Below are 113,687 nucleotides of genomic sequence, written 5' to 3'. Positions count from 1 at the left end.
TCGCCGAGACCGACCCCGAGCAGTGGGAGTCCGACGATCCCGACCTGCACGTCCGCGTGCGCGGCGAGCGGGCCGACGGCGAGGTCGTGATCACCGGCGTCATCAAGCTCTGGGTGACCCCGAAGCCGCCGAGGGCCTGAGCCGTCCCGCCTCCTAGATCCGCCCGCCACCCTGCGTGGCGCCGGTGTCCGCGTCGGTGATCCCGAACGGCGTGGGCGCCAGCGCCTTTTTCTCGCCGACGATCCGCTTCTGCACCCAGGTGGCGATCGCGGAGAGGATGAGGTTCACGACCACGTAGATCGCCGTGATCACGATCGCGACCTGCACCTGGTTCTGGAACTCGCCGTAGATCTGCTTGCCGACGAAGGTGAGGCCGGGGGAGGAGATGTAGTAGCCGAGCGCGGTGTCCTTCAGCGCCACCACGCACTGGCTGATGATCGACGGCAGCATGATCTTGACCGCCTGCGGCAGCAGCACCAGGTTCATCACCTGGGCCTTGCGCATGCCGACGGCGTACGCCGCCTCCGCCTGGCCGCGGGGCACGGCCAGCACGCCGGCCCGGAACACCTCGGCCAGCACCGCGCCGTTGTAGACCGTCAGCGCGATCACCACGCACCAGTACGACGAGAGCACGGCGTCCTTGCCGAGCCCGTAGGCGAAGTAGAGGAAGATCATCATCAACAGCACCGGGACGGCGCGGAAGAACTCCACGACCACCCAGCTCGGCCAGCGCAACCAGCGGTGCTCGCTCATCTTGCCGACGCCGAACACCAGGCCGAACACCAGCGCCCCGATGATCGCGCTGAACGCCATCTTCAACGTGTCGAGCAGGCCCCCCCAGATGGCCTGCACGTACTCGGGGGTGACGAACGGCTCCCACAGGGCGTATGCCAGCTGGCCGTTCCGGTCGAGCCGGAGCAGGACGGCGAGGACGAACCCGACCAGCGCGAGGATCGTCAGCACGGTGTAGACGCGGTGCCGGACGACTGCCTTGGGCCCGGGCGCGTCGAACAGGATGTTGCTGGTGTTCATCGTGCCGCCTTCCACCGTCGCTCGAGGACCAGGGACGCTGCCGAGACAACCTCGACCAGAAGCACGTAGACCAGCGCGAAGAGCAGGAACACCTGGACGTCCTCGGTGGTCCGGTTGTTGAAGTACTTCATGCGGGCGGCCGCCTCGATGATGCCGAACGCCGCCGCGACGGAGGTGTTCTTGAGGAGTGCGATCAGCACGCTGGTCAACGGCGGCACGGTCGCGCGCAGCGCCTGCGGCAGCACCACCTGCGTCATGGTGCCGCCGAAGGTGAGCCCGACCGCGCGCGCCGCCTCGGCCTGGCCGAGCGGCACCGAGTTGATCCCGGACCGGACCGCCTCGCAGACGAACGTGCTCGTGTAGAGGCTGAGCGCGAGCGTGGCGCGGAAGAAGTACGCCGAGATGAAGACCTGGCCGAACGCGTCCTCCTGGAAGGACTCGATCGACTTGAAGGTGATGTCGATCCGCGGCAGCGCGATGACGACGAAGATGAACACCATCAGCAGCGGGGTGTTGCGCACCAGGGTCACGTACGTCGCCGCGGCGCGGCGCATCACCGCGACCGGGCCGACCCGCATCGCGGCGAGCGGCAACCCGACCGCCAGCGACGCGATCCCCGCGGCGAGGAACAGGCCGACGGTCATGCCGAAGGCCCTCACTACGAGGTCGAAGTTGTTCCAGACGTCGTCCACGCCTCACTCCTCACACGGCTGCATCGCACTGCGGGACGGCCCGCAGGCGTCGGGGGACCCGGCGTACCGGATCCCCCGACGGTGTGCGTCGATCAGGACTTGCAGGGGTCCATCTGCGGCGGCTCGGGCGTCTCCGCCCCCGATTTGCCGAGGGTGGCCTCGAACGCCTTGGCCCAGTCGCCGTTGTCCATCGACTCCTGGAGCGTGTCGGTGATCCACTGGCACATCTCCGGCGACTCCGGCGAGTAGCCCACGCCGATCCGCTCCTCGGAGAACGGCTCGCCCACGACCTCGAGGTCGTCGGGGTTGAGCGCCGCGTAGCCGAGCAGGATGCTGCCGTCCGTGGTCATCGCGTCGATCGCGCCGTCGAGCACCTGGTCGCGGCACTCGGAGTAGGTGTCGAAGCCGCGCGGCTTCATGCCCTCCGCCTCCGCGTTGTCGATCGACGTCGACCCGGTGACCGAGCAGACCTCCTTGCCCTTGAGGTCGTCGACCGAGGAGATGCCGCTGTCCTTCTTGACCAGCACCTGCTGGCCGGTGAGGAAGTAGGGCCCGGCCTGGCCGACCTCGGCCCGACGCTCGTCGGTGATGGAGTACGACGCGAGCACCAGGTCGACCTCGCCCGACTTCAGGAACGGCTCGCGGTTGTCGGAGATGGTCTCCTTCCACTCCACGTTGTCGCTCTCGGGGTCGATGCCGAGCTTGCTGACAAGGATCTTGGCGATCTCGACGTCGAAGCCGGAGGGCACGTCGTCGGTGGCGCCCTTGAACCCGAGCCCGGGCTGGTCGTACTTCACGCCGATGACGATCTTGCCGTCGTCGGCGATCTCCTTCATGCGGGTGCCGTCCTCGAGCTCCGACGCGGCGTCCGTGTCGGCCGAGACGTCACTGCCCTCGTCGTCGCTGCCCGCGTCGCCGCACGCGGCCAGCGTGAGCAGCAGGCTGGCGCAGACGAGGGTCGCCCTGGTCCTGGTGAATCGCATTCTGTCTCCCTTGTCCGAGGTGGATGGCTAGTGCGAAACAGTCGTGGGTGTCCTCAGTGCTTGAGGATCTTGCTCAGGAAGTCCTTGGCGCGGTCGGTCTGCGGGTTGGTGAAGAACTCCTCGGGGGAGTTCTCCTCGACGATCTGACCGTCGGCCATGAAGACCACGCGGTCGGCTGCCGTCCGCGCGAAGCCCATCTCGTGGGTGACCACGATCATCGTCATGCCCTGCTTGGCCAGGTCGACCATGACGTCGAGGACTTCCTTGATCATCTCGGGGTCGAGCGCCGAGGTCGGCTCGTCGAAGAGCATCACCTTCGGGTCCATCGCCAGTGCCCGCGCGATCGCGACGCGTTGCTGCTGGCCCCCGGAGAGCTGGGCGGGGTACTTCGCTGCCTGGTGCCCGACGCCGACCCGGTCGAGCAGCTCCTTGGCCCGCGTCTCGGCCTCCGCCTTCCCCTTCTTGCGCACCTTGATCGGCCCGAGGGTGACGTTCTCGAGGATCGTCTTGTGGGCGAAGAGGTTGAAGCTCTGGAAGACCATGCCGACCTCGGCACGCAGCGCGGCCAGCGCCTTGCCCTCCTGGGGGAGCGGCTGGCCGTCGAGCGTGATCGTGCCCCGGTCGATGGTCTCGAGACGGTTGATCGCCCGGCACAGCGTCGACTTGCCGGCGCCGGAGGGGCCGATGACGACGATGACCTCGCCCTTCCTGACGGTCAGGTCGATGTCCTTGAGCACGTTGAGCTCGCCGTACCACTTGTTCACGTCGCTGAGGACCACGAGCCCCTGGCCGGAGGAGGTCGGGGCGGAGGCCGGTTCGGTCGCCGTCATTGGAGCAACCTAGCCTCAGCTGGTCTGGTCAGGCCATCCCGGATGGTCCAAACGGGCCAGTCGGGACCATTCCGTGACCTGCCGGACGGGCCGGAGCCTCGACGTCCGAGCGGCGAACGTGCAGCTTCGCTGGCGGGATGCGGGCCGCCTGCCGAGTGGCGCCGCCAGGACTCACCAGCCGGGTTCCTGGATGAACCTCCACGCCTCGTTTGCGCCTGTCAGACGGTGCCGCCGTACCCTTGACCGGTCATGAGCACCACTGCCGAGAGCGCCGCGCGCACCTACGAGGTCAAGACCTACGGGTGCCAGATGAACGTCCACGACTCCGAGCGGCTCACCGGCCTGCTCGAGGAGGCGGGGTACGTCGCGGTGCCCGACGGCGAGCCGGCGGACGTGGTCGTGTTCAACACGTGCGCGGTCCGCGAGAACGCCGACAACAAGCTGTACGGCAACCTCGGGCACCTCGCGCCGGTGAAGGCACGGCGCCCCGGCATGCAGATCGCCGTCGGCGGCTGCCTCGCGCAGAAGGACCGCGACACCATCACCCGCAAGGCGCCGTGGGTCGACGTCGTGTTCGGCACCCACAACATCGGCTCGCTGCCGGTGCTGCTCGAGCGGGCCCGGGTGCAGGAGGAGGCCCAGGTCGAGATCCTCGAGTCGCTCGAGGTCTTCCCGTCGACGCTGCCGACCCGGCGCGAGTCGGCGTACGCAGCGTGGGTGTCGGTGTCGGTCGGCTGCAACAACACCTGCACGTTCTGCATCGTCCCGTCGCTGCGCGGCAAGGAGAAGGACCGCCGGCCGGGCGAGATCCTCGCCGAGATCGAGGCGCTGGTGGCCGAGGGCGTCACCGAGATCACCCTGCTCGGGCAGAACGTCAACTCCTACGGCGTCGAGTTCGGCGACCGGCAGGCGTTCTCGAAGCTGCTGCGCGCGTGCGGCGAGATCGAGGGTCTCGAGCGGGTGCGGTTCACCTCGCCGCACCCGGCCGAGTTCACCGACGACGTCATCGAGGCGATGGCCGAGACGCCGAACGTGATGCCGCAGCTGCACATGCCGCTGCAGTCCGGCTCCGACCGCGTCCTGCGCGCGATGCGCCGGTCCTACCGGCAGCAGAAGTTCCTCGGCATCATCGAGCGGGTGCGGGCCGCGATGCCGGACGCCGCGATCACCACCGACATCATCGTCGGCTTCCCGGGCGAGACCGAGGAGGACTTCCAGGCCACGCTCGACGTCGTCCGCGCGGCCCGCTTCTCCGGCGCCTTCACCTTCCAGTACTCCAAGCGCCCCGGCACCCCCGCCGCCGACCTCCCCGACCAGATCGAGCCGGCGGTGGTCGCCGACCGCTACCAGCGCCTGGTCGCGGTGGTGAACGAGATCGCGTGGGAGGAGAACAAGGCGCTGGTCGGCCGCACCGTCGAGCTGATGGTGGCCGAGGGCGAGGGCCGCAAGGACGCCGAGACGCACCGCCTCTCCGGCCGCGGCCCCGACAACCGCCTGGTCCACTTCACGAACGACCTCTCGAAGGTCGACGAGCGCGGGGCGAGCGTCTCGCCGGTGGTTGAGGAGCGAGCGCCAGCGAGCGTCTCGAAACCACTCCGCCCCGGCGACATGGTGACGGTCGAGATCACCTACGCCGCCCCGCACCACCTCGTCGCCGACGGACCGGTCCTCTCGGTGCGCCGTACCCGCGCCGGCGACGCCTGGGAGGCCCGCACCGCCGCCCCCACCAGCAGCGTCGGCCTCGGCATGCCGTCGGTCGGCGTCCCCGCCCCGCTGCCGGACGCCTCCGCCTGCCGCTGATCAGGCGTCGCGAAGGATCCGCCCCACACCAGTGTCACGGGGTGCCACCTGTGCGGGGCACTCGTGTCCAGAGGGCGAGCTCGTCCGGTGTGCAGTCCGGACAAGCGACGGGACGGTCGGTCCACCCGCGGCCGTGCAGGACCCGGCCGACCAGCCAGGCGGTCCGGCAGGCACGGCCGAAGACCTGGCCCCAGCCGATGCGTGTGGTGCTGAGGCCGTCGACCGCGGCCACCAGGTCCCGGTCCAGGTCACTGTCCCGGCCACGGGCGGAGTCGTGGAACGCCCGCCCGTCGAGCTCGACCACGTGACGCTGCCGCCGGTAGACCACGTCGCGACAGACCGGGCCGCGGCGAAGGCCATCACCTGCCGCCCGGCCCTGGGCAGACCGTGCGGGCGCTCGACGCGCACGAGGTACCCGTGCTCGAGCACGTCCCCTCCGCCAGGTCGGTGAGGATGCCGACCAGGAACGCCCGGCGGGCGACGCGGCTCCGCTCGTCCAGTGCGGCCCGGATCCTCGGCGCCGTCGTACGCCGGGCCTGGACGGCGTCCGCCAGCGTCGCGATGGCGTCGAAGTCGGTGGCTGCTCCGGCAGCCACGTCGACGAGCGCCTCCTCGATCCGCAGCCGCGGCGGACCGACGTTCCACAGGGCCTTCCTCTGGAGCCCAGCGAGGTGGTGCGTCACCACCCCGGGCAGCGGAGAGGTGGACGACCGGCCACGGTCGACGGCGATGTGCAGCGGTGCCTGGTCGATCCGGTCGCGACGGCCGGGACCGCCGGCCGCGTGTAGCGCGGAGTCGTGGCTGAGGGCCGCGGGCCAGGCGTGCAGGACCGCAGCCCACGCCCTCTGCTGCCAGGACAGCGGCCCGTTGTGCCCGGCGTACACGCCCGGGTGCACGGCGGACAAGTCGCGCCGACGCAGGAGCCGGCGTACGTCGTTCGGGTCGAGCCCGGCCTCGAGCAGCTGCGCGCGCCGGACCACCTGGTCCTGCGAGGCGAGCAACTCGACGATCTCGGGGCGCATGCGCCGAGCGTCACGCGGCGCCGTCGCTCCGTCCAGCGGGCTCGGCGCCGTCGCGGGCCCGCAGGGGCGGGATGCCGGTCGGGTTGTCCTCGGGGTTGCCGGCACGCTGCTCGGGCGGGGCGTCGTCGTCCGGTGGCCGGTCGACGGAGGTGTCGCGCAGGCCGTCGGTGCCTTCCTGGCCGGGGCCGGTGGGGCCGACGCGCTCGCTGCTCACGCCCATGCCGCCCGCGGCGCCATGCGGCCCGCCGGCGTTGGGCTGGGACTCTCGCAGCTCGTCGGGATCGCTCATGACGCGTCGGTACCCACCGCCCCGGACGTCATGCCGGCGGTGCGCTCAGGCGGGCTCGTCCGGCGGGTCGTCCTCGCCGGAGGTGCCGCGGTCCGGCTCCTGCTGCTTCTCGTCCGGCTGCTTGACCTCGTCGGGAGCGGCGTCCTCGACCGCGGGGTTCGCGTCCGGGTCCAGGTCCGGCACCGTCGGGGTGTCGGGGATCGCGCCGTACTTCTCCTCGTCGGCGACCGAGTCCGCCCCGCCGGGGAACCTCTCGGGCTGCTCGGTGGTCGCGTCGGGCTTGGGGCCCAGCTCGTCGATCACGTTCTCTACCTCCCTCCGCCGGCCGCGGCCGGCGATCGTGCGGTCCCCCCACCGCTCCTACCGGGAGCCCTCCGCCCCCGACTCGAAGCCGTACGTCGTGTACGGCGCCACGACTCCCGACCGGAGTCCCTCGAGCACCTGCAGCTCGTGCGGCACCACCGGGTCAGGCAGCTGGTCGAGAGGTACCCACTTCAGCGCTGCGCACTTGTCGGGCTCGGCGATCGTCGGCTCGCCGGCCCACGAGCGGGCGGTGAAGAAGAAGTCGATCCGCTCGTCGATCGGCTCGCCGCCGCGGGTGCGCTGCATCGACGTCACGAACTCCAGGGCGACCTCGCTCAGCCCGAGCTCCTCGCGGGCCTCGCGGTGCGCGGCGTCGTACGCCGTCTCGCCCTTCTCGACGTGGCCCGCGGCCGCGGCCGCCCAGTGGTCGTCCATGAAGCCGGTGTTCTGCCGCAGCTGCAGCAGCACCTCTGTCGCGCCGCCCGGGCCACCGTCGCCCCGCAGCAGGAAGACGTACGACGCGGGGACGACCGTGAAGCGCGAGTGCATGCGGCCCACCCTAGGGGCGGGTCAGGGCACCACCATCGGTGGCTTGCTCGGCGGCAGGTCGGGCCCGCTCGGCCCGGGCTCCGGCTCTGGCGGCAGTGGCTGGCCCGGTTCGCCGGGCAGCGGCGAGGGGGTGGGTGCCGGCGGCACCGGCTCGGGCGAGGGCACGGCGGGGTCGGGGGTGCCGGGGTCGGGCACCGGGCCTGGTACGCCGGGATCGATGGGCTCGGTCGGGTCGATGGGAGGAGCCGATCCGAGAGTCAGCTGGCTCATGTCGTCTCCGTTGCCAGCGGCCGGGCCGTTCCCGGCCGTCCGTCCCGACCGTACCCGCCGGTCGTGACGCGCCGTGGTCAGCGGATGTCGTCGTCCTTGCCGTCGAGCTTGTCGAGGGCGTCCTTGGCCTTCGCCGTGCCCCGCTCGATCCTGTCGTGGTGCTTGCCGCCGGTCTTGCCGTCGACGACCTCGGCCGCCTTGTCGATCCCCTGGGCGATCGTGTCGCCGTGGTCGTCGACGGCCTTGCCCACCGTGCCCTTGAGCTTGTCGAGGAATCCCATGGCTGCTCCTGGGGGTTGTTGCCCGAAATGCGAGGGCGCCGAGCCCTCGTTGGCAGACTACGGGCATGCCGCCCCGCGACGTACCCGTCATCGCCGTCGTGGGCGCCACCGCCTCCGGCAAGACCGAGCTGTCGCTGGACCTCGCCGGGCACCTCGGCGGAGAGGTGGTGAACACCGACGCGATGCAGGTCTACCGCGGCATGGACGTCGGCACGGCGAAGCTGCCCGTGGCCGAGCGCCGGGGCATCCAGCACCACCTGCTCGATGTTCTCGACATCGACGAGACCGCCTCGGTCGCGGAGTTCCAGCGGATGGCGCGGGCCACGATCGACGACCTGCGGGACCGCGGTGTCGTGCCGGTCCTGGTCGGCGGCTCCGCCCTCTACACACGTGCGGTGCTCGACCGGTTCGAGTTCCCCGGCACCGACGCCGACGTACGGCGGGCGCTGGAGGACGAGCTCGCGGCCGCCGGCCCGGCGGCGCTGCACCAGCGGCTGCGGGACGTCGACCCGGACGCGGCCTCGGGCATCCTGCCGACCAACGGCCGTCGCATCGTCCGGGCGCTCGAGGTGGTCACGATCACCGGCCGGCCGTTCAGCGCGAGCCTGCCCCGGCTGGAGTACGAGGTGCCGGGCGCGCACCAGGTCGGCGTCGCGATGGACCGGCGGACGCTGGAGGACCGGATCGCCCGCCGGGTGGAGGCGATGTTCGAGGCCGGGTTCGTCGCCGAGGTCGAGGCGCTGGTCGCCCGGGGGCTGGCGGAGACCAGGACCGCGTCGCGGGCGATCGGCTACCCCGAGGTGATGGCGCACCTCGCCGGCGAGACCACCGAGGCCGAGGCGCGGGAGCGGACCGCGGCGGCGACCCGGCGCTTCGCACGGCGCCAGGACTCGTGGTTCCACAAGGATCCGCGGATCACCTGGGTCGACAGCGCCGACCCGGACCGGCTGGCGAAGGCCCTGGTCGCGGTGGGCGCGGGACCGGCCTGAGCAAGAACGGTCGGGCGCCGGACCGCCCGGCCGGGACAGACTGTCGGCATGCCCGACGACTATCCCGAGGGACGGGACCGGCTCCGCGAGCTGCTCGACGCGGTGCTCGACGAGGACAACCGCACGCTCGACGACATGGCCGGCGACGCCTACTCCTCGCCGTACCACTTCAGCCGTCAGCTCTCCCGCGGCGCCGGCGAGCCGCCGGTCGCGATGCGACGGCGGGTGATGCTCGAGCGCGCGGCCTGGCGGCTGCGGCGCGGGGCGACGGTGACCGAGGTGGCGTTCGAGGCCGGCTACGACTCTGTCGAGGGGTTCGGCCGCGCGTTCTCGCGGTCCTACGGGCATCCGCCGAGCGCGACCGCTCGCCAGGATGGCGACCACTGGCTGCCGGCGCCGAACGGCATCCACTTCCACCCGCCGATGTCCCTGTGGATCGACAGCACCGAGGCCGCGACGCAGCGCTCGACCGACGACGTGACCGCGCTGCTGGTGCACCACGGGATCGAGGACGTGCGCGACCTGCTCGCGCTGGTGAAGGCGCTGCCGGAGGAGGAGTACCGCACCGTCCGGGTGCCGGGCAGCGAGCCGCTCGGGTTCGACGGCCCGGACGAGACGATCGCCCAGGTCAGCAAGCACCTCGTGCTCACCCACGAGATCTGGCTGGCCGCCATCGAGGGGGGCGACTACCCCGACATGGCCGACGACGACCCGGTCCGACTGGCCGACCGGCACGAGGCGGCCGCCGCCCGCTGGCTGGCGATGGTCCGGGACATCGACCGCCGCGGCGCGTGGGGCGACCGGATCGTCGACGCGCTCTGCGAGCCGCCCGAGAGCTTCGTGCTCGGCAGCGTCATCGCCCACGTGCTCACCTACAGCGCGCACCGCCGCCAGCTGCTGCGGCTCATGCTGCGCCAGGCCGGGGTCGAGGTCGACGCCGGCGACCCGATCGACTGGCTGGCCCGACGCCGGGGAGGCACCGCATGAGCACCGTCTTCTACACCGCCACCACGCTCGACGGGTACCTCGCCGACGAGCACGACTCCCTCGACTGGCTGTTCGTGCAGGACATCGACGAGGAGGGGCCGATGAACTACGGCGCGTTCATCGCCGACGTCGGCGCCACGGTGATGGGCCGTACGACGTTCGAGTGGGTCCGCGACCACCTCGCCCGCACCGGAGAGTCGTGGAGCTACGACATGCCATCGGTCGTGATGACGCACGCCGACCTCGAGCCGATCGCCGGCGCCGACCTCCGGTTCGCGCAGGGGGACGTGGCGCCGGTCCACGCCGAGCTGGTCGAAGCGGCCGGCGGCAAGGACGTGTGGGTGATCGGTGGCGGGGACCTGGCCGCGCAGTTCGCCGAGGCCGGGCTGCTGGACCGGGTCATGGTGTCGATCGCGCCGGTCACGCTCGGTGCTGGACGGCCGCTGTTCCCGCGACCGTTCGACCTGCGGCTGGTCGAGGTCGCGCAGAACCGGGCCTTCGTCTGCGCGACGTACGACGTGGTCGGGCCGCGCGGGCGGTGACCCCGCGCCGTACGCTGGTGCGGTGACCACGACCGAGCCCGCACCCGCCTGGACCCAGATCGCCTGCGTCGACGAGCTGGTCGACCTGTTCGGCGAGCCCTCGCAGATGGTGCGTGAGAAGGGCCGGCCCGCGCTGCTCGACGTCGACCGCGAGTGGCTCGCCGCCACACCGTTCTGCGTGATGGCGACCGCGGGCGCCGACGGGTCGTGCGACGCCTCGCCCAAGGGCGACCCGGCCGGCCAGCTGGTCCACGTCATCGACGACCGCACCATCGCGATCGCCGAGCGGCCCGGCAACCGGCGCGCCGACGGCTACCGCAACATCCTCGAGAACCCGCACGTCGGGCTGGACTTCCTGATCCCCGGCCGCGGCGACACCCTCCGCATCAACGGCCGGGCCCGGCTGGTCAGCGACGCGCCGTTCTTCGACGAGATGGTGGTCAAGGGACACCGGCCGCTGCTGGCGGTCGTGGTCGAGATCGAGGACATCTTCTTCCACTGCGCGAAGGCGTTCCTGCGCTCCGGCCTCTGGAAGCCCGAGACCTGGGACCCGGAGGGACGGGTGCCGCGGCGCGCGCTGATCGCCAAGGAGGTCGAGCGCCCGGGCATGACCGTCGAGCAGCTCGACGACTACTACAGGCCCGAGAACTACGCCAAGGGCCTCTATGGCTGAGCCGTACCCGTTCCTCAAGGGCCACGGCACCGAGAACGATTTCGTGCTGCTGCCCGACCACGACGGCACCGTGCACGGCGCGCTGTCGCCGGAGCGTGTGGTCGCGCTGTGCGACCGCCGGGCCGGCATCGGCGGTGACGGCGTGCTCCGGGTCGTGCGCACCGCCGCGCTCGGGATCGACCAGGACGCCGAGTGGTTCATGGACTACCGCAACAGCGACGGCTCGCTGTCCGAGATGTGCGGCAACGGGATCCGGGTGTTCGCACGGCACCTCGCCGACGAGGGCCTCGTCGACCTCTCCGTGCCGCTGCCGGTCGGCACCCGCGACGGGGTCAAGGTGCTGCGGTTCGACGACGACGGCACGATCACCGCCGACATGGGCCGCCCGAGGGTGCTCGGCGAGAGCAAGATCGCGGTCGACGCCCGCACCTGGCCTGCGGCGCACGTGGACATGGGGAACCCGCACGCGGTCGCGTTCGTGGACTCGCTCGACGACGCCGGCCGCCTCTTCGACGAGCCGTCGTACGACGCCGCGACCTACCCGCACGGCGTCAACATCGAGTTCGTTGCCCGGCGCGGGGAGCGCCACGTCGCGTTCCGCGTGCACGAGCGCGGCTCCGGCGAGACCCGCTCCTGCGGCACCGGCGCCTGCGCGGTGATGGTCGCCGCAGCGGTCGCCGACGGGGTCGCGCAGCCGCCGGCCGACGACGTGACCTACCGGGTCGACGTACCGGGCGGCACGCTCGCGGTCACCTGGACCGCCACCGACCGGGCGCTGCTCGCCGGACCGGCCGTGATCGTGGCCCGGGGCACCACCACCCTCTGACCCTCCTTCCGCTGACCCGGCACAAGATGTGCCGACTCGGCGTGGTTCCGGGGGTGGTGACCCGGCACAAGATGTGCCGACTCGGCATGGACGGGTCGCGGTGACCCGGCACAAGATGTGCCGACTCGGCGTGGACGGGTCGCGGTGACCCGGCACAAGATGTGCCGGGTCACCGTACGGGGCAGAGGCTTGGACCAGTTGGGTCGGGAACGCTGGGCGCCAGCTTGCACCATGCACCGCCAGACCCGCCACGGGGGAGACCACGGGAGACGAGGGCCGGACGCACGGCGTCCGGGCCTCGTCCCTATGCTCCGTGGCATGGACATCACAGGAGTCAGTGCTCTCGTCACCGGCGGCGCGTCGGGCATCGGCGGCGCGGTCGTGCGCCAGCTCGCGGCCGCGGGCGCGAAGGTCGTCGTCGCGGACCTCAACGACCAGGCCGGCCAGGCGCTCGCCGACGAGGTCGGCGGCACCTTCGTCAAGGTCGACGTCACCGACACCGCGCAGATCCAGGCCGCGGTCGAGCAGGCCCGCGAGCTCGGCGACTTCCGGGTGCTGGTGAACTCCGCCGGGATCGCGACCGCGCAGCGCACCATCGGCCGCGACGGCGAGTTCGGCTCCGCGCACGACCTCGACGCGTACAAGAAGGTGATCGCGGTCAACCTGGTCGGCACCTTCGACGCGATCCGGCTCGCTGCGACCGCGATGTCGCACAACGACCCCGACGCGAACGGCGAGCGCGGTGCGGTGGTCAACATCGCCAGCGTCGCGGCGTTCGACGGCCAGATCGGCCAGGCGGCGTACTCCTCCTCCAAGGGCGGCATCGTCGGCCTGACCCTCCCGGTCGCGCGCGACCTCGCCGCGGTCGGCATCCGCGTCAACACCGTCGCCCCGGGCCTGATCGACACCCCGATCTACGGCGAGGGCGAGGACGCCGAGGCGTTCAAGGCGAAGCTCGGGGAGAGCGTGCTGTTCCCGAAGCGGCTCGGCGTGCCGGCGGAGCTCGCGTCGATGGTGCTGGAGTGCCTGCGCAACTCCTACATGAACGGCGAGGTTGTCCGGGTCGACGGCGGGATCAGGATGCCCCCGAAGTAGGTGCCGCCCCAGACCGGGGGGCCACGTGCCGACCCGGTTGCGGGAGGAGCGTCTCGCGGACGGTCGCATAGAGCTCCTCGCCGTACGCCGCGCGCTCGACCGGCACCCGGTCCAGGCACAGGTGCTCGATCAGCGCGACCAGCTCCGGCACCACCCAAGGCTCGGCCGGCTCCTGGCGGGTCTCCTGGCCGGTGAACGTGGAGACCAGCTCCGCGAGGTCGGCCAGGGGCCCCTCCGGCCCGTCCTCGACGGCGGCCCGGAACCCGACGTAGGTCTCGTGCCGCGCGACCTCCGCGGCCAGCGTCGCCCGTGCCGCCAGCACCTTCTGGGCGTTGAACCGGCCGAGGTCACGGTAGGCCGCGAACTGGGCGACGTGGAAGAACTGGTTGACCGTGCTCACCCGCGGGAACGTCGGGTCGACCTCGCGATAGGCGAGCAGCTGCGGCGGCATGTCCTGGGTGAGCGCCGGCTTGCTGTACCACAGCACGCTGACCCGCTCCCCGTTGCCGTCGACACGGCGAACCAGGCCGAGGTTGACCGAGCGCGGCGAGTAGTCGCGACCGGGTGAGGGGTCGCGGTCCGCGCGGAGCACGTCCAGGTTGATCGCCACCGTGGCCGCGCACTCGAGCTGGGCCAGGTCGATCGCCTTCGAGATCGACCTGGCCAGGTTGCCCGGTCCGGAGTCGGCGTCCACGCACACGATCTCCCGGTGGTAGGCGGTGCGCAGCAGCTCGACCAGTGCGGTGTTCTCCCAGTGCCCACCGTCGGTGACGTAGAGGTAGAGGTCGCTGGGGTCGAGGAAGCCGAAGAACTCCTTGAGCAGGTAGCCCAGCCCCGGGCGGGGAAGCGGCCGTCCCGCCGCGGCCAGCTCCGCGGCGTACCGCGGGTTGGGTATCCACGCACCGAGCCGGACGTTGAAGAAGGCCAGCAGCATGCTGATCGGCCCGATCCGGAACCGGCCCATCGCAGGCGACACCGCGGCGCCCGAGACACCGACCGCCATCATCGTCGTCAACCGCGGACGCAGGCTGGGCCGGAGCCTGTCCATGTCGGCGGTGGTGCAGGAGTACTGCTGCCACAGCCCGTTCTCCTCCAGCGGCGCGAAGAGCCGGACGTGGCTGGGGCTGAACGTGACGCTCAGCGCGGGGATGCCGTAGTGGGTGCGGACCTGCCGCCCGACGATGGTCGCGGATGCACAGATCGTGAGCGGTGTGCCCGACCCGGTGGCCGGGTCCCGGGCCGGGATCTGGGACAGGGACGGCTCGATGCGCTCGCCCTCGAGCGGGCGGTCGTTGTTGACGTAGGCCCGGGCCCGGACGCCGGTCGGCCCGGTGAGGCGGTACGTCGCGAACGCCGAGCGGAGCTTCCCGCGGTAGAACGCGCCCAGCGACCAGAACTCCGGTGCCCCGCCGAAGTGGACGATCAGCAGCGCCACTAGTGCCAGCGCCAGCGGCACGAGGGTCCGGGCGTCGGGGTCGGCGGCCATCGCGCCCAGGGCCCAGCGGCACAGCAGGAACAGGAGGACCAGGGCGAACAGCACCCCGCCGAGCCACGGTGCCACCTTCGCCAACGGCTTGCGCAGCAGCCGGAGCACCGCACCGGCCGACCCGACGGCGCCGGCGACGGCGACCAGGTCGGTGAGCACCTGGTTGGTCGAGATCGGTTGCCACAGGGCGCCGATCATCCAGGGCAGGGCGCCGAGCACCAGGGCGAGCGCGGCCGCGAGAGCGAGGCCGCCGTACCCGAGGTACTTCAGGGCGAGCAGCCAGGCCGGCGGGTCCGCCCGGCCGATGACCTCGCTCGCCTTGGCGGCCAGGACCCACGCCAGCACGACGCCCAGCCCCACCCCGAGCCAGATCACGATCGGGGTCGTCAACCGGTCCGGCTCGGCCATGCAGGCGTGGTCGGCGTCGAAGGTGAGGGTGCCGCCGGCGCGCCAGGTCGCGCAGGACAGTCCGAAGTACCAGCGGTAGAACCAGCCGAGCAGCTGGGCGAGCACCCACAGCATCCCCAGGAAGACCAGGGCGTTGACCAGCATCCCGGTGACCACCGTGGCGACGACCGCGGGCAGCCGCTGGGCGCGGGCGGTGGAGGAGTCCTCGCCGGAGGGCGCGAGGCTGTCGTCGCCCGACCCGCGGGGGCTGTTGGAGAGCAGGTAGCCGAGGTTGGCGCGCAGGTGGCGCTCCTCGGGCCCCGGCTGGATGCCGCCGGCTGCCCACGGCTTCGGCACGGACGACGGCGTCTCCGGCGCGGGCTCGCTGCGGGCCAGGCTCCACGCGCCGGCCATGTAGGAGCCGCCGGAGACCGAGGTGACGTCGTCGGCGGCCTCCCACCCCATCGCGCCGTCGCGTTCGAGCGCCTGCAGGGCGCCGAGGGTGATCGAGGCCGCCCGGACACCGCCGCCCGAGAACGCGAGCCCGGTCCGCCCCTCGCGCATCGTCCGTGACGGCGGCATCCCGGCCTCCTCGTCGGCCTGCCGCAGGACCCGACGCACGTCGGGCCGCAGCAGCAGCGAGAGCAGGCCGCCGACGACGTAGAGGCCGACCAGGCCGACGACCAGGAACTTGCCCCAGGCCGCGGCGGCTGCGAGCGGCCAGGCGCCGTCGTTCCCGCGCTCGACGGCGAGCCACAGGCACAGGTCCTCGACGAGGTCCATGAGGCCGGCGCCGAGCGCCGACAGCGCCAGCGGGAAGGCCAGCCGGCGGGTCGAGACGGTCCGGTACCCCTGGCCGGACCACAAGGCGAGCAGCGCCAGCAGCGCGCTCCAGCACAAGATGAAGAGGAGGTCCCAGCCCAGGCTGCCGGTGATCTCGTCGGCGCCGTACGCGGCAACCATCCACCCGCCGGTCGCCGCAGTCCCGGCGAGCTCGACGCCGACGACGCCCGGGTCCTCGGTGCCGGCGGTCTGCGGGGTCGCCAGCAGCCCGGTGACCACGGTCAGCACGCTCAGGACCACGGCCGCGACGAGGCCGATCGCCCGCCCGCGCGGGGTGCGCAGCCACAGCACGAGGTTCCGCATCGCCGACTCACCCGTCCCTCGGCGTTCGCGCCACACCGGGCGCCCGTGTGGCCAGTGTGACGAGGTGGGCCGGTGTGGCGCCATAGCCCGCTTGGCGTGGTCCGGCCGGCCGCGCGGCTGAGGTGCTACGGCACCCAGTCGGTCAGGTCGAGCACCAGGTCGGCCCGGTGCGCGGCCGCCTCGACCAGGCGGGCGTTCGGCTCGTCGACCCGGTCCACCCAGGCCCTCGCCGCGTCCGGGGACTTGCCGAACCGCACGTGCCGCGCCACCAGCCGCTCGCGCCGTACGGCGTCGTCGGTGCGCACGTGCCAGACCGCGTCGAGCGTGGACCGGACCGCCCGCCACTCCGGGTCGTCGAGCAGCAGGTAGTTGCCCTCGGTCACCACCAGCCCCGCGGTCGGCAGCACCGGCACCGCCCCGGCGATCGGCTGCTCCAGACCGCGCTCGAAGCCCGGCGCCAGCACGACGTACGGCGGCCGGTCGCGCACGCGCGCCAGCAGCGCGGCGTACCCCCAGCCGTCGAAGGTCTCCGGCGCCCCCTTGCGGTCCCGGATCCCACGGCGGACCAGCTCCACGTCCGCGAGGTGGAAGCCGTCCATCGGCACCACCGTCGCGCCGCACGCGACCGCCAGGTGGGTCGCGAGCGTCGACTTCCCCGCGCCGGGGGCACCGGTGACCCCCAGCAGGAAGCGTCGCTCCCCGACGGCTGGGACCAGGCCGGCGAGCTCGGCGCCGGCCGGACCGAGGGAGACGGTGCTGGGAACATCGGACGGGGTCATCGGCGTTCATCATGGTGGCAGCGCGACTCCCGCGCACCCGCGGCCCCGCCGGGCGGACCTCGTTAACGGGTCGCACGGGCGGGCCGCCACACCTAACCTTGAAGGCATATGACGAACGCACCTGACTTCAGCCTCGACGACGAGCTCGCCGCCACCGACGAGTGGGACGAGGAGTCGAGCGGCTACGCGGACGCCGACGACCGCGCGTCCCACCGTCGCTACGACGACGTCGACCCCGAGGAGACCACCGGCGAGCAGGACCTCGCCGAGCGGTACGCCCTCCGCCGGGTTGCCGGGCTCCGCACCGAGCTCGAGGACATCACCGAGGTCGAGTACCGCCAGCTGCGGCTCGAGCGCGTCGTGCTCGTCGGCGTCTGGACCGACGGCAGCGTCGAGGAGGCCGAGAACTCCATGGCCGAGCTCGCCCTGCTCGCGGAGACCGCCGGCTCCGAGGTGCTCGAGGCGATCTACCAGCGGCGGCAGAAGCCCGACCCCGCGACGTACGTCGGTCGCGGCAAGGTCGACGGCATCAAGGAGATCGTGGACGCCAGCGGCGCTGACACCGTGATCCTCGACGGCGAGCTGGCGCCCAGCCAGCTGCGCAACCTGGAGGACCGGCTCAAGGTGAAGGCGGTCGACCGGACCGCGCTGATCCTCGACATCTTCGCCCAGCACGCGAAGTCCAAGGAGGGCCAGGCGCAGGTCGAGCTCGCCCAGCTGCAGTACATGAAGCAGCGGCTCCGCGGCTGGGGTGGCAACCTCTCCCGCCAGGCCGGTGGCCGGGTGGGCGCCGACGGCGGCGGGATCGGCGGCCGCGGTCCCGGTGAGACCAAGATCGAGACCGACCGGCGCCGGATCAACGACAAGATCGCCAAGCTCCGCCGCGAGCTCAAGGCGATGGCCGGCACCCGCGAGACCAAGCGCGCCGAGCGCCGCCGCCACCAGGTGCCGAGCGTCGCGATCGCGGGGTACACCAACGCCGGCAAGTCCTCCCTGCTCAACCGGCTCACCGACGCCGGGGTACTGGTCGAGGACGCCCTGTTCGCGACCCTCGACCCCACCACCCGCCGTACCACCACGGTGGACGGTCGGGTCTACACGATGAGCGACACGGTCGGGTTCGTCCGGCACCTGCCGCACCAGCTGGTCGAGGCGTTCCGCTCGACGCTGGAGGAGGTCGCCGACTCCGACCTGATCCTGCACGTCGTCGACGGCTCCCACCCCGATCCGGAGGGCCAGATCGCCGCGGTCCGCGAGGTCTTCGCCGAGATCGGCGCCGACAAGGTGCCCGAGCTGATCGTGGTCAACAAGGCCGACGCGGCCGACCCGATGGTGCTGGCCCGGCTCCGGCAGCGCGAGCCGCACTCGGTCGTGGTGTCGGCGAAGACCGGTGAGGGCATCGAAGAGGCGCTGCGCCTCGTCGAGTCCGAGCTTCCGCGTCCGGGCGTCGAGTTCAGCGCGCTGTTGCCCTACGAGCGGGGCGACCTCATCGACCGGCTGCACCGCACCGGCGAGATCGACTCGATGGAGCACACCGCCGAGGGCACCCTGGTGGCCGGCCGCGCGCACGAGGACCTCGCCGGCGAGCTCGCGGCGTACGCCGTCTGAGCCGAGGCGCGCTCCTCGACTGCGTCACCGGCCACCCAGCGCCGTGGGAGTATCTGCTCGTGTCCACCTCCCTGGCCGGCCGGGCCGAGACCCCCATGCAGGCCCGGCTGCTGGCGCACCTGCGTGACGACGGCCCGCTCTCGCGGGTGCAGCTCGCGGACCGGATGAACGTCTCGCGCACGACGATCGCCGCCGAGGTGAACCGCCTCGGCGAGCTCGGCCTGGCCCACGAGGTCGGCCCGGCCGCGTCCCGCGGCGGGCGCCGTTCGACGATGGTCGACCTGGCACCGGGGATCCGTTTCGTGGGCATCTCGATCGGTGCCACCGGCATGTCCGTGGGTGTGACCGACGGGCGGCTCGCGGTCCTGGCCACCCGCACGCGCGAGTGCGACATCCGCCAGGGGCCGGAGGCGGTGCTGGCCACCGCGCTCGAGCTGGCGCGCGAGACGCTCGAGGAGTGCGGGGTCGAGCGGCCGATGGGGGCTGGGGTCGGCGTACCGGGGCCCGTGGACTTCCACCGCGGCGTCTCCGTGTCGCCGCCGATCATGCCCGGCTGGGACGGCTACCCGGTGCGGGACGCGGTCTCCCGCGGGCTCGGCTGCCCGGTGGTCCTCGACAACGACGTCAACGTGCTCGCGATCGGCGAGCAGCACGCGGGGGTGGCCCGGGCCGCGCGGGACTTCCTCTACGTCAAGATCGGCACCGGCATCGGCTGCGGGATCGTCGTGGACGGCGAGCTCTACCGCGGTGTCGACGGCTGTGCCGGGGACATCGGGCACATCCGGGTGCAGGACTTCGGCCCGACGTGTGCCTGCGGCAACACCGGATGCCTGGAGGCGTTCTCGGGCGGTGCCGCACTGGCCCGGGACGCGACCGAGGCGGCGCGGGCCGGCCGCTCGCCGGTGCTGGCCGAGCTGCTCGCCGAGAAGGGCGAGCTGACCGCCGCCGACATCGGGATCGCGGTCTCGCGCGGCGACGCCCAGGCCGTGCAGCTGATCCGCGACAGCGGCCACCGGGTCGGCCAGGTGCTGGCCAGCCTGGTGTCGTTCTTCAACCCGGGCCTCATCGTCATCGGTGGCCGGGTGACCGGGCTCGGGCACGCGCTGCTCGCCGAGATCCGGGGCGTGACCTACCGCCGCTCGCTGCCACTGGCGACCGGCAACCTGCCGATCGTGCTGAGCGAGCTCGGCGACGAGGGTGGCGTGATCGGCGCCGCCCGGCTGATCAGCTCGTCGGTCTACGCGCCGCTCGGCAGCGGCGCGTCCTGACCCGGCCTTGCGCCGGCCCGCCCGGTCGGGTGGGTGTGACGACCAGACGCCTGGTCGGCTCCTGTCGAGGCGCGCGTGCAACCGGCGGTCGACGAGCGGATCTCACGTCCCGGCGGCGTTCACCCACTGGCACCAGACGTCGTCGTTGTCGGCGTCGCCCATCTCCGCGGGAGACGGGACGAGCTCCACGGCTGTCGCCGGGATGGTGGTGTCGACCGTCGCTTCGACCCAGCGCCGGTACGGCTCGTTCAGCACTGCGTGATCCGGCTCGGGCCGAGGCGGCTCACGCCAGTCCTCGTTCCAGCAGATCTCGTCGTACCCGATCGCGATGAGGCGGAGGAAGTCGACCGCGTCGTCGCCCAGGACGCACGTCAGGAGCGACCCGCTACCCGAACCCATGTGGACGATGAGCGTCCGCCCGTCCGGAGCACGCCACAGTGCCGCAGCGGACCCGTCCGCGCCGGAGCGGCAGAACCCTCGCTGGGCGTGTCAAGCGGTCCGCAGTCGCGTCCGCCTCGTCACTTTGTCCAGTCACTTTGCAAAGTTGAATAGAAAGTTCGCGCAAATCGGTGGGAAATGCTTGATCGAGGGCGAGTACCGCCGCTAGTTTGTCTCTCGTTCTGACAAACGTGTGACCTGGACCACGCCCGGGTCATGCCCTGGCCCTCGGTGAGGAGGACGCCGTGCGCGAGGCCGACGGACCCGTCCGGGTCACCGCCGCCGCCGACCAGGCTGCCGTGCGCGGCGCTCACCTCGGTCTCGTCCTGCGCCACCTGCGCGACCACGGTCCCCGCACCCGGGCCCGGCTCGCCGCGGAGCTCGGGCTGAGCAAGGCGACCGCGACCAGCCTGGTCGTGGAGCTCGAGCAGCGCGGCCTGGTCCGCCGGGGCGCCCCCGCACGGGGGTCGGTGGGCCGCCCCGGCGCCACGGTCGAGCTCGACGGCCCGCGGGTCTGTGGCATCGGTGCCGAGATCAACGTCGACCACGTGGCCACCAGCGCGGTCGACCTGGCCGGCGCCGTGGTCGTGGAGGACCGTCGCGGGCTCGACTCGCGACGGCTCGGACCCGACGGCGTGCTGGACGAGCTGACCGGCATGCTGCGGCACGTCCTGGACGAGGTCGCCGCGCAGGACACCATCCCGGCCGGCATCACCGTCGGTGTCGCCGGCCTGGTCGACACCACCCACGACGTCATCACGGTGGCTCCCAACCTCGGCTGGCGGGAGCTGCCGGCAGCCGCCCGGCTCCGCGACCGGCTCGGCGTGGACGCCCCGACGATCCGCCTCGACAACGAGGCCACCCTGGCCGCGGTGGCCGAGGCGGACTCCGCTGACCCCGAGCGCCGCGACATGCTGGTCATCTACGGCGAGGTCGGCGTCGGCGGCGGGATCGTCTCCGACGGCCGCCCGCTCCGGGGCCGGCACGGCTGGGCCGCCGAGTTCGGGCACATCCTCGTCGACCCGCAGGGCCGGCCCTGCGGCTGCGGCCGCCGCGGTTGCTGGGAGACCGTGATCGGCCTGCACGCCCTGCTCGACGCGGCGACCGACCCCGACGACCGGCTGCGCGACCCGTCACTGACGCTCGAGGAGCGGCTCGAGGGGATCGTCTCCCGCGCCGGGCTCGGCGACACCCGCACGCTCACCGCGCTCGAGACCGTCGGCACCGGCATCGGCGCCGGCGCCGCGACCCTCGTCAACGTGCTCGACCCCGAGGTGCTGGTGCTCAGCGGCTACTTCGCGCCGCTCGAGCCGTTCCTGCGGGAGAGCGTCGAGAAGCGCCTCGACGCCGACGTGGTCGCGCCCCGCCTGGGTGGCACCCACGTCGCGTTCTCCACGCTCGGCCCGGTCGCCGCCGTCCGCGGGGGTGCCGCCGTCTCCCTCGCCCCCGTCCTCACCGACCCCACGCTCGTGCCGCGCCGTGCCGGCGCCGAGACAGGAGGATCCCGATGACCGAAGGCCCGACGGCCACCGCCGCGACCACGCCGGGCAGCGAGAACGGCTCCGCCCTGCTGCACATGCGGGGGATCACCAAGCGGTTCCCCGGCGTGCTGGCCCTCGGCGGCGTCGACCTCGACGTACGCCGCGGCGAGGTGCACTGCCTGCTCGGCCAGAACGGCGCCGGCAAGTCCACGCTGATCAAGGTGCTGTCCGCGTCCTACCAGCCCGACGAGGGCGAGATCGTCTGGGACGGCGAGTCCGTGCGGCTGACCACGCCGGTGGCAGCCATGAAGCGCGGGATCTCCACGATCTACCAGGAGCTCGACCTGGTGCCCGGGCTGACCGTGGCCGAGAACGTCTTCCTCGGCCACGAGGTCTCCGCCGGCGGCTTCACCCGGCGCGGCGAGGCCGCCGACCGGTCGCGGAAGCTGCTGACCCGGCTCGGCCACGGCGAGATCGACCCGGGCCGCCTGGTCGGGGACCTGTCACCCGCAGGGCAGCAGATCGTCAGCATGGCCCGCGCGCTCTCGCACGACACCCGGCTGCTCGTCCTCGACGAGCCCACCGCGGCGCTGGACCAGGAGGAGGTCCGCAACCTGTTCCGGGTGATCCGGGACCTCTCCGCGGAGGGCGTCGCGATCATCTACATCTCCCACCGGCTCGAGGAGATCCGCGAGATCGGTGACCGGATCACGGTCCTCAAGGACGGCCGCACCGTCGCCACGGGGCTGCCCGCCCGCGAGACGCCGACCGCCGACCTGATCCGGCTGATGACCGGCCGCTCGATCGAGTACGTCTTCCCGCCCCGCCCCGAGCGGCCGCGCGACACCGGGACCCCGGTCCTCGAGGTCCGCGGGCTGGCCGGCGCCGGCCGCTTCCGCGACGTCGACCTCACCGTGCACGCCGGCGAGATCGTCGGCCTGGCCGGCCTGGTCGGGTCGGGTCGCTCGGAGATCCTCGAGACCCTGTACGGCGCCCGCCGGGCCTCGGCCGGCACGGTCACCGTGGACGGACGCAAGCTCCGCCGCGGGTCGGTCCGCGCCGCGGTCGCCGCCGGCATCGGCCTGTGCCCGGAGGAGCGCAAGAGCCAGGGCCTGCTGCTCGACCAGGCGGTCTACCGCAACGTCACCGTGTCGTCGTTGTCCCGGTTCGCGAAGGGCGGCTTCCTCGACAGCGGGGCCGAGCGGCGCCGGGCGGGCGAGCTGACCGAGTCGCTCGACGTACGGCCTGAGGGCGTGGACCGCGCGGTCCGCACCCTGTCCGGCGGCAACCAGCAGAAGGTCGTGCTGGCGCGGTGGCTGCTGCGGGAGTGCCGGGTGCTGCTGCTCGACGAGCCGACCCGCGGCGTCGACGTCGGCGCCCGTACCGAGATCTACAACCTCGTCCGGCGCCTGGCCGACGACGGCGTCGCCGTGCTGGTCGTCTCCAGCGAGGTCGAGGAGGTGCTCGGTCTCTCCGACCGGGTCCTCGTCATCAGCGACGGAACGGTCGTCCACGAAGGACCGGCGACCGACATCGACGAGTCCGGGGTCCTCGACCTCGTGATGGAAGGAGACGTCGCATGAGCGACACCCCGACGACCTCTGCACCCGCCGCGGACACCGCACGGGTCGAGCGCGAGGCGCGCCGCGACGACCGACCGGGTCGCCTCGCCCTGCTGCGCAGCAGCACCGGGCACAACCTCGGGCTGATCGTCGCCCTGGGCCTGCTCTGCGTGGTCGGCGTGATCACCGCCGGCGACCGGTTCGCCGACATCGACAACGCGATGACGATCCTCCGGCTCGCGGCGGTGATCGGCGTGGTGAGCATCGGCATGACCTTCGTGATCACCGGCGGGGGCATCGACCTGTCGGTCGGCGCGATCGTCGCGCTCTCGTCGGTGTGGTGCACCACGATCGCGACCCAGACGATGGCCAACGACAACCACTGGCTGGTCATGGTGGGCGCGGCCGTCCTGGTCGGCGGCGGTTGCGGCCTGGTCAACGGCCTGCTGATCGCGTACGGCGGCGTCGTGCCGTTCATCGCCACCCTCGCCATGCTCGCCAGCGCCCGCGGCCTGGCCGAGATCATCTCCGAGCGCCGTACCCAGATCGTCAGCGTCCCCGCCTTCAGCGACGCGTTCGCGAAGGAGCCGCTCGGCATCCCGATCATCGTCTGGATCTTCATCCTGGTCTCCGCGATCGGCTGGGTGCTGCTCAACCGGACGACGTTCGGCCGCCGCACGCTGGCCGTCGGCGGCAACCCGGAGGCCGCGCGCCTGGCCGGCATCGACGTGAAGCGGCACACCGTCCTGCTCTACGTCCTCGTCGGCGTCTGCTGCGGCATCGCGGCGATCATGCTGGTGTCGCGGACCACCACCGGCAGCTCGACCCACGGGCTGCTCTACGAGCTCGACGCGATCGCCGCGGTGGTCATCGGCGGGACCCTGCTCTCCGGCGGCCGCGGCACGATCATCGGCACCGTCCTCGGCGTCCTCATCTTCACGACGCTGTCCAACGTCTTCGCGCTCAACAACCTCTCGGTCTCGGCCCAGTCCGTCGTCAAGGGCCTGATCATCGTCGTCGCCGTGCTCCTCCAGCAGCGGCTGGCGCGACGCAGCGACGTCACCTGACGCGGTCGTTCCGGGCGCCTGCCCGCAACGCCACCTCACCACCACATCCAGCAAGGAGCACCACGATGAAGTCACTGTCCACTCGCTCGCTCCGGGCGCCGCAGCGCCTCGCCCTCGGCTTCGTCGCCGGGCTCACGGCGCTGTCCCTGGCGGCGTGCACGAGCAACGCCCGGGAGGACTCCTCGTCCGACAGCGGCGGCACCAGCAACGCCGACAAGGGGTCCAACGACGAGGCCGGCGACAAGGTCGTGATCGGCTTCTCCGCGCCGGCCGCCGACCACGGCTGGATGGCGGCGATCACGAACGCCGCCAAGGACACCGCCGACAACTACTCCGACGTCGAGCTGCGGGTCCCGGCGGGCACCAACGACGTCAACCTGCAGATCAGCCAGGTCGAGACGTTCATCAACGACGGCGTCGACGCGATCGTGCTGCTGCCGTTCGACGGTGCCGCGATGACCCCGGTGGCGCTGAAGGCCATGCAGGCCGGCATCCCGGTGATCAACGTCGACCGCGAGTTCGACGACCCGAACGCGGCCCGCGTGACCGTGCTCGGCGACAACTACGGGATGGGCGTCTCGGCCGGCCAGTACGTCTGCGAGCAGGTCGGCGACGACAAGAACGCCGTGGTCGCCGAGATCGCCGGCATCGACTCGCTGCCGCTGACCCAGGACCGCAGCCAGGGCTTCAAGGACGCGCTGGCCGAGTGCGGCCAGAACGTCGACAACCGGGTCGCCGCCGACTTCACCGTCGAAGGTGGCGAGAAGGCGGCCTCGAACCTGCTCCAGGCCGCGCCGAAGATCGACGCCCTCTGGAACCACGACGACGACCAGGGCGTCGGCGTGCTCGCGGCCATCAAGAACGCGGGCCGCGACGAGTTCGTGATGGTCGGTGGCGCCGGCTCGGCGAACGCCATGCGCGAGATCAAGTCCGGCAACAGCGTGCTCAAGGCGACCGTCATCTACCCGTCCACGCAGGGCGCCGACGGCATCAAGCTGGCCCGCCTCCTGGTGCAGGGCAAGTCGATGTCCGACCTGGTCGAGGTCGAGGTGCCGCGCACCATCCAGCTGTTCGCCCCGGTGGTGACCGAGGACAACGTCGACGACTACCTGCCGTCCGCGTTCGAGTCCTGACGACCCGCAACGCCCCCTGCGCTCTCGGGCGCAGGGGGCTCCCACCGAGACCACGGATCGAGGTCACATGACCGAGCACAAGCCGGCCCTGCGGGTCGGGATGATCGGGTACGCCTTCATGGGCGCCGCCCACTCACAGGCCTGGCGCACCGCGCCGCACTTCTTCGACCTGCCGCTGGCCCCGGAGATGGCCGTCGTCTGCGGCCGCAACGCCGCCGGCGTGGCCGAGGCGGCCGCCCGGCTGGGCTGGGCGAGCAGCAGCACCTCGTGGCGGAGCGTCCTCGAGGACGACACCATCGACCTGGTCGACGTCTGCACCCCCGGCGACACCCACGCCGAGATCGCGATCGCCGCGCTCGAGGCCGGCAAGCACGTGCTGTGCGAGAAGCCGCTGGCCAACTCGGTCGCCGAGGCGGAGGCGATGACCGCCGCCGCCGAGAAGGCCGCCGCCCACGGCGTGCGGGCCATGGTCGGCTTCACCTACCGCCGGGTGCCCGCGATCGCGCTGGCCCGGAAGCTGGTCGCCGACGGCCGGCTGGGCGAGGTGCGGCACGTCCGCGCGCAGTACCTCCAGGACTGGCTGGTCGACGCCGACGCCCCACTGTCGTGGCGACTGGACAAGGCGAAGGCCGGGTCCGGCGCACTCGGCGACATCGGCGCCCACGTAGTCGACCTGACCCAGCACATCCTCGGCGAGACGATCCACGAGGTCTCCGGCCAGCTGGAGACCTTCGTCAAGGAGCGCCCGGTCGCGGAGAGCTCCAGCGGCCTCAGCGGGCAGGCGGGCACCGAGCGCGGTCCGGTGACCGTGGACGACGCCGCCGTGTTCCTGGCCCGGTTCGGCGGCGGCGCGCTCGGCGTCTTCGAGGCGACTCGCTTCGCCACCGGCCGCAAGAACGCGATCCGGATCGAGGTCAACGGCTCGAAGGGCAGCATCGCCTTCGACTTCGAGGACATGAACGTCCTGCACTTCCACGACGCGACCATCGACGACCTCGAGGGCGGGTTCCGCCGGATCGTGGTCACCGAGGCCGGGCACCCGTGGGTGTCGGCGTGGTGGCCGCCCGGGCACGGGCTCGGCTACGAGCACGGCTTCACCCACCAGGTCGTCGACCTGGTCACCGCGCTCGCGGACGGGACGCAGCCGGAGCCGTCGTTCGCCGACGGCCTCCAGGTGCAGCGGGTGCTCGCCGCCGTCGAGACCAGCTCCGACACCCGCTCCTGGCAGGAGGTTCCCGCATGACGTCGTACACGCCGACCCCGGCGGACCGCTTCTCCTTCGGCCTGTGGACGGTCGGCTGGCAGGGGGTCGACGTGTTCGGCCCCGCGAGCCGGCCGCCGATGGACCCGGTCGCCGCGACCGAGCGGCTCGCCGAGCTCGGGGCCGCCGCCGTCACCTTCCACGACGACGACCTGGTCCCCGACGACCGCACCCGCGAGGAGACCCTCCAGCGGTTCGCGAAGGCGCTGGCCGACACCGGCCTCGCCGTCGAGATGGTCACCACCAACCTCTTCGGCGACCCGGTGTTCAAGGAGGGCGCGTTCACCGCGAACAGCCGGGCGGTCCGCCGCTACGCGCTGGCCAAGACGCTGCGCAACGTCGACCTCGCGGCCGAGCTGGGCGCGGAGACGTTCGTCCTCTGGGGCGGCCGGGAGGGCGCCGAGCACGGTGGCGGCAAGAACGTCGCTGCGGCGCTCGACCGGTACGCCGAGTCCCTCAACCTGCTCTGCGCCTACGTGAAGGAGCAGGGCTACGCGATCCGGTTCGCGCTCGAGCCCAAGCCCAACGAGCCGCGCGGCGACATCCTGCTACCGACCATCGGCCACGCCATCGCGTTCATCGGCGCGCTCGACGACCCGTCGATGGTCGGGCTGAACCCCGAGGTCGGGCACGAGGAGATGGCCGGGCTGAACTTCGCGCACGGCATCAGCCAGGCGCTGTGGCACGGCAAGCTCTTCCACGTCGACCTCAACGGGCAGCACGGGCCGCGCTTCGACCAGGACCTGCGCTTCGGTGCCGGCCACACCCGCGGCGCGTTCTGGACCGTCGACGCGCTCGAGGGCGCCGGCACCGACCGCCGGTACGACGGGTACCTCCACTTCGACTTCAAGCCCCCGCGGGCGGAGGCCGAGGACGGGGTGTGGGAGTCCGCCCGGGCCTGCATGCGCAACTACCTGATCCTGCGCGAGAAGGTCCGGGCCTTCCGCGCCGACCCCGAGGTCGCGGCCGCCGCGGCCGCCGCCGCTGTGGCCGAGCTCGACCAGCCCACGGTCGGTGCGGAGGAGTCGCTGGCCGACCTACGCGCCGAGGACCACGACGTCGCGGGTCTCGCCGCCCGCAGCGTCGGCCAGGAGGCCCTCGACCAGCTCGCCCTCGAGCACCTGCTCGGCGTGCGCTGACCCGATCCACCCATCACCGAAGGGACGACTATGACCCGTCCGATCACGCTGTTCACCGGCCAGTGGGCCGACCTGCCGTTCGAGAAGATGTGCGAGCTCGCGTCGGGCTGGGGGTACGACGGCCTGGAGATCGCCTGCTGGGGCGACCACCTCGACCCCTGGCTGGCCGCCGAGGACGACGCCTACGTGAAGGCGAAGCTCGACCTGCTGGAGAAGCACGGTCTGAAGCTCTACGCGATCTCCAACCACCTCAAGGGCCAGGCGGTGTGCGACGACCCGATCGACGCGCGGCACCGGGCGATCCTGCCGGACCGCATCTGGGGTGACGGCGACGCCGAGGGCGTGCGCCAGCGCGCCGCCGAGGAGATGAAGATGACCGCCCGGGCCGCCCAGCGCCTCGGCGTGGACACGGTGATCGGGTTCACCGGCTCCTCGATCTGGAAGTACGTCGCGATGTTCCCGCCGGCGACCGAGGAGATGGTGGACGCGGGGTACCGCGACTTCGCCGACCGGTGGAACCCGATCCTCGACGTCTTCGACGAGTGCGGCGTCCGGTTCGCGCACGAGGTGCACCCGTCCGAGATCGCCTACGACTACTGGACGACCGTGCGCACCCTGGAGGCGATCGGGCACCGCGAGGCGTTCGGCCTCAACTGGGACCCGTCCCACATGGTCTGGCAGGACCTCGACCCGGTCGGGTTCCTGTGGGACTTCCAGGACCGGATCTACCACGTCGACTGCAAGGACACGAAGAAGCTGACCGGCAACGGCCGCAACGGCCGGCTGGGCTCGCACCTGCCGTGGGCCGACCCGCGCCGGGGGTGGGACTTCGTGTCCACGGGTCACGGGGACGTCCCGTGGGAGCAGTGCTTCCGGATGCTCAACGCCATCGGCTACGACGGCCCGATCTCGGTGGAGTGGGAGGACGCCGGCATGGACCGGCTCCGCGGTGCTCCCGAGGCGCTCGCGTTCGTGCGTGACCTGGCCTTCGACGCGCCCGACGCGGCGTTCGACGCGGCCTTCAGCAGCCAGGACTGACGGGGACAGAGGGGGACCAGCACGCGGGGGGAGCGGGGGACCACACCAGGTGTCAACCACGAGGAAGGACGATCCACATGTGCTACGGCTATGACGGTGAGGGAGCGCTGCGCGACTCCCTGGAGCGGCGCGGCGCCAGTCGACGCTCGTTCCTGCGCGGCTCCCTCGCGACCGCTGCGGGAGTGGCGGTTCTCGGGACGGCCGGTCCCGCGGGGGCCCTGGCCCCCGCGAAGAAGCCCGCCCGGGGGCGGCCCGTGCCGCCGGGCAGGATCAGCATCCAGCTCTACACGCTCCGCTCCATCATGACCGGCGCCGGAGTCGAGCAGACCCTGGCGCACCTCGCCGACACCGGCTACCCGCGCGTGGAGCTGGCCGGCTACTACGGCCGGACCGCGGCGCAGCTCCGGTCCCTGCTGGACGGGCTCGGCATCCGGGCCTCGTCGAGCCACGACGGGATCAGTGCCACGCCCGCCGCGCTCGAGACCAAGCTCGCGAACGCGGTCACGATGGGGCAGCGCTACGTCAACGTGCCCTACCTCGCCTCGGCGTCGCTCGCGCAGTGGCAGACCTGGGCGGAGCAGATGAACACCGAGGCCGCCGCCGCCCGGATGCTCGGCCTGGCCTACGGCTACCACAACCACGCGCACGAGTTCACGACCGACCTCGGCGGCGGGGTGACCCCGTGGGACGTGCTCACCAGCGAGCTCGACCCGGCGCTGGTGCACCTCGAGGTCGACCTCTACTGGGCGGTCACCGGCGGCAAGGGCCTGGGCATGAGCGACGCCGACTCGATCGACTTCGCGATCGACACGGTTCTGTCCACGCCGCAGCAGGTCCGGCAGTACCACGTGAAGGACCGCAACCCGGCCAACGGCGACCACGCCGACCTCGGCACCGGCTACATCGAATTCGCGCGCATCTTCCGGGCGCACCAGGTCGAGGAGTACATCGTCGAGAACGACAGCCCCGACGTGACGCCGATCCAGACCGCGGACGTGGGCTACGCCTACCTGCGCGGACTGCGTTTCTGACCTGTCCGACCACCACACCAGCCACGGCGCGGCGCCGGGTCCCCTCCGTGACCCGGCGTCGCGCCGTACGTGGTTCCCCTGGTCCGGGCCCTCGGGTCACGACCCGGTCACATCCCACCCGCCCGATTGGGTGACACCTGCCACTTCAGGGAGGATGGCCCGCATGTCCCGCGGCGCCTTCCTCCGACTCCTGCTCGTGCTCGGCCTCCTGGCCGGGTGCGTGGCCCTGGCCCTGAACGTCAAGCCCCGGCTCGGCCTGGACCTCCGCGGCGGCACCCAGATCATGCTGCAGGCCAAGGACACCAACGGTGTCGAGGCCAACGCCACCAACGTCGACCGCGCCATCGAGATCCTCCGCGGCCGCGTCGACGCCCTCGGCGTCACCGAGCCCACGCTGGCGCGCGTCGGCGAGGACCGGATCCTCGTCGAGCTCCCCGACGTGCAGGACCCCGAGCAGGCCAAGGAGGTCATCGGCCGTACCGCGCAGCTCACCGTGCACCCGGTGATCGGTCAGGCCCAGCAGGCCGACGAGGAGCCCGACACCTCGAAGCGGTCCAACGTCCAGGACACCGAGACCGGCGAGATCCTCCAGCTCGGGCCCGCCGCCCTCTCCGGCGCGGAGATCGACAGCGCCGACGCGGTCCAGCCGCAGCAGGGCGTGGGCTGGGAGGTCAGCGTCGACTTCGACGGCAAAGGCTCGGACGCGTTCGCCGAGCTCAGCCGGAAGGCCGCCTGCGAGGAGGGAGACCCCGGCCGGATCGCGATCGTGCTCGACGGCGGCATCATCTCCTCGCCCGACGTCTCCGTGCCCTGCGGCAGCGAGATCCGCGGCGGCACCAACATCTCCGGCAGCTTCGGTGAGCAGGAGGCGCGTGACCTCGCTCTGCTGATCCAGGGCGGCGCGCTGCCGCTCGAGGTCGAGCAGATCTCCTCCAGCACGGTCGGCCCGACCCTCGGCGACGCGGCCATCGAGGCCTCCGCCAAGGCCGGCCTGATCGGCCTCGTGCTGACCGGTATCTTCATCGTCTTCGTCTACCGCTTCGTCGGCTTCCTCGCGGCGATCGCGCTCACGTCGTACGCCGTGCTCGCCTACGCCCTGCTGCTCGTGCTCGGCTCCACGCTGACCCTGCCCGGCCTGGCCGGCTTCGTGCTCGCGATCGGCCTGGCCATCGACGCCAACGTGCTTGTGTTCGAGAGAGCGAGGGAGGAGTACGCCGAGAACCCGCGGGCCGGCATGCGCCGCGCCCTCCAGATCGGGTTCAACAAGGCGTGGACCGCGATCATCGACTCCAACGTGACCACGCTGCTGGCCGCGGCGCTGCTGTTCATCCTCGCCTCCGGCCCGGTCAAGGGCTTCGGTGTCACGCTGTCCATCGGTGTGGTGGCCTCGATGATCTCGGCGCTGGTCATCGCCCGGGTGCTCACGGAGATCGGTGTCGCGACGAAGTACGTCACGAAGCACCCGAAGGTCAGCGGCCTGGCCAACAGCGGCCGGGTCCGCGATTGGCTCAACCGCACCAACCCGGACCTGATGAAGCGCCGCAACCTGTGGCTCGGCATCTCGGGCGCGGCCCTGCTGCTGTCGCTGGTGGGCATCTTCGGCGCCGGGCTCAACCTCGGCCTCGAGTTCACCGGCGGCAGGGTCGTCGACTACACGACGAACACGCCGGTCTCCGCCGACCGGGCCCGGGAGCTGGTGGCCGACGCCGGCGTTCCCGAGGCAGTCGTGCAGGAGTCCACCCAGCAGAACCAGGAGAACCCCGTCATCACCGTGCGCGCCGGCGACATCTCCGACGCCGAGCGCGACGCGATCGAGGAGTCCCTGGCGCAGGAGGCCGGCGGTGCCGAGGTGCTCTCCGACAACGAGATCGCACCCAGCCTCGGCGAGGAGCTGCGCAACAAGGCGTTGCTCGCGTTCGGCATCGCGCTGGCGGTGCAGATGCTCTACCTCGCGATCCGCTTCAAGTGGACGTTCGGCCTGTCCGCGGTGCTCGCGATGTTCCACGACGTGATCATCGTGACCGGTGTCTTCGCCTGGCTCGACAAGCCGATCGACGGCATCTTCCTGGCCGCGGCGCTGACCATCATCGGTCTCTCGGTCAACGACACGGTCGTGGTCTTCGACCGGATCCGCGAGCGCTGGCACGGGACCAGCAGCGGCGACTTCGCCGCGATCGCCAACAAGGCCGCGGTCGAGACGATGCCGCGCACGGTCAACACCGGGCTCGGTGCGATGATCATCCTGGCCGCGCTCGCGGTCCTCGGCGGCGACTCGCTGCGGGACTTCTCGATCGCGCTCCTGCTCGGCCTGCTCATCGGCACCTACTCCTCGGTCTTCACCGCCACCCCGCTGCTGACCTACCTCCAGCAGCGCTGGCCGCTCGAGCGGTCGAAGAAGGAGAAGAGGGTCCGCGACCCCCAGGACTCCGGCGCGGTCGTCTGACCAGTGCGTTGAGTTGCGCCTCGCTGGGTGGTGAGTTGCGCCTCGCTGGGTGTTGAGTTGCGCCTCGCTGGGTGTTGAGTTGCGTGGTGCTGAGCGGTCGGGCGCGCGTCCGCGGGTCTTTCGGCCCTGCTCAGCGGCGCACCCGCGTCCCTACGGTGTCGGGTATGAAGAGTCCCCTGGCGGTCGCCGCGAGCGCCCTGCTGCTCAGCGTCTTGCTCGCCGCCTGCGGCGGCGACGACCAACCCGCGGTCTGCTCCTCCGCGAAGGACCTCAAGGCCGCGATCGACGACTTCACCTCGATCGACGTCACGTCCTCGAACGGGCTCGCCGACCTGAAGGAGGGGCTGACCAACGTCCGCGACGACCTGACGCAGCTGAAGTCGGACGCCTCGTCGGAGTTCTCCAGCCAGGTCGACGCCGTCGATGCCGCGGTGTCGACCCTGACCGCCAGCCTCAAGGCGGCTGCCGACGAACCGAACGGCAGCAACCTGGCGGCCGTGGTCTCCGCGGTGCCCGCGGTCACCAGCTCGGTGAAGACGCTGGTCACCGACGTCCAGGACACCTGCTAGCCCCCGGCCCCCGTGTGGGCGCCCGCGGATAGGGTGCTCGGGTGCCTGACGACGTGCCTACCGAGACGCCGACCGGGCGGGGGTCGCGCGGCCACCGCCGGCTGGCGCCGAGCCGCGTGCGCGAGGTGCTCGCGGAGGCGGTCGAGGCGCTCGGCGGCCAGGAGCGGCCCGGCCAGGTCCAGATGGCCGAGGAGGTGGCCCGGTCCTTCGACGACGGGCTGCACCTGCTCGTCCAGGCCGGCACCGGCACCGGCAAGTCGCTGGCCTACCTGGTGCCGTCGATGCTGCACCACAAGCGGGTCGTGGTGGCCACCGCGACACTCGCGCTCCAGCACCAGCTCGTCGAGCGCGACCTCCCGCGGCTGGTCGAGGCCATCGAGCACGAGCAGGGTGTCTCGTCGTCCTACGCCGTGCTCAAGGGGCGCTCCAACTACGCGTGCCTGCATCGGATCCGCGAGGGCGTTCCCGACGACCAAGGGGTGCTGGTCGACGTCCCCGAGGGCTCGATGGGCAAGCAGGTCCTCGAGCTCCGCGCCTGGGCCGAGGAGCAGGCGGAGAACGACGGCACCGGGGAGCGCGACCACGCGCCCCGGCACACCGACCGGTTGTGGCGCCAGGTCTCGGTGAGTGCCCGGGAGTGTCTGGGCCGGAGCCGCTGCGCGTTCGGCGACGAGTGTTTCGCGGAGCGGGCGCGGGACCGCGCCGCCGAGTCCCAGCTCGTGATCACCAACCACAGCCTGCTCGCGATCGACGCGATCGAGGGCGTCCCCATGATCCCGGAGTACGACGTCGTGGTCGTCGACGAGGCCCACGAGGTGACCGCGCGGATCACCCAGGCCGCGACCGACGAGCTCAGCACCGGCGACGTCGAGCGGGCCGCGCGGCGGGCCCAGCGCTGGGTCGAGGGCAGCGAGGCCGACGACCTCGACGACGCCGCCGGCGCGTTGGAGGGAGCACTGGCCCAGTCCGAGCCCGGCCGCATCGACCGGATCCCGGCCGACCTCGCCGACGCCCTGGTGCTGGTGCGCGACGCCGCCAGGGCCTGCCTCGGCGCGTTCCCCAAGGAGGGCGAGGGCGACGCCGACGCCGGCCGGTCGCAGGCCCGGGCCGGTGTCCAGGAGGTCTTCAACCACGCCGAGCGGATGGCTGCCGACCTCGAATCCGACGTGCTCTGGCGCAACGACCGGGAGCCGGCCCGCGGCGGCCCGCAGCTGTGCGTGGCCCCGCTCCAGGTCTGGGGGCCGATGCGCGACAAGCTCCTGCGCGACAAGACCGTGGTGTTCACCAGTGCCACCCTGATGCTCGGCGGCGACTTCTCCGTGGTCGCCTCGTCGGTCGGCCTCAAACCGTCCGAGCGGATCCCCACCGAACCGGTGGGCGAGGTGGTCGACGAGTCCTCGGGTCCCGACGAGGAGGTGCTGCCGTGGAGGGGGATCGACGTCGGGTCACCGTTCGACTACGGCAAGCAGGCGATCCTGTACGTCGCCCGGCACCTGCCGTCACCCGGCCGAAACGGGCTCGGGAAGGCGCAGCTCGACGAGATCGTGGAGCTGGTCGACGCCGCCGAGGGGCGCACGCTCGGCCTGTTCTCCAGCCGTCGCGCCGCCGAGACGGCCGCCGAGGAGGTCCGGGCCCGGCTGCCGCACCTCACCACGCTCGCCCAGGGCGACGCCCAGCTGCCCGAGCTGGCCCGGCAGTTCGTCGAGGACCCCCACACCTGCCTGTTCGGCACGCTCAGCCTCTGGCAGGGGCTCGACGTCCCCGGCGACACCTGCCAGCTCGTGTTGATCGACCGGATCCCGTTCCCGCGGCCCGACGACCCGCTGATGTCGGCCCGGCAGCGGGCCGCCGACCAGTCCGGCGGCAACGGCTTCATGCAGGTCGCGGCCACTCATGCCGCGCTGCTGCTGGCACAGGGCAGCGGCCGGCTGATCCGCAGCACCACCGACAAGGGCGTGGTGGCGGTCCTCGACCCGCGACTGGTCACCGCCCGCTACGGCGGCTTCCTCAAGGCCAGCCTCCCGCCGATGTGGACCACAACCGACCCGGCTGTTGTCCGCAAGGCGCTGGCTCGGCTCGCGTCCTCAGCCGGCTGAGTCGCGCCTCCCTGCCCGTTGAGTTGCGCCTCCCTGTCCGTTGAGTGGCGCTCGCCTGACCGTTCAGTGGCGCCTCCCTCGGTCCGGCATCACAGCCAGGCGCGAGTCAACGGTGAGCGGGGCGCGAGTCAACGGTGAGCGGGGCGCAACTCAACGCTGAGCGAAGCGCAAGTCAACGAACGGGTCAGAGGCGGGAGGTGCCGTCCCAGCCGCCGGCCGGAGCCGGCAGCCCGAAGTACGCCGCCACGGTCGGCGCGACGTCCACGGTCCGGGCGTGCGCGCCCTCGGTGACCCCGCGCCGTACGACGGGGTGGCCGCCGGCCAGGAAGAACGGGATCGGGTACGTCGCCGGGTGCCCGTGGTTGCCCGGGATCGGGTTCGAGGTCTGGTCGGGGTCGGAGAACCGCCACCCGGCCCGGCACCAGACGAGCACGTCGCCGGCCCGCGCGCCGAGCCGCAGCCACGCGCGCTCCGCGACCCGGTCATGCGCCGCCAGCACGCCGGGGTGCCCGGCCGCGATCGTCCGCATCCGGTCGACCGCCGCTTGCCGCTGCCCGTCCGGGCCGGTCCAGTAGAGCAGGTCGGCGCCGCCGTTCTGCGCGATCCGGACCCTGCCGGCCAGCAGCGGGTCGGCGTCGAGCAGCGGCTGCAGGCTGATCAGCCGGTGCGGCAGCGACCAGTCCATCGAGTGGTCGGCCAGCACCACCAGCAACGAGGACTCCCAGCGCCCGGTCGAGCGGAGCAGGTCGACGAACCGCTTCACCTGCAGGTCCGCCGAGGCCAGCGCCGTCCGCCGCGCCGCCTCGCCCGTCGTACCGGTGACGTCGCTGTGGCCGAGCCGGTCGATGTCACCGAGGTTCACGAAGACCAGGTGCGGGTCGAATTGCTCGACCATCGTGATCGCCGCGTCGACGGTGACGATGTCGGGGGCGTGCCCCGAGACCGGCACCACGGGCTCCGGCTCCCAGCGGTGCGTGGCGCGGGCGCCGAAGACGCCGTAGAGGTACTCCTTGCTCAGCACGGTGCCGGTGGTCCGGCCGCTCCGGTTGAGCTGCTCGATCACCGTGGTCGCACGGATGTCGGAGGCCCGGTCGAGGTCGCGCACCGCGCCCAGCCCGCGGTCGAAGATCGCGTTGGCCGGCACGCCGTTCCGGTCCGGACGCACCCCGGTCATCATCATCACGTGGTTGGGGATGGTCTCCATCACCGGGAGCGAGCTGGCCCGCGGGTAGTGCGTGCCGCCGTCACGCAGCCCCTGCACCGTCGGCATCAGGCCGCTGTCGATCTCGTCCGGCCGGCAGCCGTCGAGGACCAGCACGTAGCTACGCTTCCGCGGGGCGGCGGTCGCGGCGCCGACCGCCGAGGAGAAAGCGAGGGTGGCCCCGCCGGCGCCGAGCACCTCGAGGAACGCGCGTCGTCGGAGCCGGGTCACCGGGTGCCTCCGACGGGTCGGTCGACCGGGCGCAGCCGCTGGGTGCCGGAGTCGGTCGCCCAGGACGCGGTCCAGCTCGCCGGGGTGCCGCGGTCGGCGCGGTCGCCGATCACGAACCAGTCCATCTGCACCCGCTCGGGCGTCACGTCGAGCACGGAGAAGCCGTGACTGTCGAAGTCGAGGTACTTCACGTGCCGGTTGTTGGCCTTGATCGTGGTCTCGACCGCCAGCGACGTGGTGCGCGGGGGCGAGCCGGTGATGTCCTTGAGGTTGTTGGAGGTGACCGACGAGCAGACCAGCTCGACACCGGCGCTCTCACCGAGCGGGTACGTCGCCGCGTCGAGCGGGAGCTCGCAGGCCCAGCCGGAGTGGATGTCGCCGGTGAGGAAGACCGTGTCCCGGACCCCGTGGTCGCGCAGGTGGGTGAACACCTCGCGCCGGTCGTCGGTGTAGCCGTCCCACTGGTCCGCGTTGTAGGCCAGGCCGTCGCGCGGCAGCAGCCCGGTCACGTCGTTGACCGGGTCGAGCACGTCGTGCGGGAGCTGGGCGAAGGTGACCGGCGCGATCATCACCGGGTTGCCGACCAGCTTCCACTGGGCGCCACCGGTGCGCAGCCCGTCCTTGAGCCAGTCGAGCTGGGCGCGGCCGGTCATGGTGCGGTCGGGGTCGCTCAGCGCGGGGTCGGCGACCGGGCCGACCGGCGAGCCGGGCACCGAGGAGGCGACCTGCTGGTCGCGGTAGGTGCGCAGGTCGAGCATGCTCAGCTCGGCCAGCCGGCCGAACCGCAGCCGGCGGAACATCCGGGTGCCGTCACCGAGCGCGGCGGTGCCGTCGAGGCGGACCGGCATCCACTCGTCGTACGCCCGGTGCGCGCGGGCCCGCCGGGCCCGGTAGTCGCCCTCGTCGGGCTGGTGGTTCTCCGCGCCCGCCTGCCAGGCGTCGTTGGCGACCTCGTGGTCGTCCCAGGTGGCGATGAAGGGGTACCTCGCGTGCAGGCGCCGGAGGTCCGGGTCCGTCTTGTACTGCGCCTGCCGGCGCCGGTAGTCGGCCAGCGACACCATCTCCCGCGGCGGGTCGTGCGGCCGGACGTCGACGTTGCCGACGCCGTAGCCGTACTCGCCGGGGGCGTACTCGTAGAGGTAGTCGCCGAGGTGCAGGACCGCGTCGAGGTCGTCGCGGTCGGCGAGGTGCCGGTAGGCGCTGAACCAGCCGGCCTGGAGGTTCGCGCAGCTGACCACGCCGAGCCGCAGCCGGGTGACGTCCGAGTCGTGGGCGGGCGCGGTGCGGGTGCGGCCGACCGGCGAGGCGACCCCGTCGAGCAGGAACCGGTAGAAGTACCACCGGGCCGGTGCCAGCCCGGTCGCGTCGACCTTCACCGTGTGGTCCCGGGACGGCCCGGTGGCGAACCGACCCTGGCGCACGAGGTGCCGGAACGCCCGGTCGGTGGCGACCTGCCAGCGGACGGTGACCCGCGGCCCCTTCCCCGAGCCGGGCGTCGCGGCGGCGGTCGGGGTGACCCGGGTCCACAGCACCACCGCTGCGGGGCGCGGATCGCCGGAGGCCACGCCGTGCCGGAACACGCGCTCCGCGGCGCCGGCCGACCGGGTGCCGACGACGACAGCCGCGGCGCCGGTGGCGGCGGCCCCGGTCTTGAGGACGGTACGCCGGTCGACCCTGGCCGTCGGCTGCTCGTTCAGTTGCTGGCTCACGCCCGGGTCAACGAGCCTCCGCGGCTCCGGTGACGCCCGCCGGGTGTGAGCACCGTCCGTTCACCCGGGCGTCGGCGGCCGGTCACGATTCCCCGGTCGACCGGGGAATCAGTGGGTTGTCAGGTGTTGCTACGCCTGACAAGCATCAATTCCCCCGGCTGCCCGGGGAATCATGGGGCTGGTGTGACGATCAGACCCGTCGCAGCACTGCGGTGACGATCCCGAGGATCGTGGCGTGGGTGCCGTCGATCGGGTCGTAGGCCTCGTTGTGGGGGAGCAGCCACACCTGGCCGTCCTTGCGCTGCAGGGTCTTGACGGTGGCCTCGCCGTCGATCATCGCGGCCACGAAGGCGCCGTTGTTGGCGTCGGGCTGCTGCCGGATCACCACGTAGTCGCCGTCGCAGATCGCCGCGTCGATCATCGAGTCGCCGGAGACCTCGAGCAGGAACAGCGTGCCCTCGCCGACGAGCTGCTTGGGCAGCGGGAAGACGTCCTCGACCCGCTCCTCGGCGAGGATCGGGCCACCGGCGGCGATCCGGCCGACGATCGGGACGTACGTCGCCGGGGGAGCGGTGTCGCCGATCCCGGTCTCGTCGTACGACGTCTCCTCGGCCGCGCTGATCGACCGGCGGGCGGCGAGCAGCTCGGGCAGGAACACCTCGATCGCGCGGGGGCGGTTGGGGTCGCGCTTGATGAACCCCTTCTGCTCCAGCATCCGCAGCTGGTGGGACACCGACGACGAGCTGGTCAGGCCGACCTTCTCGCCGATCTCGCGCATGCTCGGCGGGTAGCCCCGGCTCTCGATCGAGTCCTTGATGACGGCAAGGATCCGCTGCTGGCGCGGGGTCAGACCGGTCGCGTCCGGCGGGCCGTCGGGGAGCTCGGTGACCTTGTCCGAGGTGCGAGGGGTCATGGTGATGCCTTCCGCGTCTGGTCCCGAGCGCTGCCGGCCGGGTGTGGGTTCACGGTAGTCCCGAACCGGCCCCGCGTTCAAACACCTGTTCGAACGGCGTGTCGGCGGGCGTCCTCGCTCCGCGCGGCCTGCGGAGGCTGCGTCAGTCGGTCGTCGCCGGGTGCCAGACGTACTGCGGCACCGTGCACACCTGTTCGAACCCGATCCGCTCGTAGACCGGCCGGCCCAGGTCCGAGGACTGCAGCACGGCCCGCGTGCAGCCGCGCCCGACACCGAGGTTCATCAGGGCGGCCGTGACGGCGTACCCCACGCCCCGGCCGCGGTGCTCCTCCGGCGTCGCGATGTTGTAGAGCCCGGCCGTCGTCCCGTCGACGATCACCGACCCGCAGCCGACCGGCGTCCTGCCGTCCCACGCGACCAGGCTGACGATCCTCGCCGGGTCGAAGCTGCGCCGGACCACCACGGCGAGCGCCTCGGTGACGAAGTCGGGCATGCCGAAGCCGCGCGCGAACATCTCCATGAAGGCGTGGAGCCCGTCACCGCTCGCCTCCGCGATCCGCAGGTCCGAGCGCGGTTCGACCGGACCGTCCAGGTCGACGTGCATCCCGGGGGTGTCCGACCTGCTCAGCCCGCGCTCGGTCAGGACGTGGTCGTCGGGCATGCCGGACGGCGTCGCCCACCACATCCAGGGCAGGCCGTGGGCGACCATCCGGTCCGCGACCTCGGCGGTACGCCGGGCGCGGCTCGCGTCGTCGAAGCGGGCGTCGATGACGCAGTTGAAGAGCGCGAACGGAACTTGGGTCGTGAACGCCGCGACGTCGTCCTCACCGAGGCGCGTGAACAGCGGGTCGCGGCCGACCAGCCGGTAGAACGAGACCAGGTTGTCCTCGACGGCGGTGGTGCGTGGGTCGGTCATGCCTCGCACGGTAGGGTGACCGCCCGGATGCCGGAATAGCGCAAGGGGCGGGACCCGGACAGGTCCCGCCCCTTGTCTTCCCCAGTGCGTGCGCAGGCCGGGGTCGAGGCGACCTGCGACGCGCGTCGTGCGGGTCAGTCGGTGACCGGCACGAAGATCTTCTGCCCGGCGACCAGCATCGAGCTGTCGAGGGCGTTGAGCTGCTTGATCGTGTGCATCATCTCCCGCACCTCGCCGTCGCCGGCCGCGGCGGACGCGATCGCCCAGAGGGTGTCGCCCTCGCCGACCATGACCACCCGGGTCGGCTGCTCCGCGCCACCGGACTCGCCCGTCGCCACCGACGTCGCGCCCAGGAACAGGGCAGCACCGAGCACCAGGAACAGGCAGGCGAGGAACACCACGAACCGGCCGCGCCGGGTGAGCCGGACCTGTGCGCGGACCGGGCGTCGGGCGCCGGCCGCGGTGCGGGTCGAGCTGGTGCGCGGGCGCGGGACCCGCACGGTGGGCGAAGCGGTCATGGTGCTCATCGGAAACCTCCGGGGGAAGGAGCTGGTCGGTCTGAGCGAATGTCTATCGGCCACCACCGACAACGTTGCCGGGAGAGGATCGATCAGACGTTCGATCGAACACATGTACGAAGTTAGAGCACCTGTTCGAACGGATCAAGCAACACGCCGAACAGATGTTCGAATGTCGCGACGCCGCGCATCGGGGAGCATGGCCCCATGGCGAGCGACCCCGGCACCGGCTACTCGGGCACCCCGCTGGTGACCAAGCTCGGCATCAAGGACGGGCACACGGTCTTCCTCGACGGCGTGCCGGACCACGTCGACCTGGGCGATCTCGGGCGAGCCCACGTCGTACGCCGGCTCCCGCGGCGGGCGGACGTCACGCTGACCTTCCACCTCGAGCGGGCCCGCTACCAGCGCCGCCTCCCGGTGCTGGTCGAGCGCACCGTCGGCAACGGGATGGTCTGGGTTTGCTGGCCCAAGAAGGCGAGCAGGGTCCCCACCGACCTCGACGCGAACGTCGTCCGCGCGATCGCCCTGGCCGCGGGCGTTGTCGACGTGAAGGTGGCCGCGATCGACGCCACCTGGTCCGGGCTCAAGCTGGTCCGGCGGCTACGCGACCGGTGAAGGGATTCCCCGGGCGCCCGGGGAATCTTGAGGCGCCTGTGACGACGCAGAAGCGCCCGGGCGTCGTGCGACGACGTCCCGGGCGCTGCGCCCAGCCCCCCAGCTGGTGAGCCTCCGGAAACCCCCCGTTTGGCCTTGTCGAAGGATGCATCGTCAACTGGTCTGGACAACATGGCACGTTCGGGTCATGTTCGGGCGAGCCCGAACGGGTTCACCCGTAGGGAGGCGATTCGCTGGGGTCAGCGGGCGGCGCGCCGTCCACCCTGGTCCCGACTGGTCCCGCCCCCGCCGCCGCCCGGACGCGACTCGGGCTCGTCGGCCGGCGTCGTGGAGCCGCCGGAGGTGATGCCGAGCTTGCGCAGCAGCCTGGCGATCAGGATCAGTCCGACGAAGAGGCAGGCCGCCGCTCCGGCGCACGCCAGTGCCAGGAAGCCCCAGGCGCCCGACTCGCCGCCGCGGGCCGCCGAGCCGAAGTCGACGGCGGTCTTGACGAGGTAGCCCCAGGCCACGACGAGCGCGGTGATCGCGAGGGCCAGCCCGAGCGCCCCGCGGTCGAGCGAGGCCTTCTTCCTCGGCCCGCGCCGCGCCCCCGCGCGCTTGCCGACCGGTGTCTTGTCCCTCGCCACGACGTCATTCTGTCAGGCGCGCGGAGGGCCGGCGGGCATAACTCCTGAGACGGGTGTGACGCGCGTGACAACGGTCCCGACGCCTGCACCCGACGCCTGAACGGGAAGTGCGAAACGCCGATCCGGTTCGGTGCATACGGGAAGAAAGTGGCCCTGACCTGCGGTTATAGATTCGTCGCCGGCGATCTGCGGAAACTTTGCGCGTTCTGCTTGCACGGTCGGTGGCCGGGTGTATCGTTACCACTACATCTAGTAGTTACACCGCTGTAGTTATCCACATCTAGTTGCACAGAGATGGTGGAGAACTCCCCAGGAAGCTGCTGGTTGTGCACAGGAACAGGTCAGGTTTCCACACGTCACTGCGAGCGAGCACACCCGTCCGGGGTGGGCTGCCGCATACCTGGAGACCGCCGCGAGGGACACGGCGTACGCCGAGAGGAGGGGGACCGCGATGCACTGCCCGTACTGCCGCAGCACCGACACCCGGGTCCTCGACTCGCGCGTCGCCGAGGACGGCGGGGCGATCCGCCGGCGCCGCACCTGCCCGGCCTGCGAGAAGCGGTTCACCACCGTCGAGCAGATGCAGCTGACCGTGCTCAAGCGGTCGGGGGCCACCGAGCCGTTCGCCCGGGACAAGGCGATCTCCGGTGTCCGCAAGGCCTGCAAGGGCCGCCCGGTCACCGAGGACCAGCTCGCCTGCCTGGGCCAGGCCGTGGAGGACGCGCTGCGCAGCGAGGGCTGGGCCGAGGTGCCCGCCCACGAGGTCGGCATGGCGATCCTCGCGCCGCTGCGGGAGCTCGACGAGGTGGCCTACCTCCGCTTCGCGAGCGTCTATCGCGCGTTCGAGTCCGCCGACGACTTCGAGGCCGAGATCGCGGTCCTCAGGGCCGAGCGGGCCGCCGCCACGGACGAGCCGGTGCTCGTTCCTGTCCAGCCGACCGGCTGACACAAGCCGCCCGGCGTACGTAGTGGGGAAGCTGCGTACGCCGGGCCACCAACTTCGGGTTACACGCACAGCACGAAGCACGACCACACCATTCGCCGGGATCACCAGGAAAGAGGAGACATGACCGAGACCGTGAGCGGGGGCTCCGCACCGTCCCAGTCCGCCAAGGGACTGCGGATGGAGCGCGTCTTCAGCACGAAGGGAGTCCACCCGTACGACGAGATCACGTGGGAGCGTCGTGACGTCGTTCAGACCAACTGGAAGACCGGCGAGACGGTCTTCGAGCAGCGCGGCGTGGAGTTCCCGGACTTCTGGTCGGTCAACGCCTCGACCATCGTCACCACCAAGTACTTCCGCGGCGCGGTCGGCACCGACGTCCGCGAGTGGAGCCTCAAGCAGCTCGTCGACCGCGTGGTGAAGACCTACACCAAGGCTGGCGTCGACCACGGCTACTTCGCCTCCCCGGCCGACGCAGAGCTGTTCGAGCACGAGCTGACCTGGCTGCTGGTCCACCAGTACTTCTCGTTCAACTCCCCGGTGTGGTTCAACGTCGGCACCACGGCGCCGCAGCAGGTCTCCGCGTGCTTCATCCTGTCCGTCGACGACTCGATGGACTCGATCCTCAACTGGTACAAGGAAGAGGGCTTCATCTTCAAGGGCGGCTCCGGCGCCGGCCTCAACCTCTCCCGCATCCGCTCCTCCAAGGAGCTGCTCTCCTCCGGCGGCACCGCCTCCGGCCCGGTCTCCTTCATGCGCGGTGCCGACGCCTCCGCGGGCACCATCAAGTCCGGTGGCGCCACTCGCCGCGCGGCGAAGATGGTCGTGCTCGACGTCGACCACCCCGACATCGAGGAGTTCGTGCAGACCAAGGCGCGCGAGGAGGACAAGATCCGCGCGCTGCGTGACGCCGGCTTCGACATGGACCTCGGCGGCGCCGACATCACCTCCGTGCAGTACCAGAACGCCAACAACTCGGTCCGCGTCAGCGACGAGTTCATGCGCGCGGTCGAGGACGGCACCGAGTTCGGCCTCCGCTCGCGCACCACCGGCGAGATCATCGAGACCGTCGACGCCCGCGACCTGTTCAAGAAGATCAGCCAGGCCGCGTGGGAGTGCGCCGACCCGGGCCTCCAGTACGACGACACGATCAACGACTGGCACACCAACCCCGAGACCGGCCGGATCACCGCGTCCAACCCGTGCTCGGAGTACATGTCGCTCGACAACTCCTCGTGCAACCTGGCCTCGCTGAACCTCCTCAAGTTCCTCAAGGACGACGACACCTTCGACGCCGCGCTGTTCGCCAAGGCGGTCGAGGTGATCATCACCGCGATGGACATCTCGATCTGCTTCGCGGACTTCCCGACCGAGGCGATCGGCAAGACCACCGTCGACTACCGCCAGCTCGGCATCGGCTACGCCAACCTGGGCGCGCTGCTGATGGCGATGGGCCTCGGCTACGACTCCGACGGCGGTCGCTCGATGGCGGCCGCGATCACCTCGCTGATGACCGGCACGTCGTACGCCCGCTCGGCCGAGCTGGCCGGCGTGGTCGGCCCGTACGCCGGGTACCAGCGCAACGCGGAGGCCCACAAGCGGGTCATGCGCAAGCACCAGGCCGCCAACGACGCCGTACGCACGCTGCACACCGAGGACGCCCGCGTCCACAAGCTGGCCACCAAGGCCTGGGACAAGGTCGTGAAGACCGGTGAGAAGGCCGGCTTCCGCAACGCCCAGGCGTCGGTGCTCGCGCCGACCGGCACCATCGGCTTCATGATGGACTGCGACACCACCGGCATCGAGCCCGACTTCTCCCTGGTGAAGTTCAAGAAGCTGGTCGGCGGCGGCTCCATGCAGATCGTCAACCAGACGGTGCCGCGGGCCCTGAAGAAGATGGGCTACCAGCCGGAGCAGGTCGAGGCGATCGTCGACTACATCTCCGAGCACGGCCACATCATCGACGCCCCGGGCCTCCGCCAGGAGCACTACGAGGTGTTCGACACCGCGATGGGCGCCCGCGCGCTCAAGCCGATGGGCCACGTTCGGATGATGGCGGCGGCGCAGCCGTTCCTGTCCGGCGCGATCTCGAAGACCGTCAACCTGCCGGAGACGGCGACGGTCGAGGAGATCGAGGACGTCTACCTGCAGTCGTGGAAGCTCGGCCTCAAGGCCACCGCGATCTACCGCGACAACTGCAAGGTGGGCCAGCCGCTGGCCGACGCCAAGGCGAAGAAGGCCGACAAGGCCGTCGAGGTCGTCGAGGCCGAGCCGCAGGTGATCGAGAAGATCGTCTACGCCCCGACCCGCAAGCGGCTCCCGAAGTCCCGCACCTCGCGGACCACGTCCTTCACGGTCGGTGGCGCCGAGGGCTACATGACCTCGGGCGCCCACGACGACGGCCAGCTCGGCGAGGTCTTCCTCAAGCTCGGCAAGCAGGGCTCGACCCTGGCCGGCGTGATGGACGCCTTCTCGATCGCGGTGTCGATCGGCCTCCAGTACGGCGTCCCGCTGGAGACCTACGTCTCGAAGTTCACCAACCTGCGCTTCGAGCCGGCCGGCCTCACCGACGACCCCGACGTGCGGATGGCCCAGTCGATCATGGACTACATCTTCCGCCGCCTGGCCCTCGACTACCTCGACTTCGAGTCCCGCTCCGCCCTCGGCATCTACTCCGCCGAGGAGCGCCAGCGCCACCTCGAGACGGGCTCCTACGAGCCCCCCGCCGAGGAGACTGGCTCGGCCTCCGAGCTGATCGAGATCGAGGCCAAGTCGGTGGTTGAGGACTCCTCCCCGGTGGTTGAGGAGGTTGCGCAGCAACCGTCTCGAAACCAGGGGACCAAGGAGGCGCACACCAGCGCCGAGCTCCTGGAGAAGATCACCGGCCACGCCGTCGACTCCCCGCTCTGCTTCACTTGCGGCACCAAGATGCGCCCCGCCGGCTCGTGCTACGTGTGCGAGGGCTGCGGGAGCACCAGCGGCTGCAGCTGATGTGAACGGTCACGGAACGTCCCGGCTGACTCGGTCAGCAATGTCCCGATCTCGGTCAGCAATGTCCCAGATTCGGTCAGCCTGGACATTCCGTCGGCTGGGCGCGCCACCACCGAGCAACTGAGGTGCTTGGCGCACACGCTGGAGCCAAACGCCGGTGCGGTCGTAGTCGAGCTCGGGTCGGCGCTGCGCTCACAAGTTTCGTACGCCCACGACCGCGCCCGCGAAGGCGTGTCAGGGCGGCGCGCGCCATGGAACGACCGAGTGTCAGGTCTATCTCGCTTTCGCGAGCGAGCTGCAAGCTTGCCGGGCTCCACCGCGTTCGCGAGGGCGCTTACAGCCAGCACATGGCGATGCCAGAGGAGGTCGCGTGAGGCTCAACCGCAAGCAGGCAAACGAGGCACGAGCACCGCGCACGCTCGCCCGCAGAACGACTTCCCTCTATGCCGATGATGCCGACGGGCTCGATCGCGACGTACTGAACCGCAAGCGACTCGCGACGCAGTTGGCACGAGCGATTCGTGACCTGTCTGAGGAAACCAACAGTGCGGTGGTCGGTTTGGTTGGGCCTTGGGGTTCTGGAAAGTCCAGCCTGCTTGGACAGATCGAGACCGACTTGGCCACCAATCAGTGGTACGTCGGACATCACAACCCGTGGGCTTACTCTGACTTCGCCGGCGCCGCGGCGGGCTTCTTTTCATCGTTGCGAGACGCGGTGCCTGAGGACGTTCTCGGCAAGGAGTGGCGCGCCACAGTTGGCGAGTGGGTCTCCAAAGCAGCCCCAGTCGGCGCAGCCGGAGGTGTCGCTGGAGTTGACGGCTCGGGAGCAATCGGCGCCGTCGGAGCGATCATCACCGGAGATCGCAGCCCAGCTCGCCTACGCGACGACGCTGCACGCGGTCTCGCGAAAATTGACCACCCCGTACTCATGGTGCTCGACGACCTCGACCGTCTGTCGCCTGAGGAGTTGCTCTTCACGTTCAAGCTGGTGCGGCTCCTCGGGCGGCTGCCAAACGTCTACTACCTCCTTGCGTACGACGAGACGACACTCACTGATCTCCTTGAAACCACCGAACTCGTGGGCAAGGGTTCTGGCCGGGCGCAGCAATACCTGGAGAAGATCATCCAGGTCCGCCTGGAGATTCCGCCGATGCTCCCTGAGCAACAGACGTCGTTGGCGAACGCGGCTATCGACGAGATCTGCAAGCGGCACGAGATGGTGTTGTCTGCGGGCGCGACTCAACGACTTCAACAGATGTGGCAGAGCTGTTTGTCGATCTACCTCGACCAACCCCGGTCCGTGAAGCGCTTGTTCACGCAGGTGGACGCCACGTGGCCGGATGTCGCAGGCGAGGTTGACTTCACCGACTACGTGGCGATGACGTTCCTTCGCGTTTTTGAGCGCCGAATTCTCGACCTCGTAATCACACATCGCAACGAGATCCTTCAACAGCCGGCTTCCATCAGCTTCGCGAGCCGAAGTGAATCCCCGCAGGATCGATGGGCGCGGTGGAAGACGCTCCTTTCCGCAGCGCGGCCGCGCCACCCCGATGCTGTCGAAAAGCTACTGGCCTCCCTCTTCATCTATCTCCGTGGAGCGCGAGAGGGCACGACTTACGTCGGCTCCTCGTACCAGGAGGACGTCTCGCGTCGCATGGGGGTCGGCACCTCCGAGCACTTCGACCGATACGTGCAAATCGGCGTGCCTGAATCGGACCTCGCAGAGTCCTCAGTCAGAGCAGCCGCCTCTGAGCTGCGGAGCGGCGTCCTTGGTTCGGCACTGAAAACACTGACTGACCGTCTCCTCGACGACGCCGGATCGGTCTTGGTGAAACTTCGACGCGAGCACGAGACCGATCCGCTGCCGGCAGCGAACACTCTCCCGTTTCTTGCGTCTGTCTACTTCTCGACGATGGATCAAAAGAGCGGCATCTTCGGGTTCTCCCCTGACTTCCGAGTTGTCGGTCTCGCCGTAGACGTCCTCGACAAGGAACCGCCCGAATCTGCATCGGCGATCTTGCTCTCCGTCGCAGATCTGGACACTTCCTCTGTCGCGCTCGCAGTTGACTGTGTGCAGAGCGCTCTCCAGGAGTCCGAGGACCCCCACCCGTGGGCTCAACTCGCCCGGGATTCTGTCGGCGGTCGATTGGAGAGCACCATCCGCAGCCTCATGTCGGACCCGGCGTCACCGCATCGTCGACTGACACGCTTCCTGTATAGCCATCGCCAACTCACTGAACCGAGCCGCACCAGCGCCCTCCTGTGGGAGATCATCGATCAGGGCCACTGGGGCTTGCCGGAGGTACTCGGCCTTCTCGTCCCACTCGGCCAGGCCAGTGATGGCCAGTCAACATGGACATCGCTGGGCGACTTCTCCGAAGAGGCAGTCGATACCCTGCTCGGAATTGACGCTGTCCTCGAACGATTGCCAGCGCATCCCGACCTTCTCGCGCGCACGGAGCAGGACTCGTATTTTGAGCGCCGGATCGATGAGTCGGATCTCGACGCCCGAGTCGAATACGCACTGACGGGCATGGAACGCATCCGGGCACGGCGCGATGCCGAGTCGTCTATGCACGCTGCGACCGCCGGGATGGAAGAGCCGGATGGCTCCATACCGGATTCCTCCGATCAAGCCGAGTCAACGTCCTGACGCGTCACCAACAGTTCGAATTCCGTCGACCACGCTGCTCAGACCCATTTTGCAGAGCGAAGGTCTGACCCAAGGACTGCGTCACACCGTCGCAATTGCGGTACATACGCGAGGCCCTCAGAGAGGTGACGCTGTGGCCCAGGAACCACGGTGATCGTGTCGACGACTCAACCGAGCCAGTACGTGCCGTCGTTCAGTGCCCACTCGATCCCGATCGCTCGCACGCTGTTGTGAACCACGCTTGGCACGCCGGCGCAGGGCAGCACGATGGACTTGCTCCAGAAGTCATCCGTGACGGCGCCGTCGAACCGAATCAGCCTCACGTTGTCTGAAAAGGACCTCAGCAGCGCCATCGACTCGAAGCTGAAGTCACCCTTGACTCGGACTCTGAGATGCCCGCGCCACTTGTCAGTTACCTTGACCGTGCAGGACAGGTCGGGAAAGGCGCGCTTGAGCTCGAGCCTGAGCAGGGAAGCCGTCTCCGCAGTGTTCAGATACAGGTCGGGGTTGCCTGCGGGATCGGAGACCGGCAATGCGTAACTTGGAATCCTGAGCTTCCTCCAGTCGAAGCCTGAGGTCTCGGCGCACCCCGTGGGAGCGGTCTCGGGGACAGTGTGTGAAAAGGGGGGTCTAGCGGCGTGCTGGGTGGCGGGCTGGCTCGCGTTCATGGCTACTCCTTGTTTGGTGAGCGTGTGATGTGTGAACACGGTCCGGCGACCGCCCAACGACGCAATCGCGCACGGTCGAAAGTGGGCGGAGTCACACATCCCCTGGTTCATGGCGGAGTCACGGCACGGCGAAGAGGGCGGCCGGCGGTGCGGGGATAGTGGTGGTGGGGTCGACGAGTCCGGCGCGGGCGAGGCTGGGCAGGGTGAGCTCGCGGTCGGTCTTGGACAACGTCCGGCGCACGTCGTCGCCGCGGTGGATGCGCCGGAGGAGTCGTGCTTCGTTGACGGTCATCGGCTTCGTGTTCGCCTCCGGGGTGGCGTGGAGGTGGAGGGGGTTGATGCGGAGGGTGTCGCCGTGTCGGGAGAGTGTGAGCCCTGCTTCGGCGAGGACCTCAGCGAGTCCGGGAAGGGCGGTGTGGATGGCGTCGACGGAGGTACCGAGGCTGGTGGCGATGGTCGTGGCGTTGATACCGGGTGCACTGAGGATGGTGCCGCCGATGCTCTGCTGAAGGTCGTGCTGCTGGGTGGCCGGGTCGGTGTTGAGGAGCGTCGCAGGCGGGACGCCGAGTGCGGTGGCAATGCGGGCGAGGACGCGGAGGGGGAGGTCGCCGGGGTCGTCGCCGTTCTCGAGGCGGCGGATGGTCTGGTAGCTGACTCCTACGGCGTCGGCGAGCCTGCGGATGGAGTAGCCGCGGTCGGTGCGCAGGCTGCGGAGCTTGGTGGCGTCGATCATGGCAGGGCGTGGAGGGTGATGCCGAGCTGGCGGAGGGCTCGGGTGGTGTGGTTGCGGGTGCGTTCGGCTCGGCGGCCGTGGACGTGGACGGCGAGGTCGGTCTGGGCGTCGGTGAGTGCCTTGGCGAGTGCCTTGGGGGTGTGCGGGAGCAGCGGGTCGTGGTCTGCGGCGCCGTGGCTCCGCCGCAGGTAGAGCTGTGCCCGCAGGGCGGTGGCGGCCGCCGGGGTCAGGCTGATGGTGCTGTCGAGGCAGTCGAGGCAGCCCGCATCGGGGTCGGTGTAGGCGATGGCGATGGTGGCGATGTCCGCGACGCCGAAGCCCTGGCGGGTGAGCGCGGTCGTGAGGGCCCGGTAGGGCTGGCGGTAGGCAAGCATGGCGGCGTCGACGTCTTCCTGTGCCTGGCGGGGGCGTTCCTCGTGCTGGTGTAGCCGGGTGTGGTTGACCTTGACGTAGAGATCGTGGTGCCAGGCGGCGATCTGCAGAGCGCGGATGTCGACGGCCAGCTCGGCATCGGCGGGCGCGTGGTTGAGGAGGCCGAGGGCGAGGTCGGCGACGGTGTCCTCGGTGGCGCCGGTCCGGGTGAGCCCGGCGGTGCAGGCCGCGACGGTGCGGGCGAGCCGGTCGCCCACAAGTGTGAGGTCCTGAGCGGAGAGCTGGTCCTGGCAGGCGGCCCAGAAGGTGGTGAACTCGATCTGGGGCACGGCAGGCAGCGGGATCGCGGCGGGTTCCGGTGCCGTGCGGTCGCGCATCTCCGGAGTGGGCACCGCGTCGACGATGGCGGTACCGGTGGCGCGGCGGCTGAGGGTGTGGTCGAAGGCGTCGCTGCGGGGTGGGGCGTGCAGGAGCCAGAGCCGCTGCACGCCGGCGTTGGCTGCGAGGTCGCAGGCGCCGGCCAGGATCTTGGGGTGCAGCCGCTGGGTCTGGGTGAGCACGAGGTCGGCGGTGCGGTGGGCGTGCAGCCAGGCCTCGGCGTGGTGGATGTCCTCGTGTTCGTTGCGGCCCTTGCCGGCGATGTCGCGGCGCTTGCCCAAGGTGGCGAGCACGTCGCCGGCGAGGACGTGGAGGCGGCGGAGGTCGGGGCGGACCTCGACCCAGATGGGGCCGGTGGGGTCCTGGCCGATGGGTGGGGTGGGCTGGCGGGTGTCGGTGGTGTCGACGGTGGTGATGTGCATGGTCACTTCCGGGTGGGTGGGGTCTTGGTGAGCTGGGCGATGACGGCTTGGGCGAGGGGCTTGTCCAGGCGCGGTGCCTGGTCGGGGTCGGTCGGCTGGTGGTCGGCGAGCCACAGGGCACGGTCGAGGAACCGGACCCAGCGGTCGAGGTTGCCCTTGCAGACCTGGTTGTCGATCGCCTGCAGCAGCCGGGGGTCGGCGTTGAGGAAGAGCGGGTGCAGGTCCTGCAGCACGCGGAGCATGTCCCGGTCGGCCAGCGGACGGACCTCGACGGTGCCGGTGATCGCGTGCGCGAGCAGCGGGTCGCGCTGCAGGGCGGTGCCGACGGTGCTGTCCCCGATGAGGATCAGGGCCCAGGTCGCGTCGGGTCGGTCGTGCAACCACTGCAGCTGCCCGGCGGCCTCGGCGGTGAGCCGTTCGGCGTGCCGGACGACCACGATGCGGGGCTGCTCGGCGAGCGCCTCGACGAGGTCGTCCTGCATGTCGCGCAGCGGCAGGACGTCGGCGGTGATGGTCTCGCGGTAGAGCCAGGTGTTGATCTTGGTGGCGTTCTGGTTGGGGGGCAGGTCGATCAGGTGCCAGGGCAGCGGCTGGGTCTCGAGGTAGCTCCGGACGGCGGTGTACCGGCCGGTGCCCAGGGCGCCGTAGACGACCATGGCCTCGCCGCGGGGGACGACGAAGTCCGCCATCCGCCTCACGTCGGTGAGCGCGGGCGTTTGCACCACCCGGTTGCGGTGGCAGTCGGCGCCCACAACTACCGGAGGACGGCTGGCGGCGTTCACAGCGCGAGCCTGAGCTGGTCGGGGTCGTCGGCCAGGTAGCCGGCGAGGACGTCCTCGGCGCCGGTGCTCAGGTCGTCGTAGTCGGTGTCCTCGCTGGCGTCGAGCTCGAGGACGGTGCGGTTGCCCTTCTTGTCCGTGGTGATGCGGGTGGCGCCGTCGGTGGCGTTGCGCTGGCGATTGGCGCGGGTGAAGCGCTGCTGGGCCTCGGTGCGCGCGGCCTGGCGCCGAGCGAGGAACTCCTCTTCGTGGTCGGGGGTCAGGTTGTCCTTGTCGTAGGCGGTGCCGAGGTGTACGCCCTCGAGGAACACCTCGATGGAGGTGCGGTCGTGGGGGAGGTAGCGGATCTCGACCTTGCGCCCGACCTTGCCGGTGAGGCCACCGTCGGGGATCAGCCAGTCGATCTTCTGGAACCGGATGCCGTTCTTGCTGACCTTGCAGGTGTCCTTGGACAGCAGGAAGTCCTGCCAGAGCCGCTCGGGAGCGACCTCGATGAGCGGGGTGGCGTCGGCCTGCCACATCTGCAGCGGCGTTCGCCGGGTGGTGCTGATGACGTGGTCGGCCACGTAGTAGTCCATCCAGTTGGCGAGCCAGACCAGGAACTCGTCCTCGGACATGGCGTGGCTCTCCAGGGCGCTGTTGCCGCGCAGGTCCCGGGGCCCGTCGACGTACCCGGGCAGGCTCGCGAGGGCCGGCTTCAGGGTGCGGAAGAACCGCTCGACGCGGCCCTTGAGGTGCGGGGCGTAGCCGGGCAGCGCGGCGGGGATGATGTCGAATCGCAGGCAGGACTCGGTGATCAGGTCGGCGAGGAACTCCAGACCGCGGTCCCAGACCGCGCGCACCGGTCGGCCGCCGACGACGGTGGCGCCGTCGGGGGCAGTGCGCAGCGTGATCGCCTGCATCAATGCGGCGCGGACCTCCTCGGAGGAGGGGCGGCCGAAGGTGAGGACCCAGGACAGCAGGTACCGGGTGTGGGCGTCCTGTACGACGGTCAGCCACGGCTTGACCGCGTGCTTGTGGCCGTTGGGGACCACCAGGATGGGGAGTTCGGCGTGGTCGAGCAGGACGTCGCTCATCCGGTGCGCGTAGGTGTTGTTCAGGTACACCTGGGCGTCGCGGAAGCCGCGGCTGCCGTGCTTGGCGTAGGCGAGCTGGTCGGTGCCCATCTCCCTGAGCACGAGGCGCTGGAAGGTGCGCACGCTCGGCAGCTTGATGCCGGGGCACTGCCGAGCGAGCAGGCGGCGCGCCTCGGCCATGTTGCCGCAGCTGAGGAAGACCGCGGTGGTCAGCTGGACCAGGTCGAGCTTGTCCTCGTCCTCAGGTGAGTCGGTGGTCGCCTTCGCCTCCTTGTCGGCGGCCAGGGCGCGGCGGAGGTGCCGGGGGGAGTACCCGGAGAGCTGGGCGTGGTGCCGGACCAGCTGCGGAGTCACGACGTGGCCGTTCTCCTCGAGCTGCGTCAGCTCGCGGACCGCCTTCTCCAGGAGGGGACGGTGGTGTCGGGGCTTGTTGGGCATGGGAATCACCTTCGGTAGGGGGTGACCGCGAGGGCGGTGACCTCGAGGGAGGGCTTGATGAACTGGGACGTTGCGGGGTCGAGCGTGCTGAGCAATCGGACCCCGAGGAACTGGGTGGACCAGATCTCGGACGCCGCGGCGAGGTAGCCGTGGACCTGGGCTCGGGTGCGCTGGATCAGCAGGGTGCGCGGGTTGCCGGTCTTGATCTCGTCGAGCAGGATGCGGCCGTCGGGGTCGCACCAGATGAGGTCGACCCGTCCGGTGCCGAGCCGGCCCTCGCTGCCGTGGAACTGCCACCCGTCGGGCAGGGCGAGGTGGGCGAAGTAGGAGCCCACAGCGGCGAGCAGGTTCTGCCGGTGGGCGCGCGCCTCGATGGGCCGGAACCCGGCGAGCAGGGAGGCCACCACCGCGACCTGTTCCTGGTACGTCGGTCGGGTGCCGCGCGCGGCCAGGGTCGCGATCGCGTGATGTGCCCGCGAGCCGACGTCGCCGGCGCGGGCCAGGCCCTCGTCGTGGAAGGGGATCGTGTCGTCGTAGATCTGGATCATGACTGGCGACCGTCCGCAGCCACGTTCAGCGCGCAGTCGCCGCACAGCCACGTATCCGGGTGCAGGTTGCGCGTCCGCGCGGCCTCGCTTGTGCGGGAGAGCGACGCGGGCGTCGTGCCGCAGGTGGAGCAGGGCGAGGTCAACCGCCACACGGTCCGGGTGGAGGACGCCTCCCCCGTCAGATCGGACTGCCACGGTCTTCGTGGCCTCAGCGGTGAGACGGGCCGCTAGCGGTAGTCCAGGATGAGGCTGACCGCCGCGGCCAGCATCGTCTCTCCCATCCAGGCCTCGCCCCCCAGACACAGAGACCAGTACTGCTTGGAGAAGCCGAACTCGTCCGTGACCGAGCGGGCTGCGTGCCGGTCGTCGCGGTCCCTGATGAGACAGGCGACGCGATGCTGCACCACCGCGACGGCGAGGGATCGGTCATCGCCGCCGGCGGGCGTGCGGGCTGCTGCATCCGAGGTTCGGCCGAACTGCCAGGGGTTGACGAGGTAGTCACGCGGGCGGAGGGTGCGCCGGTCCAGGGGTCTGCGTCGGGTGGGCATGCGGTGGACCGTGACGGCGAGGCTGCTCCGTGCATTGCCCCTTGATGAGTGCACAGGTAGCGCCACTCCCGGAGGGTCTCGGTGGGCGCCGGCGTTGAGAACGCCATGGCGCTCACTGGACCACGGACCGCGGCCGCGGCCCAACGCTGTGGTGTGGTTGTCCAACGAGGCCGCGCGCTCGCTGGACGATCGGCGGCGGGCCGTGCTTCCGCTGGACACCCGTACCCCCGCCTTGCCACGGTGCCGGAGTGAGCGGTCCCAGCGAGAGAGACGCACGCGGACTCCCCATGACGACCAGTCGCATCGTGCTGAGGGCGCGCCGTCGTGCCCGATGATGACCTCCTGGCCGCGATCGCCCTGGCGGCCGGCGCCGACGTACGCGACGGGACGATTGTCGAGTCCACAGGGCAGGTCGGTGTGGTGGAGCCGGAGTAGCTGGACAAGCGCATCCTGCTCCAGACCGAAGTGTGGATCGACCGGCACGCCCGCAGGTTCCGGGTGGAGGACATGAGCGTGGACTACCGGACCAACGTGGTCGTCTTCCTCCAGGGCTACGAGGAGACCTGGGCCGCGCTTGCGTTGCTCTACGTCACCGGCGACTTGCTTCTCGGGAACGTCAGTTCAGAAGAGGGCGCGCGTCAGCACCGGCTGATCGGCCTTCTCACCCCAGGTTGGATGCTGCAGACACCCCTTGTGCAGCGGCTGCTCGCGCTCAACCGCGCGGACGCCTTCGACCGCACGGACGACGGGTCCCCTTCATGAACGACGGCGACCAGCAGCCAGGAGACCCCGGTGCAGCGGGTACGCCGGACCGTCCCCAGACCCAGAACGTTGGACACCGCAGCCACATCGCCGCACTGCTCGACCGCCTCGACCGGCTCGCCCAGGCGCACGAACAATCGCGTGCCCAGCGCAACGCCATCGCCGCCGAGCTGGGGGAGGTCACCGGCAGGACCTGGGAGCAAGTCTTGGCGGACCACGACGTCAACCTGCAAGGCGCCGCTGACCTGCTCCCGGATCCGCACCAACGGCACGACTACCGGGACCACGACCACGGCGCCGAGGACGCACTGATCGCCTACACCAACGACCCCTCGCCCAGGACGGCGCAGGCGGCCGAGCTGGCCGTGGCGACCCTGCAACGCCGCTACGACCACCTCCTGCGACGCCTCGACGGCGACGGCAGCCCACCCGCGTTCCCGGTGCACCGCCACAACCCCGCCGAGGACCCCGAGGGCTGTGCGGCAGCGGCCCTCCACGACCTCGCCGGCGCAGCGCTGCCCGACCGCGCCGAAACCCTCGCCCACGGGCTCCAAGCCGTCAACGCCCTCGCGCGCCAACGCGACGAAGCGCGAAGGCTGGCGCGCAGATGCTACGAGTTCGAGAACGTCCGACTGGCCCTCGGGGAAGCAAACCAGTGGGCATGGTTGACCGAGGAGGATGAGTGAACGAGGTCCCTACCCGATTGCCGACGGCCCGACGTCGACGAGAGGAGCAGTTCGTTACACATCGGAGGATGTGTAACCAGGTGTAACAAGCTGCGGGCGAACCAGGGTTGGGCACTTCCTTGCTCGCGGGAGTCGCTTGCCGACGCAAGGCGTCGGAACTGCCCTGGCCCGCCGACCTACCCACACAGGCTGTCGCAAGTGTCGTTCGGGAGAGTCCCAAAGTGTAGTTTGCGCAGGTCAGCCCGCCAGGCGACTCTCGGCCCATAACCCGTCACCTCCTCGCGGGTTTGGCGCCGGGCGTGAGGAGATCTCGAGGGGTCTGGGCGGCGGGTGGGTCGCTGCGCGCGATCGCGGCGGTGCTGGGTGGCGCTCCCTCGACGATCAGCCGTGAGGTCGCCGCCCATGGTGGCCGTCACCGATACCGCGCGGCGAGGCGACGGGGCCACGTCATACCGTCTAGTCCCGCTGGGCCGCCACTTTGGCGGACAGCAGTTCGGGGTGGTCGATGATCGCGGCGATGCTTCCGCCCCGCGGGCCGTGATGAGCTCAGCGAGGAGTTGGGTCTTGCCCCCCCGGGGAAGAGACGAACCCACTGCAAGTGGTTGACGACGAACTGGTTGAGGTTCACGCGGTCCTCGGCGGCGGCCAGCGTCAGGTCGCGGTGCAGCCCGGGCGGCAGCCGCAGGTGAACCGGCCGGAGTAGACCCGATCCGACAGCGGCTCGGGCACCTGCTCGTCGTTGGCGGCCATGTCGGCCACCAGGTCGGCCACCAGGTCACGCAGCGCTTCCAGCGCAACCAGCATGTTGGGATCGAGGACCGAGAGGGACGGGAACTCCACCACGGTGGCGACATGCTCCCCGTCCTCGGCGGACCACCCAACCCTGTAGGTGTAGTGGGACGCGTCGGGGCTGGCGAGGCCCGGCATCATCGGTCTCCTTCCAACTTTCTCGATCGCCGTGAGGGCCTGGCGCATCTGGTACGCCTTGGCGTTGCCTCCCGGGTCCTGAGTGTTCACGCGCGGGTGGCCCGGGCCAGGCGTCTTGAACACCGTGCGAGGAAGCGGAGTTCCTGCCCTTCCCGCATGGTGCTCGCACCCCTTGACCAAGTAGGCGAACCGGACGCCCGGGGTTGATCCTCATGGCGGCGAGCATCTGCTCCACAGACGGCGCACCGCAACAGTACTGCCAATGGTACCGATCCAACTCGGACCACCGGATTTCCCGATCAGCACCCGCGGTCGGAGTGGCCAGCCCTGTTCCGGAGGTCATCATCGGCACGGGGATCGCGCGCGCTTCGACCAAGCCCACCGCCTTCCCACCACGACACGCACGCCGCGCGACACCGCATCGACCAGACGGCCGATTGCGGGGTGGTCTCACTACGTCAACGCAACACTTCCTGAGGCCGTGGTCAGTGGCCGCAGGGTGCCCGCGGCCCTCTCGCCCGGAATGGGTGAAGGGCGCGCGTTGGGACGGTCGTAGCGTCGGCGCCTGGTGGCGGGCCGGCACGAGGCCCGCGGAAAGGACCTCGGATGACCGACGTCGCGCAACAAACCGCCAAGACGCGCGGTGTTCTGGCCGCCACCTGCATCTCCACACTGGTCGTCAATGCGAACACGTCGGCGGTGAGCATCCTGCTCCCGGCCATCAGCGAGGACACCGGGATGTCGACCGACACGCTGCAGTGGGCGGTGACCGGCTACTCGCTGATGGGCGCGGCGGTGATCATCACCTCCGGGTCGCTGGGCGACGTCTTCGGACGCAAGCGGGTCTTCCAGGTCGGGCTGCTGCTGTTCGTCGCCTCGTGCGTCCTCATCGCCCTGGCCGGGTCCGGGGGCATGGTGATCGCCGGACGGGTCATCCAGGGTGCGTCCGGAGCGACGATCCTGGCCTGCGGCCTCAGCCTGCTGTCGGTGGCCAACAGCGGTGACGCGCAATTGCGCGCGGTGTCGCTCTGGGGGGCGGCGGCCGCCGTCGGTGCGGCTGCCGGGCCGCTCGTCGGCGGCGTGCTGGTCGACATCACGGGCTGGCAGGGCCTGTTCTGGATCGACGCAGGGATCGCCGTGCTCTGCATGCTCCTGACCGCCGCGACCGTGACCGAGTCGCGGGACCCAGACAGACCACGGGACATCGACTTCGCCGGCACGGTGCTGGTCGCGCTTACCTTGATGCCACTGATCCTGGGCGTGAGCAAGAGCGGTGACTGGGGCTGGATCTCGACGCCTACGCTGCTGTGCTTCGGCATCGCCGTCGTAGCCGGCTTCGCCTTTGTGGCGGTCGAGCGCCGCGTGAGTGTGCCCCTGCTCGACCTCGCACTCCTGCGCAACCGGGTGCTCGTGGGCGCCACCATCGCCATCCTGATCGGCGCGGGCACGATCAACGGGCTGATGTACCTGCTCAGCCTCTACTTCCAGGATCCGGCGACCCTCGACTTCACCCCGCTCGAGGCCGGGCTGGCGACGCTCCCCGCCACGGTCGGCCTGGTCGTGATCGCACCGTTGGTTCCCCGGCTTGCGGCGCGGTTCGGCGGTCGGCAGACGATCGGTGCCGGGTTCGCCTTCACTGCAGCGGGTTTTGTGGCCATCGGCGTCGTTGATGCCTCGTGGCAGTACGCCAGCTTCCTTCTCCCGCTGGTCGCCATCGCGGTCGGCATGGGCATGTCCAACGGTCCCTCTTCGTCCGCCGCCACTGCGTCCGTCGCCGCCAACCAGGTCGGGGAGGCCTCCGGTGTCTCGAACATGGCCAGGTACGTCGGCGCTGCGGTGGCAACCGCTCTGGCTGCGACCATCTACGCGACAGTGACGGCGAACCACCAGGACGACGGTGAGTCCACCGCCGACGCCCTTGCCGCAGGTCTGGCCGCGGCGTCCTGGGTCATGGCCGTCTTCAGCCTCTTGGGCCTCCTGCTCGCCGTCGTGGTGATCGTCCGCCACCGCCCCGCCCGGGGCACCCTCAACGACGCAGCTGCGTCGGCAGCCGCCCACCTGCACACCCTGCCAACAACGGCGTCCCAACCGCCCTCAGCCGGGTCAGGTGGGACCAGTGCCCCGGACGGCCCGACGTGACCTCGAGGGAGCAACACCATGAACGATGCCGTGCCCTTCACCACCGATGACTACGCGGCCCGGATGGCCCGCGTCGTGGCGGACGGCCGCGCTGCCGGCCTCGACGGCGTCCTCGTCACGCCCGGACCGGACCTGGTCTGGCTCACGGGCTACCAGCCGACCGCCATCACCGAGCGGCTGACCATGCTGTTCCTGACCACCGACCGAGGTCCGACACTGCTCGTGCCGAGACTGGAACGGCCGGACGCAGAACGTGCCGAGGGCGCGCCGGCCACGACCCTGGTGGACTGGCCGGACGGCGCCGACCCGTACACCGCGGCGAGCTCGCTGCTCCGGCCGGCCGGGCGGTATGGCGTCTCTGACTCCGCGTGGGCGCTGCACATCCTCGGACTCCAGCAGGCTCTGCGGGACTCGGGCTACAGCTCGCTGACCCAGAGCCTGCCGATGCTGCGCGCGCTCAAGGACGCCAACGAACTGGCCCGCCTGGCCGCGGCAGGCGCCGCCGCCGACGCGACGTACGAGCAGATCCTCGGAGTCCGCTTCGCCGGGCGCAAGGAGACCGACGTAGCCGGCGATCTCGCCGACCTGCTGCGGAGCTTCGGCCACGAGCAGGTCGACTTCACCGTTGTCGGGTCTGGCCCCAACGGAGCGAACCCGCACCACGAAGCCGGCGAGCGCGTCATCCGGGAGGGAGACGCCGTGGTCCTCGACTTCGGCGGGCTGATGTTCGGCTACGGGTCCGACACCAGCCGCACCGTCAGCGTCGGGGAGCCGAGCGCGAAGCTGCGCGAGGTGCACGAGATCGTGCGCCAGGCCCAGCAGGCCGGCGTGGACGCCGTACGGCCGGGTGTCGCCTGCCAGGAGATCGACCGCGCAGCCCGCCGCCTGATCACCGACGCCGGGTACGGCGAGCAGTTCATCCACCGCACCGGGCACGGCATCGGGGTCACGACGCACGAACCGCCGTACATGATCGAGGGCGAGGAGCAGCCTCTGGTGCCGGGAATGTGTTTCTCGGTAGAGCCCGGCATCTACCTCACCGGGGAGCTCGGGGTCCGGATCGAGGACATCGTCACGGTCACCGAGACCGGCGGCCTGCGGCTCAACAACACCGAGCGCGACCTCCGGATCGTCGAGTAGGCGCACGTCTGGAGATCACCCGACAAGGGTGAGCCCGGGCAAGACCAGGCGTTCCTACGCTCGGCGCGAGCCAGCGACTTCCGGGAGGCACAGATGTCCGTGGAACCGTCACGTCGAGGAACGCCATGAGCGCCGCGGAGGTCCCAGCCGAAGGCGTCTCCGGTGTTTCCTCCGCCCGGGCACGCGCGGCCACCACCCAATGGATCTCCTGGGTGGCACTGGCGATGATGACCACCAGCTCGGTCGCCAGCCTTCGGGCGGCGCCGACCATGGCCGTCTACGGCCTTGCCTGCGTCTTCCTGTACCTGCTCCCGGCCATCGTTTTCCTGCTCCCCACCTCGCTGGTGTCCGCGGAGCTGGCCTCGGGCTGGGAGGGCGGAATCTACAACTGGGTCTCGGAGGGCATCTCCAAGCCGATGGGCTTCCTGGCGGTGTGGTGCCAGTTCGCGATGACGATCTTCTACTACCCGAGCCTTCTGGGGTTCGTCGCGAGCACCCTCGCCTACGTCTTCAACCCCGAGCTCGCCACGAGCGGCGTGTGGACTGCGGCGGTCATCATCGTTGTCTACTGGTCGGGCGTGTGGGTCTCCTCGCGCGGCACCAAGGGCGTGGCCGGTCTCGCCAGCGGCGGGCTGATCATCGGGACCCTGATCCCGGGCACCGTCCTGGTCCTGCTCGGCGTGGTCTTCCTCGGTCAGGGCAACGAATCCGCGGCACCGATGACCGCGGACAACCTGCTGCCGGCCTGGGCCGGGCTTTCGAGCCTCGTGCTCATCGTGAACAACTTCCTCTCCTACTCCGGCATGGAGATGAACGCCGTCCACGTGTCCTCGCTGAGGAATCCGGGCAAGGAGTTCCCGAAGTCGATGTTCCTGGCCATGGGCCTGGTGCTGGCGATCTTCATCCTCCCCGCCCTGGCGATCAGCTGGATCGTGCCGGCGAAGGAGCTCTCGCTCACCGCCGGCGTGATGCAGGCCTTCGACGCCGTCTTCGCCAACTTCGGCTGGCAGTGGCTGACCCCGATCGTCGGGATCATGCTCGTGACCGCGTCCCTCGGTGGCATGCTCACCTGGCTGGCCGGTCCGTCCAAGGGCCTGCTGCTGATCTCCCGGCAGGAGGGGTACCTGCCGCCGTTCCTGCAGCGCCTGAACAAGAACGGCGTTCAGCAGAACATCCTCGTGGTCCAGGGCGCGATCACGACCGTGATCGGCCTCGCGTACGCCTTGATCCCGGACGTGTCCAGCGCTTACTGGATCTTCTCGGTCATCACCACGCAGGTCTACCTGATCATGTACCTGCTGATGTTCGTGGCCGCGGTCCAGCTGCGCCGCAAGCAACCGGACCACGCCCGGGGCTACAAGGCGCCCATGCTCGTCGGGCTGTGCGGTGTCGGCTTCGCGGCGTCGCTGGCGGCGCTGCTGGTCGGGTTCATCCCGCCGTCGCAGTTCTCGAACGGCAACTCGGGCGTCTACTTCCTGATCGTCGGCGGCGGGGCCCTCGGTCTCGGCCTTCTCGTGCCGTTCCTCTTCTACCGGTTCCGCAAGCCTTCGTGGAAGCAGCCCGAGGCCACGGAGGTGACCGGGTCATGACCACCCATCTCGAGACCCAGTCGGCCCGCGAACGCTCGTGGATCTACGTCACCGCCTGCGTCCTCCTCGGAGTCCTCGTGCTCGTCGGACTGATCACCTTCCGCTCCGCCAAGGAGAGCAACGAGGCCAACGCCAAGGCCGACGAGCTCATCGCTGCGCTGGAGGACGCGGGGGCGCGGACCCCCGACAAGGACCAGATCGTGCGGGTCCTCGGGAACGACGGCGGCGCGACGTGCGAGAACCCGAACAACGCGCTGGGCCGGGCTGTGCTCTTCACCCAGCTCGCGAACGGCGCCGCAGGACCCGGGAGCCGGCCGGTCGTCGCGGACCGCCGGATGCTCGAGGGTCAGCTGCTGATCATCCAGATCTACTGCCCCGATGAGCTCGAGGACTTCCAGGAGTTCGTCGACGACCTCAAGACCGCCGACGTGGCGAGCTCCTGACATGGACGACCTGCGGCAGCGCGTCGCCGACCTGATGCCGGCGGCGCGCGACGAGCTCGCCGAGCTCGTCGCACTCCGGTCCGTGGCCGATGCCCGGCAGTACCCGCCCGAGGAGTGCGAGCGCGCCGCCCAGTGGGTCCTCGAGAGGTTCGCGGACCTGGGCTTCTCCGACGCCCAGCTCAGGGAGACCGCGGACGGCAGCATGGCGGTGGTCGGATCGCGACCGTGCTCCGACCCGGATGCCCCCACCGTGCTGCTCTACGCCCACTACGACGTGCAGCCGCCGCTCGACGAGGCCGCCTGGCGCACGCCCCCGTTCGAGCTGACCGAGGTCGACGGTCGCTGGTTCGGCCGAGGAGCGGCCGACTGCAAGGGCAACATCCTCATGCACCTGACGGCGCTCCGCGCCCTCGGCGAAGGGTTGGCGGTCAACCTGAAGTTGGTCGTCGAAGGATCCGAGGAACAGGGCACAGGAGGGCTCGAGGCCTTCGTTCCCGAGAACGCCGACCTGCTTCGGGCCGACGCGATCCTGGTCTGCGACACCGGCAACGCGGCCGTCGGCCACCCGGCCGCCACGGTCAGCCTGCGCGGCATGGTCAACGTCGTGGTGACGGTGGAAGCCCTCGCGTCGGAGGTCCACTCCGGCATGTTCGGTGGTGCCGCGCCGGATGCGCTCGCGGCGCTGGTGGCGATGCTGGCCACGCTGCGTGACGGTCAGGGCAACACCACGATCACGGGACTGGACAACACCCGCCGCTGGGCGGGTGCGCCGTACCCGCCCGAGCAGTTCGCTACGGACGCCGGAGTGCTCGACGGGGTCAGCCTGCTCGGGGACGGCACGGTGTCCGACATGTTGTGGGCCCGACCCGCGTTGACCATCCTCGGCATCGACTGCCCACCTGTCGTCGGCTCAGCCGCGGCCGTCGTACCCAAGGCCGCAGCACGACTGAACCTGCGCATTCCACCGGGGACGAGCCCCGGAGCCGCGGAGTCGGCGCTGGTCGAGCACCTGCGTGGCGCAGCTCCGTGGGGGGTGCGCGTCGCGGTGGAGGTCGAGGCGATCGGCTCGCCGTTCGAGGCCGCGACCGATGGCCCGGCGTACCGGGCCATGGCCGCCGCAATGCAGGAGGCCTACGGCAGGCCGATGACCAGTCTCGGACAGGGTGGGTCGATCCCCCTGTGCAACGTGTTCGAGGAGACCTACCCCGACGCCGAGCTGATTCTGATGGGCGTCGAGGAACCACTGGCCCTGATCCATGCCCCGAACGAGAGCGTCGATCCCGGCGAGATCGAAGCCATGGCCCTGACCGAGGCCCTGTTCCTCCAGCGCTACGCCACCGTGCGTTCCTGAGCTCATCGAGGAGCGGAGGCCGTGCCCGGGTTCGAGGTCGTCGTCCGGGTGGCCCGGCTTTCCCTGGAGTGCAGCGCCGAGGGTGTGGAGGTGCTGGACCGCTCGGTCGCGGCGGCGGCCTCGGCGTACGGCGTCGAGGTCGACCTCGTCGTCCTTCCCGAACAGGTCCTGCTCACCGAGCGATCCTCCGGCGAGGTTGCTCGAGCGGCAGTCGTGAGGGCAGCGCCCGGCATCTTCCGGCTCGACCAGGTCGCGGCCCTCAAGCGTTTCCTCGTGCGGGTCCAGCGGGAGCCGCTGGACCCGGAGGAGGCGTGTCGTCTCCTCGACGCCATCTCGCAATCGAGGCCCCGGTGGCCGGCGTGGGCGCGCGTGCTCGGGGTGGCCCTCTTCGCGGCCGGGTTCGCCCCGAGCGTGGTCGCGACCTGGAGCGAGGCCGGCGCCGCGGCCCTCCTCGGTCTGCTCATGGGGGCACTGGTCATCGCTACGGCAGGGCGTCCACTCGAGGGTCTGCTGCCGTTCTTCGGTGCCTTCATCGTCACCGTGGTGGGCCTGACCGTGTTGTCGGGGCTTGCCGAGCAGACGGGAGTGACGCTCATGGTGCTGCCGGCGTTGTTCATCGTCGTGCCCGGAGACACCCTCTCCGCCGCGGCCGGTGAGCTCCTCGGGGGCCGCCTCACCGCCGGCAGTGTCCGCCTCATCTTCGGGTTCCTCACGCTCGGCCTGATCGTGATCGGGATCGTTGCCGCGGCGGGGGTCACCGGTAACGGCGACGCGCTGGTCGAGAAGATGCCCCCGCCGGAACTGCCGCTGGGCATCGTCCTGGTCGGCTGGGTGGTCTTCTCCCTGGGGCTGGTGCTTGCGTTCAACGCCGAACCGCGCGTGCTCGTCTGGCTGGTGCCAGGCGTGATCGGCACGTTCCTGCTCCAGCAGGGGATCACCCGTCTCGGCGGCGCGGTCATCGGCACGCTCGTGGCCGGCGCCGTGCTCGGTGCCTGCGCCAACCTCGTGAGCGTCCACCCGGGACGGCCCCCGCGCCTCATCCTGCTGCTGGGCGGATTCTTCGTCTTGACCGTGGGTGGCGTCGGCGTCCGGGGGGCGACCTCACTCCTCGGTGGGGACATCGTCACCGGGCTGCAGAGCCTGGCGGACTTCGCCCTCCAGGTCCCGACCGTCGCCCTGGCGCTCGCTGCCGGGGTCATCGTCAGCGACGCCTGGCGACGGGAAACCCGTGTTGAGCCAGCCCCTGCGGCGTGACGGCCGCCACCTGCGGCTACCCCTCCTCGACTCCGCGGCGCCGGAACGGGCCGACCATGCGGGGGCCCGAGAGTCGGGTCTCCAGGCGGTGCGCCTCCCGCTTGAGCGGATGCGCGAGGTACTGGCCGAGGATCACGCCGGCCGCCAGCGCCAGCGCGGTGGCAAGCGCTGAGGCCAGCTGGAGCACGCCGTCCTTGCCCTCGGCCAGCAAGGCCAGCCCGCGGTAGATGTCGAGCCCGGGCAACAGCGGCACGATCGCGGGGACCACCACGACGAGCGGCGGAACCCGAAAGCGACCCGCGACGAGGTAGCAGACCGCGCCGATGGTGACGGCGGCGACCGCGGAGCCCCACGTCCGGCCGACCTCGGAGCTGTCGACGGCGAGCAGAACGCCCTGCCCCAGCGCGGCGACCAGGGCCACCGCCACCAGCGAGCGCAGCGGAGCGTAGGAGGCGAACGCGAATGCCGCGGCGGCGAGGGCGGCGCCGAACAAGGTGACCCCCACCTCCGCCAGGCCGGCCGCGCCGGGCTTGAACGTGGTCAGGCCCACTCCGAACAGGTCTCCGACGGTCAGCCCGGCACCGACCCCCGCAATGATGCCGGCGGTGTCCAGCAGGGCGTTGATCAGCCGTGCGCTGGCCGTGACCGGGAAACCGGTCAGGGCGTCCTGGGTGGCGCCCATGATGCCCACTCCCGCCAGGAGCATCACGATCCCGGTCGTCACCACGCGGGACGGGTTCACCTCCAGCGGCGTGGCCGAGGCGGTGACTGCGATGAGAGTGGCGACGAACGCCCCTGCCGCCTGCTGGTAGAAGGCAGGGATGCGGTGCTGGGGCAAGAGCAGCTGGGTCAGGTCGATCGCGCACGCTGCCAGGAACGCGAGCAGGCACACGACCGGGCTGCCGCCCAGGGTCAGTGCGATACCGGTCCCCATCGCGCCCCACCCGAGCGTCACCGCCCAGCGGTGCCGGACGTGGCCGGTGGACACGGTCCGTGCCACGCGGTCACGCGCCTCGCCACGTGTGATTTCACCCGCGACCAGGTCGTTGACCGCCTGATCAACCTCGACCAGGTCCGCGTAGTCGACCTGGCGCCTGGTGACCCTCCTGACCTGGATGGCGGCCGGTTCGTGGCTGGTGGGCTGATGGTGGAGTGCCAGGTCGACGAATGTCACGTCCGCAGTCACGTGACGCACACCGCAGGCCCGGGTCACCGCCAGCATGGTCGCTGAGACATCGGCTGCCCCCGCACCGGAGGACAGCAGGACCTCGCCGATCCGCAAGGCGAGGTCGAGGGCCTCGTAGACCTCGCGTCGCTCAACCATGTCCCTGTTCCGATCACGACACCTGGAGCCTCGCCAGGCGCGTGCGCGCACAGCGGACGACACCCGTCAGGTGGACATCGTCGGAGACCCCGACCCGGACGTCATCGTCCGGAAAGGGTGATGCTCGAGGACCAGTCCCGGGCAGCAGACCGCTGGCCGCCTCCACCACGCGGGCTCGTTCGCCGAGTGGGTTGCTTTTGCGGCGGCAATGGTGCTTCGTCCTGACCGGCGGAATCTGCCGGTGCGCGCGAGGGGTGGCGACGTTCCCCGCAACGACATGCAGCATTCCAATTGAGTGGAACCCCTCGCCAGCTCGCGGCGGGTTGACCAGGGTGTCTGGTTGCCGGCGCTTGAGCTGCCAGTCGGTCTCGGACCGGTGAGCGCGGTTTGCGGCATGAGAGTGCACTTTCAGCGTGTGTGGCGGCGTGGCTATCGTGGGCGGGTGGTTTGGCCCCTGCTGGTGAGGAGCGCGACGACCGGAGCGCTGAGCGTGATCGTGCCGCCAGTGCCAGGGACCAGGAGGGAGCCCAGCGCGACGTTGAGGCAGGAGAACGCGATGCCTTCGCCGTAGCCTTGGAGGATTACGCACGGCAACGTGATCAGGCCGTCCGGCTGCGGCTGGCCGCTGGAGAGCTCCGGGCTGCAGCTCGAGATGCCCGAGGTAGTTCAGATCCGGACGCTGACGGTGCGTTCGAGCAGATGCAGATCGACCATGAGGTGGAGCGGTCGGAGGCACGGTGGGCGCGGCAAGAACTCGGCGATTTGCTCGATGACGCCGAAGCGGGGCGCACGGAGTCGCGCGACACTCGGCGGGCCAATCTCCTCGACCGCATCGCCCAGGAGGCTGACCGCGTGGCTTCGGCGGACGATCGGCGGGCATCTGCCGGCGACCGGAGCGCGAGCGCTGCAGACAGAGAGCAAGCGGTTATCGACGTCGAGGAAGCCAGCTCGCGCCGTGACGCCCCGGAGTAGTCCGCTCATCGTCGCTGTCCGGTGCACCCTGCCGCTTGTGTCGCGGGTAGTCGGTCGGACGCTCGGTCCGCGACTTTGAGAACAAGGTGAGGGCTCCGCTCACCCTTCGGATGGTCCCGATGGCTGCACAGCGGGCTGCTCTGTCGCCTGCTCGGCTGGTGCACCGAGCTGACCGAGCCGCATCGATGCTTCCGCCGCGGCCGCGCCGACTACCAGCGCGGCCAGTGGCCACTTGAACCCGGAAAAGTTCAGCCCGAGCGCGGCGTCCAGGGAGATGTCGCCTGGCTGCCGTTGAGCGAGAGCGAGAAGGCCAGCGATCAGCACGAGGTTGTACTCGTAGCCGCCCTCGGTCGCCCACAGTCCTTTCGGGCCGTGCACCTTGCGGATTGCGGTGACCATCGTGCCGATCAAGGCAGAACAGGCCAACGGGGTCGCGAGCCCGACCGCGAGCAGAGCGCCGCCGCCGGCCTCGGTCACGCCGGCTGCCACCGCGTTGCGACGGGGCGGATTCATCTCCAGCGCCTTCATCATCCCGGCGGTGCCCTCGATACCGGGACCGCCGAACCAGCCAAAGAGCTTCTGGGTGCCGTGGCCGACGAAAAGCAAACCGACAACCACCCTCGCGAGGGACCTGACCAAGTTCATCCCGCACCTCCTGGGACTTGCGGACGACTCGCAACGAGCCTCATCGCAGACTACGACACCCCCTCAGGTTGGCTGCACAGCTAGCCAGGAATCTCATCCGCCCAGAACCACTCACGTGCCGCAGCTAGTGTGCGACGCTGCGGCCATCCGCTCAGGCCGCGATCCGCGCGAATCTGCCCGACGTGCAATGGAGTCTCGCTGTGCCTATCGAACCTCGACGTTGGGCAGGTGCGGGCTCATGGAGCGGTCATCAGTAGGTTGCCGGTGTGGACTTCACGCCATTGTCCGACCCTCGGCGCGCGCCGGGGCCGCTCACCTCCGAGATGCTGGACGAGGCAATCACAGCGGGGCTTGAGAAAGGCGACCAACTCGACTGGAAGAGCGTGCTGCCACCGGAGAAGGTCCTCTCGCAGTCGGTCGTCCAGGACATTGCTGCCTTCGCCAACAGCGGCGGTGCTGTGCTCGTCTTCGGTGATTGCAGAGGAAGCAGTCAAGGCGACAGGCCGAGTCGACATCGGCGAAATCAGGGAGCCCCCGAGGCACCGTGCCCACGAGTCACGGCCGGGGCGTCAGTAGTCTCCGCGGTAGCCGGCGGTCAGGGCCCAGATCACGATCACGTCGAGGGTCAGCACGACCAGCGTCCACCCCGGGTAGTACGGCAGGAACGCGAAGTTGGTCAGCATGCTCACGCCGGCGAGGACCACGCCCACGGTCCGACCCCACGCCTGGTCCCGCAGCACAGCCAGTCCGACAAGGGCCACGGCCAGGCCAAACAGCAGATGGATCCAACCCCACGTCGATGCGTCGAACTTGAGGAAATAGTCCTCGGTCACCACGAAGAACTCGTCCTCGAGGATCCCGGCCAGACCCATGATCGCCTGGAAGCTGCCGGCAATCAGCAGGAGGATCCCGGCAAATGCAGTGAACCCGCCGACCCCGCCGCTGGGGCCTGCCGAGCCACGCGGTGGCTGACCTGGCTGCTCGGTCATGTCGTTCCTCCTGCCCGATCCTGAACAGACGTGCGGTCTGTCCACGCTCACCTCACCCCCGAGGCCGCCTTGGGCGCCTCCTCCGATTCGGATGAGCTGCCGTCGCCCACGCATAGAGAGCAGGTCGCGGGAACTCGTCACCGGAGACCGGGACCGGGGACAAGGCGCCTTCGTCCGCTTGCACGCCCGGGCCCCTCGTCACGTTCTCCATCTTCGGGGCTGGGGCGGCTGTACAAGCGCGAGGACGACAAGGAGGAGGACGACAAGGGGGAGGACGACAAGGGGGGAGGACGAGGTGCAGCGCCACCAGGGGCGCCGCGACCGCGGCATAGCAGCTGGCCGGGGCCTGTTTGCCACGCTCCCGCACGAGCGCGAGTCCGATCTTCCTCGCGACCGCCTTGGAGGCGGCGTCATCTGGCCGGATGATCGCAGTGTGGCAGCACCTAGCCAGGCTAGCCCTCGAGCGTCGTCCGACTCCTGTCGCGACGCCGGCGGGCCGCTCGCGATCCTGCAGCCGCTGCGTCATAGCGCCGCCGCGAGTCGGCACCGTGTGCGACGTGCGCTCATAGCTGATGGGCGAGTAGTCGGATGTGTAGCCCGCGTCCGACACTCTCCGTTCACGTGGAGCCGGCTGCCCAGTCGGCTGCTTGGTCTCGCTGGTCAAGGTCGAAGACGCGAGCCTCGCCGGGGACGGCCCATGCGAAGAAGCGCAGGCCGTCCCGCATCCATCGGATGTCGGTGACGAGTGCGATTCGCTCCCACGCGTTCCAATCGTGGATGCCGAGCTTGAGGTCTTCCCAGAGGGCGCCGGGTTCCATGCCGGAGAAGGGGCCGGCGAAGACCAGCACGACCCGGATCTTGCTGCCGCTGGCTGACACTGACTCGAGCGCCGGAGCCAGAACCTCGGTGTAGTCCGACCTACTGAGCTCGCCTCCGGCCTCGAATCCGAGGACACCAGCGGGCATGCCATCGAGAGCGCGGATCATCAGACCTCCCTTGGGTTGGATCGCTCTACGCGACTTCCTCCGGCATTGTCTCGCGTCCACAGGCGTCGGTACGGACGGTCTGCCAGGCTGGCATGTGTCCGCTCGGTTGTGGCTGCATGAGGTCGAACGGGCGTGCCATCATTACCGGCATGGCGCGTGAGCGGGACTACCCGATGGTCTCGACGGAGACGCAGCACCTGAACCCGGGTCTGGAAGCCGTGGGGCGAATCCAGCCGCCCGGCTTGGACTTCCCCGGCGGAATGACGCACGCGGGTGACGGCGAGCTGACACTGTGCGGCCTCACCGTCGGGGAGGGCGGGCTCAGGTTGTGGCCTGGTGAACGCTTCGGAAGCGGGCCCGAAGAGTGGCAGTGCCCAACCTGTCGTCGGCTTGCCGGGCTGGGATAGACAGCGCACGCGTCGGCATGGCCTTGCCGTCGAGTGGGGAGGGGACCTAGTGGGGCCAGCCTTCCTCTGGGGGCTGTTCGGCGCTGCCTTTCTCCTGATCGGTGCGTGGCTGGCGTACCGCTTCGACCTCAGCCGACGATTCACCGCTGTCGTGATGGCACTGGGATCGGGAGTGCTGTTCGGCTCGGTGGCCTACGAGTTGATCGATGAGGCGCTCAAGACCCAGTCAGTGGGCCGGGTTGGCTTGTTCCTCCTGCTGGGCGCGGCCACGTTCGCCGTGGGCGACCAGATCATCAGCCACTATGGGGGCGCGGAGCGCAAGGATCCCACCGGCAAGCAGACATCCGGATCGCCCCTGGCCATCGTGATGGGATCTGTCCTCGACGGCATCCCGGAGTCCTTCGTCCTGGGCCTGACCGTGCTTCAAGGCAGTGTCAGCGTCCCGTTGTTGGCCGGTATTGCCCTGTCCAACCTGCCTGAGGCGGTTTCGTCCTCCAGCGGTCTCAAGGCTGCGGGGTGGCCGAGCGGGCGTGTCTACAGGATGTGGTCAGCCGTCATCCTTGTCGCAGGGCTGTCGGCCGCTTTGGGATACCTGATCCTGGACCCGGCCAGCGGACTGACCGGCGCACTCACACAGGCGTTCGCTGGTGGCGCGCTGCTGGCGATGGTGGCGGACGAGCTGCTCCCCGAGGCGTACGAGGTCGAGGGTGTGCTGACCGGGGTGTTGGTGGTGGCGGGGCTAGCCATCTCGCTCATGCTCGGCGCACTCTGACCAACGCCGCACTGCGCCGGCGATCCAAGGAGCTGCCAGGCAGATCAGGTGCGTTGTGGCCCGCATAGGGACGCTCCCGCCCAGACCGCCCGATCAGCGGGTCTGCGCGTGCGTTGCCACGGAGAAGGTCCGCCCCTAGATCGGATCGCCCCGTGTGCCGGACCCGCGGTTGCGGCGCTCGCGAATCGCGTAGACAAGTCCGAGCAGGACAATGCCGAAAACGGCCAGAGCGATGAGCCACCACATGTCTGCCTCCCCGCTGAGACGTCTCCAACGGGACGCCCGCACAGCCCGAACTCACGTCGTGGATGAGCCTACCTGTTGCTGCATGGCTGGCAGGTCGAGATCATCTTGCTACAGCCAGGGTTCTGCTCAGGACACACTCTCGTTGAGTCGGCGCACCCTCAGGCAATGGGGCAGTCCGCTTGCGTGGAACGAACCAGCTTCGATGGGATGCGACGTGCTGGAGGGTGCCCGGCTCACCACGACGCGGCGATCCGAAGTCTCGGCGGGAGCCCGGTGTGGATCGGGAGTCGAGGCCGCGTCACGCGGTCAAGCGCTTCAGCGCACGCCGTCCCCATCGGTCGACGCAATACGTCAGCGCCTCGTCGATGCCCAGTTCCCGGGTCGAGTTCCCGACACGCACGTACAGGGCGGCGGGCTGGCCCTTCGCGGAACGCACGAAGACGGGGCGCGTTGCCGGCGGCGCGGAAACCCGGCACACGTCGTGCCCGTCGACGACGGTGAACTCGACGTGCAGGGTCGCTGTGGCAAGAGGCCCCATGCTCTTGATGAGCAGGTCCCGCAGCCAGAGCTCGAAAGGGTCGCGTCCAGGAGCCTTGAGCAACGGGTAGTCGTCCTCGATGCCAGTCACGCCGCCGTCGTCCGAGACTCCGATCAACAGGATCCCGCCCTCGGCGTTGAGAAAACCAGCCAACGCCCTGACGATGGCGTGCTCGACCCGCTCGTCCCGTCGGCCGCTGTGTCGGTTGTAGCGTGCCGACGACTTGAACTCAACAGATCCCGACTCTCCGGCGGCCATCAGCTGCCTCGTGGTGCTGCGCGGCAGGCGCCGTCGGGCCTGCCAGCGTTCCATTGCGAGCAACGCCAGCACCGTGACGGCGAGAGCCACTCCGGCGGCGAGAACGGGGTGTGGAGTGCCGGCGAACCCGGCGAACAGCGTTCCACCGGCTGCCCCGACGAGCCCGCCGACCACTGCCTCGGACCAAGACAACCGGACTCGGCTTCGCAACAGCGCACGGCCAAGGAAGCCCAGACCGATTCCGGCGATGAGCGAGGCGGCCACCGCCAGGAACTGGTCAGGCATCGTCGCCCTCGGTCCAGCCCGCGCGAGTGACCCGTGGCTTCGACCCCCGACGGCGTCGAGATGGTACCGAGTGAAGGCCCGGCCCACTGCAATCGTGGTGGCCGCCCCCCGCATCGCCATGGGCCTCGGACACGATGCCTCCCTTCCACGAACCGTGGGATCGCCCGGGCTCCCGGCCGCACCATCCCGGCACGTCGGCAGCCTTCATGGCGCCCTCCCGGCACACGCCGGTGGTCCTCCGCAGTCTCTCCCTCCTGGGACCGGCTGGCGAGGACCTCGATACCTGTGCCCTGTTGACCGGTGCCGGGCTGGGGTTCTGGATACCCAGCAGTCAAGAACGTTGACGGGGCGCGTCGGGGGTTCGCGCAGGGCGTCGCTGACTCGCGTGCTGGGAGTCAGGGCGTCACGAGAGAGCCTTGGCCTTCAACGCCTCGAACTCTGCCTCGGTGATGGCCCCGGAGTCCAGCAGCGCCTTGGCGTCAGTGATCTGTTCCGCAACGCTCTTCGACGAGCCCGCGACGTCCTGGATGTACTTCGCCTGCATCGCCTGCATCTCGGCGGCCGACGCCAGCTGTCGTTCGGTCATGCTTCGTCCGCGTGCGATGAGGTAAATCAGGGCGCCCACCCACGGCACGAGCACGAGCAGCACCACCCAGCCCGCCTTCCCCCAGCCGCTCAGCGACCTGTCGCCGAACAGGTCGAACAGGCACCGGAACCACACGAACAGTGCCGCGATCCAGATGAAGAACCAGAAGCTCCAGAGGAGCACGTCCCAGAAGTCGGTCGTGATCGAGTCCACGTGACACCCCTCGCACTCGGTTCAGGCCCTGTCGGGTTGAGAGCCCGCTGCCACCCAGAGTCCCAGAGGACGATGGACACGACTGCGATGACCGGCGGCGTGTCGAACGGCCGGTTTGCCGTGACCCGCTTTCGCGGCGCGAGTGGATGACTCAGGGCGGCGCCGGATCCACTCGTGCTGCGTCTGGACGGTCGGGCGACGCGTCGTGGGTTCGGTAGTCACCCGGGAACGAGACGGGTGCGCCCGGTGCGACGCTGAACGACGCGCCGTGGTGGCGCGCGTGTACGCGTTCGCCCTGTCGAACGGAGTAGGTCACGAGGTGCGCCTGGATGTCCACGTCCAGCTGGCTGCCTTTGATCTGCAGGGGGAACCTCAGCCGGTTGGCGCGCGTCGGGAGGATGGGCGCGAACGAGGTGTCGCGCCAGCGGTAGCCGCCGAATCCATAGACGATAGCCATCCAGGTTCCGCCTGCCGATGCGACGTGGACGCCGTCGCGGAGGTTGCCTGCCGTGTCGGCCATGTCGATGGCGACGGCGTCCACGAGGTACTCCTCGGCCGTGCGGTACTTGCCGACATCGGCGGCGGCGATCGCCTGGATGCACTCGGACAGCGACGAGTCCCCGGTGGTCAGCGGGTCATAGTAGTCGAAGATCCGACGTCGTTCCTCGGCCGTGAATCGCTCAGGGAGCAGCACGGTGGCGAGCACGACGTCCGCCTGCTTGATCACCTGGTGTCGGTAGATGACCAGCGGGTGATAGTGCAGCAGCAATGGGTACCGGTCCGGGGACGTGCCGGCGAAGTCCCAGGGCGGCAGGTCCAGGAAGTGGTCGTCTTGCAGGTGCACGCCGACGGAGTCGTCGTACGGGACGTACATCCTTTCCGCCGCGCGTCGCCAGGTCGCCTCCTCGTCATCCCGTAACCCGATGCGGTCGGCCAGCTCGCGGTGGTCGTCCGGTGATTCACGGCGAAGGCTCTGCACCGCGTCGGCGGCGGTGCTGAGGTTCTCGGCTGCCATCAGGTTGGTGTAGAGGTTGTTGTCCACGACGGTGCTGTACTCGTCGGGTCCGGTCACCTTGTGGACCATGAACCGGCCGTCGTGGCGGTCGGAGAAGTGTCCGAGGTCCGTCCACATGCGGGCGGTTTCGACGAGCAGCTCAACGCCGTGCCGGAACAGCAGGTCGGTGTCGCCGGAGACCGTGACGTACTGGTCGAGGGAGTAGGCGATGTCGGCGTCGATGTGGTACTGAGCGGTCCCCGCGGCGTAGTACGCGGAGGCCTCCTGTCCGTTGATGGTTCGCCACGGGAACAAGGCCCCCGAGCAACCCACTTCGCGCGCGCGGCGGCGGGCGTCGGGCAGCATCCGGACGCGGTGCATGAGAAGACTCCGGGCGACCTGGGGTGATGTGTGTGTCAGGAACGGAAGGAGATACGTCTCGGTGTCCCAGAAGTAGTGGCCCTCGTAGCCCGTGCCCGTCAATCCTTTTGCCGGCACTCCGTGGCCCTCGCATCGCAACGACGCCTGCATCAGGGTGAACAGCGTGAAGTGCAGCGCCTGTTGAGCCCCGGGGGTGCCCTCCCAGAGCACGTCGCTGCGCTCCCAGAAGTCGGTGACCGCGCGCTCGTGGTCGGCCATGCACGCGTCGTATCCGCTTGTGGATGCCTGCTCGAGCGTCAAGCCGGCACGGTCGGCCAGCTGCTCCGAGCTATCGGGGCCGTAGTGGTACGCGAGCCACTTGGTGATCGTGGCCGGCTCGCCGACCGGGGCCTCGACCTCGAACACGACCAGGGCCCGGTCGCCGTCAGTGTGGGCGTTGACAAGCCGCGTGCCTTCAGCGAAGTCGTGGGCCATACCGGCGGCGACTGCCAGGTTGCTCCGAGGGGCGCGGTAGGTGCAAATCACCTCCGCGCCGGCGACGCGCTCCGCCTCGGGTTTCAGGACGTTGGCCGGAGTTCCCCGGCCCTGCCTCGGATCGTCCGCCTCCACGGCCTGTTCGGGCGGGGTGGCGAGCTCGGACGAGAGCACCAGCCGGGCGGGTGTGTCGAGCGCGGTCACCTGGTAGCGGATGCCGACGAGGTGGCGCTGGGTGAGGGAGACGAACCTGGTGCTCGTCACTCGGAATCGGCGCCCGTCGGGCAACTGGTAGACCACCGTCCGCTCGAGGACGCCGCGCCGCATGTCCAGGACCCGCTCGTACTGCCGAACCTCCGTCGTGGTGCAGTCAACGGGGTCATTGTCGACGAGCAGCCGGATCATGGTGCCGTCGGGAACGGGTGTGATGGTCTGGCCCGTCGTGGCGAATCCGTGGGCGGGTTCGGGGTAGACGATCGGCCACGTCTCGTGGAACCCGTTGAGCAACGTCCCAGGACGGTACGCCGGCGCGCCCTCGTCAAAGGACCCCCGAACGCCGACGAAGCCGTTCGAGAGCGCGAACAGCGCCTCGGTCTGCTCGATGAAGTCGGGGTTGAACGTCCGCTCCACGAGCCGCCAAGCGTCCGGCGGGTAGTCGCCCGTGGCGGAGACGATGCGTCGCGCAGCCGCTTGGAGGCGGTGGGCGCGCGGTCCGGCTCGATGGATGTCCTCGTCGCTGTCGGCCAGGAGCTGGCCGAGGTCGGTCACCACGATGTCAGCACCGCTCTCGAGGAGCTGCTCGGCATGCCCGTCCCGGTCGACGCCGATGACGAGTCCGAAGCGACCCGCCCGACCCGCCTGCACGCCTGCGATCGCGTCCTCGACGACCACCGCCCGCCCCGCGACGACGCCGAGCTGGCGTGCTCCCTCGAGGAACAAATCTGGTGCCGGTTTGCCCGGGAGTCGTAGCTCGAGCGCCGTCTCACCGTCCACGCGGGCATCGAAGAGGTTGGTGATCCCTGCGTAGTCCAGGACGGCCTTGCAGTTGCGACTGCTCGAGACCACCGCAGTCTTGAGCCCTGCCTCACGGAGCTCGCGGACCCAGGCGACGGACCCCGGGAACGCCTCTACACCGACGCGCGCGAGCTCGTCCTCGACCAACCTCTGCTTGCGGTTCCCCAGCCCCCACACCGACTCCTCGTCCGGCGGGGAGTCGGGGCTGCCTTCGGCGAGCCGGATCCCCCGGGCCGACAGGAACTCGCGGACACCGTCCTGGCGGGGCTTACCGTCGACGAACGTCGCGTAGTCGTGGAGCTCGTCGAAGGGGTCCGTACGGGTTCCGTGCTGCCTGTCCCAGGACCCCAGGAAGTCGTCAAACATCCGCTTCCAGGCCGCAGCGTGCACGGTGCGCGTGGTGGTGAGGACTCCGTCGAGGTCGAACAGCACTGCATCGAAGTCCTGCGCGGTCACGGGCGGGGGCATTAGCCGGTCTCGGCCCAGTCGCCCAGCGTCCAGTCGCGCACCTCCGGCATGTCCTCGAGGTTCTCCACGACGTAGGCCTCGTGCTGGGCGAGACGCTGTCTGCACCACGCGGTCAGGTCGTCGGCTCCGCTCGGCACTCGGCGCGCATTGTTGAGCGCGTCCATGACCAGGTGGTACCGCGACGCGCGGTTGCGCACCACCATGTCGAACGGCGTGGTGGTGGTGCCCTCCTCGACGAAGCCGCGCACACGGAACCGGTCGGCATCAGGGCGGCCGTGCACGAGCTGGTGGATGGCGCCTGGATAGCCGTGGAAGGCGAACACGACGTCGATGTCGTCGGTGAAGAGCTTGGTGAAGGTCGCCTCGTCCATGCCGTGCGGGTGGTCCTTGCGCCGCGGCAACGACATCAGGTCGACGACGTTGACGACGCGGGTGCGCAGGTCCGGCATGCGTTCACGCAGGATGCCGGCCGCGGCCACGGTCTCCATGGTGACGACGTCGCCCGCGCATGCGAGCACGATGTCCGGGTCACCGCCATCGTTGCCGGCCCAGCTCCAGACTCCCGCGCCCCGCGCACAGTGCTCCACCGCGTCATCGATCGCGAGCCATTGGAGCTGTGGCTGCTTGTCGATGACGACGACGTTGACGTACGACCGGGAGCGCAGGCAGTGGTCGGCTACCGACAGGAGGCAGTTCGCATCCGGTGGCAGGTAGACCCGGCCGACGCTGCCGCGTTGGGTGATGACGTTCTGGATCAGCCCGGGACCCTGATGGCTGAACCCGTTGTGGTCGTTGCGCCATGCTGTCGAGGTGAGCAGGATGTTGAGGCTCGGGATCTTCTCCCGCCAGCCCAGGTGAGCCGCCTCCTGCAGCCACTTGCTGTGCTGGATCGTCTGCGACGCACTCACCATGGCGAAGGCCTCGTACGTCGCGAACCAACCGTGCCGACCCGTCAATGTGTAGCCCTCGAGCCAGCCATGGCAGTTGTGCTCCGAAAGCACCTCCATCACCCGGCCGTCACGCGACAGCGAAACGTCGTCCGGCGTGACAGATTCGGCGAACGCTCGGTCAGACACCTCGAAGACCGCGCCCAGCCGGTTGCTGTTGGTCTCGTCGGGGCAGAACAACCGGAAGCTGTCGGGGTTCCGCGCATAGATGTCCCGCATCATCTCGCCGAGCTTGCGCGTCGATTCTGCCCGAGTTGCGCCAGGGTCCGACACGTCGACGGCATAGTTGCGGAAGTCCGGCAGGTCGAGGTCCCGGGTGAGGAGGCCGCCGTTGGCGTGCCGGGTAGCGCTCATCCGGAGCTCGCCCGTCGGGTTGGCCCGGCGTACCTGCTCGGTCGGGGCACCGTTCTCGTCGAACAACTCATCGGGACCATAGGACCGCATCCACTCTTCCAGCACGCGCAGGTGGTCCTCGTTCCCGCGCACTCCCGAGAGGGGCACTTGGTGTGCCCGCCAGGTCCCCGCAACCTGGACGCCGTCGACGACCTCCGGCCCGGTCCAGCCCTTCGGTGTGCGCAACACGATCAGTGGCCAGCGTGGACGGCTGCCGTCCCAACGGCCGCTGCGGGCATCCACCTGGATGCCGCGGATCGCCGCCCAGGCATGGGCGAGCGCGTCGGCGAAGCGGTGGTGCATGCCGGGAAGGTCGTCGCCGGTGACCTCGATGACGTCGTACCCGTGGCCCTCGAGCAGCGAGCGCAGCTCCGCGGGGTCCTTCCGCGCCAGCACGGTTGGGCCGGCAATCTTCGCTCCGTTGAGGTGGAGGACCGGGAGCATCGCTCCGTCCCGCGCCGGGTTCAGGAAGGAGATGCCCTTCCAGGAACCCTCGAGTGGACCGGTCTCTGCCTCCCCGTCGCCGACCACAGCCAGCGCGATCAGGTCCGGGTTGTCCATCACGGCGCCGAAGGCGTGCACGAGCACGTAGCCGAGCTCGCCACCCTCGTGTATGGAACCCGGTGTGGGGACCGAGACGTGGCTGGGGATACCGCCGGGCGCGGAGAACTGGCGGAACAGTCGCCGGAGCCCTTGCTCGTCCTGCGTGACGTTTGGGTAGGTCTCGGTGTAGGTGCCCTCAAGGTAGCCGGCGGCGACCAGGGCCGGCCCACCATGACCCGGCCCGGCCAGGTAGATCATCTGCTGACCGGTCCGCTGGATCACCCGGGACGCGTGCGCGTAGACGAAGGACAGCCCGGGGCTCGTGCCCCAATGCCCGAGCAGCCGAGGCTTGATGTGCTCCGACGCGAGGGGCTCGCGGAGGAGTGGGTTCGCCTTCAGATAGATCTGGCCGATAGTCAGGTAGTTGTTGGCCCGCCACCAGGCGTCCAGCGCATCGACCTCCTCGTCAGAGGGCCGGGCCAGGTGCTCGACGAGGTCAGCCGAGGGGCGCGAGGCCGGGTCGATGTTCGTCATGGGGGCTCCTTCCGGGGGACGGACGCCGCGGTCCCGGCCAGATCTCCCGCGTCAGCCGGGCGCTCTGCACGTACTCGCATGCCTCGACGACCATGGTCCGAGGGACGCAACATCACTGCCTCCCACGCACCACAAACTCATCGGGGCTGCCCGAGCAAGCCGGCGCGTCGTCCATACTCGGCACGATCGGGGCGCCAACATCGGCGCGGCTCCCCTGAAACGGGCGACTCGTCACCCTCCGGGGTCACCGGGCCGGAGCCTGCGACGGAGCGCCCTGCTCCTCGCCGGGTACGTCGCCGCGATCGCCCTGGCCGGCACCGCCATGCTCGGGAGGCGTGTTGTCAGCTGAATGCCGCCACCTCGGCCGGATCGTCGACTAGCGGTGATCGCGGCCGCGGCCGCACTGGTCACACCGGCCGTGGCGACAGCGACGGCGCCCCCGCCGAGCAAGGAGTCGTCACCTCATTCGTCACTCCTGTCACCGCCCGCCGTGTCTTCCTCATTAGTCGGATACGTCACCTAACATGCTCCGCATGCAGACTTCGTCGGCTGCCGCGTCAGCACCCCGGGCGGCCGCTCCGCGCTCGCTCACGGGCGTGGGGCGCCAATGTCCCAGTGACCGTTGGATGGACATTGGATGACCGACGACAGCTGATCCGACGAGAAACGACGAGGGGTCCGGCGCGATTCGCGCTGGACCCCTCGTCGTGTTGAGTCAATGCTCTACTGCGCGACAGCGGACGCCACCGTGAAGAAGTCGGTCGGCATGGCGTGTTCTAGTCGCCAGGTGATCGCGATGGGTCGATCGCCGGTGTGGCTGACGTAATGGGCCGGGCCGAGGAAGAGATACGGCGAGGTCCCGAACTCATCCTTCTGTTCGTGCCGCGCGAAGATCAGCACGCTGCTCGAGCCGGTGAGGTAGCGCTGGCCCGTCTTCGAATTGATCGATGTCGTGGACTGCGATTCCCAATGGAAGAGTGTCGGTGAGATCGGGTAGTCGCGGTACATGGTCGTGGGCGAGTAGGCCGCCTCAGACTTCTTGAGGGTCACGAAGAACGCGTCAACGTTGATGTCGGGGGAGTGCCACACACCCTCGCGGAAGCTGTTCGGGTTCCGAGGAAAGTCGAGGGCGGCCAGGATCTCCTCCCGCTGATAGCGAGCGTGGACGCGAAGTGGGATGTGCGCGAGAGGGCCGGCGAGGTCGAGAGCCACGTGCCGGGCCGCGTCGAAGGACAGGTCGACGACTGACGCGATCTCCTTGCGGGTGGCCGCCTCTGCACGCAGAGCACGGAATCCCTCGCCGTACGACGCGTGACCTCCGCCGTCGTTCCAGAGCGAGAAGTAGAGCATGCGAGCGAGCCGCTGCTCGTGGGGCGACAGGGAGTCGTAGTCCGCTGCATCGTCCGTGAGAAGGCTGAGGTAGGCGTGAGCGCGCTCCTGGTCGTCGACGTGAGCGAATGCGCGCACGCGCTTGAGAAGAGCGTCCTCAAGACTCGAGCCAGGGGCTGTCGGCAAGCCGGCGTCCTTTCGGAGCCGCGTCCAGGAATGGCTGCCGCGCCTCAGGATGTCGCTGAGCTCAACCCCGGACTCACCGAGGAACGTGGAGAGATCGCTCTCACCGTGGGCGCGGAGTTCGGTGACGATCTGCTGCCAACGGTTGGCGATTTGCGAGCGGATGTTCTCGAGCACGATCGTTTGGGACTGTCGATCCATCTCGATAGAGCAGCCGGCGGGGAGGAAGGGGAAGCCTTCCTTGACCTGCCGCTCGACACCTGCTCGCGTCGTACCAGTGAGGGCTCGCAGCTTCTTGTCGAAGCGAAACTCTCTGCGGTGATAGCCGACGAAGTCCAGGACCGTGAGCACCGCCTTGTCGCGGGTGCGGCGCAGCCCCCGTCCAAGTTGCTGGAGGAACACGGTCGCGCTCTCGGTCGGGCGGAGGAACAACACTGTGTCGACATCGGGGATATCGAGTCCCTCATTGAACAGGTCTGCGGCGAACAGGATATTCACCCTCCGTGCCCGCAAGTCTGCGAGCGCACTTGCCCGCTCCTGGCGAGGTGTCTGCCCACTGACTGCCTGGGCCGGGATGCCGGCCTCGTTGAAGACCGAGGCCATGTATTCGGCGTGCGCGACGCTGACGCAGAAGCCGAGCGCACGCATCGCACCCACGTCGGCGACCTTGTCCCGGAGTTGGTTCAATACGATCCGGGCACGGGCGTCGTTGCCGGTGTAGACGTTGCTGAGCTCTGCCTCGTCGTACCGTCCCCGCGACCAGGTGATCGAGCGGAGGTCGGTGCCGTCCGCCGCAACGAAGTAGTGGAACGGGCACAAGAGGTCGGCGCCGAGTGCATCCCACAGCCGCAACTCGGCCGCAGTGCGACCGTCGAAGAAAGACCGCACGTCCGTGCCGTCGGTGCGTTCGGGAGTGGCCGTGAGGCCGAGCAGCTCCCCGGGGCGAAGGTGATCCAAGATGCGTCGGTAGGTGCGCGCCTCGGCATGGTGGAACTCGTCGATGACCACGACCTCGAAGGCATCGCGAGGGATGTTGGTGACGCCGTACGCCGTCAACGACTGCACGCTCGCAAAGACGTGTTGCCATCGCTCGGGGCGTGCGCCACCTACGTAGAGCTCGCCGAAGTCGCCGTCTCCCAACACCTCGCGGTAGGTGCGCAGCGACTGTTCCAAGATCTCCCGCCGGTGAGCCACGAACAGCAGCGTCGGCCGCTCTCGTCCCTCACAGAGCCGTCGATAGTCGAGCGCGGCGATGACGGTCTTGCCCGTCCCGGTCGCGGCCACGACAAGGTTGCGGTGGCGATCGTGCACGACCCGTTCCACTTGGATGGCGTCGAGCATTTCCTGCTGGTACGCGAACGGCCGGACCTCGAGCCCAGAGATGGAAATGGTCAGGCGATCACCTGCTCGGGCGCCACGCGCTGCATTGAGCGCGTCGTCGAGGCGGTCGCGGTCACTTTCAGGGTCGTACGCTTCGAATTCCGAGCTATTCCAATAGGAGTCGAACGTCGCCTCGAACTTCTGGAGCAGGGCAGGTGTCGCCCGCTGGGACAGTCGCACGTTCCACTCAACGCCATCGAGCAGCGCGCTCGTCGACAGGTTCGACGACCCAACGTAAGCCGTGTCGAATCCGGTGTTGCGTCGAAACAGCCAGGCCTTGGCATGGAGGCGGGTTCGTGCTGCGTCGTACTGCACCTTCACCCCTGCTCCGAACTCGCGCACGAGTCGGTCCAGCGCCTCCCGCTCGGTGCCGCCGATGTAGGTGGTCGTGACGACGCGGATGGGAACGCCGGCCGCCTGGGCCAGCCGCAGCGGATCTTCGAGCAGGCGCAGGCCGCGCCACATCACAAACGCGCACAGCAGGTCCACTGAGTCCGCGGACTCGATCTCTGCTTTGAGCTCGGCAGCAAGGGATGGCTCTCCATGGGCATTGGTCAGGAGGGCGGCTTCGTTGAGCGGCGTCTTCGGGCGCTTGCCGTAGCGCTGGACTTGTCCGGGGGCAGAGGGACGACGCACGGCGTGAAGTTCCCGCATGGGATCCACCACGCGCGGGCCGGCCTGGTCGATCGCTTCAAGGAGATCGTTTGCCAGTGCGAGTTTCCGGGTCGGGTCCTTTTCTGCGTCGAGCCGACGCTGGATGGCCTCCGCCAGATGACGAGTGAGGACGTGCGACTGGTCTGCTGGATCGACCTTGGCCAGTTCTGCCTCACGATCGACGAGGAGATTCAGGTCGTGAGCGACCATCGTGGTCAGAATCGACTCATACAAGCCTTCGTGCACCGTTCCCCCTATCCCGAGCGTCTGAGCTTGCCAGATCCGTGATCCGAAGACCGGCAACTCGATGAGGCTGTCGGTGGTCGCGGTTACGGTGGAACCAAGGTCGAGAACACAACGGGGGGTTGTGATGGGGGACGAGACGGGGGCGACTGCGCCCTACGAGTGGCGGACGGACGAGGCGTGGGCGGAGTTCCGCCGGCAGCTGGCCGACCACGTCGCTGGGATGCGGGACGACGACCTGCTGCACATCGAGCTCGAGCAGGCGCGGGACGAGGACGCGCTGGGCGGGGTCGCGCCGTACCTGCAAATGGTGGCGTGGGGCGAGGGGGCGATCCGGGCGGAGGTGTGCTCCAACACCTACCTCGACGACCGGTTCCGGCTCGGCCAGGGGCAGGAGCGGCGGCTGGTCGAGCTGGGGTGGGAGCTGCCGACGTACGGCCGCGACGACGAGCCCGACCACGGGTCGCCGCTCTGGTGGGCGGACGTCGAGGTGCGCGAGGCGGACCGGCTGGCCGTGATGTGCGTGGGGGCGCTGCGCGAGGTGTACGGCTGTCCGCACCCGGCCTTCCTGGTGGTCGACGGGTTCGACCCGGTCGGGTTCACCGCGCCCGAGCCCCACGAGCTGCCGCCGGCCGAGCCGGTGGAGCCGGCGCTGGTGATGCCCCAGGACCGGGACGAGCTGGTGGAGGCGGTCGACCGCGCGCTCGGGCGGGTGTACGGCGAGCCGGTCAAGCACGACTCCGACGGCGACGTGCCGATCGTGCTCGGAGAGTCGATGCTGTTCATCCGGGTCTCACACGAGGAGCCGATGGTCGAGCTGTTCGCCGACCTGGTGATCGGCGTCGAGGACCGGGAGGCGGCGGCGCGCGAGGTGGCGCTGCTCAACCGCAACCTGCTGTTCGGCACCGTGATCCTGCGCGACGACGACACCATCGCGCTCAAGCACTTCCTGTACGCGACGCCGTTCGTGCCGCGGCAGTTCCGGGCGGTGCTCGACCGGATGATCTCCGACCTCGACCGCAACGCCGCCGACCTGGTGGCGCGCGTCGGTGGGGAGCGTTTCCTGTCGCCGGCCCGGTTCGCGCCGGCGACGCCCGACGACGACGAGGTCGAGCGCCTCTACCCGCCGGTGGCGACGCTGCGGGAGCTGCTCGCGGCCGGCGAGGTGGACCCGCGCACGGTGGCCGCCCTGTTCGACGGCGACCTGGACCTGATCACCGAGCAGATCGAGGCGCTGCGCCAGGAGCCGCCGTCCGAGCTCGACGTCGCCGAGGTGATCGCCGCCCTGCAGGCGGCGCTGCAGTTCGTCGCCGTGCGCCGGTCCCGCGAGCTGTGGGACCGGACCCGGCGTCCGGCGCCGCGGCCGCGTCCGACCTCGCACCAGCCGCCGCTGCTCTCGTCGGACGACGTCGGCGAGCGGACGCTGGACCTGGGGGCGGAGTCGTGATCAACCCGATGATGCTGCCGCCCGACCAGTGGGGCTCCGACGAGCCGGCGCCGCCGTACGACGTGCCGCGGGGCACCTGCCCGCGCTGTGGCTCCGACCAGGTCGTCCACCTGGTGATCGGGATGCCGGCCAGCCCCGAGGAGTTCGGGTCCGGACCGGACTGGGTCAGCTGGGTCGGGTGCATCCACCCGGGCTTCGACCGGTCCTGCGCCGACTGCGGCCACACCTGGGACGCGCGGCTCGACGGCGCGAACGACGAGTGACCGGAAACGCCGGCGCGGGCCGGGACCTCGTGACAGGGTGCGCGCCATGGTGCAGCTGATCCCGGAGGAGCCGCAGTTCACCACCACCTCCGAGCAGGAGGTGTGGCAGCGGCTGCGCGACGGCCTCGGCCCGGACGACGTGGTGATCGCGAACCTCCGGCTGACCGACGAGACCAAGGACCACGAGGCCGACCTGGTCGTGCTCATGCCTGACCTCGGGATCGTCGTGGTCGAGGTCAAGGGCGGCAGCGTCTGGTGCGACGCCGAGGGGTGGTGGCAGCAGGGCCGGGGCCGGAAGAAGCCCATCGACCCGGTCACGCAGGTGCGCACCACGAAGTACGCCGTGCGCGACTACGCCGCCCGCGACCCCCGGTGGAACCACCGCAACCATGTCGCATGGGGCCATGCGGTCGTGGTGCCGTACTCCTCGTTCCCCGCCGACTGGTCGACCCCCGACTGCCCGCGCTGGACGCTGCACGACCGCGACGACCAGGCCGACCTCGCCGAGCGGATCCGGGACAACGCGCGCAAGGCCGCGCAGGGCAAACCGGCGCCGACGTACGACGACGTCGTGGCGATCACCGACATCCTCACCGGCCGGCTGGCCCTGTCGTACGACGTGACCGCCGAGGCCGACGAACGAGCGGCGACCGCCGACCGGCTCACCCAGGAGCAGGCGGCGATCCTCGGCGTGACCCGGCTGCTCACCCGGGTCGAGGTGCGCGGCGGTGCCGGCAGCGGCAAGACCGTTCTCGCGCTGCAGCAGGCCAAGCAGCTCACCCACGGACGTTCGGACCGGAAGGCTCAGCGGGTGGCACTGCTCTGCTACTCCATCGGGCTCGCCGAGTACCTCAAGCGCGAGGTCGCCACCTGGCACCGCAAGGACCGTCCCGCGTTCGTCGGCACCTTCCACGAGTTCGGGAAGCAGTGGGGTGCCCCCGAGGGGGACCGGACCAACAGCGACTTCTGGGAGACCGAGCTGCCGGAGCTGATGGGCGACCTGGCCGAGGGGCTCGACGACAGGCAGAAGTACGACGCGGTCATCGTGGACGAGGCCCAGGACTTCGCCGACAGCTGGTGGCGGCCGGTGCTCAAGGCGCTGCGCGACGAGGAGCAGGGCGGGCTCTACGTCTACTCCGACGAGAACCAGCGGATCTTCGCCCGGTTCGGCCGGCCGCCGGTGCACCTGGTCCCGTTGGTGCTCGACCACAACCTCCGCAACACCCGGCAGATCCACGAGTCCTTCGGGCCGCTGGCGCCGTCGCGGATGTACGCCCGCGGGGGCGACGGGCCCGCCGTACGCTTCGTCGCCTCCTCACCGGAGGACGCGATCGGCGCGGCGGACGACGTGGTCGACGAGCTGCTCGACCGCGGCTGGCGGCCCGAGCACCTGGCGCTGCTCACCACCGGCCACCGACACCCGATCCAGGTGGAGCGCACCGACTTCCACGACCAGGACGGGTACTGGAAGACCTTCTGGGACGAGGAGGACGTGTTCTACGGGCACGTGCTCGGCTGCAAGGGCCTCGAGCGCCGGGCCGTGGTGCTCTGCGTCAACGAGACGCAGGCCCGGGACCGGGCCCGGGAGCGGCTGTATGTCGGGATGTCGCGCGCCACGGACGAGCTCGTCGTGGTCGGGGATCCGGAGCTGATCCGCCAGATCGGTGGCGACGAGGTGGCGCGGAGGCTGGGCCTGTGACCGTTGGGCCTGTGACCGTGATCCGCCGACCCCGGGACGCCTGTGACGAACAACGGCGCTCGCCCGTGACCTGATCCCTGGCTGCGGGCGCGCCGACCGATCACGGAGGCGTCACATGTCCCGCACCGAGAAGACCAGTCCCTACCTCGTCAAGCTCTGGGACGGCACCCTGCGCCGGGTCGCCGAGCACGACCACAGGTTCGGTGACTGCGACCTGCCGCAGACGCTGGCCGAGCACCGGGCGCGCTGTAACAGCCGCTGCCGCTGGGAGCTGCGGTACGACGGCACGCACATCTGCTGCTGCCAGCTCTGCCGGGCCCAGACCTGGGTGCGCAACGACCTGCGCGGCGAGCGCAACCGCGCCCGTATCCGGCTCGGCGAGGCGCTGAAGGAGTACCGGGGGAGCGGCGACTGGGAGGACTGACCCCGGAGAGCCTGCCGGGTCAGGCGGCGTCGAGCTCGTCCAGCGGGATCGGCAGGATCTCCTCGTCGGTCGCGAGGTGCGTGGGCTCGCAGCGCACCCCGGCCCGCTGGGCCATCCGGAGCAACGCACCCGCCCACGCGCGGTCGTCGGGGCCGGCGGGTCCGGTGCCCGGCCGGCAGACGAGGAAGGCGACCCGGGCGCCGGGGACGTGCAGCATCTCGACGAGCTCGCGCAGGAAGGTGGCGCCGCCCTCGAGCTCAGGGTCGCCCGGCGGGTGGTCGAGCTCGTCGACCTCGATCACCTGCGGCACGACGTCGCCGCCGGCCTCGATCAACATGATCCAGAACCGGCGGCTGGTCCAGCCGAGCGGGCGGACGAGATGTCGCCAGGCGCCTTCGAGGTCGGCCTGGGTGTGGACGGTGGGGAGCTGTTCGGTCATGCCGACGAGCCTCGGCGATGAACGGCGCGGGCGCGAACGGTCATCCACAGGACGCCGGCGTGCGGCTCCACCAGGCGGTTGTCCACAGGAGGCAGACATGGTGGTGGCGTCGGCCGGGACAGGCGCCTTGGGTGGGTCCATGCCGAAGTCACGAGGTCGAGGAAGTCGCCGACACCACCAGCAACGCGGCCATGCGTCGCACCGCCGGCCGGGCGGGTGGAGCGGCGCGGAGGCTGTGGTGCACGCCTCCGGGTGCTCGTCGAGGTGAATGCCCGCGAACGCGCCGGGGACGCGGCGGGCGCGCTGGACCTGATGGAGCGATTCATGCGCGGCCCCGACGGCAAGGCGTTCTGGGCCTGCACCACAGAGCGATGGCTGCCTCGTGCCGTGCGGGAGGGTCACCTTGACCTGGCCACGGCCCGCGACCCCGACAGTCGGGAGGTACAGGTCGCACTCATGGACCACGACTGGGTCTACCGGCAGGCATTCCTCTACGAGTACGGCGGGCTCGCGCACTTCCTGTCGCACGGCGGGCTCGCACCTGCCCTGCGCAGGGCAGCGGACTCCATCGCCGACTGGGCGCGGGCGTCGATCGGTGCCTACCGGCTTGGGGAGGCGTCGCCACGCACCATCACCTGGACAGTCCTCAGCACCGGGGAGCACGTGAGGCAGTCAACCTGGGCTCCGCGGTCTCCCTGTCTCCGGGGGCCACGTCCTCGGCCGGCTCGTTCCGAGCGCTGCGGGTCTGCTCTTCGAGTCACCACCGCTGCCCGTCGACGAGTCCGTCGCGAGTGTGATCGGGTCCGACCCCTCGGACTGGCTGTCGGTCCTGACCGACGTCGGCACGGTGCGCACGGTCGCTGCGCCGGGCGACCTGTCTCAGCTGTTGACGGACGGGCCCACCCACGTCTGGCGCGGGCTTGCCGAGGACCACAGCACCGTGCTCGTCGACAAGTTCGGTGACCCGGATCCGGTGGGGGTGGTCGTCACCACCGAGGAGCTCGACCAGATGGCCGCTGACCTCGTGCTCGCTGCCATCGACGGGCGCGTGACTGACGGAGGTGACGTCGACCCGTGGCCGTGCATCGCAGCTGCGGCGGTCGCAGCCGACGTGTGGCCGCGTGTGCTGCAGGGCCTCGACCGTCACCAGGCCGCGTCCGTGGCCGGGCTCGGCCAGCGCCTCGTGGGGCCGGCGGCAGAGCTCTGCTGGCGAACGGCCCGCACATTGCGGTCGAGCGCCTGAGCGAGCAGGCCCGGACCTCTCCCGAGAGAGGCCCGGGCCGGGGGGAGGGTCGGCTCACAGGTGCCCGAGGGAGTAGACGGCCGGCTCGTAGACCGCCGCGCGGGCCAGGAACACGGCCGGGACGACGTGCGCCTTGCCGCAGAGCTGGACGGCGATCAACCGGCGGGTCGATGCGTCGACCGTGTCGGGCAGGTAGCACGTGGCCGGGGCCTTGGGAGCCACGGAGACCACGATGTTGGCCAGGCCGGGGTGCAGCTTCCGCTGGTGGGCGGAGTCGTCGCCCCCCTTCGCCAGCGGGAGGTGGCTGGTCGCCACCGCCGTGCCGTGCTCGTCGTCGTACATGTAGCTCCACGCGTTGACGTAGCCGGAGCTGGTCGCGCTCGTCCGGGTGGCGTCGTCGGCGTGCACGGCCTGGTCACGGACCTGCGCGTCGCGGCGCTGAGCGGCGTCGTACATGTAGCTCCACTTGTCGCCGGTCGGCTTCGACGTCGTGCCGCTGCCGTCGGCGATCGCCTGGGTGGCGTGCGCTCCGGTGGGAGCGAGAGCCAGGCCGGCGACCACGGCGGCGACGGAGAGGGAGGCGGCACGGCGGGCGGTGCGGGTGGTGTCTCGAACGGTGTGGCGGTTCATCACGGTGTCCCTTCGGTGGATCGGAATGTGATCCCCGAGATGTCCTCACGTCGGAGGGGCAGTGGTGGGGCGCGATACGCAGGTCTGGATCGGTGCGCGGTGGAATGACCCGCCTGACCAACCGCCATGGCGAAGTGGCGCCATGTCGCGGGCCTCAGTGCGGCAGCGGGCAGCGACCCGGGCTACGGCGCGCGGTGCGGCGCCGCGGGTGGGGCTCGGCGCTAGGCTCGCGAGCCATGAAGGTCTTCGGCAGGGAACTGGTCCTGGCACCCAGCGGCGAGGCGAGCCTCGCGAACCCCTTGGAGGAGTACTTCCTGAACAACAAGCGGCGACGGATCCACAAGTGGGTCCACTACTTCGAGATCTACCACCGGCACTTCGAGCGCTTCCGCGGGCGTCCTGTGAACATCCTCGAGTTCGGCGTCAACCAGGGTGGCTCGCTGCAGATGTGGCGCAACTACTTCGGGCGGCAGGCGTACATCAACGGTGTCGACATCGAACCCCGGTGCGCCGAGCTCGGCGGCCGACGGATCAGGATCTTCATCGGCGACCAGGAGGACCGCGACTTCCTCCGGTCGATCGCTGCGGAGATCGGCCCCATCGACGTCGTGATCGAGGACGGCGGCCACAGGATGGGCCAGCAGATCGCGACGTTCGAGGAGATCTACCCGCACCTCAGCGAGGACGGCGTGTTCCTCGTCGAGGACGTGCACACCAGCTACTGGCCCGGGTTCGGCGGCGGCTACCGCAAGCCGGACACCTTCATGGAGTACGCCAAGGGGCTGACCGACCAGCTCAACGCGTGGCACTCCCGGGAGGAGGGGTTCGCCGTCGACGAGTTCACCCGGACGACGAAGTCGGTGCACTTCTACGACAGCATCGTGGTGTTCGAGCGCGGCACGGTCGTGGAGCCGCACGCCGAGCAGCGGGGGAAGCGCCAGTTCAAGACGAAGTGAGCCGCTCGCCCGCCCGGGGCCGGCGCCCGTGCGGACGCACCGAGGACGCCGCTCGCGCTCGCTGATCGACCTCCTGCAGGGCCCGGTCCGGGGATGATCCCGGCGGTCGGTGGCGTTGAGGCAGGCGAGCACCGCTACACTGGCGGCAAGTCGGGTGACGTGCGCCCGGAGGATCTCCTCCCGCCGCACCCGGGCTCGCCCCGATCGTTGGGGGCGGCACAACAGTTCGAGGGACCGGGTCACCACCCGGAGCGCACGAGGGGCCGTGGGCCTCCCGGCTGCCAGCGGCGGCCGAGCCCGCGTGGTTCCGGCCTCGCACGTGCGGACGTATTGAAGGAGAGTCGATTGGCGGAACGCCAGCGTCGGTCCCGGGGCGGCACCCGGACCGCCCAGCGGGGCGGCAAGGGCGGGCAGAAGGGCTCGCAGCGCCGCGCCAAGGACAACCAGGGCATCATCCCGGTGCTCGCGAAGGCGGCCCGGGAGGTGGAGGGCCGCGTGCAGCGCGGCCAGGTCGGCGGCAGCGAGCGCGCCCGCTACCAGGCGATCGCGCTGCTCTCGCGCGAGGAGCGCGCCCGGGTGCGTGCCGACACCGAGGCCACCGACGCGCAGCGGGACGGCCAGCTCAAGCGGCTCGACGGCATCGCCACGATCCTCGCCCAGACCGCGGCCCGCGAGCCGTCGCTGTTCCACCTGCTCGACCCCGACGCGGTCGTCTCCGACGGCACCCGCAGCATCAAGCGCGAGATGGAGCGGTCCGGCGGGCTCGAGCCCACGCCCGACCCCGAGCCACTCGCCCCGGACGCCGCGACCGTCGTACGCACCGACAAGCAGGTGGTGCCGCAGTCCGTGGTCTCCGCCCAGCTCGCCAACCCGTTCCTGGTTCCCGACCTGTCGGCGACGGCGCCGCGGCCGCGCACCGGCAAGCTCTCCGGCTGGGAGCTGATCGGCCCGCTGCTCAACTCCTTCGAGCAGGCCGCTCCCGGTGCCTCCGCGTGCATGGAGCTGCCGCCGCCCAACGGCACCCACCCGCCGGCCGGCCTCGAGCTGATGGCGCACCAGTCCCGGCTTCTCGCCGCCGCCGCGAAGGGCCACCGCACCTTCCTGCTCGCCGACGAGCCCGGCCTCGGCAAGACCGCGCAGGCGCTGCTCGCCGCGCAGGTCGCCGACGCCTACCCGCTGCTCTGTGTGGTCCCCAACGTGGTCAAGACCAACTGGGCCCGCGAGGCCGCCCAGTGGACGCCGCACAAGAGCGTCACCGTCATCCACGGCGACGGCGAGGACATCGACGGCTTCGCCGACATCGTGGTCGTCAACTACGAGATCCTCGACCGGCACGTCGGCTGGATCGGCGACTTCGGCTTCCGCGGGATGGTCGTCGACGAGGCGCACTTCATCAAGAACAAGAAGTCGCAGCGCTCCCAGAACGTCCTCGAGATCTCCCAGCGGATCCGCCGCCGCATCGCCCGCCCGCTGATGATGGCGCTGACCGGCACCCCGCTGATCAACGACATCGAGGACTTCCGCGCGATCTGGCAGTTCCTGGGCTGGATCGAGGAGAAGACCGCCGGTCCCGACCTGATGTCGATGCTGGAGGAGACCGGGCTGACCCCGGCCGACCACGCGTTCTACCCGAAGGCGCGGCAGGCCGTGGTCGACCTCGGCATCGTCCGCCGCCGCAAGGTCGACGTCGCCGCCGACATCCCGGCTCGTCGGGTCGCCGACCTGCCGGTCGAGCTCGAGGGCGCGGTCGGCCGCTCGGTCCGCGAGGCCGAGAAGGAGCTGGCCCGCCGCCTGGTCCAGCGGTACGACGCCGCGCTGTCGACCCGCCGCAAGAAGGGCGAGGAGGTCGACGGCATCGACCGCGAGCTCGTGCACCGGGTCGCCACCTGGGAGCTCAGCGACGCCGACGAGGCCGGCTCGGGCGAGAACGTCTTCGCGATGGTCCGCCGGATCGGGCAGGCCAAGGCCGAGCTGGCCGCCGACTACGCCGCCCAGCTGGCCCGCAGCGCGGGCAAGGTCGTGTTCTTCGCCAAGCACATCGACGTGATGGACGCCGCGCAGGAGGTCTTCGACAAGCGCGACCTCCGTTGGACCGCGATCCGCGGCGACCAGTCGTCGACGGCCCGCCAGAAGGCGATCGACGGGTTCGTCAACGACCCCGACGTGCATGTCATCGTCTGCTCGCTGACCGCCGCCGGGGTCGGCCTCAACCTGCAGGTCGCCTCCAACGTGGTGCTCGCCGAGCTCTCGTGGACCAACGCCGAGCAGACCCAGGCCATCGACCGGGTGCACCGGATCGGGCAGACCGAGCCGGTCACCGCCTGGCGGATCATCGCCGCGCAGACCATCGACGCCCGGATCGCCGAGCTCATCGACAGCAAGGCCGGGCTGGCCGCGCGCGCCCTCGACGGGTCCGACGAGGAGGTCGGCTCGTCCGCCGACGTGCAGGTCGAGGCGCTGGCCTCGCTGCTCACCGAGGCGCTCGAGGAGCGCGGCGACGTGGAGGCCGACGAGCCGCTGGCGCCGCTTCCGGTGGCGGACTGACCGCACGCGACCCGCGGAGGGCGACGGTCACGCGGAGGCGAGACCGTCCGCCGCCCGCAGCCGGGCCGCGTCCAGCGGCTGCCCGGCGACGGTGAACAGCTCCTCGGCGAGGGCCGACAGCCGGGACGACTCGTCCCTCTCGCCGGTGGCCGCCGCCAGGTGGGCCTGGGCCTCTACCACGCTCGCCTCCCACGCGGTGCCGGCCCAGCGCGCTGCCGAGACCTGCGCCGCGTCGAGGTGGCGCCGGGCCGCGTCGAGCTCCCCCGCGTCGGCGCTGGCGATCGCCGCCGGCACCTCGAACATGACGTCGCAGAACGTGCACCGGTCGGTGTCGCCCAGCGCCATCTCGCCTTGCTCGACGGCAGCCATGGCCTCCTCCGGGCTCTCGGCCACCTCGATCAGCGAGCCGTGGATCCGCTGCATGAGATGGTTGCTGACCATCGACCAGCGGGCCAGCGGCAGAGCCCGTCGCAACAGCTCGCGCGCGCCGGCGCGGTCGCCCCGGGCCAGCCGGACCTCGGCCAGCCGCTGCAGCGAATGGGCCTCGCCAGCCCGCGCGTCGACGTCGCGGTGCAGTGCAGCCGCTTCGGTCAGGTCGCCCTCGGCCCGGTCGAGGTCGCCCATGAGCAGCGCCGCTTCGCCCGCCAGCGAGGTGGCGAACGCCGCCCCCCGCAGCGCGCCGTGGTGCTCGGCACGGCGCCGCAACTGCTCGGCGAGCCGGATCACCTCCGTGTAGTCCATCGGCCCGTAGAGGAGGTACTCCGCGACGCACAGGTGCGCGTCGAACACCGCGGTCGCCAGCGACGGGTCGTCGAGGGTCTGGCGCAGCTCCTGCCGGAACCGCTCGAACCACTCGCCGCGCTGGTGCGCGAGCAGCCCCTGCAGGGCGACCAGGTCCACGATCTGCCACGGGTCGTCGGGTGAGAGCACGGCCCGGGCCGCGTCCGCGGCGGCGTCCGCCGCGGTCAGGTCGCCGACGAAGTAGGCCAGGTTGCCGCGGGCCAGCAGGATCGGCCCGTCGGCTGCGTCACCGTCCAGCTCCAGGCCAGCCAGCGCCGCAGCAGCCGTGTCAAGGTCGCCACCGAACGTCGCGGCCCGGGCCAGTCGGGCCTGCACCAGGCGGTGCTCGGTGCCGGAGGTGACCGACAGGGCCGCCCGGTACGCCGGCACGGCAGCCGGGTCGGCCAGGGCCAGCAGCAGGTCGCCCCGGCGAGCCAGCAGGTGCGCCCGGTCGGTGCCGGTGGCGTGGTCGACGACGGCGTCGATCAGGGCCAGCCCGTCCCGGTACGCGCCCAGGGCGCCCGCCGTGTCGACCGCCCGTCGGGCGTGCGGCACCGCCTGCACGGGGTGCCCCGAGGCCAGGAACAGGCCGGCGACCCGGGTCGCCGGGGCGCCCCGCGCGGCCAGCGTCTCGGCCACCTCGCGCCCGGCCCGGGACCGCTCGTGCGCGGAGAACGTGTCCAGCACCGCGTCGCGGACCAGCGCGTGCCGGAACCGGTAGCCGGTGTCGGCCGGCTCCACGACCGCGGTGTCCAGCCCCGCGGCGAGCGCGGCGTACGTCGCGTCCTCGTCGAGGCCGCTGACCGCGAGCAGCTCGTCGGTGGTGAAGGCCGAGCCCAGCAGCGCCACCCGGCGCAGCGCCTCCAGGGTGGGCCCGCCGAGACCGGACAGCGCGACCCCGCCGCCGTCGCGCGCGGTCCGACAGGCCTCGAGGATGCGGAACGGCAGTCCGCCGGACACCGCCCAGATCTCCGCTACCGTCTCGTCGTCGAGGTCCGGTTGGAGCGCGGCCACCAGGCGGCGTACCGCCGGCTCGTCGAGGGGAGCCAGCGGCAGCACGTGTCCGATGCCGCGGGTGACCAGGCTGTCCTCCAGCTCGCGCAGGTGATGGCCGGGACGGGCCCCGAGCGCCACCACGACCTGCTCGGCGACCGCCACCCGGGCCAGGTAGTGCAGCAGTCGCAGCGACGCCTGGTCGGCCTCGTGCAGGTCGTCGACCACGAGCAGCAGCCCGTGGCCGCTGGCGGCCAGCCGGACCAGCTCGGCGGCCGCGACGAAGAGCCGCTGGTGCGCGGTCTCGCCGCTCCACCCGGCCTGCTCGCCGGACAGCGCCCGGTCCAGCTCCTGGCGGTAGCTGTCGTCGAGGCCGTCCAGCAGCCCCGGGTGCTGGCGGGACAGGTCGGCCAGCGCCTCGAGCACCGGGGCGTAGGGCCACGCCCCCTCCATCCGGGACGCCGCGCCCCGGCCGGTGCGCCAGCCGCGCTGCCGGGCCAGGGTGGTGGCGAGGTCGAGGACCGCGGACTTCCCGACCCCGGCCGGACCGGTCACCAGCAGCGAGCTGCCCCGGCCTGCGCCGGCCCGGTCCAGGTGCTCGCGTACGGCGTCGCCCGCGGCTCGGCGCCCGACCAGCCGGACCCCCGGCGTGCGCCGACCCGGGGGCGCCGCCGCCGACCCGATCCGCTCCTTGAGCCGCCGGGCCTCGGCACTGGGCACGGTGCCGAGCTCGCGGGCCAGCGCCTGCTCCATCCGCTCCAGCTGCCGCTCGGCGCCGCGGGTGTCCCCGCGGTCGAGGTGCTGGCCGGCCAGCGCCAGCCAAGCCGCCTCGTCCGTCGGGTCGACCCGAACGAGGTCGGACCAGCGCCCGGCCAGCCGGAGCAGGTCGCGGTGCAGGGCGGTGAGCGTTTCCCGCCACTCCGCGGCCCACGGCTCGTAGAGGTCCTCGGGCAGCAACGGGCCGGCGTACAGCGCGAGCGCGGCCGCCGCCTCCTCCGCCGAACCCGCGGCCAGCGCCGACTCGGCCCGGGACCGGAAGTCCACCGCGTCGACCCGCACCTCGCGACCGGGGAGCAGCGTGACCAGGTCGTTGCGGAGCACCACCGCGTCGGCGGCGACGGCGGGCGTGCCGGTCGGGGCCAGCGCCCGGCGCGCGTAGTGGGCCGCCTTGTGCAGCCGGGGGAGCGCCGCGTCCACCGGCACCGTCGGCCAGAGCGCGTCCACGACCTGCTCGCGGTGCAGCGTACGGCGCTCGGCCAGGGCCAGCAGCTTGACCAGCGCGGCGGCGCCCCGGCGCGACCACGCGGACTCGTCGACAGCCTCGTCGACGCCCGCACCGGCGCGCGCCAACGTGACCGAGAACGTCCCGAGCATGGCGATGTCGACATCCATGCGCGTGCCTTCTGCCGGGCCAGGGGTCGGACGACCTCAGGCTAGCCTCGCCCCTGCAGGCGAGTCATCGAGAATTGCGGGAGACGGCAGCGCCGCCAGCAGCTCCAGCTCGTCGCTCATCGCGGCGCTCAGGCGGCGCAGCAGCCGTTGTGCGGTCGGGATGTCCCAGGCGTACGACGCGATCTCGTCGCTCACCTCGAACAGCGCGGTGGAGAGCTCGTCGCGGCGCCGGTGGTACTCCCCGAGCGCGGGCCGCTCGAGGTCCCGGTCCGCCAGCGCGACCAGCAGCGCGCCGGCCAGCAGCTCGGCGTCGCGGAGCGCGTCGGTCATCCCGTGCGTGCTGATCGGGTCCTTGAAGTAGCCGGCGTCCCCGACCAGCGCCCAGCCCGGCCCCCACGGCCGGCGCAGGTACGCCGGGGCGCCCGCCCAGCCGTGGTAGCGGTCGACCCGGGTGGCCTCGCTCAGCCGCCCGGCCTGGTCCGGCGCCGCGGCGTGGAACAGGGCCGCGAACGCCTCGTCGGCGGTGCGCCCGAGCCGCAGCGTGCGCATCCGGTCGGGGGTGGTGGCCACGAACACGCAGTGGTGGCCGTCGTTGGTCGGGATCAGCCCGGCCGCCGCGCCGTCGCCGTACATCCACTCGTAGCCGGGTGCGTCCAGCCCCGCGACGTACGCGTAGCGGACCGCGCTGGCGTGCCGCCCGAGCCGCTCGACGTTCGCGCCGGCGGCCTCGGCGACCACCGAGCGGATCCCGTCCGCCCCCACGACGTACGCCGACCGGGCGCTGCCGGTGCGTCCGTCGCGGTCCTCGGTGCGGACGCCGGAGACCCGGCCGTTGCGGTCGCGGAGCAGCCCGGTGACCCGGACCCCGTGCCGGACCTCGGCCCCGGCCTCGGCGGCCGCCTCCGCCAGGAGCCGGTCGAGGACGTGCCGGCGGGGGGCGTAGAGCGCGTCGACGCCGGCCCCGGGCCGGATCGTCACGTGCACCGGCTCCTCGGCGATCCAGTGGAACGTCGTGCTGCGCACCGCCGGCGTGCCGGTGGCGACCAGCCTGTCGAGCAGTCCCCAGCGGGCCAGCTGCACGACGCCGCCGCGCATCAGGCCGTGCGTGGACAGGGTGTCGGTGCCGGGCTCGGCGCGCTCGAGCAGCAGCACCCGGGCGCCGGCGCGGGCCAGCAGCATCGCGGTGGAGGCGCCCGCGACCCGGGCGCCCACCACCACGACGTCGTACGTGTTCGTGCTCGTTCCGGTGCTCATCGCATCTCCAGGGCGGCGACCGCGGCCGTGTCGCCGGCCACGAGGTGGGAGACCACGTCGCGGGCGTCGTGCCGCGCCCCGTCCAGTGTCGCCGAGTCGCGGCGGTGCTGGAAGCGCTGCCCCACGACGTACAGGCCGGCGGCGGGGGTGCGGCCGCGGCACTGGCGGATGGTCCCGTCGAGGTCGGTGACCGGCACCCGCAGCCACGGGTGGTGCGGTCGGAGGCCGGTGGCGAGCACGACGCTCCCGAACCCCTCGACCCCGAGGTCGAGGGAGGTCCGGGCCGGCCCGAGCCGGACCGGCTCGGGCCGGTCGGCGGGGTCGACCTCGCGGGTGAGGCCGCTGGCGTCCACGTCGGCGTCGATCGCGTCGAGCAGGTCGTCCAGCTGCCGCTGCGCGGCCGCGACGCTGACCGGCAGGTCGTCGGCCAGGTCGATCCGGTGGCCGTCGGCGCCGCGCACCCGGCCGACCAGCTCGACGCCGACGTCCTGGAGCGTGTCCAGGCCGAGGCTCGTGCCGCGCGGGTCGCCCGGTTCGCGGCCGACCAGCTGGAGCGAGGTCTCCCGACGGGCCGCCACCGGGTCGGCGACGGTGTCGATGGTGCGGGCCAGCCGGCCGCTGCGGTCCAGCCACCAGCTCAGGTCCATGCCGCGGTAGCGGCGCGGGACCCGGGTGTGCCTCCCGACGGCGAGCACGACCCGGCGGCCGGACCGGGCCAGCTCGTCGGCGATCTGGACGCCGGACGCGGACGCGCCGACGACCAGGACCGCGCCGGACGGCAGGCTCTCCGGGTTGCGGTAGTCCAGCGCCGGGACCCGCCGTACCCCGGGGTGGAGGGCGTGGATCGCGGGTGGCAGCACGGCCCGGCTCCCCGGCCCGGTGGCGACGACGACGTGCCGCGCGGACCAGGTGCCGTCGGTGGTGGTGACCCGGTAGCCCTCGCCGGCCGGGGCGACCTCGAGGACCTCGCGCCCGAGGGCGAGCGGGGCGGCGGACGAGGCGGCGTACGCCTCGAGGTGGCCGACCAGCTCGGCCGCGGGCATGAAGCCCTCCTGGCCGGGGCCGCGGTAGCGCCAGCCGGGCAGCCGGCTCATCCAGCGCGGGGTCAGCAGGGTCAGGGAGTCCCAGCGCGTGCGCCACGACTGGGCGACCGCGCCGCGCTCGACCACCACGTGGTCGCGACCGGCGCGCCCGAGGAGGTGGCTGACCGCAAGCCCCGCGTGGCCGGCGCCGATGACGACGGTGTCGACGGTGTTCATGGCAGACCTCTCGTTTCTCGGACGCGCCGTCGGGTCAGCCGGTGACCACGTCGATGTGGACCGGGGTGGGGTTGGTGAGGGCGTCGTAGACGGCCGAGCGGTTGCGGGACTGCTCGACGATCTGGCGCAGGGTCTCCGCGTCCGCGTTGCCCTCGACGTGGAAAGTGACCTTGATCTGCTCGTAGCCGTTGCGGGCGCTGTCGGAGAGCCCGAGGATCCCGAGCAGGTCGATGTCGCCCTCGACGGTGGAGCTGACGTGGCTGAGGTCGACACCGCGTGCCGAGGCGATGTTGCCGATCCCGGCGGTGATGCAGGCGGCGATCGCGTGCAGGAGGTACTCCGCGGGCGTCGGCGCGCGGTCGCCGCCGACCAGGACCTCGGGGTGGTCGCTGTCCACCACGGTGACCTGGCGGTGGGCGAGCTCCTGGCCGGCGCCGAAGAAGCCCGAGAGCTCCGAGCGGCTGTGGGTGCCGGTCTGCCAGGTGTTGCGGGCCCGGAACTGGAACCGGGCGATGCCCGGGTTGTCGCGGACCGCGTCGAGGGTGGCGAACAGGGTCGGTACGTCGACGCCGTTGCGGGGCTGGGGCTGGGTGGTGACGGTCATGCTGGGTTCTCTCCTCGGTGGGTGGCCCCGGACGGTCCGGGGCCGGTTCGTTGGGTCTGGTCGGTGGGGCGGGTCAGCGCCGTCGCCGGCGGGACCGGCGTTCGAGCTCGGCGTCGTGGGCGTGGCGGCGCTCGGGGCGGCCGCTGACCCGCCGCAGCTCCTGCTCGCGGGCCCGGGCCCCGTCTCCGGTCAGGTGGTGCATGGCTTCCTCCAGGGGATGTGGTGGTGAACAGGAGGCAGCGTGCGTGAGCCGCCTTCCCTCGGCCTTCCCCGGCGGGAGGCGCGGGGGACGGGGCGGGGAAGGCGGTGCCGGAGACTGGTGCCATGACCACTCCGGAGATCGGCGCCGTGGCCCGGCGCACCCGCACCGTGGAGCCGCGCGACATCGCCCTGTTCACGGAGATCAGCGGCGACCGCAACCCGATCCACTACGACGAGGAGGTCGCGGCCGCGTCGCGGTTCGGTGGCCTGGTCGTGCAGGGCGGGGTGACCAGCGGGCTGCTCAACGCGGTCGTGGCCGAGGACCTGCCCGGGCCGGGCAGCGTGTTCCTCGAGGTCGGGTGGAGGTTCCTGGCACCGGTGCGGCCCGGCGACGAGATCACCGCGGAGGTGACCGTGACCGACGCCCGCGCCGACAAGCCGGTGACCACGCTGGCCACCCGGATCACCAACCAGGACGGGGTGGTGGTGCTCGACGGGACCGCGGTCGTCTGGCGCGACCCGGCGGTCGCCGCGCGCTTCACCTGAACGGACGGTCCCCGGGCACAGCGGTGCCCCCGCGGGCGTGGGTCCGCGGGGGCACGAGGATGACCGGGCGCTCGGAGCGCCCGGCTGCCGGGCTACTCGGCCGGGGCCTGCCCGGTCGGCTCGGTCGGCGACTGCTCCGTCGCGGGCCGGGACACCGGGATCCGGGTCGACGCCTCCTTGGTCACCATCGGCACGCTCACCTCGAGCACGCCGTCGCCGTACGTCGCGGTGACGTCGTCGGCGTCGGTGCCCGGAGGTAGCCGGAGGGTGCGCGAGAACGAGCCGTAGCGGAACTCGCTGTGGTTCTTCTCGACCTTCTCCTCGCGGCGGTGTCCGGCGATGGTCAGGTAGTCGCCCTCGATGGTCAGCTCGACGTCCTTGTCGGGGTCGATCCCGGGGAGCTCGGCGCGGACGACGTACCGGTCGTCACGCACGAAGTCCTCGACCCGGACCAGGTTGTCGGCGTCGCGCAGGAACGGTGTGCTCCCCGTCTCCAGCCAGTCCAGCAGGTCTGCGAACCCTCTCGGTGCCCGCAGCGCGATGGTCGACATCGTGTTCCTCCTCTTCCTTCCTCAGCGGGGCCCCTCGTAGGTCCCGACGTCCTGCGGCGTCGCGGTCCGCGGCGTGCGCGGCACCGCGAGCACGATCACGACCACGGCCAGCAGGCCGACCACGAAGCCGGCGCCGAGCAGCCAGAGCGCGATGTCGCCGAGCACCGGGAGCTCGGCCCCGACCGCGACCCGGGCCTGCACGGGCGTGGAGCCGTCGGCGTTCATCACCACGACGGTCCAGTCACCCTGCTGGGGCTCCCAGGTGAGCGTCTGCTGTCCGGACCCCTGTGCAGAGGCCACCCAGATCGGCAGCTGGCCGGGGGCGGCGGGCGGCGGCCCGCCGGGGACGTACGCCGTCTCCGGGTCGCCGTTGTCGCCCGACGGGTCGGTCACCAGGGTGCGCTCGACTCCGGACAGGTAGGCCTCGACGTCGTCGGTGTGGGCGATCCCGACGAAGACCTCGGCCGGGGTCTGGGAGCGGGCCACCACGGTGACCGTGCCCAGCCAGCGCCGCGGCAGGTCGGTGGCGACGAACCCGTTCCCGAGCTCGATCCGGTCGGACACCACCGCATGGCCGGGGGAGCCGTAGCTCTCGGTGGAGCTCATCAGGTAGCCGTGCTCGTCGCGGAGCACGCTGTCGGTCACCCTCAGGCCGAGGCCGCCGAGGAGCAGGCCGACGGAGGTCATCGCCAGCAGGGAGCCGATGATCACCGCGATGATCCGGCCGGCGTTCCAGCGGGACGGCGTTCGCGGCGCGACCGGCGGGCCGGCGTACGGCGCGGTGGGGGGTTGGCCAGGGGGCGGGGCAAGCGGCGGGCCCGACGGTGCGGTGACCGGCGGGGCGCCTCCGGCCGGCGGTCCCGCGGCGGGCATGGTCGGTCCGGGCGGAGCCGGCGCCGGCGGCGCGGCCAGTACCGCGGTGCCCGGGTCGGTGCCGCCGAGGTCGATCCGGAACGGCGGGTAGGCGTCGGTCATCAGCCCGGCGTACGCCGCGACCCGCAGCCACCACCGGTTCAGGCCGAGCACGAAGTCGAAGATCCCGCCCGGGTAGCGCCCGGTGAACAGCAGCACCACGGCGGCGACCAGCACGAGCAGGCCGAGCAGGCCGGTGCCGCCGCTGCGCTCGTCGTGCGACGCGGCGTAGACGCCGCCGCCCAGCACCAGCCCGAGCACCAGGTAGTGCGGGATCGCGAGCAGCCACCACTTCACCAGCACCAGCCCGCGCGAGAGGTGGTCCGGGTAGGCGATCTCGAGGTGGGCGGGGTAGTCGGGCCGCTCCTCGAGCGTGAACGGCGGGTACTGGTCGGTGCCGAGGCCGCCGTAGGTGTAGTACGAGACGCGCCAGGTCCAGCGGAGCACCCCGACGTTGAAGTCGAAGATCCCGCGCGGGTAGCGGCCGGTGAACAGGATCGCCACCAGCGCGATCGCGCTGAGCACCACGAACGCGATCCACAGCAGCGCGAGCACCAGGAAGTGGGGGATCGCGAGCAGCCACTTGACCAGCCACAGCCACCGGCTGAGGTGGTCGTCGAGACGCGCGTCGACGCGCACGGGGTACGCCGGCACAGGTGCGGTGCCGACGGGGTGGGCGGACATGCTCATGGCGCCTCCCGGGTGGTTTCGTCACCTTCCACGCTCGTCCTCCGGACGCGTCCGGGGCAGGGCCGAAGGTCACTCTGGGCAGGGACGAGGGACGTCGCGGAGCCACTGGTATGGCCCGCCCGGGTGGTTTCGGGTTCAAGGGCGGTCACGGGGTCCGGAAGCGGGCTACCGTGCGCCGTGCGCATCTTGCTCGACCAGGCGGGGCCGATCTCCGAGGCGTACTCCCGCGTCCGCTGGGAGGACACCCCGGTCGGGCATCCGGACGGCTGGACGGCCACGTTGCGCACCACCGTGGACATGATGCTGCGCTCGGAGTTCCCGATGACGCTGCTGTGGGGACCGTCGTACGTGCTGATCTACAACCACGCCTACGTGCAGCTGATCGGCGACAAGCACCCCTACGCCCTCGGCCGCACCGCGGAGGAGATCTTCCCCGAGGTGTGGGACCTGGTCGGGCCGTTGATGGAGGGCGTCCGTGCCAGCGGCCGGCCGGTCTACATGCAGGACGAGTACGTCCCGCTGCACCGGCGCGGCTTCCTCGAGGACTGCTGGTTCACGTTCTGCTACTCACCGGTGCGCAACACCGCCGGTGAGGTGGAGGGCGTGCTCGACGTGGCCACCGAGACCACCCGTGAGGTGGTGTTCCGGCGGCGGATGGACATCCTCGCCCGGCTGAGCCTCGGCATCCCCGAGGACGCCGCGCTGGACGTGATCGGGGAGACCGCGGTGGTGATGCTGCGGAAGGAGACCAGCGACGTCGCCGAGGTCGACCTGGTCCCCGACGACCGGGACGAGCTGCCACTCCACTTCGCCACCTGGGACGGCACGCCGATCCACGTGCCCGTCCCGACGACCGCCCCGGTCGAGCTCGCGCTGCGGTTGATGCCGACGCCGACAGTCGTGGTCGACGAGGACTTCCGCTCCTTCCTCGGGCTGGCGGCGGCGACCATCGGGCAGGCCCTCGACCGCGCCCATGCGGTCGCGGTGCAACGACGGATGAACGAGGTGCAGCGCCAGATGTCGGAGGCCTTCCAGCGCAGCCTGCTCCCGCGGCAGGGCGGGATCGGCGAGACCGAGATCGCGGTGCGCTACCGCCCGGCGGTGGAGGTGGCCCAGCTCGGCGGCGACTGGTACGACTTCTTCCCGCTCCGCGACGGCGGCCTCGGCGTCGTCATCGGCGACGTGGCCGGGCACGACCAGCGGGCCGCGGCCGCCATGGCGCAGGTGCGCAACCTGGTCCGCGGGATCGCGCTGAGCATCGGCGACGACGCACCGTCCGCGGTGCTGGAGAGCCTGGAGCGGGTGCTCGAGATCAGCGCCACCGACGTGGTGGCGACCGCCGTGGTCGCCCGGGTCCTGCCGCTGGAGGAGGGCCGCATGGACGTCACCTGGTCGAACGCCGGGCACCCGCCGCCGGTGGTGATCGATCCCGACGGCACCGCCCGGCTGCTCACCAGTGAGCCGGACCTGCTGCTCGGGGTCGACGCGCACACGTCGCGCCACCAGCACCGCACGGTCCTCGAGCCCGGCGCCACGCTGGTGCTCTACACCGACGGCCTGGTCGAGAGCCGGGCGCAGACCCTCGACGACGGCCTGGACCGGCTGCTCGACTGTCTCACCGGCGTGCAGGACCACGAGCTGGAGCAGCTCTGCGACGACATGCTCGCCACCGCACCCGACTCCGACGACGACGTGGCGCTGCTGCTCCTGCGCTCCTGATCCGCGTTCGTTGAGTTGCGCCGCGCTGAGCGTTGAGTTGCGCCCCGCTGGGCGATGAGCGGCGCCCCGCTGGGCGATGAGTTACGCCCCGCTGGGCGTTGATCTGCGCCTCCCTCGCGGACCGCGCCAGCGAGGCGCACCTCACCGCCGAGGGAGGCGCAACTCAACTAGCCGGCGCGGGGGGCGAGCTTCGTGGTACCCGAGCCCACCTCGAGGACGAACCGACTGCCGTCGGTGCCGGCGTACCGGGCGCTGCCGGGACCGGTCGCGTTGCAAGCCCGCGAGACGCGGCCCGGCTGTCGGGGCGCGACCCTCACTCCAGGGAGCTGAGGTCGTCGGGTACGTCGACGGCGTGCTCGCGGAGGGTGGCCAGCGGGATCAGGCGGAGCGCCGCCTCGTGGGTGCTGGCGAGGACGACCGGGGCGGCCGCGCCGTCGTCGTACGCCTGGAGCCAGCGGGCGGCGACCACGCACCACCGGTCGCCGGGGACGAGGCCGGGGAACCGCCACTCGGGGCGCGGGGTGACCAGGTCGTTCCCCACCGACTCCTGGTGCGCCAGGAACTCGGGCGTCATGACCGCGCAGACCCCGTGCACGCCGACGTCCTCGGGCCCGACCGTGCAGGTGCCGTCGCGGTAGAACCCGGTCACCGGGTCGGTGCTGCAGGGCTCGAGATCGCTGCCCAGGACGTTGCGCTCGGCCATGCCTCCAGCGTGGCAGACGGGTGGTGGCCAGGGGGAGGGTCGGGGACCTGGGCTCGAGTGGTCTGGACGGAGGGAATTGGCGGGCCCGTTTTCCGCGGTTCGTGACGTGTCCGGCCGATTGGAGACTTACGCTCTCCAAGAAGGAACGGGACAGGCTGTTCGGGGGTCAAGGATGACGAACGAAGCGGCTCGCGCGATCACGCGCCGGCAACGGGAACAGGTCATTCGGGTCAAGCCGATCGACGTGGCACAGGTGCAGCAGGAAGCGTCGCACGCCACGGCGGACGTGCTGGGAGGACTGCCCGGGGACCAGTGGACCGTCTACCACGACGTGCGCTGGGCGGACCGGCGGTACGCCGCCATCGACCACGTGGTGCTCGGCCCGCCGGGGATCTTCGTGGTGACCACCAAGTCGTGGCCCGGCCGGATCACCGTCGGGCAGGGCCAGGTCCGCCAGAACGGGATCGCGCGCGAGGCCGCCGTGACCGAGGCGACCGACGCGGCCGAGGCGCTGGCCACCATGGTCACCACCGTCGACGCGCGGCACGTGCACCCGGTGCTGTGCTTCACCCGCGACGAATGGCTGACCGGCCGCGCCGACGACGTCCTGGTCTGCTCGAGCGCCAACGTCGACACCATGCTGCTCGGTCGCCCGGCGCGGCTGCGGTCCGACGAGATCCGGGCCGCTGCCCGCCAGCTCGAGGCCGGTTTCCGGCAGGCCTCGGCCAAGGCGGCCGCCCCGGTGGTGCGTGCCAGCCGGCACGGCGACCGCGTCCGCAGGCCGATGCGGCTGTTCCTGCGCCCGGACGCGATCGCCACCGGGCTGCTGCTCGGCTTCGCGGTGATCGCGCTGATCTGGCCGCAGCTCATGGACGGCCTGGCCGGCTGGTTCGTGGGCCTGTTCTGAGCAGGGCATGGCCCTGATGGGTCGTGCTCGACACGGACGGGGACGGGATCGCCTGCGAGCACCCCCGAGGGGTGCGACGATCGGGGCCGGAAGGAGGCGCCGGATGAGCACCAGCGGCGGGCACCCCGGCGCCCCGGACGGGACGCCGTCCCGGGTGACGCTGCCGCCGCACGAGTGGACGGCGTTCCACGACGTGCAGTGGCCCGGGGTGCGGTGGGGGAGCCTCGACCACGTGGTGGTCGGACCGCCCGGTGTGTTCGTCGTCGACAGCAGCCACCTGTCGGGCACGGTCGGCCTCCGCGACGGACGTCTCCTGCAGGACGGTCGCCCGGCCGACGACCTGCTGTCCGGACCGGTCGCGGCCGCCCTGGCGGTCGGCGAGCGGCTCCGGGCCGTCGACGTCGCCCACGTCGTGCCGGTGCTCTGCCTGGCAACCGACCAGCCGCTCGCCGGCACCGCGGGCGGCGTGCTGGTCTGCTCGACGCCGACGCTGGCGACGACGCTGCTGGCCCGGCCGCCGGTCCTGGACGCGGAACGTCGCCGCCTCGTCGTCGCGGAGCTCCGCGTCCTCGACCGGAACGACGGGTGGTCGCCGTACGAGGCGATCCCGCGGCACGAGCGGGGGCGCCGGCGCTGGCTCTGGAGCCGGCGGCGAGGCCTGGTGCCGCTGCTGTTCCTCGCCGGCGTGCTGGTGCTCCTCCGACCGGCCGCCGCGTTGTACGACGACCTGGTCGGCCCGAGCGGCACCGGGCCGCGGGGAACCGCCGACGCCGGCTGTGCCGAGCTGAACGCGACGCACCCGCACGGAGTCGGGCGGGGCGGTGCCCGCGACCTAGTGGCCGACGGCGAGCAACCGGTCACGACGTACGCCGTGGACCCGCAGGTGTACGGCGTCCACGAGCGGTTGGACACCGACGGGGACGGGATCGCCTGCGAGCGGTGAGCGTGCGCCGTACGGCTGCGATTGCAGCCTCGTGACAGTTCCGGCGGTCGGTTCCGTGCAATCCGGCCGCAATTGCAGCCACATGACAGTTCCCGCCAGATGACCCGTCCGGGTCTGGCAGCGTCGGCCGCCCGGGGTCGACGCTGGAGGGCGCGGGACGTCCGCGGGAGGTGTGGCGTGAGCGAGTTCGACGACGACCCGGCGCTGCTCGGCCGCGCGTTCCGGAAGGGCACCGTCGACGACCCGTCGGTCCAGCAGATGGTGCGGATCCTCGACGTCCAGGACCAGGCGCCGGCGATCCGCAGGCTGCGCGACTGGGCGATCACGATGGCCGACCTCCGCCCCGGCGAGACGGTCGCCGACATCGGCAGCGGCACCGGCACCGTCTGCCGCGAACTGGCCGGGCTGGTCGGCGCGACCGGAAGGGTCACGGGCGTCGAGCCGAACCCGACCATGCGCGCCGTTGCCGAGGAGCGGACGGTCCGGGAGGACGTCAGGTACGTCGACGGGTCGACCGAGGCGCTCCCGTTCGACGAGGCCGCCCTCGACCTGCTCTGGTGCGAGCGGGTGCTCCAGCACGTCGACGACCCGCAGGTCGCGTTCCACGAGTTCGCCCGGGTGCTGCGCCGCGGCGGCCGGGCGGTGGTGCTCGACTCCGACCACGCCACCTGGGTCCACTCCGACATCGACCCGGACGTCGAGGAGGCGATCGGCCGGTCGTTCCGCGGCCAGGTCGCCAACCCGGCCTCGGCCCGCAACATACCGCGCCAGGCGATGACCGCCGGGTTCGCCATCGAGCCCGACGTCGGGTCGGCCGCCCTGGTGTTCCCGCCGCGGCTGCTGCTCGAGGCACCCCTCATGCGGATGAACGCCGACCAGGCGGTCCGGGACGGGCGGATCACCGCCGAGCAGGCCGACGCCGCGGTCGCCTCCCAGCACGCGGCGGCCCGCGCCGGTTGGGCGTTCTCCGCGGTGACGGTGTTCGGCTTCCTGCTGCGCAAGCCCGCCTGACCAGACCCCTGACCAGACCCCTGACCAGACCCCTGATCAGACGCCTGATCAGACCCCTGAATCAGGCCAGGCCGCGCTCGTAGGCGTACGCCGCAGCGGCGGTCCGGGAGCCCACCCCGATCTTGGTGAAGATGTTGGAGAGGTGGCGGGCCACGGTCTTCTCGCTCAGCACCAGCTCGTCGGCGATCTGCCCGTTGCTCCGCCCCGACGCGACCAGACGGAGCACCTCGACCTCGCGCGGGGTCAGCCCGTCCGGCGCCGCGCCGGGCTCGAGCAGCCGGCGTACGGCGGACGCGTCCGGCGTGGCGCCCAGGGACGCGAAGGTCCGCTCCGCCGACTCCAGCTCGCGGCGCGCCGAGTCCTCGTCGCCGAGCGCGGCGAGCGCCCGGCCGGTGAGCACCCGCACCCGCGCCGCGGCGTACGGGTCCTCGACCCCGCTCCACAGGGAGCCGGCCTTGCGGAGGTACGGCAGCGCCCCGGCCGGGTCCGTGGCCAGCTCCACCAGCCCGGCCGCCTGCGCCGCGGCCGCCTGGAGCGCCGGGCAGCCGAACGACGTCGCGAGCGTGTCCAGCTCACCCGCGAGCGTTCGGGCTTCCTCCCGCTGGTCCGCGGTGACCAGCACCTCCACCGCGGCCGGCAGCACGCGCGAGCGGTGCACCGGGTCGGTCGCCTCGGCGAGCAGGCGGCGTACCGCCGCGACGGAGGCCTGGGTCCGCCCCTGCGCCAGCCACAGCAGCGCCAGCCCGGGCTGCGGGTCGAAGCCCGCGTCCCCGGCGTGCTGGTACGCCGCCTCGGCAGCCTCGTGGGCGCCGCGCAGCCGGTGCACCTCGCCGGTCTCGTAGTCGGCCACCCCGACCGCCCCGGCCGCGCCGGTCTCGACGTACCGCCGCCGGGCTTGCGCGAGCTCGTCCAGCGCCTCGTCCCACGCGCCGCGGGCACGCATCAGCTGACCGCGGTGCACCGCGCACTGGCCGGTGAAGGCCACCAGCCCCGGCCGGCGCTCGCACCAGCGCTGGAGCACGCCGGTCCACTCCGCCGCGCGGCCGAAGTCGGAGATCTCCTGGCAGGCCTCGATCATCGAGCAGTAGACGAAGCCTGCGGTGACCGGCGAGACCTCCGGCTCCGCGAGGTTGAGCATCGCCTCGTCGAAGGCCGCCATCGCCTCGGACACCCGGCCGGAGTAGAGCCCGGCCCGGCCGATCCCGACCAGGCCGAGCGCCAGCAGCTCCGGGTCGCCGTGCTCGCGTCCGATCGACGCGGCCTCGGCGGCCAGCCGGCCCGCACCCTCGAAGTCGCCTGCCATGACGTGCCCGTACACGCGCAGGAACGTGAGGTAGCCGCGCTCGCCGAGAGCGGGGTGGTCGTCGAGGATCGCGCCGGCCCGCCCCGCCCAGGCGCCGGCCTGGGCCTGGTCGCCGCTCGTGCCGGCCCGAATCGCGAGATAGAACGCGCACCGGACCGCCGGCCCGAACTCGCCGTCCGTGAGATGACGGTCGAACGCCGTGCGCATCGCGGCCTGCGCGGAGTCGTTGTCGCCGATCAGCAGGGCGGTGTTCGCGAGGTCGACCAGCGTCCGGGTGTCCAGGGCCCCCGGGTCCGCGCTCGACCAGCCCGCGAACGCCGCCCTCAGGTCGCCGCGCTCGTAGTCCTCCCTCGCCTGGCGCAGGTCGTCGAGCACCCCCACGACCACAGCGTACGGCGGTCAGGCCGCCCGTGGCGCCGCCGGAGCCGGCGTACCGGTGCGTGCCGCGCCCTTCATCCGGGCGTCGAGGTGACCGGCCACGTAGTCGGCGTCGCGGCCGGCGCCGAGCAGCACCATCGAAGTGAACGCGTACTGGAACGACAGCCCGCAGAAGTAGAGCCCGGGCTCGTCCTCGACGACGCCGCGGTACTCCTTCGGCCAGCCGTTCTCGCCGATCACCGGCAGGTCGAGCCAGCCGAAGTCCTGCCGGTAGCCGGTGCACCAGACGACGTTCGCGACGTCGAGGACCGAGCCGTCGGCCAGCACCGGGCGGCCGTTCTCCACACCGGTCACGCGGGCCTCGCGTCGGTCGATCCCGCGCTCCGCGATGTGGTTGCGGCGCACGCGCAGCATCGGGCCGCCGTGGAAGCGGATCTCGTTCATCTCCTTGCGGCCCATCGGGGTACGCCGGGTGAGGAGGTGGCCCCAGGCGAACTTGACCACCGGCCACGCCACGCGCATCCGCCGAGACTCGATCGGGACCGGGATCTGTCCGCAGTCGCGTCCGGCCAGGATCGTCGGCCGGTCCGCGGCGACCTCGTACGCGATGTCGCACCCGGAGTGCGAGGCGCCGACCACGAGGACCGGGCCGTCGGCGAGCTGGCCGGGGCGGCGGTACTCGCTGGAGTGCAGCTGCAGGATCGCCGGGTCGAGGTCGTCGGCGAAGCCCGGCACGCTGGCGGTACGGCCGAAGGTGCCGGTCGCGACCACCAGGTTGTCGCAGGTGGTGGTGCCCTCGTTGGTGCGCACGACGAAGCGGTCGCCGTCGCGGGTCACCCTCTCGACCCGGACGCCGAGGCGGACCGGCAGCGCGTGGTGCGCGGCGTACTGCTCGAGGTAGTCGCCGACCGCGTCCTTGCCGGGACACGACCACCTCTTCGCGGGGAAGGGCAGGCCCGGGAGGCTGTCGTACTTCGCGGGAGAGTAGAGGCGGAGGCTGTCCCAGAGCCGGCGCCAGTTGTCGCCGACCCGCTGGTTCGCGTCGAGGACGACGCAGGCCCGGCCGCGGCGCTGCAGGTGGTAGGCGGTGGCGAGGCCGGCCTGGCCGGCGCCGACGATGACGGTCTCGACGTGGTCGCGGTTGCTCTGGCTGGCGTTCATGGTCGCTCCTCGGGTCGGTCCCCTGATGGGGTGCCGCCACGCTAGGAGCGCGAGGGGTCCGGCCGCGTCGGGCCGGATGCCCATCCGCGGAGGCGGGGACTGGGCATTTCTGCCCAGTTCTGCCCAGTCCCCGTTCTCTCGGCGGCGCTCAGTAGGGGAGCAGCTCCGCGTTCACCGACTCCCACGCCGTCCTCAGCGAGGACAGGTCGCCGGGCCGCTTGCGGGCCAGGTTCGCCTGCTCGCTGGGGTCGACGGCCAGGTCGTAGAGGCGGTCCACGCCGTCGCTCTGCCGGACGTACTTCAGGTCGCCGCGGCGCAGCGCCCGCTGCCCGCGCATCCGCCAGAACAGGTCGCGCTGCGGGACCGGCCGGTCGCGGAGCAGGTAGTCGGCGAGGCTGGTCCCGTCGAGCGGGTACGACGGGTCCGGAGCCGCCCCGGCCAGGTCGAGGAACGTCGCGTGCCAGTCGAGCGTGTGCACCGTCTGGTGGCTGACCTGACGCGGCCGGATCCGCTTCGGCCAGCTCAGGATGGTCGGCACCCGGATGCCGCCCTCGGTGAGGTCGACCTTGTGGCCGGTCAGCGGCCACTGGTGGGAGAAGCGCTCGCCGCCGTTGTCGCTGGCGAAGAACACCACGGTGTTGTCGAGCTGGCCGGACCTCTTCAGCGCTCCGATCACCCGCCCGATCGAGTCGTCGAGGCTCTCCACCATCGACTTGTAGACCTCGAGGCTGCCGCCGTCGGTGTGGAACAGCGCGCCGTTCTCGCCGGCCTTGAGGCGCGCGGTGAGCTCGTCGCTGACGGCCTTGTCGCCGGGTCCCTCCCAGGGCCAGTGCGGGGTGGTGAAGTTCAGGTTGAGCAGCCACGGTCGCTGGTGCTTCCTCCCGACGTACTCGACCGCGCGCTCGGTGATGATGTCGGTGTAGTAGCGCGGGTCCTGGAGCTCTTCCTCGCCGTCGAAGAGGTCGTAGCGGGGGCCGGAGGCGTACTTCGAGAAGTAGTCGAGGCCGCCGGAGTAGTTGCCGACGAACTCGTCCCAGCCGGACCTGAGCGGCCCGAACCAGGGCAGGAAGCCGCCGTGCCACTTGCCGAACATCGCGGTGTCGTACCCAGCGGCCTTGACCTGCGTCGCGAGCGTCGGGTGGTCGGTGGGGATGCCGTTCTGCGGGGTGGCGGCGCCGATCGGCTCGGGCAGCCCGCCGGGGATCCGGGCCGGGTAGCGGCCGGTGTAGAGGGCCACCCGGTTGGGGGAGCAGACCGCTGACGCGGAGTAGCCCTGGGTGAACCGCACCCCGGACGCGGCGAGCCGGTCGAGGTGCGGCGTCCTGATGTCCGGCGAGCCGAAGCTCGACAGGTCGGCCCAGCCGAGGTCGTCGGCGAGGATGACCAGCAGGTTGGGTCGCCGGCCCCGGTCCGCACCGCCCTGCGCGCGGAACTCGCGCTCGGCGGCGGCCACCGGGGACGTGGTGAGGGAACCGGTCGCAACGGCGGCGACGCCGGCTGCGCCGAGCGTTCGCGTGAATCCACGCCGCGAGATCGAGGACGGGCCGTCGGACATTGTTGCCTCCTAAGTTGAGTGAATTAGAAGACAATAGCCGGAGGTCCGGTCGTGCCGCGGCGCCGTACCCGGGGTGCCGCTCGCAGGGGAACCCTCGCCTGGGGCGTACGGTCGGGCCATGGAGCCTCGTGACCTGCTGGTGGACGCGTTCGGACGGATCGAGGAGCTGTACGCCGACCTCGTCACCACCGACCCCTCCCTCCTGCACGAGCGACCGTCCGGCGTCGGCAACTCGATCGGCTGGCTGCTCTGGCACGCCGCCCGCGTGCAGGACGACCACGTGGCCGGCGTCGCCGGGACCGCGCAGGCGTGGCACGACGGCTGGGCCGAGCGGTTCGCGCTGCCCGTCGACGACCGCGACATCGGGTACGGCCACACCTCCGAGCAGGTCGATGCCGTCCGGGTCGAGGCGGACAACCTCGCCGGCTACCACGCCGACGTGCAACGGCTCTCCCTCGCCTACCTCTCGTCCGTCACGCCCGAGGAGCTCGACCGCATCGTCGACCGGCGCTGGGACCCACCCGTCACCGCCGGCGTCCGCCTGGTCTCGGTCGTCGGCGACTGCCTCCAGCACCTCGGCCAGGCCGCCTACGTCCGCGGTCTCCTCACCTCCACCTGACCCCGCCCAACCGTCCGAAATGGCGGCCCGGGCCGGGTGGAATGCCGCCGGTGGTTGAGGAGCGAGCGCCAGCGAGCGTCTCGAAACCACCGCCGAGCGGCCAGCTCTTGCCGCGCGACCTGGTCCTCCACAGTTCGCGTGACGGGTCTGGTCAGGCGCGGCCGCGGTGCCTACGGTGGTCGTGGCGCCTGGGGGTGCCCTTCTCGGGAAGGTAGTGCCGATGAACGTACGCCGATGGCTGGCCGCCGCGTGCTGCGTGCCGCTGTTCGGGCTGGCCGGCTGCTCCGACGACGAGCCGCAGGCCCAGCCGAAGGACCCCGTCAGTACGTCGTCGACGCCGTCTACGGAACCGCCCCGACAGTCCGCGGAGTTCACTCGCTCAGCGGCGAAGTTGTTCGTCGCGCATTGGATCAACACCTTCAACTCAGCGGTACTCAGCGGGGAGACATCCGCTCTTGCTGGTCTGGGTGACCCGGGCTGTGATGCCTGCGGGGACCTGGTCGACACGATCGACGACATCTACGCCGCAGGCGGCCATGTTGAGTCCGCAGGCTGGAGGGCGGATCGCTACTCAGACACGGCCTTGACCGAACCAAGTGACGCTTCCGTTCGGGTCTTGATGAAGTTGAGCCCCCAGACCATCTACCGCTCCAAGAACGGCAAGCCTGACAAGACAACGGGTGGCGAAGGTACGGCGGTGTTTTCGTTGCATTGGTCTGATGGCACATGGCAGGTGACTGATCTGAAGCAGGCTCCGGCATGATCCGGCGCCTGTTTGTTGCGTTGGGGCTGTTCGCTTGGAGTGCCGGGCCGCTTGCGATTCCCTCTGTTGCGTCGGGCGTCTTGCTGGGCTGCACGGGGGGCGTTACCGCGGGGCAGGACGCACTGTTCGGCCAGTTCGGTTGTGAGACGAAGCGATCTGATGACGAGACGCCGACGGAGATGACCGGCTCGACGCCCCCACCCCCACCCCAACCCCTCTACGACGCCGGCGTCGTCGGCGCCTGCCTGGGCGACAACGAGGCCTGCGCTCCCGCCATCGAGCCGGCGACGCCGATCACGCAGGTGACCGTGCTGCGCGCCCTGCGCCGCATCGACCTGCCAGACTCCCGGCTCGTCGTCCAACCGCCGGGCGGCCGGACCCTGGTCAACTTCGACACGCTCTTCCGCACCGAGGCCGAGCCGTTCACCCGCACGGTCCGGCTGCTCGGGCACCGGGTCGACCTCGAGATCACGCCGAGCTCGTTCACGTGGCGGCACGGCGACGGGACCGCGCAGACGACGGCGACCCCCGGCCGCGCGTACCAGCGCGGGGTGCCGATGGAGGAGTACGTCTCCCACCGCTACCAGGACGCCCATGTCACGATGCGCCCCGCGGTCGACACGACGTACGCCGCCCGGTTCCGCGTCGACGGCGGCGCCTGGCGCGACGTCGACGGCACCGTGACCATCTCCGGCGCCGGCGTCGACCTCCGCGTGGTCGAGGGGCGCCCGACGTTGGTCGGCGCGTACTGAGCGACACACCCGAAATGCGGCACACGGAGTGGTCCGGAGCTCTACCTTGTGCCGACCACGTTTCGGGATGAGGGGGACACCCATGACGGAGAACAACCAGGCCAACCCGCCTGCACAGACGCCGGACCAGCCGGCCAGCCAGAACCCGCAGCAACCACCGCACTACGGCGCGGCGCCGGCGTACGACCCGGCCCCGTACCAGCAGCTGCAGCACGGCGCGCCGCTCGGCAAGATCCGCGGCACCGGCACCTGCATCCTGCTGATGTTCGTGACGTTCGGCATCTACGGCCTGGTCTGGTACTACTCCACGCACGACGAGATGAAGCGCCACTCCGGGCAGGGCATCGGCGGCGGGATCGCGCTGCTGCTGGCGCTGTTCGTCGGCATCGTGATGCCCTACCTCACCTCCTCGGAGGTGGGCGGGCTCTACGAGCGGGCCGGCCGCGAGAGGCGGGTCTCCGGGGCGACCGGCCTGTGGTACTTCCCCGGCATGCTGATCATCGTCGGGCCGATCGTCTGGTTCGTGAAGACCAACGGCGCGCTCAACGACTACTGGCGCTCGCTCGGGGCCAGCTGACGGCAAGAGACGACACCGAGGCCGGTCCCCGCGCGGGGACCGGC

General features: G+C 71.0%; 102 protein-coding genes and 2 pseudogenes (1 of these 104 running past the window's edge). 52 read left to right on the top strand and 52 right to left on the bottom strand.

Annotated features, from left to right (window positions below; genetic code table 11):
• On the top strand, positions 1–140 hold the 3' portion of the coding sequence (locus EKO23_RS08025; RefSeq protein WP_134715993.1) for a hotdog fold domain-containing protein. 331 nt of this gene lie to the left of the window's left edge; 140 of the gene's 471 nt are visible here — the last part of the coding sequence; its start codon lies beyond the left edge, outside the window; it ends in the stop codon at positions 138–140.
• A 13-nt stretch (positions 141–153) separates the two neighbouring features.
• On the opposite strand, the gene EKO23_RS08020 is transcribed toward EKO23_RS08025, so the two are convergent.
• The 4 genes from EKO23_RS08020 to EKO23_RS08005 all read right to left on the bottom strand — a co-directional run bounded on the left by EKO23_RS08020 (position 154) and on the right by EKO23_RS08005 (position 3,537).
• Positions 154–1,032 carry an amino acid ABC transporter permease gene (locus EKO23_RS08020; protein WP_134715991.1) on the bottom strand — a complete coding sequence of 293 codons (879 nt, stop codon included), beginning with the start codon at positions 1,030–1,032 and terminating at the stop codon, positions 154–156.
• The gene (locus EKO23_RS08015) at positions 1,029–1,724 is read right to left on the bottom strand and encodes an amino acid ABC transporter permease (RefSeq protein ID WP_134715989.1); all 696 of its coding nucleotides are present in this window, start codon (positions 1,722–1,724) and stop codon (positions 1,029–1,031) included. The genes EKO23_RS08020 and EKO23_RS08015 overlap by 4 nt, the downstream gene beginning before the upstream one ends.
• Before the next feature lie 92 nt (positions 1,725–1,816).
• A complete protein-coding gene (locus EKO23_RS08010; protein WP_134715987.1) occupies positions 1,817–2,707 on the bottom strand; it encodes a glutamate ABC transporter substrate-binding protein in 891 nt (296 codons plus the stop codon).
• A 53-nt stretch (positions 2,708–2,760) separates the two neighbouring features.
• Entirely contained in the window at positions 2,761–3,537 is a 777-nt protein-coding gene (locus EKO23_RS08005; RefSeq protein WP_134715985.1) for an amino acid ABC transporter ATP-binding protein, read from the bottom strand.
• Positions 3,538–3,786: 249 nt separating this feature from the next.
• Between EKO23_RS08005 and miaB the strand changes: the two genes are divergently transcribed.
• A complete protein-coding gene (miaB, locus tag EKO23_RS08000; RefSeq protein WP_134715983.1) occupies positions 3,787–5,337 on the top strand; it encodes a tRNA (N6-isopentenyl adenosine(37)-C2)-methylthiotransferase MiaB in 1,551 nt (516 codons plus the stop codon).
• A gap of 34 nt (positions 5,338–5,371) precedes the next feature.
• Here miaB and EKO23_RS25805 read toward each other — a convergent pair whose 3' ends face one another.
• From EKO23_RS25805 to EKO23_RS07970, 7 genes are all read right to left on the bottom strand, one after another.
• Positions 5,372–5,665 (bottom strand): hypothetical protein, encoded by a 294-nt coding sequence (locus EKO23_RS25805; RefSeq protein WP_217702526.1) that lies wholly within the window; start codon positions 5,663–5,665, stop codon positions 5,372–5,374.
• Positions 5,666–5,696: 31 nt separating this feature from the next.
• Positions 5,697–6,359 (bottom strand): type IV toxin-antitoxin system AbiEi family antitoxin domain-containing protein, encoded by a 663-nt coding sequence (locus EKO23_RS07995; RefSeq protein WP_217702525.1) that lies wholly within the window; start codon positions 6,357–6,359, stop codon positions 5,697–5,699.
• A 10-nt stretch (positions 6,360–6,369) separates the two neighbouring features.
• Positions 6,370–6,648 (bottom strand): hypothetical protein, encoded by a 279-nt coding sequence (locus tag EKO23_RS07990; RefSeq protein ID WP_134715981.1) that lies wholly within the window; start codon positions 6,646–6,648, stop codon positions 6,370–6,372.
• Between the two features lie 45 nt (positions 6,649–6,693).
• On the bottom strand, positions 6,694–6,951 hold the full coding sequence (locus EKO23_RS07985; protein ID WP_134715979.1) for a hypothetical protein: 258 nt from the start codon (positions 6,949–6,951) through the stop codon (positions 6,694–6,696).
• 57 nt (positions 6,952–7,008) lie between these two features.
• Positions 7,009–7,500 carry an NUDIX hydrolase gene (locus tag EKO23_RS07980; RefSeq protein WP_134715977.1) on the bottom strand — a complete coding sequence of 164 codons (492 nt, stop codon included), beginning with the start codon at positions 7,498–7,500 and terminating at the stop codon, positions 7,009–7,011.
• A gap of 21 nt (positions 7,501–7,521) precedes the next feature.
• Positions 7,522–7,770 (bottom strand): hypothetical protein, encoded by a 249-nt coding sequence (locus tag EKO23_RS07975; protein WP_134715975.1) that lies wholly within the window; start codon positions 7,768–7,770, stop codon positions 7,522–7,524.
• Positions 7,771–7,847: 77 nt separating this feature from the next.
• Positions 7,848–8,051: an antitoxin gene (locus EKO23_RS07970; RefSeq protein ID WP_134715973.1), complete on the bottom strand. Its 204-nt coding sequence runs from the start codon at positions 8,049–8,051 to the stop codon at positions 7,848–7,850.
• A 65-nt stretch (positions 8,052–8,116) separates the two neighbouring features.
• On the opposite strand from EKO23_RS07970, the gene miaA reads away from it, so the two are divergent.
• The 6 genes from miaA (at position 8,117) to EKO23_RS07940 (ending at position 13,163) form a co-directional block, all read left to right on the top strand.
• Positions 8,117–9,040 (top strand): tRNA (adenosine(37)-N6)-dimethylallyltransferase MiaA, encoded by a 924-nt coding sequence (miaA, locus tag EKO23_RS07965; RefSeq protein ID WP_134715971.1) that lies wholly within the window; start codon positions 8,117–8,119, stop codon positions 9,038–9,040.
• A gap of 48 nt (positions 9,041–9,088) precedes the next feature.
• Positions 9,089–10,027: a helix-turn-helix domain-containing protein gene (locus EKO23_RS07960; protein ID WP_134715969.1), complete on the top strand. Its 939-nt coding sequence runs from the start codon at positions 9,089–9,091 to the stop codon at positions 10,025–10,027.
• Positions 10,024–10,569 carry a dihydrofolate reductase family protein gene (locus EKO23_RS07955; protein ID WP_134715967.1) on the top strand — a complete coding sequence of 182 codons (546 nt, stop codon included), beginning with the start codon at positions 10,024–10,026 and terminating at the stop codon, positions 10,567–10,569. Before EKO23_RS07960 ends, EKO23_RS07955 begins: the two co-directional genes overlap by 4 nt.
• A gap of 22 nt (positions 10,570–10,591) precedes the next feature.
• Positions 10,592–11,242, top strand: a complete 651-nt coding sequence (locus EKO23_RS07950; RefSeq protein ID WP_342773574.1) for a pyridoxamine 5'-phosphate oxidase family protein — start codon at positions 10,592–10,594, stop codon at positions 11,240–11,242.
• The gene (dapF, locus tag EKO23_RS07945) at positions 11,235–12,068 is read left to right on the top strand and encodes a diaminopimelate epimerase (RefSeq protein WP_134715965.1); all 834 of its coding nucleotides are present in this window, start codon (positions 11,235–11,237) and stop codon (positions 12,066–12,068) included. The genes EKO23_RS07950 and dapF overlap by 8 nt, the downstream gene beginning before the upstream one ends.
• A gap of 318 nt (positions 12,069–12,386) precedes the next feature.
• Positions 12,387–13,163 (top strand): SDR family NAD(P)-dependent oxidoreductase, encoded by a 777-nt coding sequence (locus EKO23_RS07940; protein ID WP_134715963.1) that lies wholly within the window; start codon positions 12,387–12,389, stop codon positions 13,161–13,163.
• Here EKO23_RS07940 and EKO23_RS07935 read toward each other — a convergent pair.
• Both EKO23_RS07935 and EKO23_RS07930 read right to left on the bottom strand, forming a co-directional pair.
• Entirely contained in the window at positions 13,144–16,182 is a 3,039-nt protein-coding gene (locus EKO23_RS07935; protein WP_134715961.1) for a patatin-like phospholipase family protein, read from the bottom strand. The two genes, EKO23_RS07940 and EKO23_RS07935, sit on opposite strands and share 20 nt — an antisense overlap.
• Before the next feature lie 125 nt (positions 16,183–16,307).
• Positions 16,308–16,961 (bottom strand): nucleoside/nucleotide kinase family protein, encoded by a 654-nt coding sequence (locus tag EKO23_RS07930; protein WP_134715959.1) that lies wholly within the window; start codon positions 16,959–16,961, stop codon positions 16,308–16,310.
• A gap of 108 nt (positions 16,962–17,069) precedes the next feature.
• On the opposite strand from EKO23_RS07930, the gene hflX reads away from it, so the two are divergent.
• Together hflX and EKO23_RS07920 are read left to right on the top strand one after the other, a co-directional pair.
• Positions 17,070–18,569: a GTPase HflX gene (gene hflX, locus EKO23_RS07925; protein ID WP_134715957.1), complete on the top strand. Its 1,500-nt coding sequence runs from the start codon at positions 17,070–17,072 to the stop codon at positions 18,567–18,569.
• 59 nt (positions 18,570–18,628) lie between these two features.
• On the top strand, positions 18,629–19,837 hold the full coding sequence (locus tag EKO23_RS07920; RefSeq protein ID WP_217702524.1) for an ROK family transcriptional regulator: 1,209 nt from the start codon (positions 18,629–18,631) through the stop codon (positions 19,835–19,837).
• A 102-nt stretch (positions 19,838–19,939) separates the two neighbouring features.
• Here EKO23_RS07920 and EKO23_RS07915 read toward each other — a convergent pair whose 3' ends face one another.
• The gene (locus EKO23_RS07915) at positions 19,940–20,236 is read right to left on the bottom strand and encodes a hypothetical protein (RefSeq protein ID WP_134715955.1); all 297 of its coding nucleotides are present in this window, start codon (positions 20,234–20,236) and stop codon (positions 19,940–19,942) included.
• A 284-nt stretch (positions 20,237–20,520) separates the two neighbouring features.
• On the opposite strand from EKO23_RS07915, the gene EKO23_RS07910 reads away from it, so the two are divergent.
• The 11 genes from EKO23_RS07910 to EKO23_RS07860 all read left to right on the top strand — a co-directional run bounded on the left by EKO23_RS07910 (position 20,521) and on the right by EKO23_RS07860 (position 35,095).
• Complete coding sequence (locus EKO23_RS07910; protein ID WP_134715953.1) at positions 20,521–21,786, top strand: ROK family transcriptional regulator; 1,266 nt, start codon at positions 20,521–20,523, stop codon at positions 21,784–21,786.
• Positions 21,783–23,339: a sugar ABC transporter ATP-binding protein gene (locus tag EKO23_RS07905; RefSeq protein WP_217702523.1), complete on the top strand. Its 1,557-nt coding sequence runs from the start codon at positions 21,783–21,785 to the stop codon at positions 23,337–23,339. Before EKO23_RS07910 ends, EKO23_RS07905 begins: the two co-directional genes overlap by 4 nt.
• Positions 23,336–24,385, top strand: coding sequence for an ABC transporter permease (locus EKO23_RS07900; protein WP_134715951.1), 1,050 nt, complete (start codon positions 23,336–23,338; stop codon positions 24,383–24,385). The genes EKO23_RS07905 and EKO23_RS07900 overlap by 4 nt, the downstream gene beginning before the upstream one ends.
• Positions 24,386–24,450: 65 nt before the next feature.
• Positions 24,451–25,518 (top strand): substrate-binding domain-containing protein, encoded by a 1,068-nt coding sequence (locus EKO23_RS07895; RefSeq protein ID WP_134715949.1) that lies wholly within the window; start codon positions 24,451–24,453, stop codon positions 25,516–25,518.
• 67 nt (positions 25,519–25,585) lie between these two features.
• A complete protein-coding gene (locus tag EKO23_RS07890; RefSeq protein ID WP_134715947.1) occupies positions 25,586–26,761 on the top strand; it encodes a Gfo/Idh/MocA family protein in 1,176 nt (391 codons plus the stop codon).
• Complete coding sequence (xylA, locus tag EKO23_RS07885; protein WP_134715945.1) at positions 26,758–27,918, top strand: xylose isomerase; 1,161 nt, start codon at positions 26,758–26,760, stop codon at positions 27,916–27,918. The genes EKO23_RS07890 and xylA overlap by 4 nt, the downstream gene beginning before the upstream one ends.
• A 30-nt stretch (positions 27,919–27,948) precedes the next feature.
• Positions 27,949–28,956 (top strand): sugar phosphate isomerase/epimerase family protein, encoded by a 1,008-nt coding sequence (locus tag EKO23_RS07880; protein WP_134715944.1) that lies wholly within the window; start codon positions 27,949–27,951, stop codon positions 28,954–28,956.
• Between the two features lie 77 nt (positions 28,957–29,033).
• Complete coding sequence (locus EKO23_RS07875; RefSeq protein WP_134715942.1) at positions 29,034–29,987, top strand: sugar phosphate isomerase/epimerase family protein; 954 nt, start codon at positions 29,034–29,036, stop codon at positions 29,985–29,987.
• 163 nt (positions 29,988–30,150) lie between these two features.
• Positions 30,151–32,430 (top strand): protein translocase subunit SecD, encoded by a 2,280-nt coding sequence (gene secD, locus EKO23_RS07870; RefSeq protein ID WP_134715940.1) that lies wholly within the window; start codon positions 30,151–30,153, stop codon positions 32,428–32,430.
• A gap of 164 nt (positions 32,431–32,594) precedes the next feature.
• Positions 32,595–32,999 carry a hypothetical protein gene (locus tag EKO23_RS07865; protein WP_134715938.1) on the top strand — a complete coding sequence of 135 codons (405 nt, stop codon included), beginning with the start codon at positions 32,595–32,597 and terminating at the stop codon, positions 32,997–32,999.
• A gap of 41 nt (positions 33,000–33,040) precedes the next feature.
• Positions 33,041–35,095, top strand: coding sequence for an ATP-dependent DNA helicase (locus tag EKO23_RS07860; RefSeq protein WP_425464388.1), 2,055 nt, complete (start codon positions 33,041–33,043; stop codon positions 35,093–35,095).
• Between the two features lie 184 nt (positions 35,096–35,279).
• Here the strand turns inward: EKO23_RS07860 and EKO23_RS07855 are convergent, their stop codons facing one another.
• The 5 genes from EKO23_RS07855 to EKO23_RS07835 all read right to left on the bottom strand — a co-directional run bounded on the left by EKO23_RS07855 (position 35,280) and on the right by EKO23_RS07835 (position 40,583).
• A complete protein-coding gene (locus EKO23_RS07855; RefSeq protein WP_134715936.1) occupies positions 35,280–36,527 on the bottom strand; it encodes an alkaline phosphatase family protein in 1,248 nt (415 codons plus the stop codon).
• Positions 36,524–38,236: an alkaline phosphatase D family protein gene (locus EKO23_RS07850; RefSeq protein WP_246050958.1), complete on the bottom strand. Its 1,713-nt coding sequence runs from the start codon at positions 38,234–38,236 to the stop codon at positions 36,524–36,526. The genes EKO23_RS07855 and EKO23_RS07850 overlap by 4 nt, the downstream gene beginning before the upstream one ends.
• Before the next feature lie 190 nt (positions 38,237–38,426).
• The gene (gene lexA, locus EKO23_RS07845) at positions 38,427–39,149 is read right to left on the bottom strand and encodes a transcriptional repressor LexA (protein ID WP_134715934.1); all 723 of its coding nucleotides are present in this window, start codon (positions 39,147–39,149) and stop codon (positions 38,427–38,429) included.
• 142 nt (positions 39,150–39,291) lie between these two features.
• Positions 39,292–40,065 carry a GNAT family N-acetyltransferase gene (locus EKO23_RS07840; RefSeq protein ID WP_134715932.1) on the bottom strand — a complete coding sequence of 258 codons (774 nt, stop codon included), beginning with the start codon at positions 40,063–40,065 and terminating at the stop codon, positions 39,292–39,294.
• A gap of 134 nt (positions 40,066–40,199) precedes the next feature.
• Positions 40,200–40,583, bottom strand: a complete 384-nt coding sequence (locus EKO23_RS07835) for a LysM peptidoglycan-binding domain-containing protein (protein ID WP_167880374.1) — start codon at positions 40,581–40,583, stop codon at positions 40,200–40,202.
• Between the two features lie 207 nt (positions 40,584–40,790).
• On the opposite strand from EKO23_RS07835, the gene EKO23_RS07830 reads away from it, so the two are divergent.
• Positions 40,791–41,201 (top strand): DUF3052 domain-containing protein, encoded by a 411-nt coding sequence (locus tag EKO23_RS07830; RefSeq protein WP_134715928.1) that lies wholly within the window; start codon positions 40,791–40,793, stop codon positions 41,199–41,201.
• Positions 41,202–41,440: 239 nt separating this feature from the next.
• On the opposite strand, the gene EKO23_RS07825 is transcribed toward EKO23_RS07830, so the two are convergent.
• Positions 41,441–41,827, bottom strand: coding sequence for a hypothetical protein (locus EKO23_RS07825; RefSeq protein ID WP_134715926.1), 387 nt, complete (start codon positions 41,825–41,827; stop codon positions 41,441–41,443).
• 451 nt (positions 41,828–42,278) lie between these two features.
• Between EKO23_RS07825 and nrdR the strand changes: the two genes are divergently transcribed.
• From nrdR to EKO23_RS07810, 3 genes are all read left to right on the top strand, one after another.
• Entirely contained in the window at positions 42,279–42,773 is a 495-nt protein-coding gene (gene nrdR, locus EKO23_RS07820) for a transcriptional regulator NrdR (RefSeq protein WP_134715924.1), read from the top strand.
• Between the two features lie 120 nt (positions 42,774–42,893).
• Positions 42,894–45,761 (top strand): vitamin B12-dependent ribonucleotide reductase, encoded by a 2,868-nt coding sequence (locus EKO23_RS07815; RefSeq protein WP_134715922.1) that lies wholly within the window; start codon positions 42,894–42,896, stop codon positions 45,759–45,761.
• 370 nt (positions 45,762–46,131) lie between these two features.
• Positions 46,132–48,414, top strand: coding sequence for a KAP family P-loop NTPase fold protein (locus EKO23_RS07810; protein WP_167880373.1), 2,283 nt, complete (start codon positions 46,132–46,134; stop codon positions 48,412–48,414).
• 167 nt (positions 48,415–48,581) lie between these two features.
• Here the strand turns inward: EKO23_RS07810 and EKO23_RS07805 are convergent, their stop codons facing one another.
• From EKO23_RS07805 to EKO23_RS07775, 7 genes are all read right to left on the bottom strand, one after another.
• Positions 48,582–49,082 (bottom strand): hypothetical protein, encoded by a 501-nt coding sequence (locus EKO23_RS07805; protein WP_134715918.1) that lies wholly within the window; start codon positions 49,080–49,082, stop codon positions 48,582–48,584.
• A 118-nt stretch (positions 49,083–49,200) separates the two neighbouring features.
• Entirely contained in the window at positions 49,201–49,815 is a 615-nt protein-coding gene (locus EKO23_RS07800; protein WP_134715916.1) for a helix-turn-helix domain-containing protein, read from the bottom strand.
• Complete coding sequence (locus EKO23_RS07795; protein WP_134715914.1) at positions 49,812–50,993, bottom strand: hypothetical protein; 1,182 nt, start codon at positions 50,991–50,993, stop codon at positions 49,812–49,814. The genes EKO23_RS07800 and EKO23_RS07795 overlap by 4 nt, the downstream gene beginning before the upstream one ends.
• On the bottom strand, positions 50,990–51,769 hold the full coding sequence (locus EKO23_RS07790; RefSeq protein WP_134715912.1) for a TniB family NTP-binding protein: 780 nt from the start codon (positions 51,767–51,769) through the stop codon (positions 50,990–50,992). The genes EKO23_RS07795 and EKO23_RS07790 overlap by 4 nt, the downstream gene beginning before the upstream one ends.
• Positions 51,766–53,280: a Mu transposase C-terminal domain-containing protein gene (locus EKO23_RS07785; protein ID WP_134715910.1), complete on the bottom strand. Its 1,515-nt coding sequence runs from the start codon at positions 53,278–53,280 to the stop codon at positions 51,766–51,768. Before EKO23_RS07785 ends, EKO23_RS07790 begins: the two co-directional genes overlap by 4 nt.
• 5 nt (positions 53,281–53,285) lie before the next feature.
• Complete coding sequence (locus EKO23_RS07780) at positions 53,286–53,828, bottom strand: hypothetical protein (RefSeq protein ID WP_134715908.1); 543 nt, start codon at positions 53,826–53,828, stop codon at positions 53,286–53,288.
• A gap of 227 nt (positions 53,829–54,055) precedes the next feature.
• Positions 54,056–54,376, bottom strand: a complete 321-nt coding sequence (locus tag EKO23_RS07775) for a hypothetical protein (RefSeq protein ID WP_134715906.1) — start codon at positions 54,374–54,376, stop codon at positions 54,056–54,058.
• 513 nt (positions 54,377–54,889) lie between these two features.
• Here EKO23_RS07775 and EKO23_RS07770 point away from each other — a divergent pair.
• The 3 genes and pseudogenes from EKO23_RS07770 to EKO23_RS26080 all read left to right on the top strand — a co-directional run.
• Complete coding sequence (locus EKO23_RS07770; RefSeq protein WP_167880372.1) at positions 54,890–55,138, top strand: hypothetical protein; 249 nt, start codon at positions 54,890–54,892, stop codon at positions 55,136–55,138.
• The gene (locus EKO23_RS07765) at positions 55,135–55,824 is read left to right on the top strand and encodes a hypothetical protein (protein ID WP_134715902.1); all 690 of its coding nucleotides are present in this window, start codon (positions 55,135–55,137) and stop codon (positions 55,822–55,824) included. The genes EKO23_RS07770 and EKO23_RS07765 overlap by 4 nt, the downstream gene beginning before the upstream one ends.
• Positions 55,825–56,122: 298 nt before the next feature.
• Positions 56,123–56,258: pseudogene (locus tag EKO23_RS26080) on the top strand (helix-turn-helix domain-containing protein); the annotation flags it as partial.
• On the opposite strand, the gene EKO23_RS26075 reads toward EKO23_RS26080, so the two are convergent.
• Both EKO23_RS26075 and EKO23_RS26070 read right to left on the bottom strand, forming a co-directional pair.
• Positions 56,237–56,473 (bottom strand): hypothetical protein, encoded by a 237-nt coding sequence (locus EKO23_RS26075; protein WP_246050963.1) that lies wholly within the window; start codon positions 56,471–56,473, stop codon positions 56,237–56,239. The pseudogene EKO23_RS26080 and the gene EKO23_RS26075 overlap by 22 nt on opposite strands.
• A 2-nt stretch (positions 56,474–56,475) precedes the next feature.
• Positions 56,476–56,841, bottom strand: coding sequence for a hypothetical protein (locus EKO23_RS26070; RefSeq protein ID WP_246050957.1), 366 nt, complete (start codon positions 56,839–56,841; stop codon positions 56,476–56,478).
• Positions 56,842–57,357: 516 nt separating this feature from the next.
• Between EKO23_RS26070 and EKO23_RS07750 the strand changes: the two genes are divergently transcribed.
• From EKO23_RS07750 to EKO23_RS07725, 6 genes are all read left to right on the top strand, one after another.
• Positions 57,358–58,890: an MFS transporter gene (locus tag EKO23_RS07750; RefSeq protein WP_134715900.1), complete on the top strand. Its 1,533-nt coding sequence runs from the start codon at positions 57,358–57,360 to the stop codon at positions 58,888–58,890.
• An 18-nt stretch (positions 58,891–58,908) separates the two neighbouring features.
• A complete protein-coding gene (locus tag EKO23_RS07745) occupies positions 58,909–60,030 on the top strand; it encodes an aminopeptidase P family protein (RefSeq protein WP_134715898.1) in 1,122 nt (373 codons plus the stop codon).
• A gap of 125 nt (positions 60,031–60,155) precedes the next feature.
• Positions 60,156–61,619: a glutamate/gamma-aminobutyrate antiporter GadC gene (gadC, locus tag EKO23_RS07740; RefSeq protein ID WP_134715896.1), complete on the top strand. Its 1,464-nt coding sequence runs from the start codon at positions 60,156–60,158 to the stop codon at positions 61,617–61,619.
• The gene (locus tag EKO23_RS07735; RefSeq protein ID WP_134715894.1) at positions 61,616–62,062 is read left to right on the top strand and encodes a hypothetical protein; all 447 of its coding nucleotides are present in this window, start codon (positions 61,616–61,618) and stop codon (positions 62,060–62,062) included. The genes gadC and EKO23_RS07735 overlap by 4 nt, the downstream gene beginning before the upstream one ends.
• 1 nt (position 62,063) lies before the next feature.
• The gene (locus tag EKO23_RS07730; protein WP_134715892.1) at positions 62,064–63,413 is read left to right on the top strand and encodes a dipeptidase; all 1,350 of its coding nucleotides are present in this window, start codon (positions 62,064–62,066) and stop codon (positions 63,411–63,413) included.
• 21 nt (positions 63,414–63,434) lie between these two features.
• Positions 63,435–64,667, top strand: a complete 1,233-nt coding sequence (locus tag EKO23_RS07725) for a threonine/serine exporter family protein (RefSeq protein WP_134715890.1) — start codon at positions 63,435–63,437, stop codon at positions 64,665–64,667.
• Between the two features lie 16 nt (positions 64,668–64,683).
• Here the strand turns inward: EKO23_RS07725 and EKO23_RS07720 are convergent, their stop codons facing one another.
• Positions 64,684–65,991, bottom strand: coding sequence for a threonine/serine exporter family protein (locus tag EKO23_RS07720; RefSeq protein ID WP_134715888.1), 1,308 nt, complete (start codon positions 65,989–65,991; stop codon positions 64,684–64,686).
• Between the two features lie 699 nt (positions 65,992–66,690).
• Between EKO23_RS07720 and EKO23_RS07715 the strand changes: the two genes are divergently transcribed.
• Positions 66,691–66,963 (top strand): hypothetical protein, encoded by a 273-nt coding sequence (locus tag EKO23_RS07715; protein WP_134715886.1) that lies wholly within the window; start codon positions 66,691–66,693, stop codon positions 66,961–66,963.
• Between the two features lie 99 nt (positions 66,964–67,062).
• On the opposite strand, the gene EKO23_RS07710 is transcribed toward EKO23_RS07715, so the two are convergent.
• The 3 genes from EKO23_RS07710 to EKO23_RS07700 form a co-directional block, all read right to left on the bottom strand.
• Positions 67,063–67,608, bottom strand: coding sequence for a DoxX family protein (locus EKO23_RS07710; RefSeq protein WP_134715884.1), 546 nt, complete (start codon positions 67,606–67,608; stop codon positions 67,063–67,065).
• Between the two features lie 569 nt (positions 67,609–68,177).
• Complete coding sequence (locus EKO23_RS07705; protein ID WP_134715882.1) at positions 68,178–68,597, bottom strand: DUF7144 family membrane protein; 420 nt, start codon at positions 68,595–68,597, stop codon at positions 68,178–68,180.
• A gap of 617 nt (positions 68,598–69,214) precedes the next feature.
• The gene (locus tag EKO23_RS07700; RefSeq protein ID WP_134715880.1) at positions 69,215–69,583 is read right to left on the bottom strand and encodes a SpoIIAA family protein; all 369 of its coding nucleotides are present in this window, start codon (positions 69,581–69,583) and stop codon (positions 69,215–69,217) included.
• Positions 69,584–70,039: 456 nt separating this feature from the next.
• Here EKO23_RS07700 and EKO23_RS07695 point away from each other — a divergent pair, with 456 nt between their 5' ends.
• The gene (locus tag EKO23_RS07695) at positions 70,040–70,762 is read left to right on the top strand and encodes a ZIP family metal transporter (RefSeq protein WP_134715878.1); all 723 of its coding nucleotides are present in this window, start codon (positions 70,040–70,042) and stop codon (positions 70,760–70,762) included.
• A gap of 544 nt (positions 70,763–71,306) precedes the next feature.
• On the opposite strand, the gene EKO23_RS07690 is transcribed toward EKO23_RS07695, so the two are convergent.
• From EKO23_RS07690 to EKO23_RS07670, 6 genes and pseudogenes are all read right to left on the bottom strand, one after another.
• Positions 71,307–72,089, bottom strand: a complete 783-nt coding sequence (locus tag EKO23_RS07690) for an AlbA family DNA-binding domain-containing protein (RefSeq protein WP_167880370.1) — start codon at positions 72,087–72,089, stop codon at positions 71,307–71,309.
• Between the two features lie 403 nt (positions 72,090–72,492).
• On the bottom strand, positions 72,493–72,888 hold the full coding sequence (locus EKO23_RS07685) for an SHOCT domain-containing protein (RefSeq protein WP_134715874.1): 396 nt from the start codon (positions 72,886–72,888) through the stop codon (positions 72,493–72,495).
• A 151-nt stretch (positions 72,889–73,039) separates the two neighbouring features.
• Positions 73,040–75,367, bottom strand: a complete 2,328-nt coding sequence (locus tag EKO23_RS07680; protein ID WP_246050962.1) for a glycoside hydrolase family 65 protein — start codon at positions 75,365–75,367, stop codon at positions 73,040–73,042.
• 108 nt (positions 75,368–75,475) lie between these two features.
• Positions 75,476–76,219, bottom strand: a pseudogene (locus EKO23_RS26065) (HAD family hydrolase); the annotation flags it as partial.
• On the bottom strand, positions 76,219–78,636 hold the full coding sequence (locus EKO23_RS07675) for a phosphoketolase family protein (protein ID WP_134715870.1): 2,418 nt from the start codon (positions 78,634–78,636) through the stop codon (positions 76,219–76,221). The gene EKO23_RS07675 and the pseudogene EKO23_RS26065, both read right to left, overlap by 1 nt.
• Before the next feature lie 723 nt (positions 78,637–79,359).
• Positions 79,360–82,392: a DEAD/DEAH box helicase gene (locus EKO23_RS07670; RefSeq protein ID WP_134716049.1), complete on the bottom strand. Its 3,033-nt coding sequence runs from the start codon at positions 82,390–82,392 to the stop codon at positions 79,360–79,362.
• 160 nt (positions 82,393–82,552) lie between these two features.
• On the opposite strand from EKO23_RS07670, the gene EKO23_RS07665 reads away from it, so the two are divergent.
• From EKO23_RS07665 to EKO23_RS07650, 4 genes are all read left to right on the top strand, one after another.
• Positions 82,553–83,872 carry a T3SS (YopN, CesT) and YbjN peptide-binding chaperone 1 gene (locus tag EKO23_RS07665; RefSeq protein WP_134715868.1) on the top strand — a complete coding sequence of 440 codons (1,320 nt, stop codon included), beginning with the start codon at positions 82,553–82,555 and terminating at the stop codon, positions 83,870–83,872.
• Positions 83,869–84,135 (top strand): hypothetical protein, encoded by a 267-nt coding sequence (locus EKO23_RS07660; RefSeq protein ID WP_217702522.1) that lies wholly within the window; start codon positions 83,869–83,871, stop codon positions 84,133–84,135. The genes EKO23_RS07665 and EKO23_RS07660 overlap by 4 nt, the downstream gene beginning before the upstream one ends.
• A 46-nt stretch (positions 84,136–84,181) precedes the next feature.
• Entirely contained in the window at positions 84,182–85,834 is a 1,653-nt protein-coding gene (locus tag EKO23_RS07655) for a nuclease-related domain-containing DEAD/DEAH box helicase (protein ID WP_134715866.1), read from the top strand.
• Positions 85,835–85,949: 115 nt separating this feature from the next.
• A complete protein-coding gene (locus EKO23_RS07650; protein ID WP_134715864.1) occupies positions 85,950–86,258 on the top strand; it encodes a hypothetical protein in 309 nt (102 codons plus the stop codon).
• Positions 86,259–86,277: 19 nt separating this feature from the next.
• Here EKO23_RS07650 and EKO23_RS07645 read toward each other — a convergent pair whose 3' ends face one another.
• Positions 86,278–86,697, bottom strand: coding sequence for a hypothetical protein (locus EKO23_RS07645; RefSeq protein ID WP_134715862.1), 420 nt, complete (start codon positions 86,695–86,697; stop codon positions 86,278–86,280).
• 793 nt (positions 86,698–87,490) lie between these two features.
• Here EKO23_RS07645 and EKO23_RS07640 point away from each other — a divergent pair.
• The gene (locus EKO23_RS07640; RefSeq protein WP_134715860.1) at positions 87,491–87,940 is read left to right on the top strand and encodes a hypothetical protein; all 450 of its coding nucleotides are present in this window, start codon (positions 87,491–87,493) and stop codon (positions 87,938–87,940) included.
• Positions 87,941–87,994: 54 nt separating this feature from the next.
• Here the strand turns inward: EKO23_RS07640 and EKO23_RS07635 are convergent, their stop codons facing one another.
• Positions 87,995–88,570, bottom strand: coding sequence for a hypothetical protein (locus EKO23_RS07635; RefSeq protein WP_134715858.1), 576 nt, complete (start codon positions 88,568–88,570; stop codon positions 87,995–87,997).
• A gap of 236 nt (positions 88,571–88,806) precedes the next feature.
• Here EKO23_RS07635 and EKO23_RS07630 point away from each other — a divergent pair, with 236 nt between their 5' ends.
• Both EKO23_RS07630 and EKO23_RS07625 read left to right on the top strand, forming a co-directional pair.
• A complete protein-coding gene (locus EKO23_RS07630; protein WP_167880369.1) occupies positions 88,807–89,526 on the top strand; it encodes a class I SAM-dependent methyltransferase in 720 nt (239 codons plus the stop codon).
• 345 nt (positions 89,527–89,871) lie between these two features.
• Positions 89,872–92,070 carry a DEAD/DEAH box helicase gene (locus EKO23_RS07625; protein ID WP_246050955.1) on the top strand — a complete coding sequence of 733 codons (2,199 nt, stop codon included), beginning with the start codon at positions 89,872–89,874 and terminating at the stop codon, positions 92,068–92,070.
• A 27-nt stretch (positions 92,071–92,097) separates the two neighbouring features.
• Here EKO23_RS07625 and EKO23_RS07620 read toward each other — a convergent pair whose 3' ends face one another.
• The 5 genes from EKO23_RS07620 to EKO23_RS26420 all read right to left on the bottom strand — a co-directional run bounded on the left by EKO23_RS07620 (position 92,098) and on the right by EKO23_RS26420 (position 98,554).
• Positions 92,098–95,235: an ATP-binding protein gene (locus EKO23_RS07620; protein WP_217702521.1), complete on the bottom strand. Its 3,138-nt coding sequence runs from the start codon at positions 95,233–95,235 to the stop codon at positions 92,098–92,100.
• A gap of 36 nt (positions 95,236–95,271) precedes the next feature.
• The gene (locus EKO23_RS07615) at positions 95,272–96,489 is read right to left on the bottom strand and encodes an NAD(P)/FAD-dependent oxidoreductase (RefSeq protein ID WP_134715852.1); all 1,218 of its coding nucleotides are present in this window, start codon (positions 96,487–96,489) and stop codon (positions 95,272–95,274) included.
• Positions 96,486–97,748: a flavin-containing monooxygenase gene (locus tag EKO23_RS07610; protein WP_134715850.1), complete on the bottom strand. Its 1,263-nt coding sequence runs from the start codon at positions 97,746–97,748 to the stop codon at positions 96,486–96,488. The genes EKO23_RS07615 and EKO23_RS07610 overlap by 4 nt, the downstream gene beginning before the upstream one ends.
• A gap of 34 nt (positions 97,749–97,782) precedes the next feature.
• The gene (locus EKO23_RS07605; protein WP_134715848.1) at positions 97,783–98,352 is read right to left on the bottom strand and encodes an OsmC family protein; all 570 of its coding nucleotides are present in this window, start codon (positions 98,350–98,352) and stop codon (positions 97,783–97,785) included.
• A 73-nt stretch (positions 98,353–98,425) separates the two neighbouring features.
• Positions 98,426–98,554, bottom strand: coding sequence for a hypothetical protein (locus tag EKO23_RS26420; RefSeq protein ID WP_281280887.1), 129 nt, complete (start codon positions 98,552–98,554; stop codon positions 98,426–98,428).
• A 122-nt stretch (positions 98,555–98,676) separates the two neighbouring features.
• Here EKO23_RS26420 and EKO23_RS07600 point away from each other — a divergent pair, with 122 nt between their 5' ends.
• Positions 98,677–99,099, top strand: a complete 423-nt coding sequence (locus EKO23_RS07600; RefSeq protein ID WP_134715846.1) for a MaoC family dehydratase — start codon at positions 98,677–98,679, stop codon at positions 99,097–99,099.
• A 92-nt stretch (positions 99,100–99,191) separates the two neighbouring features.
• On the opposite strand, the gene EKO23_RS07595 is transcribed toward EKO23_RS07600, so the two are convergent.
• Together EKO23_RS07595 and EKO23_RS26415 are read right to left on the bottom strand one after the other, a co-directional pair.
• Positions 99,192–99,650, bottom strand: a complete 459-nt coding sequence (locus tag EKO23_RS07595) for an Hsp20/alpha crystallin family protein (RefSeq protein WP_134715844.1) — start codon at positions 99,648–99,650, stop codon at positions 99,192–99,194.
• Positions 99,651–99,671: 21 nt separating this feature from the next.
• The gene (locus EKO23_RS26415) at positions 99,672–101,246 is read right to left on the bottom strand and encodes a DUF4389 domain-containing protein (RefSeq protein ID WP_134716043.1); all 1,575 of its coding nucleotides are present in this window, start codon (positions 101,244–101,246) and stop codon (positions 99,672–99,674) included.
• A 183-nt stretch (positions 101,247–101,429) separates the two neighbouring features.
• Between EKO23_RS26415 and EKO23_RS07585 the strand changes: the two genes are divergently transcribed.
• Positions 101,430–102,971: a SpoIIE family protein phosphatase gene (locus tag EKO23_RS07585; protein WP_134715842.1), complete on the top strand. Its 1,542-nt coding sequence runs from the start codon at positions 101,430–101,432 to the stop codon at positions 102,969–102,971.
• 313 nt (positions 102,972–103,284) lie between these two features.
• Here EKO23_RS07585 and EKO23_RS07580 read toward each other — a convergent pair whose 3' ends face one another.
• Positions 103,285–103,674, bottom strand: a complete 390-nt coding sequence (locus tag EKO23_RS07580) for a DUF2237 family protein (RefSeq protein WP_134715840.1) — start codon at positions 103,672–103,674, stop codon at positions 103,285–103,287.
• 172 nt (positions 103,675–103,846) lie between these two features.
• Between EKO23_RS07580 and EKO23_RS07575 the strand changes: the two genes are divergently transcribed.
• From EKO23_RS07575 to EKO23_RS07565, 3 genes are all read left to right on the top strand, one after another.
• Entirely contained in the window at positions 103,847–104,581 is a 735-nt protein-coding gene (locus EKO23_RS07575; protein WP_167880367.1) for a nuclease-related domain-containing protein, read from the top strand.
• 103 nt (positions 104,582–104,684) lie between these two features.
• Positions 104,685–105,524, top strand: coding sequence for an excalibur calcium-binding domain-containing protein (locus EKO23_RS07570; protein ID WP_217702520.1), 840 nt, complete (start codon positions 104,685–104,687; stop codon positions 105,522–105,524).
• A gap of 177 nt (positions 105,525–105,701) precedes the next feature.
• Positions 105,702–106,535, top strand: coding sequence for a methyltransferase domain-containing protein (locus EKO23_RS07565; protein WP_167880366.1), 834 nt, complete (start codon positions 105,702–105,704; stop codon positions 106,533–106,535).
• A 61-nt stretch (positions 106,536–106,596) separates the two neighbouring features.
• Here the strand turns inward: EKO23_RS07565 and EKO23_RS07560 are convergent, their stop codons facing one another.
• From EKO23_RS07560 to EKO23_RS07550, 3 genes are all read right to left on the bottom strand, one after another.
• Positions 106,597–108,219 carry a LuxR family transcriptional regulator gene (locus tag EKO23_RS07560; RefSeq protein WP_134715831.1) on the bottom strand — a complete coding sequence of 541 codons (1,623 nt, stop codon included), beginning with the start codon at positions 108,217–108,219 and terminating at the stop codon, positions 106,597–106,599.
• 18 nt (positions 108,220–108,237) lie between these two features.
• Complete coding sequence (locus EKO23_RS07555) at positions 108,238–109,377, bottom strand: flavin-containing monooxygenase (RefSeq protein ID WP_134715829.1); 1,140 nt, start codon at positions 109,375–109,377, stop codon at positions 108,238–108,240.
• Between the two features lie 148 nt (positions 109,378–109,525).
• On the bottom strand, positions 109,526–110,932 hold the full coding sequence (locus EKO23_RS07550; protein WP_134715827.1) for a sulfatase-like hydrolase/transferase: 1,407 nt from the start codon (positions 110,930–110,932) through the stop codon (positions 109,526–109,528).
• A gap of 118 nt (positions 110,933–111,050) precedes the next feature.
• On the opposite strand from EKO23_RS07550, the gene EKO23_RS07545 reads away from it, so the two are divergent.
• The 4 genes from EKO23_RS07545 (at position 111,051) to EKO23_RS07530 (ending at position 113,643) form a co-directional block, all read left to right on the top strand.
• Positions 111,051–111,551 (top strand): mycothiol transferase, encoded by a 501-nt coding sequence (locus EKO23_RS07545; RefSeq protein ID WP_134715825.1) that lies wholly within the window; start codon positions 111,051–111,053, stop codon positions 111,549–111,551.
• A gap of 220 nt (positions 111,552–111,771) precedes the next feature.
• Positions 111,772–112,314 carry a DUF6318 family protein gene (locus tag EKO23_RS07540; protein ID WP_134715823.1) on the top strand — a complete coding sequence of 181 codons (543 nt, stop codon included), beginning with the start codon at positions 111,772–111,774 and terminating at the stop codon, positions 112,312–112,314.
• 179 nt (positions 112,315–112,493) lie between these two features.
• Positions 112,494–113,066: a hypothetical protein gene (locus EKO23_RS07535; protein WP_134715821.1), complete on the top strand. Its 573-nt coding sequence runs from the start codon at positions 112,494–112,496 to the stop codon at positions 113,064–113,066.
• 82 nt (positions 113,067–113,148) lie between these two features.
• Positions 113,149–113,643 (top strand): DUF4234 domain-containing protein, encoded by a 495-nt coding sequence (locus EKO23_RS07530; protein ID WP_134715819.1) that lies wholly within the window; start codon positions 113,149–113,151, stop codon positions 113,641–113,643.
• Positions 113,644–113,687: the final 44 nt, after the last annotated feature.

This window comes from Nocardioides guangzhouensis (genome assembly GCF_004519545.1).
GTDB classification, from domain to species: domain Bacteria; phylum Actinomycetota; class Actinomycetes; order Propionibacteriales; family Nocardioidaceae; genus Nocardioides; species Nocardioides guangzhouensis.
Note: the sequence above shows the minus strand (reverse complement) of the source record. Positions and strands in the feature narration are given on the sequence as shown.

Bases quoted from the DNA above. Each gene is read 5' to 3' on its own strand.
- EKO23_RS07780 (WP_134715908.1), bottom strand. From the start codon at position 53,828: ATGATCCAGATCTACGACGACACGATCCCCTTCCACGACGAGGGCCTG.
- EKO23_RS07800 (WP_134715916.1), bottom strand. From the start codon at position 49,815: ATGATCGACGCCACCAAGCTCCGCAGCCTGCGCACCGACCGCGGCTAC.
- EKO23_RS07765 (WP_134715902.1), top strand. From the start codon at position 55,135: ATGAACGACGGCGACCAGCAGCCAGGAGACCCCGGTGCAGCGGGTACG.
- EKO23_RS07665 (WP_134715868.1), top strand. From the start codon at position 82,553: ATGGGGGACGAGACGGGGGCGACTGCGCCCTACGAGTGGCGGACGGAC.
- EKO23_RS07615 (WP_134715852.1), bottom strand. From the start codon at position 96,489: ATGAGCACCGGAACGAGCACGAACACGTACGACGTCGTGGTGGTGGGC.
- miaB (WP_134715983.1), top strand. From the start codon at position 3,787: ATGAGCACCACTGCCGAGAGCGCCGCGCGCACCTACGAGGTCAAGACC.
- EKO23_RS26420 (WP_281280887.1), bottom strand. From the start codon at position 98,554: ATGCACCACCTGACCGGAGACGGGGCCCGGGCCCGCGAGCAGGAGCTG.
- EKO23_RS07895 (WP_134715949.1), top strand. From the start codon at position 24,451: ATGAAGTCACTGTCCACTCGCTCGCTCCGGGCGCCGCAGCGCCTCGCC.
- EKO23_RS08005 (WP_134715985.1), bottom strand. From the start codon at position 3,537: ATGACGGCGACCGAACCGGCCTCCGCCCCGACCTCCTCCGGCCAGGGG.
- EKO23_RS07715 (WP_134715886.1), top strand. From the start codon at position 66,691: ATGCAGATCGACCATGAGGTGGAGCGGTCGGAGGCACGGTGGGCGCGG.
- EKO23_RS07620 (WP_217702521.1), bottom strand. From the start codon at position 95,235: ATGGATGTCGACATCGCCATGCTCGGGACGTTCTCGGTCACGTTGGCG.
- EKO23_RS07645 (WP_134715862.1), bottom strand. From the start codon at position 86,697: ATGACCGAACAGCTCCCCACCGTCCACACCCAGGCCGACCTCGAAGGC.
- xylA (WP_134715945.1), top strand. From the start codon at position 26,758: ATGACGTCGTACACGCCGACCCCGGCGGACCGCTTCTCCTTCGGCCTG.
- EKO23_RS07875 (WP_134715942.1), top strand. From the start codon at position 29,034: ATGTGCTACGGCTATGACGGTGAGGGAGCGCTGCGCGACTCCCTGGAG.
- EKO23_RS07635 (WP_134715858.1), bottom strand. From the start codon at position 88,570: ATGAACCGCCACACCGTTCGAGACACCACCCGCACCGCCCGCCGTGCC.
- EKO23_RS07700 (WP_134715880.1), bottom strand. From the start codon at position 69,583: ATGATCCGCGCTCTCGATGGCATGCCCGCTGGTGTCCTCGGATTCGAG.
- EKO23_RS07545 (WP_134715825.1), top strand. From the start codon at position 111,051: ATGGAGCCTCGTGACCTGCTGGTGGACGCGTTCGGACGGATCGAGGAG.
- EKO23_RS07735 (WP_134715894.1), top strand. From the start codon at position 61,616: ATGACCACCCATCTCGAGACCCAGTCGGCCCGCGAACGCTCGTGGATC.
- EKO23_RS07940 (WP_134715963.1), top strand. From the start codon at position 12,387: ATGGACATCACAGGAGTCAGTGCTCTCGTCACCGGCGGCGCGTCGGGC.
- EKO23_RS08020 (WP_134715991.1), bottom strand. From the start codon at position 1,032: ATGAACACCAGCAACATCCTGTTCGACGCGCCCGGGCCCAAGGCAGTC.
- gadC (WP_134715896.1), top strand. From the start codon at position 60,156: ATGAGCGCCGCGGAGGTCCCAGCCGAAGGCGTCTCCGGTGTTTCCTCC.
- EKO23_RS07905 (WP_217702523.1), top strand. From the start codon at position 21,783: ATGACCGAAGGCCCGACGGCCACCGCCGCGACCACGCCGGGCAGCGAG.
- EKO23_RS07535 (WP_134715821.1), top strand. From the start codon at position 112,494: ATGACCGGCTCGACGCCCCCACCCCCACCCCAACCCCTCTACGACGCC.
- EKO23_RS07835 (WP_167880374.1), bottom strand. From the start codon at position 40,583: ATGACCGCTTCGCCCACCGTGCGGGTCCCGCGCCCGCGCACCAGCTCG.
- EKO23_RS07865 (WP_134715938.1), top strand. From the start codon at position 32,595: ATGAAGAGTCCCCTGGCGGTCGCCGCGAGCGCCCTGCTGCTCAGCGTC.
- EKO23_RS07580 (WP_134715840.1), bottom strand. From the start codon at position 103,674: ATGGCCGAGCGCAACGTCCTGGGCAGCGATCTCGAGCCCTGCAGCACC.
- EKO23_RS07960 (WP_134715969.1), top strand. From the start codon at position 9,089: ATGCCCGACGACTATCCCGAGGGACGGGACCGGCTCCGCGAGCTGCTC.
- EKO23_RS07705 (WP_134715882.1), bottom strand. From the start codon at position 68,597: ATGACCGAGCAGCCAGGTCAGCCACCGCGTGGCTCGGCAGGCCCCAGC.
- EKO23_RS07675 (WP_134715870.1), bottom strand. From the start codon at position 78,636: ATGACGAACATCGACCCGGCCTCGCGCCCCTCGGCTGACCTCGTCGAG.
- EKO23_RS07720 (WP_134715888.1), bottom strand. From the start codon at position 65,991: ATGGTTGAGCGACGCGAGGTCTACGAGGCCCTCGACCTCGCCTTGCGG.
- EKO23_RS07690 (WP_167880370.1), bottom strand. From the start codon at position 72,089: ATGCCTGACCAGTTCCTGGCGGTGGCCGCCTCGCTCATCGCCGGAATC.
- EKO23_RS07830 (WP_134715928.1), top strand. From the start codon at position 40,791: ATGGCGAGCGACCCCGGCACCGGCTACTCGGGCACCCCGCTGGTGACC.
- lexA (WP_134715934.1), bottom strand. From the start codon at position 39,149: ATGACCCCTCGCACCTCGGACAAGGTCACCGAGCTCCCCGACGGCCCG.
- EKO23_RS07880 (WP_134715944.1), top strand. From the start codon at position 27,949: ATGACCCGTCCGATCACGCTGTTCACCGGCCAGTGGGCCGACCTGCCG.
- EKO23_RS08010 (WP_134715987.1), bottom strand. From the start codon at position 2,707: ATGCGATTCACCAGGACCAGGGCGACCCTCGTCTGCGCCAGCCTGCTG.
- EKO23_RS07605 (WP_134715848.1), bottom strand. From the start codon at position 98,352: ATGACCGTCACCACCCAGCCCCAGCCCCGCAACGGCGTCGACGTACCG.
- EKO23_RS07600 (WP_134715846.1), top strand. From the start codon at position 98,677: ATGACCACTCCGGAGATCGGCGCCGTGGCCCGGCGCACCCGCACCGTG.
- EKO23_RS07930 (WP_134715959.1), bottom strand. From the start codon at position 16,961: ATGACCCCGTCCGATGTTCCCAGCACCGTCTCCCTCGGTCCGGCCGGC.
- EKO23_RS07955 (WP_134715967.1), top strand. From the start codon at position 10,024: ATGAGCACCGTCTTCTACACCGCCACCACGCTCGACGGGTACCTCGCC.
- EKO23_RS07650 (WP_134715864.1), top strand. From the start codon at position 85,950: ATGTCCCGCACCGAGAAGACCAGTCCCTACCTCGTCAAGCTCTGGGAC.
- EKO23_RS07710 (WP_134715884.1), bottom strand. From the start codon at position 67,608: ATGAACTTGGTCAGGTCCCTCGCGAGGGTGGTTGTCGGTTTGCTTTTC.
- EKO23_RS07540 (WP_134715823.1), top strand. From the start codon at position 111,772: ATGAACGTACGCCGATGGCTGGCCGCCGCGTGCTGCGTGCCGCTGTTC.
- miaA (WP_134715971.1), top strand. From the start codon at position 8,117: ATGCCGCCCCGCGACGTACCCGTCATCGCCGTCGTGGGCGCCACCGCC.
- EKO23_RS07575 (WP_167880367.1), top strand. From the start codon at position 103,847: ATGACGAACGAAGCGGCTCGCGCGATCACGCGCCGGCAACGGGAACAG.
- nrdR (WP_134715924.1), top strand. From the start codon at position 42,279: ATGCACTGCCCGTACTGCCGCAGCACCGACACCCGGGTCCTCGACTCG.
- dapF (WP_134715965.1), top strand. From the start codon at position 11,235: ATGGCTGAGCCGTACCCGTTCCTCAAGGGCCACGGCACCGAGAACGAT.
- EKO23_RS07555 (WP_134715829.1), bottom strand. From the start codon at position 109,377: ATGAACGCCAGCCAGAGCAACCGCGACCACGTCGAGACCGTCATCGTC.
- EKO23_RS07530 (WP_134715819.1), top strand. From the start codon at position 113,149: ATGACGGAGAACAACCAGGCCAACCCGCCTGCACAGACGCCGGACCAG.
- EKO23_RS07630 (WP_167880369.1), top strand. From the start codon at position 88,807: ATGAAGGTCTTCGGCAGGGAACTGGTCCTGGCACCCAGCGGCGAGGCG.
- EKO23_RS07550 (WP_134715827.1), bottom strand. From the start codon at position 110,932: ATGTCCGACGGCCCGTCCTCGATCTCGCGGCGTGGATTCACGCGAACG.
- EKO23_RS07805 (WP_134715918.1), bottom strand. From the start codon at position 49,082: ATGAACGCGAGCCAGCCCGCCACCCAGCACGCCGCTAGACCCCCCTTT.
- EKO23_RS07730 (WP_134715892.1), top strand. From the start codon at position 62,064: ATGGACGACCTGCGGCAGCGCGTCGCCGACCTGATGCCGGCGGCGCGC.
- EKO23_RS07900 (WP_134715951.1), top strand. From the start codon at position 23,336: ATGAGCGACACCCCGACGACCTCTGCACCCGCCGCGGACACCGCACGG.
- EKO23_RS07670 (WP_134716049.1), bottom strand. From the start codon at position 82,392: ATGGTCGCTCACGACCTGAATCTCCTCGTCGATCGTGAGGCAGAACTG.
- secD (WP_134715940.1), top strand. From the start codon at position 30,151: ATGTCCCGCGGCGCCTTCCTCCGACTCCTGCTCGTGCTCGGCCTCCTG.
- EKO23_RS07970 (WP_134715973.1), bottom strand. From the start codon at position 8,051: ATGGGATTCCTCGACAAGCTCAAGGGCACGGTGGGCAAGGCCGTCGAC.
- EKO23_RS07975 (WP_134715975.1), bottom strand. From the start codon at position 7,770: ATGAGCCAGCTGACTCTCGGATCGGCTCCTCCCATCGACCCGACCGAG.
- EKO23_RS07815 (WP_134715922.1), top strand. From the start codon at position 42,894: ATGACCGAGACCGTGAGCGGGGGCTCCGCACCGTCCCAGTCCGCCAAG.
- EKO23_RS07935 (WP_134715961.1), bottom strand. From the start codon at position 16,182: ATGCGGAACCTCGTGCTGTGGCTGCGCACCCCGCGCGGGCGGGCGATC.
- EKO23_RS07745 (WP_134715898.1), top strand. From the start codon at position 58,909: ATGAACGATGCCGTGCCCTTCACCACCGATGACTACGCGGCCCGGATG.
- EKO23_RS07890 (WP_134715947.1), top strand. From the start codon at position 25,586: ATGACCGAGCACAAGCCGGCCCTGCGGGTCGGGATGATCGGGTACGCC.
- EKO23_RS07995 (WP_217702525.1), bottom strand. From the start codon at position 6,359: ATGCGCCCCGAGATCGTCGAGTTGCTCGCCTCGCAGGACCAGGTGGTC.
- EKO23_RS07915 (WP_134715955.1), bottom strand. From the start codon at position 20,236: ATGGGTTCGGGTAGCGGGTCGCTCCTGACGTGCGTCCTGGGCGACGAC.
- EKO23_RS07980 (WP_134715977.1), bottom strand. From the start codon at position 7,500: ATGCACTCGCGCTTCACGGTCGTCCCCGCGTCGTACGTCTTCCTGCTG.
- EKO23_RS07595 (WP_134715844.1), bottom strand. From the start codon at position 99,650: ATGTCGACCATCGCGCTGCGGGCACCGAGAGGGTTCGCAGACCTGCTG.
- EKO23_RS07785 (WP_134715910.1), bottom strand. From the start codon at position 53,280: ATGCCCAACAAGCCCCGACACCACCGTCCCCTCCTGGAGAAGGCGGTC.
- EKO23_RS07570 (WP_217702520.1), top strand. From the start codon at position 104,685: ATGAGCACCAGCGGCGGGCACCCCGGCGCCCCGGACGGGACGCCGTCC.
- hflX (WP_134715957.1), top strand. From the start codon at position 17,070: ATGACGAACGCACCTGACTTCAGCCTCGACGACGAGCTCGCCGCCACC.
- EKO23_RS07990 (WP_134715981.1), bottom strand. From the start codon at position 6,648: ATGAGCGATCCCGACGAGCTGCGAGAGTCCCAGCCCAACGCCGGCGGG.
- EKO23_RS07775 (WP_134715906.1), bottom strand. From the start codon at position 54,376: ATGCCCACCCGACGCAGACCCCTGGACCGGCGCACCCTCCGCCCGCGT.
- EKO23_RS07750 (WP_134715900.1), top strand. From the start codon at position 57,358: ATGACCGACGTCGCGCAACAAACCGCCAAGACGCGCGGTGTTCTGGCC.
- EKO23_RS26415 (WP_134716043.1), bottom strand. From the start codon at position 101,246: ATGTCCGCCCACCCCGTCGGCACCGCACCTGTGCCGGCGTACCCCGTG.
- EKO23_RS07655 (WP_134715866.1), top strand. From the start codon at position 84,182: ATGGTGCAGCTGATCCCGGAGGAGCCGCAGTTCACCACCACCTCCGAG.
- EKO23_RS07610 (WP_134715850.1), bottom strand. From the start codon at position 97,748: ATGAACACCGTCGACACCGTCGTCATCGGCGCCGGCCACGCGGGGCTT.
- EKO23_RS07840 (WP_134715932.1), bottom strand. From the start codon at position 40,065: ATGACCGACCCACGCACCACCGCCGTCGAGGACAACCTGGTCTCGTTC.